Annotated in this window: 90 protein-coding genes, 1 other RNA gene, 1 pseudogene, 1 riboswitch and 3 other annotated features (1 of these 96 cut by a window edge); of the genes and pseudogenes, 7 read left to right on the forward strand and 85 right to left on the reverse strand. The window is 37.0% G+C overall.

Annotation, left to right across the window (positions count from 1 at the left end):
• From NXS11_RS01685 to NXS11_RS01740, 12 genes are all read right to left on the reverse strand, one after another.
• A protein-coding gene (locus tag NXS11_RS01685) for a peptidase U32 family protein (RefSeq protein ID WP_259198123.1) crosses the window boundary here: on the reverse strand, positions 1-131 show its 5' portion. 1,135 nt of this gene lie to the left of the window's left edge; 131 of the gene's 1,266 nt are visible here — the first part of the coding sequence; it begins with the start codon at positions 129-131; its stop codon lies off the left edge, out of view.
• Positions 132-149: 18 nt separating this feature from the next.
• Positions 150-1,079, reverse strand: coding sequence for a peptidase U32 family protein (locus NXS11_RS01690; protein ID WP_259198125.1), 930 nt, complete (start codon positions 1,077-1,079; stop codon positions 150-152).
• Positions 1,072-1,716, reverse strand: coding sequence for an O-methyltransferase (locus NXS11_RS01695; protein ID WP_259198126.1), 645 nt, complete (start codon positions 1,714-1,716; stop codon positions 1,072-1,074). The genes NXS11_RS01690 and NXS11_RS01695 overlap by 8 nt, the downstream gene beginning before the upstream one ends.
• Before the next feature lie 440 nt (positions 1,717-2,156).
• Positions 2,157-2,423, reverse strand: a complete 267-nt coding sequence (locus tag NXS11_RS01700) for a hypothetical protein (RefSeq protein ID WP_259198127.1) — start codon at positions 2,421-2,423, stop codon at positions 2,157-2,159.
• 518 nt (positions 2,424-2,941) lie between these two features.
• Positions 2,942-3,262 carry a DUF1292 domain-containing protein gene (locus tag NXS11_RS01705; RefSeq protein WP_259198129.1) on the reverse strand — a complete coding sequence of 107 codons (321 nt, stop codon included), beginning with the start codon at positions 3,260-3,262 and terminating at the stop codon, positions 2,942-2,944.
• A gap of 13 nt (positions 3,263-3,275) precedes the next feature.
• Positions 3,276-3,704, reverse strand: a complete 429-nt coding sequence (gene ruvX, locus NXS11_RS01710; RefSeq protein ID WP_259198132.1) for a Holliday junction resolvase RuvX — start codon at positions 3,702-3,704, stop codon at positions 3,276-3,278.
• Positions 3,697-3,972, reverse strand: coding sequence for an IreB family regulatory phosphoprotein (locus NXS11_RS01715; protein ID WP_259198133.1), 276 nt, complete (start codon positions 3,970-3,972; stop codon positions 3,697-3,699). Before NXS11_RS01715 ends, ruvX begins: the two co-directional genes overlap by 8 nt.
• Positions 3,973-4,037: 65 nt before the next feature.
• On the reverse strand, positions 4,038-6,668 hold the full coding sequence (gene alaS / locus NXS11_RS01720) for an alanine--tRNA ligase (RefSeq protein ID WP_259198135.1): 2,631 nt from the start codon (positions 6,666-6,668) through the stop codon (positions 4,038-4,040).
• A gap of 249 nt (positions 6,669-6,917) precedes the next feature.
• Complete coding sequence (gene recD2, locus NXS11_RS01725; protein ID WP_259198136.1) at positions 6,918-9,314, reverse strand: SF1B family DNA helicase RecD2; 2,397 nt, start codon at positions 9,312-9,314, stop codon at positions 6,918-6,920.
• Positions 9,315-9,316: 2 nt separating this feature from the next.
• Positions 9,317-9,991, reverse strand: a complete 675-nt coding sequence (locus NXS11_RS01730) for a tetratricopeptide repeat protein (RefSeq protein WP_259198137.1) — start codon at positions 9,989-9,991, stop codon at positions 9,317-9,319.
• Between the two features lie 148 nt (positions 9,992-10,139).
• The gene (gene mnmA / locus NXS11_RS01735; protein WP_259198138.1) at positions 10,140-11,252 is read right to left on the reverse strand and encodes a tRNA 2-thiouridine(34) synthase MnmA; all 1,113 of its coding nucleotides are present in this window, start codon (positions 11,250-11,252) and stop codon (positions 10,140-10,142) included.
• Positions 11,249-12,397, reverse strand: a complete 1,149-nt coding sequence (locus tag NXS11_RS01740) for a cysteine desulfurase family protein (protein WP_259198140.1) — start codon at positions 12,395-12,397, stop codon at positions 11,249-11,251. The genes mnmA and NXS11_RS01740 overlap by 4 nt, the downstream gene beginning before the upstream one ends.
• Positions 12,398-12,606: 209 nt before the next feature.
• On the opposite strand from NXS11_RS01740, the gene NXS11_RS01745 reads away from it, so the two are divergent.
• Positions 12,607-13,614, forward strand: a complete 1,008-nt coding sequence (locus tag NXS11_RS01745) for an LLM class flavin-dependent oxidoreductase (protein ID WP_259198141.1) — start codon at positions 12,607-12,609, stop codon at positions 13,612-13,614.
• A gap of 109 nt (positions 13,615-13,723) precedes the next feature.
• Here NXS11_RS01745 and NXS11_RS01750 read toward each other — a convergent pair whose 3' ends face one another.
• Together NXS11_RS01750 and cymR are read right to left on the reverse strand one after the other, a co-directional pair.
• A complete protein-coding gene (locus tag NXS11_RS01750) occupies positions 13,724-13,915 on the reverse strand; it encodes a CsbD family protein (RefSeq protein ID WP_259198142.1) in 192 nt (63 codons plus the stop codon).
• A 92-nt stretch (positions 13,916-14,007) separates the two neighbouring features.
• Positions 14,008-14,427 carry a cysteine metabolism transcriptional regulator CymR gene (gene cymR, locus NXS11_RS01755; protein ID WP_259198144.1) on the reverse strand — a complete coding sequence of 140 codons (420 nt, stop codon included), beginning with the start codon at positions 14,425-14,427 and terminating at the stop codon, positions 14,008-14,010.
• A 130-nt stretch (positions 14,428-14,557) separates the two neighbouring features.
• Here cymR and NXS11_RS01760 point away from each other — a divergent pair, with 130 nt between their 5' ends.
• Positions 14,558-15,823, forward strand: a complete 1,266-nt coding sequence (locus NXS11_RS01760; RefSeq protein ID WP_259198146.1) for a replication-associated recombination protein A — start codon at positions 14,558-14,560, stop codon at positions 15,821-15,823.
• Positions 15,824-15,950: 127 nt separating this feature from the next.
• Here the strand turns inward: NXS11_RS01760 and NXS11_RS01765 are convergent, their stop codons facing one another.
• From NXS11_RS01765 to NXS11_RS01900, 28 genes are all read right to left on the reverse strand, one after another.
• Complete coding sequence (locus NXS11_RS01765) at positions 15,951-16,721, reverse strand: tRNA threonylcarbamoyladenosine dehydratase (RefSeq protein WP_259198147.1); 771 nt, start codon at positions 16,719-16,721, stop codon at positions 15,951-15,953.
• A 124-nt stretch (positions 16,722-16,845) separates the two neighbouring features.
• Complete coding sequence (gene opp4C / locus NXS11_RS01770; RefSeq protein WP_259198148.1) at positions 16,846-17,739, reverse strand: oligopeptide ABC transporter permease; 894 nt, start codon at positions 17,737-17,739, stop codon at positions 16,846-16,848.
• A gap of 11 nt (positions 17,740-17,750) precedes the next feature.
• The gene (gene opp4B, locus NXS11_RS01775; RefSeq protein WP_259198150.1) at positions 17,751-18,713 is read right to left on the reverse strand and encodes an oligopeptide ABC transporter permease; all 963 of its coding nucleotides are present in this window, start codon (positions 18,711-18,713) and stop codon (positions 17,751-17,753) included.
• Positions 18,710-19,699 carry an ABC transporter ATP-binding protein gene (locus tag NXS11_RS01780; RefSeq protein WP_259198151.1) on the reverse strand — a complete coding sequence of 330 codons (990 nt, stop codon included), beginning with the start codon at positions 19,697-19,699 and terminating at the stop codon, positions 18,710-18,712. Before NXS11_RS01780 ends, opp4B begins: the two co-directional genes overlap by 4 nt.
• Positions 19,689-20,702, reverse strand: a complete 1,014-nt coding sequence (locus NXS11_RS01785) for an ABC transporter ATP-binding protein (RefSeq protein WP_259198152.1) — start codon at positions 20,700-20,702, stop codon at positions 19,689-19,691. The genes NXS11_RS01780 and NXS11_RS01785 overlap by 11 nt, the downstream gene beginning before the upstream one ends.
• A gap of 104 nt (positions 20,703-20,806) precedes the next feature.
• Entirely contained in the window at positions 20,807-22,525 is a 1,719-nt protein-coding gene (opp4A, locus tag NXS11_RS01790) for an oligopeptide ABC transporter substrate-binding protein (RefSeq protein ID WP_259198153.1), read from the reverse strand.
• A gap of 854 nt (positions 22,526-23,379) precedes the next feature.
• Positions 23,380-23,572: non-coding RNA, 6S RNA (gene ssrS / locus NXS11_RS01795), on the reverse strand.
• A 134-nt stretch (positions 23,573-23,706) separates the two neighbouring features.
• A complete protein-coding gene (gene aspS, locus NXS11_RS01800) occupies positions 23,707-25,473 on the reverse strand; it encodes an aspartate--tRNA ligase (RefSeq protein WP_259198154.1) in 1,767 nt (588 codons plus the stop codon).
• A gap of 4 nt (positions 25,474-25,477) precedes the next feature.
• Positions 25,478-26,746, reverse strand: coding sequence for a histidine--tRNA ligase (hisS, locus tag NXS11_RS01805; protein ID WP_259198155.1), 1,269 nt, complete (start codon positions 26,744-26,746; stop codon positions 25,478-25,480).
• Positions 26,747-27,157: 411 nt separating this feature from the next.
• Positions 27,158-28,036, reverse strand: coding sequence for an N-acetylmuramoyl-L-alanine amidase family protein (locus tag NXS11_RS01810; RefSeq protein WP_259198156.1), 879 nt, complete (start codon positions 28,034-28,036; stop codon positions 27,158-27,160).
• A complete protein-coding gene (dtd, locus tag NXS11_RS01815; protein ID WP_259198157.1) occupies positions 28,033-28,485 on the reverse strand; it encodes a D-aminoacyl-tRNA deacylase in 453 nt (150 codons plus the stop codon). Before dtd ends, NXS11_RS01810 begins: the two co-directional genes overlap by 4 nt.
• A gap of 12 nt (positions 28,486-28,497) precedes the next feature.
• Complete coding sequence (locus tag NXS11_RS01820; protein ID WP_259198160.1) at positions 28,498-30,687, reverse strand: RelA/SpoT family protein; 2,190 nt, start codon at positions 30,685-30,687, stop codon at positions 28,498-28,500.
• 220 nt (positions 30,688-30,907) lie between these two features.
• Positions 30,908-31,426: an adenine phosphoribosyltransferase gene (locus NXS11_RS01825; protein WP_259198161.1), complete on the reverse strand. Its 519-nt coding sequence runs from the start codon at positions 31,424-31,426 to the stop codon at positions 30,908-30,910.
• 10 nt (positions 31,427-31,436) lie between these two features.
• Positions 31,437-33,722, reverse strand: a complete 2,286-nt coding sequence (gene recJ, locus NXS11_RS01830; protein WP_259198162.1) for a single-stranded-DNA-specific exonuclease RecJ — start codon at positions 33,720-33,722, stop codon at positions 31,437-31,439.
• A 280-nt stretch (positions 33,723-34,002) separates the two neighbouring features.
• The gene (gene secDF / locus NXS11_RS01835) at positions 34,003-36,282 is read right to left on the reverse strand and encodes a protein translocase subunit SecDF (RefSeq protein ID WP_259198163.1); all 2,280 of its coding nucleotides are present in this window, start codon (positions 36,280-36,282) and stop codon (positions 34,003-34,005) included.
• Positions 36,283-36,500: 218 nt separating this feature from the next.
• Positions 36,501-36,764 carry a preprotein translocase subunit YajC gene (gene yajC / locus NXS11_RS01840; RefSeq protein WP_259198164.1) on the reverse strand — a complete coding sequence of 88 codons (264 nt, stop codon included), beginning with the start codon at positions 36,762-36,764 and terminating at the stop codon, positions 36,501-36,503.
• Positions 36,765-36,779: 15 nt separating this feature from the next.
• Entirely contained in the window at positions 36,780-37,919 is a 1,140-nt protein-coding gene (gene tgt, locus NXS11_RS01845) for a tRNA guanosine(34) transglycosylase Tgt (protein ID WP_259198165.1), read from the reverse strand.
• 17 nt (positions 37,920-37,936) lie between these two features.
• Entirely contained in the window at positions 37,937-38,962 is a 1,026-nt protein-coding gene (gene queA, locus NXS11_RS01850) for a tRNA preQ1(34) S-adenosylmethionine ribosyltransferase-isomerase QueA (protein WP_259198167.1), read from the reverse strand.
• Positions 38,963-38,974: 12 nt separating this feature from the next.
• The gene (gene ruvB / locus NXS11_RS01855) at positions 38,975-39,973 is read right to left on the reverse strand and encodes a Holliday junction branch migration DNA helicase RuvB (protein WP_373319367.1); all 999 of its coding nucleotides are present in this window, start codon (positions 39,971-39,973) and stop codon (positions 38,975-38,977) included.
• A gap of 10 nt (positions 39,974-39,983) precedes the next feature.
• Entirely contained in the window at positions 39,984-40,586 is a 603-nt protein-coding gene (gene ruvA, locus NXS11_RS01860) for a Holliday junction branch migration protein RuvA (RefSeq protein ID WP_259198168.1), read from the reverse strand.
• 14 nt (positions 40,587-40,600) lie between these two features.
• Complete coding sequence (locus NXS11_RS01865) at positions 40,601-41,044, reverse strand: ACT domain-containing protein (protein ID WP_259198171.1); 444 nt, start codon at positions 41,042-41,044, stop codon at positions 40,601-40,603.
• Positions 41,045-41,068: 24 nt separating this feature from the next.
• Complete coding sequence (obgE, locus tag NXS11_RS01870; protein ID WP_259198173.1) at positions 41,069-42,358, reverse strand: GTPase ObgE; 1,290 nt, start codon at positions 42,356-42,358, stop codon at positions 41,069-41,071.
• 272 nt (positions 42,359-42,630) lie between these two features.
• Entirely contained in the window at positions 42,631-42,915 is a 285-nt protein-coding gene (rpmA, locus tag NXS11_RS01875) for a 50S ribosomal protein L27 (protein ID WP_014613716.1), read from the reverse strand.
• Positions 42,916-42,925: 10 nt separating this feature from the next.
• The gene (locus NXS11_RS01880; RefSeq protein WP_259198189.1) at positions 42,926-43,246 is read right to left on the reverse strand and encodes a ribosomal-processing cysteine protease Prp; all 321 of its coding nucleotides are present in this window, start codon (positions 43,244-43,246) and stop codon (positions 42,926-42,928) included.
• A 3-nt stretch (positions 43,247-43,249) separates the two neighbouring features.
• Entirely contained in the window at positions 43,250-43,558 is a 309-nt protein-coding gene (gene rplU, locus NXS11_RS01885) for a 50S ribosomal protein L21 (RefSeq protein WP_044360228.1), read from the reverse strand.
• 11 nt (positions 43,559-43,569) lie between these two features.
• Positions 43,570-43,642 (reverse strand) — a sequence feature (ribosomal protein L21 leader region).
• Between the two features lie 35 nt (positions 43,643-43,677).
• On the reverse strand, positions 43,678-44,196 hold the full coding sequence (gene mreD, locus NXS11_RS01890; protein ID WP_259198192.1) for a rod shape-determining protein MreD: 519 nt from the start codon (positions 44,194-44,196) through the stop codon (positions 43,678-43,680).
• Positions 44,196-45,032 (reverse strand): rod shape-determining protein MreC, encoded by an 837-nt coding sequence (gene mreC, locus NXS11_RS01895; protein ID WP_259198194.1) that lies wholly within the window; start codon positions 45,030-45,032, stop codon positions 44,196-44,198. The genes mreD and mreC overlap by 1 nt, the downstream gene beginning before the upstream one ends.
• A 121-nt stretch (positions 45,033-45,153) precedes the next feature.
• A complete protein-coding gene (locus NXS11_RS01900) occupies positions 45,154-45,630 on the reverse strand; it encodes a DUF4930 family protein (protein WP_259198195.1) in 477 nt (158 codons plus the stop codon).
• Positions 45,631-45,919: 289 nt separating this feature from the next.
• Here NXS11_RS01900 and NXS11_RS01905 point away from each other — a divergent pair, with 289 nt between their 5' ends.
• Positions 45,920-46,081: a hypothetical protein gene (locus NXS11_RS01905; RefSeq protein WP_259198197.1), complete on the forward strand. Its 162-nt coding sequence runs from the start codon at positions 45,920-45,922 to the stop codon at positions 46,079-46,081.
• 82 nt (positions 46,082-46,163) lie between these two features.
• Here the strand turns inward: NXS11_RS01905 and radC are convergent, their stop codons facing one another.
• The 4 genes from radC to NXS11_RS01925 all read right to left on the reverse strand — a co-directional run bounded on the left by radC (position 46,164) and on the right by NXS11_RS01925 (position 51,608).
• Positions 46,164-46,847 (reverse strand): RadC family protein, encoded by a 684-nt coding sequence (gene radC, locus NXS11_RS01910; RefSeq protein ID WP_259198198.1) that lies wholly within the window; start codon positions 46,845-46,847, stop codon positions 46,164-46,166.
• Positions 46,844-47,563: a prepilin peptidase gene (locus tag NXS11_RS01915; protein ID WP_259198200.1), complete on the reverse strand. Its 720-nt coding sequence runs from the start codon at positions 47,561-47,563 to the stop codon at positions 46,844-46,846. Before NXS11_RS01915 ends, radC begins: the two co-directional genes overlap by 4 nt.
• A gap of 137 nt (positions 47,564-47,700) precedes the next feature.
• Positions 47,701-48,966, reverse strand: coding sequence for a bifunctional folylpolyglutamate synthase/dihydrofolate synthase (locus NXS11_RS01920; protein WP_259198201.1), 1,266 nt, complete (start codon positions 48,964-48,966; stop codon positions 47,701-47,703).
• 11 nt (positions 48,967-48,977) lie between these two features.
• A complete protein-coding gene (locus NXS11_RS01925; RefSeq protein WP_259198202.1) occupies positions 48,978-51,608 on the reverse strand; it encodes a valine--tRNA ligase in 2,631 nt (876 codons plus the stop codon).
• 40 nt (positions 51,609-51,648) lie between these two features.
• Positions 51,649-51,861, reverse strand: a binding site (T-box leader).
• Positions 51,862-51,916: 55 nt separating this feature from the next.
• Here NXS11_RS01925 and NXS11_RS01930 point away from each other — a divergent pair.
• Positions 51,917-52,470 (forward strand): annotated as a pseudogene (locus tag NXS11_RS01930) (DNA-3-methyladenine glycosylase I).
• 5 nt (positions 52,471-52,475) lie between these two features.
• On the opposite strand, the gene NXS11_RS01935 reads toward NXS11_RS01930, so the two are convergent.
• From NXS11_RS01935 to NXS11_RS02110, 36 genes are all read right to left on the reverse strand, one after another.
• Positions 52,476-53,555, reverse strand: coding sequence for an AbrB family transcriptional regulator (locus NXS11_RS01935; RefSeq protein WP_259198203.1), 1,080 nt, complete (start codon positions 53,553-53,555; stop codon positions 52,476-52,478).
• 582 nt (positions 53,556-54,137) lie between these two features.
• The gene (hemL, locus tag NXS11_RS01940) at positions 54,138-55,427 is read right to left on the reverse strand and encodes a glutamate-1-semialdehyde 2,1-aminomutase (protein ID WP_259198204.1); all 1,290 of its coding nucleotides are present in this window, start codon (positions 55,425-55,427) and stop codon (positions 54,138-54,140) included.
• A 21-nt stretch (positions 55,428-55,448) separates the two neighbouring features.
• Positions 55,449-56,423, reverse strand: coding sequence for a porphobilinogen synthase (hemB, locus tag NXS11_RS01945; RefSeq protein WP_259198205.1), 975 nt, complete (start codon positions 56,421-56,423; stop codon positions 55,449-55,451).
• Positions 56,424-56,426: 3 nt separating this feature from the next.
• Positions 56,427-57,101 (reverse strand): uroporphyrinogen-III synthase, encoded by a 675-nt coding sequence (locus tag NXS11_RS01950; protein WP_259198206.1) that lies wholly within the window; start codon positions 57,099-57,101, stop codon positions 56,427-56,429.
• Between the two features lie 15 nt (positions 57,102-57,116).
• Positions 57,117-58,043 carry a hydroxymethylbilane synthase gene (gene hemC, locus NXS11_RS01955; RefSeq protein ID WP_259198207.1) on the reverse strand — a complete coding sequence of 309 codons (927 nt, stop codon included), beginning with the start codon at positions 58,041-58,043 and terminating at the stop codon, positions 57,117-57,119.
• 331 nt (positions 58,044-58,374) lie between these two features.
• The gene (ccsA, locus tag NXS11_RS01960) at positions 58,375-59,211 is read right to left on the reverse strand and encodes a cytochrome c biogenesis protein CcsA (RefSeq protein WP_259198208.1); all 837 of its coding nucleotides are present in this window, start codon (positions 59,209-59,211) and stop codon (positions 58,375-58,377) included.
• 15 nt (positions 59,212-59,226) lie between these two features.
• Entirely contained in the window at positions 59,227-60,570 is a 1,344-nt protein-coding gene (hemA, locus tag NXS11_RS01965) for a glutamyl-tRNA reductase (RefSeq protein WP_259198209.1), read from the reverse strand.
• Between the two features lie 124 nt (positions 60,571-60,694).
• Positions 60,695-61,300 carry a ribosome biogenesis GTP-binding protein YihA/YsxC gene (gene yihA / locus NXS11_RS01970; protein WP_259198211.1) on the reverse strand — a complete coding sequence of 202 codons (606 nt, stop codon included), beginning with the start codon at positions 61,298-61,300 and terminating at the stop codon, positions 60,695-60,697.
• A gap of 173 nt (positions 61,301-61,473) precedes the next feature.
• A complete protein-coding gene (gene clpX, locus NXS11_RS01975) occupies positions 61,474-62,736 on the reverse strand; it encodes an ATP-dependent Clp protease ATP-binding subunit ClpX (protein ID WP_259198213.1) in 1,263 nt (420 codons plus the stop codon).
• Between the two features lie 221 nt (positions 62,737-62,957).
• A complete protein-coding gene (tig, locus tag NXS11_RS01980; protein WP_259198216.1) occupies positions 62,958-64,277 on the reverse strand; it encodes a trigger factor in 1,320 nt (439 codons plus the stop codon).
• 71 nt (positions 64,278-64,348) lie between these two features.
• Positions 64,349-65,281, reverse strand: coding sequence for a hypothetical protein (locus tag NXS11_RS01985; protein WP_259198217.1), 933 nt, complete (start codon positions 65,279-65,281; stop codon positions 64,349-64,351).
• Positions 65,282-65,290: 9 nt separating this feature from the next.
• The gene (locus NXS11_RS01990; protein ID WP_259198218.1) at positions 65,291-65,902 is read right to left on the reverse strand and encodes an NUDIX domain-containing protein; all 612 of its coding nucleotides are present in this window, start codon (positions 65,900-65,902) and stop codon (positions 65,291-65,293) included.
• Positions 65,903-66,093: 191 nt separating this feature from the next.
• The gene (gene rplT, locus NXS11_RS01995; protein ID WP_259198220.1) at positions 66,094-66,450 is read right to left on the reverse strand and encodes a 50S ribosomal protein L20; all 357 of its coding nucleotides are present in this window, start codon (positions 66,448-66,450) and stop codon (positions 66,094-66,096) included.
• Between the two features lie 82 nt (positions 66,451-66,532).
• Positions 66,533-66,733 carry a 50S ribosomal protein L35 gene (rpmI, locus tag NXS11_RS02000; RefSeq protein WP_044361466.1) on the reverse strand — a complete coding sequence of 67 codons (201 nt, stop codon included), beginning with the start codon at positions 66,731-66,733 and terminating at the stop codon, positions 66,533-66,535.
• A 25-nt stretch (positions 66,734-66,758) separates the two neighbouring features.
• Positions 66,759-67,286 (reverse strand): translation initiation factor IF-3, encoded by a 528-nt coding sequence (infC, locus tag NXS11_RS02005; protein ID WP_259198283.1) that lies wholly within the window; start codon positions 67,284-67,286, stop codon positions 66,759-66,761.
• A 25-nt stretch (positions 67,287-67,311) separates the two neighbouring features.
• Positions 67,312-67,446, reverse strand: a sequence feature (ribosomal protein L20 leader region).
• A 41-nt stretch (positions 67,447-67,487) separates the two neighbouring features.
• Positions 67,488-68,996, reverse strand: coding sequence for an amino acid permease (locus NXS11_RS02010; protein WP_259198225.1), 1,509 nt, complete (start codon positions 68,994-68,996; stop codon positions 67,488-67,490).
• Between the two features lie 106 nt (positions 68,997-69,102).
• Positions 69,103-69,276: riboswitch (Lysine riboswitch) on the reverse strand.
• Between the two features lie 56 nt (positions 69,277-69,332).
• A complete protein-coding gene (thrS, locus tag NXS11_RS02015) occupies positions 69,333-71,270 on the reverse strand; it encodes a threonine--tRNA ligase (protein ID WP_259198227.1) in 1,938 nt (645 codons plus the stop codon).
• Positions 71,271-71,630: 360 nt separating this feature from the next.
• A complete protein-coding gene (gene dnaI / locus NXS11_RS02020) occupies positions 71,631-72,554 on the reverse strand; it encodes a primosomal protein DnaI (RefSeq protein ID WP_259198228.1) in 924 nt (307 codons plus the stop codon).
• Positions 72,551-73,930: a replicative helicase loading/DNA remodeling protein DnaB gene (dnaB, locus tag NXS11_RS02025; protein ID WP_259198229.1), complete on the reverse strand. Its 1,380-nt coding sequence runs from the start codon at positions 73,928-73,930 to the stop codon at positions 72,551-72,553. The genes dnaI and dnaB overlap by 4 nt, the downstream gene beginning before the upstream one ends.
• Entirely contained in the window at positions 73,930-74,400 is a 471-nt protein-coding gene (gene nrdR, locus NXS11_RS02030) for a transcriptional regulator NrdR (RefSeq protein WP_259198230.1), read from the reverse strand. Before nrdR ends, dnaB begins: the two co-directional genes overlap by 1 nt.
• Positions 74,401-74,752: 352 nt before the next feature.
• Positions 74,753-75,754, reverse strand: coding sequence for a glyceraldehyde-3-phosphate dehydrogenase (locus tag NXS11_RS02035; protein ID WP_259198231.1), 1,002 nt, complete (start codon positions 75,752-75,754; stop codon positions 74,753-74,755).
• A gap of 321 nt (positions 75,755-76,075) precedes the next feature.
• The gene (gene coaE, locus NXS11_RS02040; RefSeq protein WP_259198232.1) at positions 76,076-76,693 is read right to left on the reverse strand and encodes a dephospho-CoA kinase; all 618 of its coding nucleotides are present in this window, start codon (positions 76,691-76,693) and stop codon (positions 76,076-76,078) included.
• Positions 76,694-76,706: 13 nt separating this feature from the next.
• Positions 76,707-77,579, reverse strand: coding sequence for a bifunctional DNA-formamidopyrimidine glycosylase/DNA-(apurinic or apyrimidinic site) lyase (mutM, locus tag NXS11_RS02045; RefSeq protein WP_259198233.1), 873 nt, complete (start codon positions 77,577-77,579; stop codon positions 76,707-76,709).
• Positions 77,580-77,596: 17 nt separating this feature from the next.
• The gene (gene polA, locus NXS11_RS02050; RefSeq protein ID WP_259198234.1) at positions 77,597-80,224 is read right to left on the reverse strand and encodes a DNA polymerase I; all 2,628 of its coding nucleotides are present in this window, start codon (positions 80,222-80,224) and stop codon (positions 77,597-77,599) included.
• A gap of 118 nt (positions 80,225-80,342) precedes the next feature.
• Positions 80,343-82,052 (reverse strand): two-component system histidine kinase PnpS, encoded by a 1,710-nt coding sequence (pnpS, locus tag NXS11_RS02055; RefSeq protein WP_259198236.1) that lies wholly within the window; start codon positions 82,050-82,052, stop codon positions 80,343-80,345.
• Entirely contained in the window at positions 82,053-82,754 is a 702-nt protein-coding gene (locus NXS11_RS02060; protein ID WP_259198237.1) for a response regulator transcription factor, read from the reverse strand. It abuts the gene before it with no gap.
• Between the two features lie 229 nt (positions 82,755-82,983).
• Positions 82,984-84,246 (reverse strand): NADP-dependent isocitrate dehydrogenase, encoded by a 1,263-nt coding sequence (gene icd / locus NXS11_RS02065; protein ID WP_259198238.1) that lies wholly within the window; start codon positions 84,244-84,246, stop codon positions 82,984-82,986.
• Positions 84,247-84,293: 47 nt separating this feature from the next.
• Positions 84,294-85,412 (reverse strand): citrate synthase, encoded by a 1,119-nt coding sequence (locus NXS11_RS02070; RefSeq protein ID WP_259198241.1) that lies wholly within the window; start codon positions 85,410-85,412, stop codon positions 84,294-84,296.
• A 427-nt stretch (positions 85,413-85,839) separates the two neighbouring features.
• On the reverse strand, positions 85,840-87,600 hold the full coding sequence (gene pyk, locus NXS11_RS02075) for a pyruvate kinase (RefSeq protein ID WP_259198243.1): 1,761 nt from the start codon (positions 87,598-87,600) through the stop codon (positions 85,840-85,842).
• A 17-nt stretch (positions 87,601-87,617) separates the two neighbouring features.
• A complete protein-coding gene (pfkA, locus tag NXS11_RS02080; protein WP_259198245.1) occupies positions 87,618-88,589 on the reverse strand; it encodes a 6-phosphofructokinase in 972 nt (323 codons plus the stop codon).
• 310 nt (positions 88,590-88,899) lie between these two features.
• Entirely contained in the window at positions 88,900-89,844 is a 945-nt protein-coding gene (locus NXS11_RS02085; protein WP_259198246.1) for an acetyl-CoA carboxylase carboxyltransferase subunit alpha, read from the reverse strand.
• Positions 89,831-90,703 (reverse strand): acetyl-CoA carboxylase, carboxyltransferase subunit beta, encoded by an 873-nt coding sequence (accD, locus tag NXS11_RS02090; RefSeq protein ID WP_259198248.1) that lies wholly within the window; start codon positions 90,701-90,703, stop codon positions 89,831-89,833. The genes NXS11_RS02085 and accD overlap by 14 nt, the downstream gene beginning before the upstream one ends.
• 173 nt (positions 90,704-90,876) lie before the next feature.
• The gene (ystJ, locus tag NXS11_RS02095) at positions 90,877-92,112 is read right to left on the reverse strand and encodes an NADP-dependent malic enzyme (protein ID WP_259198250.1); all 1,236 of its coding nucleotides are present in this window, start codon (positions 92,110-92,112) and stop codon (positions 90,877-90,879) included.
• Positions 92,113-92,309: 197 nt separating this feature from the next.
• The gene (locus NXS11_RS02100) at positions 92,310-95,501 is read right to left on the reverse strand and encodes a DNA polymerase III subunit alpha (protein ID WP_259198252.1); all 3,192 of its coding nucleotides are present in this window, start codon (positions 95,499-95,501) and stop codon (positions 92,310-92,312) included.
• 33 nt (positions 95,502-95,534) lie between these two features.
• Entirely contained in the window at positions 95,535-96,470 is a 936-nt protein-coding gene (locus NXS11_RS02105; RefSeq protein ID WP_263009878.1) for a DHH family phosphoesterase, read from the reverse strand.
• A gap of 11 nt (positions 96,471-96,481) precedes the next feature.
• On the reverse strand, positions 96,482-97,777 hold the full coding sequence (locus NXS11_RS02110; protein ID WP_259198253.1) for a DRTGG domain-containing protein: 1,296 nt from the start codon (positions 97,775-97,777) through the stop codon (positions 96,482-96,484).
• Positions 97,778-98,020: 243 nt separating this feature from the next.
• Between NXS11_RS02110 and NXS11_RS02115 the strand changes: the two genes are divergently transcribed.
• Positions 98,021-98,434, forward strand: a complete 414-nt coding sequence (locus NXS11_RS02115) for a universal stress protein (RefSeq protein WP_259198254.1) — start codon at positions 98,021-98,023, stop codon at positions 98,432-98,434.
• A gap of 56 nt (positions 98,435-98,490) precedes the next feature.
• On the opposite strand, the gene NXS11_RS02120 is transcribed toward NXS11_RS02115, so the two are convergent.
• Positions 98,491-99,180: a metal-dependent hydrolase gene (locus NXS11_RS02120; RefSeq protein ID WP_259198255.1), complete on the reverse strand. Its 690-nt coding sequence runs from the start codon at positions 99,178-99,180 to the stop codon at positions 98,491-98,493.
• 129 nt (positions 99,181-99,309) lie between these two features.
• Here NXS11_RS02120 and NXS11_RS02125 point away from each other — a divergent pair, with 129 nt between their 5' ends.
• Positions 99,310-100,365 carry a M24 family metallopeptidase gene (locus NXS11_RS02125; protein WP_259198256.1) on the forward strand — a complete coding sequence of 352 codons (1,056 nt, stop codon included), beginning with the start codon at positions 99,310-99,312 and terminating at the stop codon, positions 100,363-100,365.
• Positions 100,366-100,717: 352 nt separating this feature from the next.
• Here the strand turns inward: NXS11_RS02125 and ald are convergent, their stop codons facing one another.
• The gene (ald, locus tag NXS11_RS02130) at positions 100,718-101,833 is read right to left on the reverse strand and encodes an alanine dehydrogenase (protein WP_259198258.1); all 1,116 of its coding nucleotides are present in this window, start codon (positions 101,831-101,833) and stop codon (positions 100,718-100,720) included.
• A gap of 116 nt (positions 101,834-101,949) precedes the next feature.
• Here ald and NXS11_RS02135 point away from each other — a divergent pair, with 116 nt between their 5' ends.
• Positions 101,950-102,453 (forward strand): universal stress protein, encoded by a 504-nt coding sequence (locus tag NXS11_RS02135; protein WP_259198260.1) that lies wholly within the window; start codon positions 101,950-101,952, stop codon positions 102,451-102,453.
• Positions 102,454-102,760: 307 nt separating this feature from the next.
• Here the strand turns inward: NXS11_RS02135 and cas9 are convergent, their stop codons facing one another.
• Complete coding sequence (cas9, locus tag NXS11_RS02140; RefSeq protein WP_259198262.1) at positions 102,761-105,919, reverse strand: type II CRISPR RNA-guided endonuclease Cas9; 3,159 nt, start codon at positions 105,917-105,919, stop codon at positions 102,761-102,763.
• Positions 105,920-107,744 lie beyond the last annotated feature (1,825 nt).

Consider the following 107,744-nt stretch of genomic DNA (forward strand, 5'->3'; position numbering starts at 1 on the left):
CCAATAAATACAGCATCTGCCCCATAATGAATAGCGATTTTTAACTTTTCAAGATTACCTGCAGGCGCAAGTAGTTCTGGCTTTTTCACTTTTGGCTTTACATCGGATTTCACTGCTTCTAATACCGTCATATGCATTCTCTCCTTCCATTAATATACCGTTTGTTTGTAGTAAAATCCTTCATCAAATGGGCGATGTTCAGGTTGAATCGCTTCAATTGGGTCTACTAACATAAACTTTTCATCTTCGTAGATTTCGGGATCTTCATGATACAAATCAATCGCTTCACGATATTGTTCAGTAACTGTATTTATATATTCTTCAGTATGCAATAAGCCATCAATCTTAAAACTATCAATACCTGCTTCAAATAATGGCGCTAATTCCTCAATTAAACAAATATCGTTTGGCGACATAATGTGTGTACCATTGTAGTCTTCAAATACAGGATATTTGTTTTCACGTTCTTCGTCATATAATAACAGTTGCGTTGAATCATCTATATTCTGGCGTTGAATCTTCATTTGACGTTCTTGGAATGTATAGTAATTGCCTAACAACATACGTTTTGATTGAAACATACATGTCATACCATGTACTTGTACTTCAATCTCTACATCTGCATGTGCTTTAATATTTATAATTTCATCTAAACTCAACTCACGCGCGAGTACCGCTCGATTGGCACCACGTTGCCCCCAATAGTTACATTGGAAATAGTTCGTCACAAGCGTCTCAGCATTCCAATGAAGTGGAATTGGGTTTTCTTGTTGTTTTACAAGCATTACAACTGCTGGATCACCAAAAATAATACGATCTACATCAATTTCATGTAGAAAATTAATATAATCTTCAACTGCTGGAATATGATAATTATGAAAGATACCGTTTACTGCTGCATATGCTTTTTTTCCTGCAGCATGTATCATCTCAACTGCTTGCTTCATCTGTTCTCTATTAAACTCACCCGCGAGTCGTAGGCCAAACTTTTCTTCTCCAATAACAAAGGCATCTGCGCCTTTTTCTATCAAAGCTTCAATATGGCTGAGCGACTTTGGTGTCACTAATAATTCAGTCATGTTTGTACTCCTTTATCGAAATAGCTAAACCATCATCCATATTTATAAAATTTGTTTTATATTCAGATTGTTCACTTAGCCATTGATTAAATTTCTGCACTTTTTTTACCATTTGTTTTACATTTCGACTGCGCACAATATCAATGTTCGCAACAAAACCATGGTAGAGGACATTATCCGTAATAATCACGCCGCCCTCTCGCAATAGCGGGCTATAAAGTTCAAAAAACTTACGTGATTGTGCTTTCGCTGCATCGATAAAAATCATATCATATGTGCGATCATTTACCTTTGAAAATGCTTGTGCGGCATCCTCTTCAATCAATCTAATCTGCGTGTTATAACCAAACTGTTTGAAATGCTGCTTGGCATGTGCAATCATATCGTGGTTACGCTCAATTGTCGTAACATTGATGTCTGAAGAGACCGAAGCAAATTGCATACTGCTGTAGCCAATAGCTGTACCCAGTTCTAAAATTTCTGTTGGCTGATGAATACGAATGATTTGCTTGATTAAATCCAACGACAGCTGATCAACAATAGGCACCTCATTCTTCTCTGCAAAAACACGCAGTCGGTCTAATTCACTATCATATGATTGCAAACTTAAAAAATAAGATTGATTTAAATTTTCCATCACTCAAACTTCCTTTAATCAAAATTCACTAAAAACCATCGAAAATAAAGAGTGGGACAGAAATCTTAACTTAAAGATTACATTGTCCCATGTTCTCAAAATTTCACATTTTAACACGTCATGACTACAAAATAGCTTCACATTATTCTATCATAAATTTCTTCCAAAGATAAGTTAATGCTATTAAAATGTCTTATTTTACAACACATTTATTTGCTTTAATCCATTTGAAAAATTAATTGCGCAATGCGTATATTAACTGACTGTTTTATCCTAATAATAACTTGCCACTTAAATAGACGATAATTCTATGAAAAAGAAATTATCCCTCGAATTTTCTACATAATAAATGAACGACCACAAACATTTCATAGCTATTGTACTATGAATGTTGTGGTCGTTTTTCAGACTTCGACTATACTTTTGACCGAATTTTCAAGTTATCCTCTTGGCTTAGAAGAAAACTGAGCAACTACTTCACCCGTTTTTGCATCATAATATGTTGTGACATTTCCTTCTATAACCTTCACTACTCCTGGTTCATCTGCAACAGCTACAGCATTCGATGGAATACTTGGATGAAGATATGAGTATTCGGCTGCATGCGCATTATGTGCAGCACCAAAAAGCAATGCTGATGAAGCGATAGTTAAACCTATGCTAAATAATGCTGCGCCTAACTTTCCATTAAAACTTTTAAGATTCATTTCTTAGCACTTCCTTTTCAAATAATAGTATACAATTACTATTGAAACGTATATACGCAACAAAATGTATACTATTTTTATCAATAGAATCGTCCATTTTACAAAAGACACCATGAAAAGAATCAAAAAACGATAATTCTATAACATTTCCATTAAAATATTCAAAATGGATTAAACGTTTATATAAAAAACTAAAAATAATTACAGTCATTGTCTAAACGTTACTATTACACATATATTTTTTACTACTTAGGGGGCTGCAATTAAGCATGAGATAGCATTAACTTTTTTAAAAAATTCTGTTGTGTCAGCTTGCAAGGCTAAGATGTAATGATGAAAAACGGTTAGATTTTGAGCTGAGACACATAAGTTACTTTCATCACCAAATGATTACCCATACCGCACTGCAAAAGCGCACAATCACAATGGACTATATGCCAGAAGTACTTTCCACCACAAAAGTTGAACTGCCTAAAAAACTGGTGAGACACCATTATCTCACCAGTTAATCTTTATGATTATTCTTCTGTTTCATTGAAGTTAGTATTGACTACTTCTTCAATCATATCCCATTCTTCTTCTGTTTCAATTGCCACGAAGCGACCACCATCACCTGATTCGTCTGGTTGATTAATCATTGGTACCAACTCAATCAAATCATCTTCGTCCGCTTGTGCACCTTCTTCAGCAAGAATCACATACTCCTTGTCAAAACCTGGATGATAGAATTCTAACATTTTACGGTATAATACTTCGTTACCTTCTTCATCATAAAGTGTTAATAATGCCTCATCACTGTTAATTTCTAATTCGTTAATTTTATGGTTTTCATTTGTCATATTTGCTCTCTCCTTAATTTAGTGAATCCAAATAGCCTTGTAAAATAAATACTGCAGCCATTTTGTCTATAACTTTCTTTCGTTTGGATCTTGAAACATCTGCTTCAAGTAACGAGCGTTCTGCTGCCATTGTACTTAGACGTTCATCCCACATAACAATCTCTAATTGTGGCATGCGTTCAGCAAGCGCTTCTTTATAATGTAGTGATGCTTCGCCACGAAAGCCTATCGAATTGTTCATATTTTTCGGCAATCCGATAACGACGGTACCTACGCGTTCTCTATTAATAATGTCAATTAAGGTGTCTAAGCCGAGCTCATTTTGTTGTTCATTGATATGGAGTGTGTCTAACCCTTGTGCTGTCCAACCCATCATGTCACTAATCGCAACACCAACAGTCCTACTTCCGACATCTAAACCAATAATTTTATGTTTAAGCATTGTGTTCTGTATCGTCGTTGTGTTTTAAATAAAATGACACGAGCTCTTCCATAATATCGTCACGATCAATGTGTCTGATTTGGTTTCTTGCTTCATTGTGACGCGGAATATACGCTGGGTCACCAGATAGAAGATATCCTACGATTTGATTAACCGCATTGTAACCCCTCTCTTCCAAAGTATGGTAGACATTATTAAGAACTGTTTCAACATTTGCTTTAGGGATTTCGTCATAGTTAAATTTCATTGTTTTATCAAAATTTGCCATTGTCATAACACTCCTTAAACCATAAATTGATTACTTCTTCTATTTTACATGAAAAGCATCTATTTTTATAATGATTTAATGTAACCTTCAACAAATTGTAATGCTGCTGTTATCTGGCTTGGGTCTGTTCCACCACCCTGTGCCATGTCAGGACGACCGCCCCCTTTACCACCTACAATTGGCGCCATCTCTTTAATAATATCCCCAGCTTTAACACGTTCATTGTATTGTTTCGGCACAGCTGCAACAAGTGATACTTTCCCACCAACGTCACTTGCTAAAACAATAATAGTATCTTGCAACTTAGATTTGAAATCATCCATTGTCGTACGCATTGCTTTAGCATTATCTACTTCAACTTCAGTGATTAATACTGGTAAATCATTAATGCGTGTAACTTTATCTTCAATATTACCCATTTTCAGTGCATTAATTTCTTTATTTTTCACTTCAATTGTTTGCTGTAATTCTTTTTCTTGTGCTTGTATATTTTTAACTTTTTCAAGGACTTGGTCATCCGCTTTGGCTTTTACCTGTGTTTTAATGGCGTTAAAACGCTCTAAATAACGTTCTAAATATACAAATGCTGCTTGTCCAGTGACCGCTTCAATACGACGCACACCTGCACCTGTCCCCGATTCACTTGTAATCTTAAACAAACCAATTTCAGATGTGTTGTTGACATGTGTTCCACCACATAGCTCTATTGAAAATGGTTGCATATCCACGACGCGTACAACATCACCATATTTTTCACCAAATAATGCCATTGCGCCTTGTGCTTTTGCTTCATCGATTGGCATTTCATTAATCGATACATTGATACTTTCCCATATTTTTTCATTTACAAGTTGCTCAACTACTTGCAACTCTTCTTGCGTCATTGCTGCAATATGTGAGAAGTCAAAACGCAAACGTTCACTATCCACTAATGAACCAGCTTGGTTAACATGACTACCTAACACTTCTTTCAGCGCTGCATGCAACAAGTGTGTCGCGCTATGATTTTTCATAATTGCTTTACGTGACTTACTATCCACTGATGCAGTGACTTGTGCACCTTCTGACACTGTGCCAAACTTCACATAGCCTGTATGCAAGTTTTGACCATTAGGTGCTTTAATGACCTCACGCACTTCAATTTCAAAGTTATCGCTTGCTACAATGCCTCTATCCGCAACTTGCCCACCACTTACGGCATAAAATGGTGTCTTGTCTAAAATAAAATGGATCGTTTGATCTGCATCGGCGTTTGTAACACGTTTGCCTTCAAAGATAATGTCTGTAATTCTTGCTTCTGTTTCAAACTGTTCATAACCGACAAATTCACTTTGGGTGTCAATTTGTTTCAATACTTCACTTTGTACTTGCATAGACTGATTATTTTGACGTGCTTCACGTGCGCGCTTACGCTGAGCTTCCATATGGGCTTCAAAGCCAGCCATGTCAATCGAAAGTCCTTCATTTTCGGTAATTTCTTGCGTTAATTCAATAGGAAAACCATACGTATCATACAGTTTGAATGCATCTTCACCTGCAATTATGCCATCTTGTCCTTTTGAACGTTCAATTAAGTCATTTAGAATCGTCAAGCCTTCTTCTAATGTCTCATGGAAACGTGCTTCTTCTGATTTAATCACACGCGCAATAAAGTCTTGATTTTCTTTTACATTTGGATAATATGGTTCCATAATATCCGCAACAATTTCCACTAAACGATACATAAACGGTTCGTTAATATTCAACGTTTGGCTAAAACGTACCGCACGACGTAACAAACGACGCAATACATAACCGCGACCTTCATTGGCTGGTAAAGCTCCATCTGAAATCGCAAAAGCTATTGTACGGATATGGTCTGCAATCACTTTAAATGCGACATCATCTTGCGCATTTTTTAAATATGTTTTGCCTGAAATTTTTTCGATTTCATGCATAATTGGCATAAATAAATCCGTTTCATAGTTCGTGCGTACGTTTTGTGAAATTGAGGCCATACGCTCCAGCCCCATGCCGGTATCAATATTTTTACTTGGTAGCGGTGTATAGCTGTGATCTTTGTTATGATTAAATTCACTAAATACTAAGTTCCACACTTCAAGGTAGCGTTCATTTTCGCCACCTGGATACATTTCTTCAGCTGGATCATCCACGCCATATGCCTCACCACGATCGTAAAAAATCTCAGTATTGGGTCCAGATGGTCCTTCACCAATATCCCAGAAGTTACCTTCAATACGAATAATGCGATCTTCAGATAATCCGATATGATCATGCCAGAAATCGTATGCTTCCATATCTTCTGGATGAATTGTCACATAGAGTTTTTCAGGTTCCATAGCCATCCATTTATCACTCGTCAAAAATTCCCATGCAAACTCAATCGCTTCACGTTTGAAGTAATCACCAATTGAGAAGTTCCCAAGCATTTCAAAAAACGTATGGTGACGCGCTGTAAAACCTACATTCTCAATGTCATTTGTACGAATTGATTTTTGTGCATTGACAATACGTGGTTTTTTCGGAATTTCACGCCCATCAAAATATTTTTTGAGTGTTGCGACACCTGAGTTAATCCATAGTAATGTATCGTCGTCAATCGGGACTAACGGTGCAGAAGGTTCGACCATATGTCCTTTTTCAACAAAATAATCCAAATACATTTGTCGTATTTCACTAGCTTTCAAATTTTTCATTATGTCAACTCCCTTATTATCTTCGTCAAACAAAAAGACACTCGTCTCATCAAAGGGACGAATGTCTCGCGGTACCACCCTAGTTATAGCCATCTTGACTATCACTCTATCTTTACTATTCAACTATGCGCATAGTAGCATTCAATGCGATGACTCGTATCTCTCAGCACCGATACGTCTCTGTAAAAGCCATCAATCATTTACTCGGTTATCCGCTTTTCTTTAACAATGTGATTATATAAAAAGAACTTAGCTTTTGTCAATTTCTAGAAAGTCATACGGCGTTGTTTCACCCATATTAATCATCGGGTTAACTTGGTACATCGTTGCTTCTGTTAACACAAAATTATTATCAACTGTTATGTCAGAGTGGTCTGTTGGATCGATTCCCTTGAAGTAAGTTATCAAAAAAGTTAGCAACTGGGTCAAGCGTGTTTGTCCAAGTGTATGTAAGCCTATATTAAACGCTTCTGCGTCGCCTAAAAAGACTAAGGATTGTTTGGCACGTGTAAGCCCCGTATATAATATAGGTTTTTGTAACATACGATAATATTGTTTCACTATTGGCATGATGACTATTGGAAATTCTGAACCTTGTGATTTGTGAATGGACGTGCAGTAAGCATGAGTCAGCTCCATCAAATCTGAACGCATATAAGTTATCTCATTGCCTTCAAAGTCCACAATCACGATATCTTTATTTAAAGCGTTCTCTTTCGCCCAAAAGATTCCCACAATCTCGCCAATATCTCCATTAAAGACGTTATCATCCGGTCTGTTCACCAATTGCAAGACTTTATCACCGTTTCTAAAAATGACATCTCCAAAGAGCATTTCTCGGTGATCATCATCTTCTTTAGGATTCAATATCCCTTGTAGCACTTGATTAAGCTTTTGTATCCCTGCACTCCCGCGATACATCGGTGCCAATACTTGAATGTCTGCCATCGTATATCCTTTTTGAACGGCATTTGTTACAACTTTATCGACAATTTCGGGAATTTGATGTGTTTGGCATGGAATGAATGATCGGTCATGATAACGCTTCGTAATATCTACTTCTTCTCCTAATTTCATACGATGTGCTAAATCAATAATACTTGAACCATCTTGTTGACGATACACTTCTGTTAGATTAACACGTGGCAACACATCTGCATCAATCAAATCTTTAAATACTTGACCAGGCCCAACAGATGGCAACTGATCTTCATCACCCACAAGCACTACTTGTGCATCAACAGGCACGGCGTTCATAAATTGATGAAACAGCCATGTATCAACCATTGACATTTCATCCACGATAATTAAGCGTGCTTCTATCTCATGTTCCAACAGTTGATCGGGTTTCGTTTCTTGGTTCCACCCAATTAGTCGATGAACGGTCAAGGCTTCTAATCCTGTCGACTCACTCAGCCGCTTAGACGCACGACCTGTCGGAGCAGCCAGTGCCACCGGAAACGCATCATCTTCGCCATAATCATCATAATCCAATGACAAGCCATGCATTTCGGCATACAGTTGGACAATCCCTTTGATAACAGTCGTTTTACCAGTGCCTGGTCCTCCTGTCAATAGCATAACTTTATTTTGCAATGCACACTCTAATGCTTCTTTTTGTGAAGTTGCATAGCTCACATCATTCATTTCTTCAATTTCACCAATATGCAGTTGGATGTCCGATAAGTCAAATTTAGTTAACGACTTTTTATCGCTTGAGACTTTAAAAAGATTCTGTGTACTTTTTAATTCAGAATAATACAAGCTTGGAAGTGCAACAATATCGTCCATTACAATGAGTTTTTGTTCTTCTACCAATTGCATAATACACGCTTGCATTGCTGCTTCATCGATAGTTTCAGTCATATTTTTAGACAACAAGTCAATCGCGGCATTGATTAACGCTTCTACCGGTAAATAAGTATGACCATTTTTGATACATGTTTCTTCTACTACATAAAGAATTCCCGCTTTTAAGCGATCTTGATGCAGTGGGTGAATACCAAGTTGTTGGGCTAACTGATCCGCTTTTTGAAAACCTACACCTTTGATATCATGCACCAGCTGGTAAGGATTGTTGTCCAACACGTTCAAGGTGTCTGATTGATAAAACTTATAAATATCCATGGCAAGTTTTGAACCAAATCCCAGCTCGTTCAAGCGAATCATAATTTGTTCACTCTCTTGATTCTGATAGACCTGCTGTGCAATTTGTTCTTGTTTGTCTTTTGACAGCTTAGGCACTTGAGACAGACACGTTTCATCATTTAAGATTTGATGTATTGCATCTTCCCCCAAGGTATTTACAATTGCCTCAGCCGTTTTGATGCCTACCCCTTTAAATAGGTCACTAGACAAATATGCTATCACGGCATCTTTTGTTTGAGGAATCTCTTTTTGAAATGTCTCAGCCTTCAATTGTTTGCCATAACGTGCGTGTTCAACAACATAGCCCTTAAATGTGTACGTTTCATCTTCAACAATATCTGGAAAATACCCAACGATTGTTGCCTCATCTTCAAAATCTCCATTCGTATCATTTACGTCTACTTTTAATACGGTATAGAAGTTATCGTCATTTTGGAAAAGGATACGTGCAACGTCACCTTTAATATAGGTGCTATCTAATAGCGTTGGGTTTTCCATAGTTATCCCTCCTCTTCTCGTTGAATCATCGTAAATGTTTTAATGGCATGATGGCTCAACATATGTGAATCATCCATGTCAATGGCACATTCAAAGCCTTGAATCGCTGCATTGATATCTTCATTCAGCATGTATTGCGCAAGGGTTAAATTATATTGTGCATCAGCATGCTTTGAATCTTTTGTAAGAATGCGTTGCAGTAAAGGTATCGCTTGATCAAACATCTCATGTTCACACAATAATAATGCATATTGAAATTGTGCTTCTAGGTCTTCAAATGCTGTATCCATTTCTGATGCACGCATGAGAAACGGTAATGCTTTATCTTTTGCATCTAATTGTACAAACGACATCCCTAGCATAAAATAAACATCTTTTGTTTCTAACTGTTTTTTTATTGCCGTTTGATATAATTTAATCGCTTCTTGAAAACGTCCTTCATTAAAATAAACATTTGCTAAATTATAGAAAACGACACCATTATCTGGTTGTATCGCAATAGCACGTTGAAAAAAACGTTCTGCCTTTTCAATCTCGCCCGCTTCTGCCAACAAAATGCCTGAATTGATATAGTTTTCTACTTCTTCAGGCGCTGCTTCAATATTGTCAAAACAAGCTTGTAATGCTTTTTCAAACTGTCCTTGCTTAATCAATCTATGTATTTGTTCTTGTTCCATTATTGTCTCACCTTTAAGTTACTATTGTTATTAATCTGCTTAGTGTTCATTGTACATCAAAAACGATCATAACTAAAATAGGGGTCAGTAGAAATTTCTTTAAGTAATCAAGAAAGTTCATACCACCCCTATACATTACAATTTGCTTTTAAACAACATAGCTCAATTGCCCGCTGTTTTTATACACATCATCAATCGTTGCACCGCCTAAGCACACATCACCATCATAAAAAACAACTGCTTGACCTGGTGTAATAGCTCGTACCGGTTCATCAAATGTCACACGAATTGCGTCATCACTTTCTTTAGTCACAGTAACACCTATATCTTGTTGACGATATCTAAACTTCGCTGTACACTTCAATGGTTTTGTTAAGTCGATTGCATTTACGAATGACACATCAGATGCTACTAAGTAATCACTATAAAGCGCATCATGATGGAAGCCTTGTTCAACATAAAGCACATTATCTTTTAAGTTTTTACCAACGACAAACCACGGGTCTCCATCGCCACCGATACCAAGACCATGACGTTGTCCAATCGTGTAGTACATTAATCCACTGTGTTGTCCTTTTAATTCGCCATCCAACGTACGCATTTCGCCTGATTGTGCTGGTAGATATTGTGATAAAAATGTTTTAAAGTTCCGTTCACCAATAAAGCAAATACCTGTTGAATCTTTTTTCTTCGCCGTTGCTAAGCCTTGTTCAAGCGCAATGGCACGCACTTCTTTTTTATCAATATCGCCAATTGGGAACATCACTTTTTGTAGTTGTTCATTTGTTAACTGATTTAAGAAATACGTTTGATCTTTATTTTGATCGACACCACGCAGCATCTCCACACGCCCATCTTCATTGTGACGTACACGTGCATAATGACCTGTTGCGACATAGTCTGCACCTAATTTAAGCGCGTGTTCCAAAAATGCTTTGAATTTAATCTCTTTATTACACATCACATCTGGATTCGGTGTGCGTCCTTTTTTATATTCATCTAAAAAGTATGTGAATACCTTATCCCAATATGCTTGTTCAAAGTTAACCGCATAATATGGGATGCCGATTTGGTTACATACAGCAATGACATCATTATAATCTTCTGTTGCTGTACACACGCCATTCTCATCTGTATCATCCCAGTTTTTCATAAAAATACCGATGACATCATAGCCTTGTTGTTTTAATAAATATGCTGTAACAGAACTATCAACACCGCCTGACATTCCGACTACAACACGTGTATTTTGATTTGTCACACATGTTCCTCCTCTTTAAATTTCAAATAGATTTTTTGTATTTCGACAATGATTCGATTCATTTCTTCTGTCGTCATTAATTCATTTAAGCTAATACGTACTGAACGTGTCACACGTGGATAGTCGCCATACATTGCTGATAGAACATGTGATGGAATGGTAGAACCAGCCGTACAAGCTGAACCAGACGAGACAAAAATACCCGCTAAATCAAGAAGTGTTAATAGCGTTTCAACATCTATAAACGGGAAATATAAGTTGACAATATGATTGGTTGTTTCAATCATTGAACCGTTCAATTCAAATGGGATTGCTCTATCTTGTAGCCCCACTAATAATTGTTCTTTTAATTGTGTATTGTGAATATTATATGCATCTCGGTTTGCATCAGCAAGTGTGAGCGCTTCTGTCAAACCGACAATCTGTGGCACATTCTCAGTACCTGCTCGGCGTTTTGTCTCTTGTTCTCCACCTTGCTGTTGATATTGAAGCTCTGTCCCCTTCTTAACATAGAGAATCCCTACACCTTTAGGGCCTCCAAACTTATGCGCAGTAAGGCTGAGTGCGTCTACACCTAGCTCCTTCACATCGATTGGCAAGTGTCCAACCGCTTGTACGGCATCAGTATGGAAGTAAGCTTGTGACTGTGCAACCATCTCTTGAATCTCATCAATCGGTTGCATCGTCCCTACTTCATTGTTAACAAACATGATGGAAACAAGTGTTGTATCTTCACGCAAAGCTTGTTTCAATTGATTTAAATTAATACGTCCTGTCTCATCTACATCTATATATGTGACTTCAAAACCTTGTTTCTCCAGCCACTCAAAGACATGTAGCACGGAATGATGCTCAATTTTTGAGGTGATTAGGTGCATTCCCTTGTTGCGTCGCGCTTGAGCAATTCCTTTGATAACTGTATTATTTGATTCTGTCGCACCACTCGTGAATAGTATCTCGTGCGTTTCGGCATTTAATACTTGTGCAACCTTTCGTCGTGACTCATCTAAAAAATGACGTGCATCTCGCCCTTGTGTATGTATGGAAGATGGATTTCCATAATGATGTTGATAGATTGACATCATCGCGTCAATCACTTGTGGCTTAACCGGTGTTGTTGCAGCATAATCTGCATAAATACCCATTCTACGACAGTCCTTTCCTCTAATCAATGCTCCTATTTTAGCATTGCCTTTTTTATTTTACTAGTAGTCTGTTTACCGTACATCGCTAATTAATAATTCTATTGTATGACGAATAACATTTAACTGCAATGAAACCTACGTAAGCAACTTGAGCGCCTATCAATTCAACAAGTGCTATACTAACGTCAGAAAAGGAGTGTAGGTACATCATGAAACAAATTCGTTATTCTGCATTGAACCTCGTTCCCATTAGAGAAGGTTCCAACGAGCGTGGTGCCATTGATGAAATGGTCACATTGGCACAAACTTTAGAAAAGTTATCATATGAAAGATATTGGATTGCAGAACACCACAATGCACCTAATCTCGTTAGTTCTGCAACAGTCATACTGATTCAACATGCGTTATCACACACGAAAAATCTGCGCATTGGCTCAGGTGGTATTATGTTACCCAACCATGCCCCACTAGTCGTTGCCGAACAGTTCGGTACACTTCAAACGATTTACGGAGATAGACTAGATTTAGGTCTGGGGCGCGCACCTGGCACAGACATGGCAACAGCCAACGCATTACGCAGAAATCAGCATGACGGTGTCTATCAATTCTCAGATGAAGTATCACAACTGATTCAATACTTTGGTTCCGATACCAAGCAAGGATACGTTAAAGCAATTCCTGCTGTCGGTACAGAAGTGCCATTATATATACTAGGCTCTTCCACAGACTCAGCACATCTTGCTGCACGCAAAGGATTGCCTTATGTATTTGCAGGCCACTTTGCGCCACAACAAATGAAGGACGCCTTGCAAATCTATCGTGAGTTATTTGAGCCATCAGAATTTCTTTCTGAGCCATACATCATGGTTTGTTTAAACGTTGTCATGGCTGATACAAATGATGAAGCAATGCATTTAGTCACAACGCAGTCACAGATGTTTACAAGCATTATGAAAGGACGCATGCAAAAAATGCAACCGCCTGTGCACGATATTCATAGCGTTCTATCACCTCAAGAAGTGGCTATGACCGACGCACGTATTCAGCAGTCATTAGTCGGTGATAAAACAACCGTTAAGCAACAAATTCGTGACTTCATTCGCTATTATGGTGAAATAGATGAAATAATGAATGTGAGCTATATCTATGACACTGACAAACAAGCGCAGTCGTATCAATATTTTAAAGAAGTCATTGATGAATGGAATCACGCATAATTGTAAAAAGCTTCCTTGACTGATTACAATATCAGCAGGAAGCTTTTTACACAAAAAAACAGCAGACACTCAAATAGAGTACCCACCGTCCACATTAATATAGCGAAAATTATTTGTTGCCTTTTAATTTGTCAATTGCTTCAGTTGCTTTATCTTTAACGTTTTCAACAACTTCTTTTACTTTACCAGCTGCTTTATCTTGTTTACCTTCAGCTTCTAATTGTTTGTCGTCAGTTACGTTACCAACTGTTTCTTTTACATTACCTTTTACTTGATCGAATTTGCTTTCTGCGTTTGACATATTCATTACCTCCTAAATGTACTTACAAATTAATTATACCCATATACAATCATTTATAAACATATATGCTCAAATTTTTTGCCTCAATTAAGTTAAATATAGAACATATAGCCTTCTAAATTTGCAGAATCATTGTATGCTGCTAATGAATGTAAAGTGGTATGGTCTAATACATCTTTGACAGCATCACGCATGCGTAACCACAGCTGTTGTTGCGCAGGTGGTTCAGACTCAAGACGCTCTACAATTGTTAAAGGGCCCTCAAGTAAGCGAATAATATCACCAGCAGTTATTTCTTCTGATGGCATGTTCAATTCATAGCCACCTTTTGCACCACGAACGCTTCGAATAAGCCCTGAATTACGCAATGGGCCAACGAGTTGTTCAAGATATAAGTCACTGAGCCCATTCTCTTCAGCAATTGTTTTTAATGAGACACAACCTGTACCTTCCCTCTTTGCCAAAGCAATCATCAATGTTAAGCCATATCGGCCTTTAGTCGATATTTTCATTAAATCATCTCACCTATCCATCCTATTTGCTTACAATTTTTCACTATTTATATTATTATAATACCATTGCGAAAAGAGTACAAATAATACTCGACTAAAACACTCAAAACTACTGTTAGGAGGTTATTTCATGACAACTGAGCCACTCGCTTCTCGCATGCGTCCACGTACAATTGATGAAGTGATTGCACAACAACATCTAGTTGGTGAGACAGGTATTATTCGTCGGATGGTACAAGCACAACGCTTATCATCCATGATTTTTTATGGGCCACCAGGTATAGGTAAAACAAGTATTGCCCAAGCGATTGCTGGTAGTACAGCTTATAAATTTCGCCAGCTCAATGCTGTTACTAATACCAAAAAGGATATGCAATTGATTGTGGAAGAAGCTAAAATGTCAGGTCAAGTGATATTGTTGTTAGATGAAATCCATCGTTTAGATAAGGCAAAGCAAGATTTCTTATTGCCACATCTGGAAAATGGCAAAATTGTTCTTATCGGAGCAACCACCTCTAATCCTTACCATGCGATTAATCCCGCTATTCGTTCACGTGCGCAAATATTTGAATTGTATCCACTCGAAGCACAAGATATTAAACAAGCACTACAAAACGCGCTAGATGACGAAGAGAGAGGATTAAAACAATATGATGTCACTCTAGATGATGATGCATTTGAGTATTTCGCCACGCAAAGTCAAGGTGATGTCAGAAGTGCACTCAATGCAATGGAACTTGCAGTGTTAAGTGCAAATTCCAAACCTGTGCATATCACATTACAAGATGCAGAAGATTGTCTTCAACGTGGTGCATTTCTGAGCGATAAAGATGGAGACATGCATTACGATGTGATGAGTGCATTCCAAAAATCTATTCGTGGCAGTGATGTAGATGCTGCATTACATTACCTTGCACGTCTAATTCAAGCAGGTGATCTGCCCACCATTGCACGCCGCTTACTAGTGATTAGCTATGAAGATATTGGTTTGGCGTCACCTAGCGCAGGACAACGGACACTTGCAGCTATTGAAGCGGCTGAAAGATTAGGTTTTCCAGAAGCACGTATCCCACTAAGTCAAGCAGTGATTGAGCTTTGCCTATCACCCAAATCCAATTCAGCCATTACTTCCATCGATGGTGCCCTATCCGATATACGTCAAGGGCATATCGGTCAAATTCCTGATCACTTGAAAGATGGGCATTACAGCGGTGCAAAAGAGTTGGGGCGTGCAATGGGCTACAAATATCCACACAACTATGATTCCGGTTTTGTCGCACAACAGTATTTACCAAATAAACTTAAAAACAAGCAATACTATCAACCAAAAGAAACATCCAAAACGGAACAGCAATTCAAACAAATTTATGATAACATCACAAAACAACAGCGATAATTTTAAGCACATAGGAGTGTAAGTGGAATACTGCCTTTTACAAAAGCTGAACAGCCTAGAAACTTCGTATTGAACGTCGAATAACAAAAGCATGAAGCCCAATTCTACGGGACCTCATGCTTTTTGTTTATTGCTTATCTTTAATACGTGTGACTGGAATGTCTTCCACGATTTTATTACATACATAACTTGCTAGTATTAATCCAACGACACTAGGTACAAAAGCATTAGAAGAAGGTGGCATTTGCGCTTTACGGTTTTTACCTTGTGCATCGCCTACAACTGCTTTGACATCTTCACGAATGACAATTGGACTCTCATCAGAAAAAACAACTGGTATGCCACGATAGATTTTCTTTTGCTTTAACTTTTGACGAATAATGCGTGCAATTGGATCCGTATGTGTTTTTGAAATATCAGCTATTTGAAAGCGTGTCGGATCAATTTTATTAGCAGCACCCATGCTTGAAATCACTTGTATACCACGTTGCAAACATTGCACCATCAAATGCACTTTATAAATAATGGTATCACTTGCATCAATCACATAATCAATATCGTAATCGCTGAATAGTTGCTCATATGTTTCTTCTGTGTAGAACATATGTAGAGGTGTGACTTTACAATCTGGGTTAATCAATTTAATACGTTCTTCCATCAACGTCACTTTACTTTGCCCAATTGTGGTTGTTAAGGCATGAATTTGACGATTGACATTTGTAATATCCACGTCGTCTTTATCAATCAAAATAATGTGCCCAATATTTGTACGCGCTAATGCTTCAGCAGCAAAAGACCCTACACCACCGACACCTAGCACAGCTACTGTTGTATTTTTAAGACGATCAAGACCTTCTTTACCGATTGCAAGTTCATTTCTTGAAAATTGGTGTTTCATTCTAATCTCCCTTTTCAGTATACCTATCAGTTTTCATGTATGACTGACAAGGTATGACATCATTTATCTATATGCTTATCACAGTAAAATGATACCACATATGAAAACGAATTTGAAACACACATTAGTGTCGTGATTTTGGATTCAATGCATCTTTTAACCCCTCACCAATAAAGTTAATACATAAGATGGTAATCGTAATTGCGATAGCAGGTGGCATCCAAATCCAAGGTTTTCCACGCAAAATATCTCCTTCCTGTGCATCACTTAACATATTCCCCCATGTAGGAACCGATTTATCAATACCAAAGCCTAAAAAACTTAATCCTGCTTCAGCAACGATTTGAACAGCAAAAATTAATGTCCCTTGTACAATGACAACACTTAATATATTCGGTAATAAATGCTTGAATAAAATTTTATAAACAGGTGTACCGATTGACTGTGCTGCTAAAAAATATTCATTCTCTTTCTCTTGCATTACTTTACCACGAACTACTCGCGCAACGCCGACCCATGACAATACAATTAAGACTAAAGCCAAGACGATGGCCGATCCGTATTGATTTTCAATTTTGCCGCTAAATGTTGCGTTTAAAACGACTGCAAAAGGAATAAATGGGAATAGCATTACAAATTCAGTGAAACGCATGAGCAATGTGTCAACCCAGCCACCATAGTAACCGGAAATCATGCCGATAAAAATACCGATAATCATCAGCCCAATCGTTGTGGTTAAGCCAAATAGCAATGATACACGACCCGAATACAGTAAACGGCTAAATACATCACGACCACCAGAATCTGTGCCTAACCAGTGCTCTGATGACATTTGTCCTTTAATTAGAACTAAATTTTGGACATTCGGATCATGTGGCGCAAGAAATGGTGCCAATAAGGAAATTATAAATATTAAGCCTAAAATAATACTTGCTGCCATTGCTGGTTTATTTTTTAAAAATTTATGTTTCGCAATTTCAAGTGGTGAGCGATTTGTTTTTCTACCTTGTTTTGACATGTCTATCCCCCCTAATTACTCTTAATTCGTGGATCCACAATACTGTATGTGATATCCGAAATCAGATTTGCTAATAAACCTAAAAATGAGAAAAAGAGGAGTAAAGCCATCATTAATGGATAGTCTTTTCCACTGATTGCATCTATCAATAACTTACCAATACCTGGATATGAAAAGATTGTTTCAGTAATAACTGCACCACCAAATACAGATAAGACATCGGCACCAAAAAAGGTTACAATTGGAATGACAGAATTACGCAAAATATGTTTATTATAAATTTTTGATTCTGATAATCCTTTTGAACGGGCGGTTCTCACATAATCTTTCCGTGAGTTTTCGATAATATCATTGCGTAAAAACTGAACATAACTTGCGGTTGATAATAGCCCTAATACCGTACCAGGCAAAATCGTATGATACAGCTTGCTGACATAATATTCAAAAGTGCCACTTTCCAAACCAATTGCAACTGAACCTGAGAATGGAAACAAGCCTAATTGGAATGCAAAAATATATATTGCAAAAACACCTGCAACAAATGATGGAATCGCAAGCATTAAATAATTAACAAACTGAACACTGTAATCAATGGTACTGTAGGGTTTTCTCCCTGACAGCACTCCTAATGGAAAGGCAATGATGTAAGTAATAATTAAGCTTACAACACCAAGTAAGATGGTATTGGGCATGCGTTCTTTTATTAAATCAATCACTGGTCTTTTATATCGAATTGAATCCCCTAATTCACCATGAATCACATTGTTCCCCCATTTCATATACTGTACGGGTATAGAGTCGTTAAACCCTAACTTTTCACGCTGTTCTTCATAGTAACTGGCATCAACACTAGGATCCATTTCACCTGTAAATGCATCCCCCGGCTGTAATTTAGCCAATAAAAAAATAACGATTGACATAGCGAATAATAAAGGAATCATAAGTAAAAAACGTCGAATAATTAAGGTTGTCATTGTGGAAACACCTCTTCTTCTAATAGAATACAAGCTGCAAAGTGATCTGGTTCAACTTGACGATATGCTGGTTTTTCCAGACGACATTCATCTTGAGCTATTGGGCATCTCGTATGAAACGGACAACCATGCGGTGGATCACTCGGCGAAGGAAGGTCTCCTTGTAATAAAATACGTTCTTTTTTTTGACCTGGACGTATCTCAGGAATTGCTGAAATCAAGGACTGTGTGTACGGATGTTGAGGACGACTATAGATCGCTTCGGCTGGTCCTTGCTCCACAATATGACCTAGATACATAACACAAATATAGTCACTGACATGCTTAACGACACTCAAGTCATGTGCGATAAACAAGTAACTCAAACCAAAATCTTCTTGTAATTCAGCCATAATGTTAAGCACTTGAGATTGAACAGATACATCTAATGCACTGACAGGTTCATCTGCAATAATAAGTTTAGGTTTTAAAGCAAGTGCACGTGCAATGCCAACACGCTGACGTTGCCCACCAGAAAATTCATGCGCATATTTGTAATACGCCTGCTCGTTTAGACCAACACGTTTTAATAAATCTTTGACTTCTCCTTCAATCTCCTTTTGTGATTTGTGATAGTAATTACGAATTGGTTCTCCAACAATATCACCAATCATTTGCATAGGATTTAGCGATGCATAAGGATCTTGAAAGACCATTTGGAATCCTTTGCGCGCTTCACGTAAAGCTTTCCCTTTTATGTTTGTAATATCTTGGTCACAAAATTGAATCTTTCCTGATGTGACATCTTGTAGTCGTAAAATAGTGCGACCTGCTGAAGATTTACCACATCCCGATTCGCCCACAAGTCCAACAGTTTGTCCTTTTTTAACAGCAAATGAAATGCCATCAACAGCTTTTACTTCTCCAACCTTGCGCTGAAAAATGCCACCTTTTATTGGATAATATTGTTTTAAATCTTTAACTTCTAAAATATAATCATTCGACATGTTGCAGGCCCCCTTCAGTCATCACTTTTTCATCAAACAGATGACACGATACTTGATGTGTTTCGCTAATATGCACTGGATTTAGATTGCGTTGTGTACAAATAGGCATCGCATGTGGACAACGATTCGCAAATCTACAACCTATGTTTGGTAATTCATCAAGTCCTGGTACTGTGCCTTCAATTGTCTCCAATTTATCTTGCTTAATGTCTAATCGCGGTATCGCTTTAATTAATAAGCGTGTGTAAGGATGTTTTGGCGCATTGAAAATATCTATTACGCTCGCACGTTCGATAATTTCACCTGCATACATTACAGCGACTGTATCACAAACTTCTGAGATAACACCCAAGTCATGTGAAATGAAAATAATGCCCATATCTGTTTCTTGCTGAATGCTTTTCAATAAATCCAATATTTGTGCTTGGACTGTTACATCAAGAGCCGTTGTTGGCTCATCAGCAATGAGTAACTCCGGTGAACACGAAATCGCCATTGCAATCATCACCCGTTGTCGCATGCCACCCGATAATTGATGAGGATAAGAATCAATCACTTCATCTGCTCGTGGTATTCCAACTTGCTTTAACAATGAAATTGCATGTTTTCTAGCTTCTTTTTTATTAGTATTCATATGAGTAATCATCATTTCAATCAGCTGATTCCCAATCGTAAATACTGGATTCAATGATGTCATCGGTTCTTGGAAAATCATCGCTAATGATTTCCCTCGTATTTTGTTAAATTGTGCCGTAGACATATTATCAATACGTTGCTGTTTGAAATAAACTTCGCCTCCATGAATCTCACCAATTTTATCTGGTAACAGTCGTAAAATAGACATACTTAATACAGACTTGCCGGAACCAGATTCACCTACAATGCCCATAACTTCACCTTTTTGAAGTGTGAGACTGATGTTGGAAATGGCATTATACCTTTGACCATTTATTTCAAAGCCCGCACATAAATTTTTGACGCGTAATAATTCTCTATCTTGCATAACAAATCCCCCTATCCCCTAAATTTATGTATTTTTTGAAGGGTGAAAACGAAAGGATTGAGCTATATATTGCCCAATCCTTTATGTTTTCTTAACAATGCATATTACTCTTCAACAGTCCATTCATAAATTGGGTTCGTACCTTTTAATGACACTTCAAAGTTTTTCACTTTTTTATTTACAGCTGTAACGTCTGTCATTTCAACGATAGGAATCACCGGCACATCTTCTGCCATAATCTTTTGCCATTCTAAGTACTTCTCTTTACGTTTCTCTTTATCATCACCTACAACATTGCCATCAAGTGCCTCATCCAGTAACTTATCCGACTTTTCATTGTTGTAACGTGATTCATTCCATAACGCTGTTGATTTATAGAAGCCTGATGGATCAGGATCTGCACCTTGTGACCATGATCTCACATACACTTCCATGTCATCTTTAGCGTTTTCTAAGTCTTCACCAAACTTACCAAACTCAACCATTTCTGTTTTAGTTTTCAAACCAATCTTTTCCCAGTATCCCTTAAGCGCTGCTGTACGTGGTTCAAATGTTGGATTTGAGCCGGCATAATGTTTTAAATTGATAACAAAAGGTTTACCATCCTTGTCTTCTCTCCAGCCATCGCCATCTTTGTCCTTATAACCTGCTTCATCTAAAAGCTTTTTCGCTTTTTTAATGTCATAATCATAAGTTGGTACATCGCCTTCTTTAGCGCCACTCCAGTGTGATGAAGGGATTAATCCATTCATTGGTTTACCATAACCATAGAAGAAAGCATCAATCCATTCCTTGCGATTAATTGCATGCGCCATCGCTTGACGTAACTTTTTATCTTGATATTTTGGACGTTCTTTACCGATTGTTTGTGTCTTTTTATCGTAGTCATTTAATACAAAACCAACAATAGCGTAAGTCGTTGACGGTGATTCTAAAAGTGAAATGTTTTCAGAACCATTATCACTTAATTCTTTTGCTATAGGTGCAGTCAAGCTTGCCATGTCAATTTCGCCACTTTCTAATGCTTGCGCCATCGATGTTTGTTCAACAACGCGCAGGTTAATTTTGTCAAGTTGTGGTTCACCTTGCCAATAATCAGCGAATTTTTCAAGTGTAACAGATTCGCCATCCACAATATTTTTTACTTTAAAAGGTCCAATACCGATTGGGTGTTTTCTTACTTCAGGTGATTTTGCCATATCTTTAACTGGAATATCTTTAAAAATTTTCTCGCTGATTACTGAACTTGTCCAAAGATCTAACAAGTTATTCGCTCTATTCTCTTTGAACGTCAACTCTGCTGTATAATCATCAATCTTCTTGATACCCGAGATACTATCAGCTTGACCTTTATGCTTCTCTTCTGCACCTAATACACTTTCTACATAATTATATCGCGGTCCATCGTAGTCAGGATCTGCTAAAGTTTCTAGAGTAAAAATCCAGTCGTTAATTGTGAATGGATTCCCATCATGCCACTTAATGCCTTTTTTGATTTTAAATGTATATGTCAACTTGTCGTCTTTCTTTTGCTCCCAAGACAAGATTTTTGGTTTCATATTGAGCTCATCATCAAAATCAACTAAAGCATCATTAAAATATCCAATTACATCTGAATCGGATGATGATCCAGAAAAGATTCCTTGAAAGTTTCCTTGAGGCGGTGCAGCGAGACCAACATTTAATGTCCCACCTTTCGCATCACTCTTTTCAGTCTTACCCTTACTTGTCCCACCTGATCCGGAATCTCCTTTGCCACATGCACCTAAAACGACTACTACACAAAGAACTAAAATAGATAAATAACGCCACTTCTTACTCATATAAATCCCCCTTATTTTATATCTGATTAATTACAATTATTGTATTAGTCTGATAATTTTGTCAATAGTTTATTTTAAATTACACAATAAACTCTAAAAATGTAAGAATTTATTTCTATTGTCACTACTGTTCTATTGTATAAAAATTAAAACAGAGAACAAATATACAAAAAATATACACTTGTTAACTGCTTATTTTTAGAATTTATTGATGTGTTGAGATAGCGTCATGAACAAGATGTATTCTCTTGAATAAGCATTTCATAAAGGGCACGTCCCTATCTTGAGCACAACCTTGAAACTTTTCTATTAAGTAATCAACACTTTTTGTTTCAGTATCAATCAAAATCATATTAAATTTATGATTCTCTAAAATTTCTTTTGCCTCTCTTTACACACCTCTGTAAAATTAATATTTTATACTTTTAATTGTTCTAATAATAGTATCCTCAACTATCATCCTCCATAATATGAACACTTTCATCATGAAATATCACTTATTACAAGATAATATATTATAATAATAAATATCAAATCGCTATGTATTTCAAATGTTTAATATATTGGACAAATATTAACTTTTTATTGTTGCATTAGATTTCCATGAAGAGTGGACAGGAAGCCCATTTTTCTAAAAAGTTTCCATTACATCACAAAATAAAAGAACTGTTAGTATTTGAAACAAACACTATATTAATTTTGTCAAAATACGAAATTCTATCAGCAAGACTACTCCTTGAGAACTAACAACAAGTGCAAAAAAGGTTAAAAATCGTGCTTTCAATCCAGTTATCTACTACTTTTCCTTCAAAAAACATAAAAAAAATACGCAAGACATAATGCCTTGCGTACCGATAGAATCCATGATGCCGTAGTTTATTAATGCTTGATCATTTTGGCCTGCTAAGTACAGGTGGGTGTCCTGTTTCTTGTTTAGCACGTCCTCCTATAGAGGCGTGTGCGCTGCAAGAAAACCAATTGGACTCCCTGATCAACGAGTGTTAGGTCAAAATATAAAAAGCGAACTTACGAACACCTCAGACGACTATCTTATAGCTTTATATTAACACATTATTGTAAATACGCAAGCAAAATGAGTGCGTTTGAATGGATGTGAGGATTGGACGATTAACTCGTTTGATAAAAATGACACATACTCCCCACATCATTCAAGTATTTAACTAATGTTTGATACGTAGCGATAACTCATCTAATTGACGTTCTGATACAGTCCCCGGTGCATCTGTTAATAAATCAGTTGCTGATGCAGTTTTAGGAAATGCAATTGTATCACGTAAGTTTGTACGACCAGTTAGCAACATTACTAAGCGGTCTAAACCTAACGCAATACCACCATGTGGAGGTGCGCCGTATTTAAAGGCATCTAATAAGAAACCAAATTGTTCTTGCGCAGCTTCTTCTGTAAATCCAAGTGCTTTAAACATTTTTGCTTGTAGTTCTCCATCATGAATACGAATTGAGCCCCCGCCTAATTCATAACCATTCAATACGATATCATACGCCTGTGCTTGCGCTGTTTCAGGTGCTGTTTCTAACTTCTCAACGTCTTCAGGTTTTGGTGACGTAAATGGGTGATGTGCTGCCACATAACGATGTGCCTCATCGTCATATTCTAATAATGGCCAATCAGTTACCCATAAGAAGTTGAGCGCTTCCGGATCGATTAAACCACGTTCCTTACCAAGTTTGTTACGCAATGCACCTAAACTTTGTGCAACAACATCTTTGCTATCTGCAACGAATAAGACAAGGTCACCCGCTTTTGCATTTGTTAATGATTGCAATTGTGCGACATGTGCTTCTTCAAAGAAACGTGCAATAGGTCCAGTAAGCCCTTCTTCAACAACTTTTACCCAGGCTAAACCTTTTGCTCCATAGATATTTACAAACTCTGTTAAACCGTCAATATCTTTGCGTGTGTAATCATCAGCAGCGCCTTCAACAACAAGCGCTTTTACTTGTCCACCATTTTCCACTGCACCTTTGAATACTTTGAAATCCATTGTGTTGCCAAGTTCTGACACATCAAGTAATTCCATACCAAAACGTGTATCTGGTTTATCGCTACCATAGCGTTCCATCGCTTCTGCATATGTCATGCGTGGGAAAGCATCTGTTAACGTCACACCCTTGACTTCTGATACAACTTCTTTCAACATTGCTTCACCTAATGCCATAACATCTTCTTGCTCCACAAAACTCATCTCGATGTCGACTTGTGTGAATTCTGGTTGACGATCCGCACGTAAATCTTCATCTCGGAAACATTTGGCAATTTGGTAATATTTATCAAAACCACTAATCATTAATAATTGTTTAAATAATTGAGGTGATTGTGGCAATGCATAAAACTCGCCATCGTGTACACGTGATGGGACAAGGTAATCACGTGCGCCTTCTGGTGTTGATTTTGTTAAAACAGGTGTTTCCACATCATAGAAACCAGCTTGATCTAAATAACGACGAATTGCGCGTGTCGTTTGATGACGCATTTTGAATGTTTCAGCAAACTTTTCACGTCGTAAGTCTAAATAACGGTATTTCAAGCGAATGTTTTCATCAACAGTTAAATTTTCTTCGTTTAAAGCAAATGGTGGTGTCTCTGATTTGTTGATGATTGTTAAAGTTTTTGCTTGTACCTCGACTTGTCCTGTCTTAATTTTAGGATTTACTGTTTCTGCATCACGCTTTGTTACAGTACCTGTTACTTCTACGACATACTCAGAACGTACGCGCTCAGCAACTGCAAGTGCTTCAGCTGAAAAATCCGGGTTGAATACCACTTGTACATAGCCTTCACGGTCACGTACGTCAATGAAAATTAATCCACCAAGATCACGTCGATTATGTACCCATCCTTTTAATGTAATTTCTTCTCCTAATAATGCTTCTGTTACTAATCCACAATATGTTGTACGTTGTACCATTTTATTATGCTCCTTTTTTAATATAACTTGCTATTTCGTCAAATTTGATTGTTTCAGACTCTCCCGTTTCCATATTTTTAATGGCAACTTGTTGTTGTTCTAATTCTTGATCACCGATAACAATCGTATATTTTGCTTTTAGTCGATCCGCCTGCTTCATTTGCCCTTTGAGTTTACGAGACAGATAGTCTTTATCGACTTTAATACCTGCATGGCGTAAATCATTCAACAATTGAACTGCATAGTTGTCTGCTGCATTCCCCATTGTTGCGACAAATAAATCAAGATGATTATCGACCGGCAACGTAATACCTTCTGCTTCAAGTGCTAATAACAGTCTTTCAATACTTAAAGCAAAGCCAATACCTGTTTGTTTTGGTCCATCTAACAGTTCAAGTAATCCGTTATATCGACCTCCACCGCATAGTGTCGTAATTGCACCATCGTAGTTGTCATTATCCATCATCAATTCAAACGCTGTATGTGTGTAATAATCTAAGCCACGCACAAGGTTTGGATCAACGACATAAGGGATACCAAGACGATCTAAATGTGTTTTAACGTCTTCAAAATAAGCTTTTGATGTGTCATTTAAATAATCTGTGATTGATGGGGCTGTTTGCATTTCTGGTTGATTACGATCCACTTTACAGTCCAAAATACGCATTGGATTTGTTTTGATACGACTTTGACAATCCTTACAGTAATTGTGAATCACTGGCTGAAAGTGTTCACGCAATGCTTGCTGATATTCAACACGTGATTCTGCGTCACCGATACTATTAATGACCAATTTCAAATTTTTTAAGCCGAATGATTGGTATATATGCATAACCATCGCAAGTACTTCTGCATCAATACTTGGATCCTCTGCACCAATCGCTTCAACGCCAAATTGATTGAATTGGCGATAACGACCTTTTTGTTTGCGCTCATAACGAAACATTGGTCCATTATAATACAGCTTTACTGGCTGATTCGGTAAACCTTGCATTTTGTTTTCGATATAACTACGTACGACCGCTGCTGTGCCTTCTGGTCTTAATGTCAGACTGCGATCCCCTTTATCTTTGAACGTATACATTTCTTTTTGGACAACATCTGTTGAATCACCAACACCACGTGCAAACAACTCTGTGCTTTCAAAAATAGGTGTTCTAATTTCCTCGTAATTGTAAAGTGCCATCAAACCATCTAATCGAGATTCGATATAGCGCCATTGTGCTGATGTTTCAGGTAAAATATCTTGTGTACCACGCGGAATATTAATCATCTTTGCACATCTCCTAACTTACTTAATAATGTCAATTTATGCCTGAGATTTATTGTGATAGAAATTTTGATACAAACTCTGTCTTTCGTGCTTGCAACAAAAATTAAAACGTCCCTTATATGCTGCTTTCACATATAAGGGACGTTCGTTGCCGTGTTGCCACCCTAATTAAGATATACACCTCTGTGTATTATCTTCACTCTTTTGCTGATAACGTTCGCAACACGACTTTATTTTCATAAAGTACCTCTTCTTGTGTTCAAAGCGTATAACTCCATGATCTGTCTCGCAGCCTAGGACAAACTCTCTTTGGAACATAATCCACATTTCATTATACGTATTCAAGAATACTAACGGTGATTCATATAAAATTCATTTACCATCATAACTGTTTTTGATTTTTTTTTCAAGCTATTGGTAAAGAAAATAATTCTTTAAACCGTCTACTATGGCAGATTCTACAATATAACGATGATTTTTGTCATTAATTAATGTTTCATCTGTTGGGTTACTAATATAACCTAGCTCTAATAAAACAGCTGGCTTTTTAGTCTGCCGTAACACTTGATAATTCTCTTGTCGTGAACCTCGATCAGTAAGTAACGCTTTTTTCTGAATGCTCGCATTAAGTGTATTGGCTAATGCTTCTTGATTTTTATGATACCAATATACTGTTGCACCATTGGCATCCGCTGATTCCAAAGCATCGTTATGAATACTGATAAATATATCACCTGTTGCTTTACGATCTTTCAACTTCACATACGTATCATCCTTGCGCGTCAACTTCACTATGGCCCCTTCTTTTTCAAGTCTTTTTTTCAATTCAAGACTCGTTTTTAAAGTGACATCTTTTTCAAGTGTTTTTTTTCCAGTTCGACTTGATGCACCTTGGTCACCACCCCCGTGTCCAGGATCCAACACAATGACTTTATTTTTCAGAGGGCGTGCGTTAGGGTCAACATCTTCTTTAATGTCTAAATTAGTATGCCAACCTGCTATCCATCCTTTTTGTTTATGATCTGTAGAAGCCACTTCGATCCACTTGCCAGAGCGAGACAAAATCTTAAAAGTATCGCCTTCCTCTACTTTGTATAACACTGGATATGCAGCATTTGGTCCCGTCCGCAGTTCCGCATCTTCAGTTAAACGCACTTTATCATTATTTGGAGTCAAGAGGGCAATGGAAGCAGCGACGATAATACAAACGAATAAAAGCGCCAAGACTGCCATATAAACACGTTTCGGATTTAACTTTTTCTGTCTAAGCCATCGCTCCAGTTTTTTCATAGGATTTTGCCATTTTCACTTTCATAGATGATTGTCACTGGACCATCATTCTGGATATCAATTAACATATCTGTTCCAAAAACACCTGTTTCTACTGGTAACTCATAAGTACGCAAAATATCATTAAACTTTTCATATAAAGCATTTGCTTCATCGGGCGCCATAGCATTGGAAAAACCTGGACGATTACCTTTTTTGACATCCGCATACAAGGTGAATTGAGAAATAGACAAAATAGCCCCTTTAATCTGTTGTATATTTAAATTGAGCTTACCTGCGTCATCTTCAAAAATGCGTGCATTCACAATTTTTTTCGCTAATACCTCTGCGTCTGTGATAGTATCTCCGTTGCCAATTCCTACCAACAAACAGAATCCCTTAGCAATTTCACGATGCACTGTCGCATTCGTTACTGCCGCAGATTTAACACGTTGAACGACAATTTTCATAATCAGACACTCCTAATTCCAAACTCGAGTTACAGTATAAATATCACCAAGTTGCTTAATTTTGTCAGCAACTTTGAATACCTCATGTACATTTTTTACCATAATACTTAAATTAATCACTGCATTTTTATCAATATCAGACTTGCCTGATACTTTAACCAAATGACTAGACGTACTATTCACCGCTTGCAAAACTTCATTCAATAAGCCATTACGATCATATGCAGTTACTTCAAGGTCTACTTGATATTTCTGTGACGCATCTTTTGATTTGACCCATTCAACATCTATCAAGCGCTCATTTTCATTTTGGATATTTGGACAATCTGTACGATGGACCTTGATACCATGCCCTTTCGTGATATAGCCTAATATCTTATCGCCAGGGATTGGGTTACAGCATTTTGATAGTTTGATAAGGACATTGTCTAACCCTTCAACATATACACCTGAATCAGTAGTAATATAGTCTTTGATTGGCACAGATTTTGTGACCTCTTGTGCTTGATTTAGCGCACGTTGCTTTTGTTCAATACGAATGCGTTCTGTAAGCTTATTGACGATTTGTTGAGAGGTTACGCCTCCAAATCCAACAGACGCATATAAATCAGATTCATTCGCAAAGTTATATTTTTCATTGACGATTTTAAGATTAGCTTCCGTTAAAACTTCATCCACTTTGAAGCCTTGTTCTTTTAATTCTGCTTCAACCATGAATTTGCCTTTTTCTATATTTGATGAACGATCTTGCTTTTTAAAGAAACTTTTAATCTTACTTTTCGCACTTGATGAACGTACAATTTTCAACCAATCACGGCTCGGCCCATAGGAATGCTTACTCGTCCGAATTTCAACTATATCCCCCGTTTGAAGAACATAATCAATCGGTACTATTTTTCCATTCACCTTGGCACCAATCATTTTATTACCAACTTCGCTATGGATGGCATATGCAAAATCAATCGGTACTGCGCCATATGGCAACTCGATAACATCGCTTGCTGGCGTGAATGCATAAACTTTATCACTTTGTAAATCAAACTTTAAAGACTCAATGAACTCTTGCGCATCTGTAGAAGTATGATCCGTTTCAGCAATATCTTTGAGCCAATTAAGCTTTTTATGATATGTTTCACTGTCTTGTGTCACTTGTTTGCCTTCTTTATATGCCCAGTGCGCTGCAACACCATGTTCAGCAATTTCATGCATCTCGAATGTACGAATCTGAATCTCAAGTGGATCTCCATTCGGGCCAACTACTGTTGTATGCAACGATTGGTACATATTTTGCTTCGGCATAGCAATATAATCTTTAAAGCGTCCTGGCATGGGCTTCCACAGTGTATGGACAAGTCCGAGCACAGCATAGCAATCTTTTATTGAATGAACAATGACACGAACTGCTAACAAATCAAAAATCTGATCAAATTGCTTTTTCTGTTTCATCATTTTACGATAAATACTATAAATATGTTTTGGACGACCGCTAATTTCCCCATCAATATTCATAATATCCATCTCTTTACGTATATTATGAATCGCATTATCAATATAAGCTTCTCGTTCACTACGCTTTTTCTTCATTAGATTGACAATTCTAAAATATTGAACATTATCAATATAGCGCAACGCAATGTCTTCAAGTTCCCATTTGATCGTATTAATCCCCAGACGATGGGCAAGTGGTGCATATATCTCTAATGTCTCTTTGGAAATGCGGATTTGCTTTTCGCGTGGCATAGCACGGAGCGTTCTCATATTATGTAATCTATCTGCAAGTTTAACTAAAATGACACGTACATCTTTCGCAATCGCAATAAATAGTTTGCGATGATTTTCCGCTTGTTGCTCTTCTTTTGAACGATACTTCACTTTTTTCAGTTTCGTCACACCATCTACAATTGTCGCAATCTCAACATTAAAAATTTCTGCCACATCATTAAACGTATAGGATGTATCTTCTATAACATCATGTAAAAATCCTGCCACAATTGTCGGACCATCCAAGCGCATTTCTGTTAATATACCCGCTACTTGAATGGGGTGCATAATATATGGTAATCCATTTTTACGGAATTGCCCTTCGTGTGCTTTGTACGCAATATGATAACTTTTAAGTACATATGCGTACTGCTCTTCATTGAGGTATGTTTTAGCTTTATGTAGTACCTCATCAGCACTATATGGATATTCGTTATTCAAGTAGACACCCCCAACAAAATCAATATTTACTCTATCATACTACAAGCTTTCCAATAATTGAACTATATGATGTATCTTTTTATCTTATCATTTTTCTAAAAAATACCACAGTTTTTTACATACAGATTTTACATGATTCATAGTGTAGCATTTTTACCAAAAAAGAGCAGAACAGCTATTGCTATTCCGCTTTTGTATATATTTCGACTCAATATATTTTTTATTCATCGTATGAAATTAAGCACATCACGTCATAATCTTTAATTTTTTCCATACCGTTTAAGTATGCCAACTCTATAATAAATGCAATCCCAGCAACAATACCACCTTGTTGTTCTACTAGACGAATTGTTGCTTCAATCGTACCACCTGTTGCTAACAAATCATCTGTAATCAGTACGCGTTGACCTGGCTTGATAGCATCTGCATGCATCGTTAAAACATTACTTCCATATTCTAAGTCGTACTCATAGCGTATTACTTCTCTTGGTAATTTGCCTTCTTTACGAACCGGTGCAAAACCAATCCCCATCGCATAGGCAACCGGACAACCTATAATAAAGCCTCTCGCTTCAGGACCTACAACGATGTCAACATGCTTTTCTTTCGCATATTTAACTATTTGATCAGTTGCATAGCCATAAGCTTCTCCATTATCCATAATTGTCGTAATATCTTTGAAGCTTACACCTTTTTGAGGCCAATCTTGAACCTCTGAAACGTATTGTTTTAAATCCATCAATATCCTCCTAATTCGTGCGCGTCAATAATGACTCAATCCATGTCTTAACCGCACTAAATTCATCATAAAGTAAGTACTTTTCAACTTCCATACGTTGCACACGTGCTTGATAGACTCGACTCGTTTCAATCGGTCGTTTATCTGTCGGCTGCACAGTTTCAATTATACCATCTTTTTGTGAAATAAGATTTAAGTCCAGAAAAACTTTCAAAATAAATTTTAAAATATTCGGCTTAATATTTAAAAATTGACATAAAGCCATACCATCTTGTGCAAGATTAGTTTGTCCTTTTTGTAATAATGATTTATAGCACTGTTTAAAAACAGCTTGTTGTGGCATTCCTTCAAAGTAAATTGAACGTTCATGTGCAAAGACAAGATAAATTTGAGAAACTTCTAGCTGCTGCAATGTCGATTCAATATCTTCTAAAGTTAACGGCAAGTCACGCAATATACACTTATCGTAATGCTGAGGAATTGTTTCACCATAATAAAATTCGTTATCACGTGTTTTATCTTGACTTGGGTGAATCAAATATATAACGTCGTTGCTGGATTCCAAAGACGGTAATTTTTTATTTTTACTGCGATAATCCAAAATTTGGCGTTCATTACTCGCAATGTCAGATAATATAATTTGTGCATTACGATTACCATTCCACTCATTGATTTGTAATTCACCTATCATATCTACCTTCTGACCAGTCATCAACTCAGCAGCTAAAGCACCTTGATTCCAAAAAAGACCTTGCATCTGTGTGGATTCAAAAGAAACCTTCAAGTGACTCTGTTGCTGACCAATTGCTTTAACTTGCTGGACACACATATCTGAGAGTTGGATAAGCGGTTTACCAAAACCCATACCAAAAGGTCGCAGTCGATTCATTGCTTGTATGTTATCAACTGTCACATCTTCTAACTGGATGACTGCATCAACTGTTTTCTTTGGCTGTAACGATATATCAGCATATTGTTGACGCATCCATTGATTCAAGCTAGCTTGTAACGCATCGACATTTGCTAATTGCAATGTTAAGCCTGCTGCCATATGATGTCCACCAAACTTTTGAATAAGGTCTGCTTGCTCAGATAAAGCATCAAACATTGACACTTGATCAATGCTGCGTGCAGATCCTTTCGCATATTCTTTATCTGTATCAAGGTTGAGCACCATTGTTGGTAAATGATAAGTCTCAACAATTCGAGAGGCAACTATACCTAATACCCCTTCATGCCAACCTTCTTGAGCCAATACAAGAAATTGATCGCCGCGCGCTACAAATGCCTCTGCCATGGCCAATGCTTCTTCAGCGATCGTATGAACGATATCTTTCCGTTCAATATTGAAATGTTCGACTTGCTCAGCTAAAAACGCTGCTTCCTCATATTCGTCAGCCATTAACAACTCTGCTGCTAAACTAGCGTCTTCTAATCGACCAACAGCATTCAACCTTGGTGCAATGATAAAGCCGATTGTTTCTTCTGTTATTACCTCATCATAACCTGCTTGTTCTAGAATAGCCGTTACAGAAGCTGACTGCTCATCGTTCAATTGCTTCAACCCTTGTTTCACAATCGTACGGTTTTCATCTGTCAATGGCACTAAATCTGCCACAGTACCGATTGCTGCAAGACCCCAATAATAACTTGGCACTTCACCGTCCAGTAATGCACTGGCAACTTTTAATGCCACACCCGCGCCGCATAAATAACGGCATGGATAATCATAATCCGGGTGCATCGGATGTACAATCGCATATGCGTTCGGCAATGTCGTGCCTATCTCATGATGATCTGTTACAATAACGTCCACGCCTTGTTCCTGAACCAATGCAATTTCCTCGTGACCTTGAATCCCGTTATCTACCGTAATAATAAGTGAGACCCCTTCATCTATCGCATTCTGAAAAGCGACTTTACTTGGTCCATATCCTTCAGTAAAACGATTCGGAATATACCATCCGACAATGGCACCCAAATGTCTTAGTGTATTTATCATTATAGTTGTTGAAGTGACACCATCTGCATCATAATCACCATATACGAGAATCGGCTCTTGTTTTGTAATAGCTTGACGAATTCGCTCAACAGCTTTCGACATATCGCTCATTAACATTGGATCATGGTTGATATATTGATCTGTTAATATTTCTGATAATGCCGCTTCTGAGATGATTCCTTTACCTTCTAAGATTCGTTGCATAATTGGCGTAATATTAAATTGCTGGAGAAGCGCATCATCTATTCGATCATGCTGCTCATTACTTACCCATTGATATTTCGGTTTTATCATCGTTATATACCTCTTTCTACACAACGTATTATATCGAAAAAATTTCCAAATAAAAAGTATACATAATCGTGTAGGCGCATAACCATCAGTTAACTATTCGCCCTCTCACATCGCCTAAGTATACAAATCGCGACTCGATATCTTACGTAAGCCAACGCTGCTATCTTTCTCTCACAGTTCCTACTACCAAGCCTGTAACGGACTTTCATCATTAAGTTACGAGCGTACTTAAAAAGACATGCGTTATCTCTTACAATAACACATGTCTTTATAGAGCTTATTATACTAAGACTTTTTCGTCGTTTGTACGCTTGCGTTTGTAGACGACTAATTTGTGGTTCTCTGACTTGCGCAGTTCACGTTTCTTCAACATTCCCCATAGTGGTACTGCAATAAAGATAGATGAGTACACACCAGTGACTAAACCAATTAATAATGCTAGTGAGAAGTTGAAAATACTTGAAGCACCGAAGATTAACAACGCAACAACGACAACAACAACTGTTAGTACCGTGTTAATGGAGCGTGTTAATGTTTGACGGATTGAGCTATTAACAATGTAATCAATCTGTGATGCTTTCGTGATGACTTTAACATTGGCTAACATTTCACGTACACGGTCAAACGTTACGATTGTATCATTGATAGAGTAACCGATAATCGTAAGTACAGCTGCAATGAATGTAATATCTACTTCTAAACGCAATAAGCTGAATACAGCAATGATCATGAACGCATCATGCAATAATGAAATAATAGATGAAATACCCATGCGCCATTCAAATCTTAACGTAATATAGATAATCATACCTATTGATGCAAGTAAGACCGCTAACATGGCATTCTTAGCTAACTCTTGTCCAATAGTTGGTGACACTGTGTTGACCGATGGATCCGCATTGTATGCATCATGCAACGTTGACTTGAGTTTGGAAATTTCTTCTTTTGTTAAGTCATGCTTATACTGCATTGAAGCATTTTGTTCCTTGTCGCCACCTATAGACATTTGATTCGGTTTCAAATCAATAGCTTCCATTTTCTTTTCGATTTCAACTTGTTTTAAACGTTGGTCTGCTTGGAAATCAACACGTGTTCCTGATGTGAAATCAATACCTAAGTTTAACTTGAAGATTGAAATAATCACCACACCTGCGATAATAACAATACCACTTAAGACGAATAACGGCTTCGCAATCTTCATGAAGTCAATCTTGTCATAAGGTGTTGAAAGATCCGGCACATTGTAGCCTTCATTAATACTATGAATATCTTTACGACGCACACCAAACAACCACATTTTTTTCTTGAAGAAGTTTGAATGAACAAGTAACGATAATAAAATACGTGTTAAGAATACCGCTGTAACAAAACTCATAAGAATAGCTAGTAAGAGCATTGTTGCAAACCCTTTAACCGAACTTTCACCGAAGAAGAACAATACTGTAGCTGCGAGTACGGTTGTCAAGTTGGCATCTAAGATTGTAATAAAGGAACTTTTGCTCGCCTTTTTATAAGCCTGCTTGAGTGTACGACCAATACGTATTTCATCTTTAATACGTTCATACATAATGATGTTCGCATCGACGGCCATACCAACACCTAATACTAAGGCTGCTAAACCTGGAAGTGTTAACACACCACCAATAAAGTTAAAGGCTACCATTGTTAAATAAATATATGTCGTCAATGTGATAACTGCAATCGCACCTGGAATGTGGTAGAACAACAACATAAAGGCAAAAATAATACCGACACCCAGCACAGATGCAAAGATTGTCTTATCTAATGCATCTTGACCAAATTGTGCACCGACAGATGTTGAATAGATTTCTTTCAAACTAACTGGTAGTGAACCAGAGTTTAGCAGATCCGCAATTTGCTTTGCTTCTGCAATCCCATCTTCTCCTTGGAAACCACCAGAAATTTCAACACTTTCAGAGTCAATTGCTTGTTCTACAGACGCTGCAGAGATATATTTTGGATCTTCTTTTGTTTTCTCATCTTGATAGCTATCGCCTTTTTTAAAGTCTAGCCATACAACCATGACATTTTCGTCTTTTTTCGAAATTTCTTCAGTCACTCGTGCGAATTTCTTACTATCTTTTAATTTGAAAGTAACTGCTGGTGCATTTGTATTCTGCTTAAATTCTTGTTTGGCAGAACCTTGCACAAGGTCTTTACCTGTCAGCAATACTTTGTCATCTGCATCTCGAATCGTTAAATTAGCTTGTGATGATAGGATTTTACGCGCTTGAGTCTGGTCTTTAACACCAGCTAATTGAACACGAATACGGTTCTTATCTTCTACTTGAATTTTCGGTTCAGAAACCCCTAATACATTGACACGTCGTTCAAGTGTCTTGGCAGTAGATTCAACCGCAGTGCTGTCAATCTTATCTCCTTTTTGTAAGGGATCAACTTGATACAAGACTTCAAAGCCACCTTGTAAATCGAGCCCTAGACTAACATCTTTGATTACATTTTTATAGGTCGATGCCATCAAGCCAAACAGCAATGCGACAATGACCAAAAAACCAATCAATCTACTTGCTTTTTTCACAAAAACACCTCATTTATTTAAACTTCTTAAAATATTATTTATTTGAACTATAGAGTCGGATGTTTAAGCCCCAACAATCAACATTACCTATCATATCAAATTCATGCTAATTCGTAAAAATATTGTAGCACGCTTTATTTAGAAACCCTATAAAAATAATATAAGCTGGAACAAAGTCTTATTGTCCCAGCTACGAGTTGCACTTTTATTTATGCTGTTTATGATGGGTCAACTTGTTTAATTGCTTGTTTTTCAAATGAAAGTTCAGTGCCTTTACCATTAACAGTAATAACTGCTGTTGTTTCATCCACAGCACGCACAGTTCCTTTGATGCCACCGATTGTTGTAACACGTTGACCTGCTTGTAATTGATCCACCATTTCACGATGTTCTTTCGCACGTTTTTGTTGTGGACGAATCATAAAGAACCACATTACTACAAATAAAAGTATAAGTGGCAATAAACTAATAACTGAAGACATAAATCAAACTCCTATCTAGAAATTTTTTGGATTTTCAACATTTAGACCATATTGTTCAAAAAATTCCTCTTTAAAATCTAAAAGACGATCTTCTCGAATAGCCTGTCTAATGTTCTCCATTAATTTTAACAGAAAATGTAAGTTGTGATAAGTAGTAAGGCGAATACCGAAAGTTTCATCAGCTTTTATTAAGTGACGAAGGTATGCGCGCGTATAATTTTTACATGTATAACAATCACAATTTTCATCTAACGGACGGAAATCATCTTTAAATTGGGCGTTTTTAACGACTAAACGACCATGCGAAGTCATACATGTGCCATTACGTGCAATACGTGTTGGTAATACACAATCAAACATATCCATCCCACGAATACTGCATTCAATCAAAGCATCTGGGGAACCTACACCCATTAGATAACGTGGTTTATCTTCCGGCATGTATTGAACAGTGTGTGACACCATATCGTACATTACTGGTTTAGGCTCACCCACAGACAAACCACCGATTGCATAGCCTGGGAAGTCTAACGCAACGAGTGCCTCAGCTGATTGCTGGCGAAGGTCTTTGTATTCGCCACCTTGAATAATACCGAATAACGCTTGATCTTCTGGGCGTTGATGTGCTTGCTTACAGCGTTCTGCCCATCTTGTCGTACGCTCTAATGAATCTTTGACATATTGATATTCTGCTGGCATTGGTGGGCATTCATCAAAAGCCATAATAATATCAGAACCTAGATCATTCTGTATTTTAATCGAATCTTCAGGTGATAAAAATAACTTCGATCCATTCGCATGATGTCTAAATTCAACACCTTCTTCAGTAATCTTACGCAGATTGCTTAAGCTGAACACTTGGAATCCACCCGAGTCTGTCAAAATAGGGCCATCCCAATTCATAAACTTATGTAAACCACCTGCTTGTTTAACGATATCATTGCCTGGTTGTAACCATAGATGATATGTATTACCAAGCAATATTTTTGTATTCATTTGCTTCAATTCTTCTGGACTCATTGTTTTAACAGTTGCTTTTGTTCCAACTGGCATAAACATAGGTGTTTCAAATGAGCCATGGGGCGTGTGAACAATACCAAGGCGTGCACCAGATTGTTTACACGTCTTGATATGTTCATATGTCACTGCTGGCATTTTGTTCTCTCCTAACATTAAATAATTATCATCGCATCGCCAAAACTAAAGAAACGATATGAAGCGTTAACCGCATGTTTATACGCATTTAATACATATTGTCTTGTACTAAATGCCGATACAAGCATCACAAGTGTTGATTTTGGCAGATGAAAATTAGTGATTAATCCATCGACTGCTTTAAATTCAAAGCCGGGATAAATAAAAATATCTGTCCATCCACTTACTGCAACAAACTTATCGTGATCGCGACGAATTGTCTCTAGTGTTCGTGTCGATGTCGTACCCACTGATATGATGCGGTGACCCTCTGCTTGTGTGCGATTCAATAAATCTGCTGTTTCTTGAGACATCATATAAAATTCACTATGCATCTCATGATCATCTATATTGTCTACACTTACGGGACGGAATGTGCCTAGTCCAACATGTAGCGTTACATAAGCCAGATTCACACCCATTTTTGCAACTTCTTCTAACAAATCATTAGTAAAATGTAGACCTGCTGTAGGTGCAGCGGCAGAACCAATTTCTTTAGCATAGACGGTTTGATAGCGATCTTTGTCATCTAGACGCTCTTTGATATAAGGGGGTAAGGGCATCTCTCCCAATTCATCTAAGCGCTCTTGCAAAATTCCATCATATTGTAACCGCATGATACGCCCCCCTTGATCGCGTGTTTCAATGCATGTTGCAATAATTTTACCATCACCAAAACTTAATGACTGTCCCACCTTAATGCGTTTCGCGGGCTTTAACAACACTTCCCAATCATCGCCCTCTATTTGATTCAGCATCAACATTTCAACTTGTGCATTCGTTTCCGTCTTCAAACCGATGAGTCGGGCTGGCATGACTTTCGTATCATTCAACACTAATGTATCTCCCGACTGAAAGAAACGTAAAATATCTTTAAAGCGCAAATCTTCAACTTCACCCGTATTTCTGTCCATATGTAACAGACGACTTGTATCCCTATCTTTCAAGGGCGTTTGCGCAATTAAAGATTCTGGCAAATCATAATCAAATTTTTCTATATTCAACGTAGAAACTCCTTACTTTTGTGGATAATTGAAGTGCTCATAAGCAAAAGGGGTGGCTTTTCTACCACGTGGTGTTCGCTCCAGAAACCCTTTTTGAATAAGAAATGGCTCATATACATCTTCTATAGTGACACGCTCTTCTCCAATAGAAACCGCTATTGTATCTAGCCCAACCGGACCGCCACGGTACTGTTCAATAATGCAAGCCATCATCTTATGATCAATATAATCAAGACCTTGATCATCCACTTGTAACAATTTTAAAGCATGTTTGGTTGTATCAATGTAGATCATATCATCTTGATTCACTTGTTGGAAATCACGAACACGCTTCAGCAAGCGATTGGCAATACGTGGTGTGCCTCGACTACGCTTGGCAATCTCTCTAGCACTTTCTTTGTCAATCGAAGTACCCAACACTTCTGCCGTTCGCATAATGATATGTTGCAAGTCAATATCACTATAATATTCTAAGCGCAAATGCACACCAAATCGATCGCGTAATGGACCTGTTAAGCTTCCGGCTCTTGTCGTCGCACCTACCAAGGTGAAAGGCGGCAAATCGATGCGAATGCTTCGCGCTTCTTCTCCCTTACCGACAACAATATCCAAGAAAAAATCTTCCATTGCAGGATACAATACTTCTTCTACAACACTACTCAATCGATGTATTTCATCTATAAATAACACATCACCAGGGTGTAGATTCGTAAGTATTGCTGCTAAATCACCCGGGCGTTCAATCGACGGACCAGATACGGTGCGCATGTTGACACCCATCTCATTCGCTATAATATGTGAAAGCGTTGTTTTACCCAATCCAGGAGGCCCAAATAATAAGACGTGATCTAGTGGCTCTTCTCGTAACTTAGCAGCTTGAATAAATACTTCTAGATTTGATTTAATAGCAGATTGCCCAATGTATTGTCGTAAATATTCAGGGCGTAATGATAAGTCAAAGTCATTATCAAAAACATTTTCATGTCCATCTATCATACGATCTTGTTCCATAAGGCACCTCCTATCCGATTAATTGTTTCAATCCAAACTTCACTGCTTCGTCGACCGACTCGAACGTTTCCTTTTTCATTGCTTTTTCCACTTTTTGTAATTCGCGCTTAGAATAACCTAAAGCATCCAAAGCGAGCAGGGCTTCTTTGTTAATTTGCTGATCATCGGCATTCATCTCAATAGTCATCTGAGCACCATCATCAGAAGATGCAATCATCACTTTCCCTTTAAGATCTAAGATAATCTGACGTGCTGTTTTCTTACCGATGCCAGGAAATTGTGTTAAATAAGCATCATCTTCTTGCTCAATTGCACGTTGCACTTGTCCAGGGGTACTTGCCGCTAATATAGCAAGCGCTGATTTTGGACCAATACCCGTTACTTTAATAAGGCTTAAAAACATCGTCTTCTCTTCTTGATTAATAAAGCCGTACAATAACTGTGCATCTTCCCTCACAATCAAGGAAGTATAAACAATCACCGACTTATTCAAATAACTTTGAAAACGATATGAATTAGGTGTTTGTATTTCATAGCCGATACCAGAAGTCGTTTCCACGATAATATAGGAAGGTTGAAGTTCCGTTATTGTACCTCGTATATATGCATACATTCTTACTCGACTCCTTACATTTTCATACCAATAATATCTACATTATAAACATAATCTATTTGACGCAACTCATTAATAATTTCATAGGCATTTAACGTCGCTTTGCTTGCATTCAGGGAGAGCGTAATGGAAGCTTTATCATCAATAGGGACACTTTGATGAATCGTCAACACTGAAAAATTCAACGCAGAAAGTTTCTCAAGAATATGTGCTAAAATACCAACTTTATCATTAACAAATAAAATAATCGTAAAAGCTTCTAAATCTTGCTTCATATCTTCTAACGGAAAAATAGTATCTCGATATTTATAAAAAGCACTACGTGAACAATCATGCAATACCACGGCTTCTTGAACTGTCATTGTTGGATTAGCCTTCAATGATGCCTTTACCTTCAATACTTTTTCAACGACATATGGCAACACATCTTCACGGATTAAATAAAATTTTGGTTTCATCTTGTCGACCCCTTTATTCGACTATTATTCTACAAATTCAAATTCCCCGCCAAGAATTCGAACAATATCTCCATTTTCTGCACCTCTATCACGCAACGCATCGTCAATACCCATTGAGCGCATTTGGCGTGCGAATCTACGGACAGCTGGATCACTATTAAAGTCAGTCATTTTAAACATACGTTCAATTGCATTACCACTCACTACATATGCACCATCATCATCACGTGTAATTTCGAACTTATCTTGAGACGGGATATGCTTATATAGCACACGATTCGTTTCAGTGGAAGTTTCTTCTTCATTAAAGTCAATATCCTTCACTTCTTCCAACGTATTCGCAATCGTATATAACAACTGATCAATATTTTCTCGTGTATATGAAGAAATCGGAATAACTGGGATATCAGCGTTGAGCTGTTCTTTAAATAGGGCTAATTGTTCAGCCGCCTCTGGGATATCCATCTTATTTGCCACAACAATTTGTGGACGTTCTTCTAAGCGGTTTTGATATGCACGTAACTCGTTATTGATTGTTTGATAATCTTCAAAAGGATCTCTTCCTTCCATACCACTCATATCAATCACATGTACAATAACTTTTGTTCTTTCAACATGACGTAAAAACTGATGTCCTAAACCTACACCTTCAGACGCACCTTCAATAAGACCCGGTAAATCTGCAAGTACAAAGCTGCGTTGATCAGGTGTTACCACAACACCTAAGTTAGGTTGAATCGTTGTAAAATGATAAGCACCAATTTTGGGTTTTGCTTTTGACACGATGGATAATAATGTTGATTTACCAACGCTTGGGAAGCCAACAAGACCAACATCTGCTAAAAGTTTCAACTCCAAAACAACTTCTAATTCTTCACCAGGTTCGCCGTTCTCACTGAAGTCTGGTGCTGGGTTTTTCGGTGTTGCAAAGCGTGAATTTCCGCGGCCACCACGACCTCCTTTTGCGATAACTGCACGTTGACCATGTTCTACTAAATCAGCAAGTGTCTGGTCTGTTTCTACATTTTTTACAATTGTACCAGGTGGCACTTTGAGGATGAGATCTTCTGCATTTTTACCATGCATATTACTGCTTTGACCATTCTCACCTTTTTTTGCCTTGAATTGACGTTGGTATCGGAAATCCATTAATGTGCGCAGCCCTTCATCTACTTCAAATACGACAGAAGCACCACGTCCCCCATCGCCACCTGCTGGACCACCAAATGGTACGTATTTTTCACGACGGTATGCTGTAATACCATTACCACCGTCACCGGCCTTTAAAAATATTTTGACTTGATCGACAAACATTCCGTTCACCTCTTTTACTTATATTTCTATGGAAGTACGACAAACCCTCATTTTACTTCAAAGATTCTGTTGTCCTACTCTTGCAAGGGCTGAGTAGAAGTAAAAAATACATGCCACTCCAATCAGCGCCTCCCTATCTAGTATTAAAATCTTATCTAAGCTCATGTATTATCATATGATAAATGACACGCTTCCCACAATTAAAATCATCAAAAATGAGTGTCTAAAAAATAAACACCAGAAGTTACCTTCTGGTGTTAAATGATGACAAATTATTCAGCAACTGCATATACAGATACTTGTTTTTTGTCGCGACCTTTACGTTCAAATTTAACAACGCCATCGATTTTAGCGAACAATGTATCATCGCCACCACGACCTACGTTTTCACCTGGATAAATCTTAGTTCCACGTTGGCGGAATAAGATTGAACCACCTGTAACGAATTGTCCATCAGCACGTTTAGCACCAAGGCGTTTTGATTCAGAGTCACGTCCGTTTTTTGTAGAACTTACCCCTTTTTTAGATGCGAAAAATTGTAAGTTTAATTTTAGCATGAGTTACACCTCACTTTAGATTTAATGTAATAAAATCACTATATTCGTCTTCTATTGTTTGTAGAGATATGAGCATCGCTTGCAATATGAGCTGCGCTTGTTCATTGTTTGTATCAACACTTCTTATATGAAAATATCCACCATCGTCACTGTAATCAATATCCGGTCTTTCAGATGTCAATCCTATTATCGCATTCACACTACCAAAGAGTACCGCTGATGCACCAGCACAAACGATATCCTCACCATGTTCTGCAAAGTCGGCATGTCCAGCCATCACAACATCTGTAACACGACCTTCTTCATTCAATGTGATATCAACATTAATCATATATTAAGCGTTAATCTTTTCAATCGTAAGCTTTGTATAAGGCTGACGATGACCTTTTTTGCGTTTAGAGTCTTTACGACGACGGTATGTGAATACTGTAATCTTTTTACCGCGACCTTGCTTGTTAACAGTCGCTGTAACTGTAGCACCTTCAACTGTTGGCGCACCAACTTTAACAGCATCTCCACCTACAAAAAGGACTTTATCAAAAGTGAATGTGTCACCTTCGTTCACGTCTAACTTCTCAACGTAAATCTCTTGACCTTCTTCAACTTTGATTTGTTTTCCACCTGTTTCGATAATAGCAAACATACTTTGCACCTCCTATATTTAAGTCACGCCATATATAGGTGACATACTGTACTTAAACCTATATTTGAGCGGTTGTATGTAGCTATGAACTACTCAACTATTGAATCATAACACTCTGATTATTTGATGTCAAGACTTGGCTTAACTTTTGTTTTCCTTCCAAAAATAGCATACATAAAAATCAGTAATAGTGCGTTTAAAAAGAGTGTTGGTAAAAGTCTAAACATTAAAAACGACATGAACTGAAATTCTATCAAGCCTAATATACTGTATACGCCAACGACAAACAGCTCCAAGAATACAATGCCGCATAGAATCATCCAATACACCATGACATGGTCTCTAAAAAATACTTTTATAAACTTATCTGCAATCAAAATAGTCAATAGATATCCAAATAGATATAGACCGTATAATTGACCGAAATAGACATCTTGAATGATGCCTATTAAAATTCCTAAAACCAAAGCAGTACTCGTATTGCGATAAACCGTAATCAATATTAAAAATAAGAATACCAAGTGTGGGACAAAGATCAACCTTATATGACCGATTGAAATAGGTGACAAAAATGTCAGCAATGTATCCAAATAAAAACAGAGCAGTGCGCTAATGACATAGTAAATTGCTTTCTTCATTACTTGTCTTCCCCTTCATCAATTGCAAGTGTTTTAGGGTCGCGTTTCGCTACATAAACATGCATGATTTGGTTCAAGTTTGCTCCGGTTTTAATCGTCACTTGTTTTGAAAGACCATATTGATCATTTTGTACCTTTTCAACTTCACCAACATAAAGTCCTTTTGGTAATTGGTCTCCCAAACCACTTGTCACAACTTTATCCCCTTTTTTCACATTCTCATTGTTATCTATATCACTCACAATGAGATGGTTAGTTTTCTCATCAAAATGATCAATCAATCCGAACACCTCATTAGAACCGTGTAATACATTGACTGATAGACGGTTTAAACGCCCTTTTGTAGTGACAAGATTAACTTGTGAAGAAAACTGGTTCACTTTGCTTACTTGACCAACTAATCCATCTGTCGTCATAACTGCCATATTAGGCTTAATTCCATCCTTGGCACCTTTATCAATCACAAATGTATTAATCCATTGATCAGGTTGTCTCGCAATAACAGATGCAGATACCGGCTCATACTTTGAAATATCTGTAACATCCAGTTCTTTTTTTAACTTCTCATTTTCAGATTTCAGACGTGCATTATCTGCTTCAAGCTGTTTCGTTTGATTTGTGGCAGGTTGTCTGTCATTGAAAAAGTTCGAAATTGACCCTGTTACTAAATGCATCGGATATGAAAATACCCGCTGTCCGAATGAAGTTGTATCACTGACGTACTGCTCAGGTACAGATTGGATATTAGATCTAATAGACAATCCAATCAACCCAATAAATAAAATTAGTGCACAAAACAACACCACTAATTTGTTGTTTTTAAAAAAATTGGACAACCTCAACACCTCAAGTTACATGTATTTGTTTATATCTATTTATTTTATATCACTCCAATTAGTAAATAAAGTAGCAAACATCGATTTATAAAATTAGTCTTGTTTTGATATCACTACTTAGTTATTTACCTTCTGCAGACTGAAACGATTCGGCTGGCAATAGATTCATTGGATGACCTAATTGATATAAATCATATTGCATATCGTGCTCTGTCGTATAAACGCGCACTGTATCATCACCAAAGCGATATAAAATGAATTGCGTATTCTGTTCAGCAGCCAAATATGTATCATCAAATGCCATACGTTGCAATTCATTCACTTGTGTAAACTCATACTTATCAATCCAATCAAATATTTTCCGACTTTTACTTTTAGGAATGTTACGAAACAGATCATTTTCCTGTAACACATAATTTTGTCCGACCAAAGGTACTGCATATCCGGATTCATCAATTTCTTGAACGACGCCCTGATTGTTTAATGGATTCCAAGCTTGGTCTTTAATACCCGGTAAATATTTTAATGAAGTCACGATAAGCATTGCTACCAACACTAAGACAATCACAACTTTAATTATACGTCTAAACAGTCGCAATACAATCCCTCCATAATTGATTTTCCAACAATATTAATACCTTTTCACACACTTTCGTTACATGTATGCCAGTAATGAAAACAATACTCACAACAAGACGCTTATCTTCCAATTGCTTTTCTTACAATTACATACCATTCTAGTCAATTTAATATCAAAATTCATACTCTACCATTATACAAAAGATATGCGCATTAATCATCATACTAAGGTACGATAACATATTGTGCTCTAGTAGGATGAAAAAGAAATTTATTTTTTGTAAAATATATACAAAGGAGGCATTACAATGAGCTTGATTACTTTATTTTTAATTATCTTACTTATTATTCTAATGTTGAGATTTAGTTTTACTTTGTTGAAATGGGTTATAAAAATTGGACTGTTTTTATTTGTATTATATCTTGGCTATGAATTGTTTCTATGGCTCGTTCAATGGCTTCAGCTATAAATATTTCATGAATTCATACGCATCATCAAATAAATATTGTGTACATGCTGGGACTTTGATTTTGTCGATGTCCCTTTTTATTTTATGACACTTCAAAATCACTCATAATTGAAACATACTTATGATCTCCCACTATAATATGATCTAATACACCGATTCCCATCGCTTCCCCACACGCTACTAAACGTTCAGTTGTTTGAATATCAGCTTCTGAAGGCGTTGGGTCTCCAGAAGGATGATTATGCACAACAATAATTGCATGTGCCGACCACTTGACTGCTTCTTTAAAAACCTCTCTAGGATGAATAATCGCACTGTTTAATGTCCCAATGAAGATCGTCTTCTGATGTATGACTTGATTTTTAGTATTTAGCAACAAAACAACAAAGTGTTCTTGCGTGTAGCCACACATCAAACCATACATTTTCTCTGCAATTTGTTGTGGCTCTTGAATGGGCTCTGTCAGATAAGTCTGCCTTTCAGCATGCATTCTACTAGATAATTCAAAAGCTGCCATTAAGGTGACCGCCTTATTTGTTCCGATTCCTTTTATAGCCGTTAATTCAACAATTGAGAGTGTTCTTAACCTTTCAAGTGTTTGATAATTACTTAACAACTGTGAGGCAAGTTGTAAACTCGAACAGCCAAAATGCCCAGTATTCAATAAAATAGCTAACAACTCTGTATTGGATAGCACATGTGCCCCTTTTTCTAACAAACGTTCTTTAGGTTTTTCTTGGTCACATAAATCATTAATTCGAGTCATAACAATCCCCCCATCAAATTAATTAGAGTTGGATACCATAATGATACGCAATAAAAACTAGCGGCAATAGCTGGAACAAGTGGTATGAATGGTAGTTTTAGAACACCACAAGTATATAGAACCGGTAAAAATAATAAGCACAGAGGAAAAGTTAACCAAAACATAAAAATGATAAAACGTGTCGGTAAGATTAGAGAGAGTACCATTAATAATTTAAAGTCTCCCACCCCAATAACACGATGTAAACAGCAACTTAAAATGAAAAGCATGATGAAGAAGTATAGCTGTGAAGCAGAAAACATAGAGGGTGTGTACAAAAAGAAACTCACCACTAGTAATATAAAAAGAAATCGATGGAGAATAATTAAACGTTGAATATCAATAAACGCAAGACATAAGAGGATAAATGCAATCAAATAAAATGTTGTAGTCTGAAGATAAAGTGTCATATATACTGGCGTAATCGCGATAAAGCCTCCAAAAACTTCTGCAATCAATAAGTTACGCGGAATAGGTGCCTTACAATAGCGACAACACCCTTTTAACTTGACGTAACTCACAATAGGGATTAAATCTTTGAATGCTAGAGTATGCAAACACGCCTGACATCTGGAGCGACGATACAATAAGTCACATGACAAGCGTTGCGCACTAGCAACATGCATTAAGAAACTCATAAGCGCACTTCCAATAAGAAAAATGATTAATACTATCATAGTCCCTCCTCATTTGTACATATAGTATGACTTGGATTATAGTTGGTTACCCAATATGCGTCAAACCGACAATGCTCAAAAAGAAACAGTAACACACAGATGTTTTTCAACAATCTGTATATTACTGTTTAATGAACTTAGTGATAGCCTAATTTTGTCTTAACTTCACTAATAAAATATAAACTGCCTGTAACAAGCAATGCATCACCTTGATAGCTTTTTATGAATGAAACATAATCATCTACCATTGATTTATGTTCACTTTCTATCTCAGCATATAATTTTTCCATTGGTAAGGCTTTTGGAAAATTAAAATGTGTCACATGAATATGTTGTGCAATTTCGTCAAAGGCTTGCAACATGAAATGGATTGGTTTACCTTCTATTGCCGAAAATAAAATATCTACTCTTTCAAGATTGTAATATTTTTTAATCGTATCTACTAAAGCAGTAACACTTTCACGGTTATGCGCACCGTCCAAAATAATAAGTGGATCTGTCGACACACGTTCGATTCTACCTCTCCAATTCACCTGTTCAATACCATCAATCATTTTATTGAAGTCGATGTTAATCCTCCCCTGCTCATTCAATTCTATAAGAGCAGTAATGGCAAGCGCTGCATTTTCTTTTTGATGTTCACCCAACATATTCAAAGCAATGTTCTCCAGCTCGTAATCTTTATAACGGTATGTGAACTCATCCGCTTCCGACATAATCAAAATATCTCGGTCAAATTCCAATGCTTTTGCATCTAATTTTTCAGCTGTATCACGAATCAACTTTAATGCTTCTTCATTTTTGACAGCATAGACAACAGGAATCCCTTCTTTGATAATTGCACTTTTGTCTTTAGCAATATCTATATACGTATTACCTAAAATGTCTGTATGATCTAAGCCAATACTTGTTAAAACACTTAAAATAGGAGTAATGACGTTGGTTGAATCATTTTTAATCCCTAATCCAGCTTCCACAATTACAAAATCTACTGGTCGTATTTCCCCAAAATACAAATACATCATTGTTGTAATAATTTCAAACTCTGTTGCAACACCTAACTCCGTTTCTTCGTCCATTGCCTCACTCACAGGCTTCACCCGTTGCACTAAGTCGACAATATCATCATTAGAAATCGATACGCCATTCAAACTAATGCGCTCGTTAAACGATTCTATATATGGAGAGGTAAATGTCCCCACTTGATAATCGTTATTCAATAACGCATCTCTCAAATAGGCAACTGTTGACCCTTTACCATTTGTACCACCAACATGAATTGCTTGAATGTGCTGTTCAGGGTTCCCAAGGCGCTGTAACATCCATTGCATCCGTTTGACACCTGGCTTAATACCAAATTTCGTACGTTCATGAATCCAATATAAGCTATCTAGATAATTCATAATTCTAACTCCTAAGCTTTTAATTGTTCAATTCGTGCTTTAACACCATCATATTTTTCTTGATATTTTGATTGTTTATCGCGCTCTTCTTGAATGACTTTCTCAGGCGCTTTTTGCACAAAGTTTTCGTTCGCAAGCTTCTTGTTCACACGATCTAACTCTTTTTGCCATTTTTCAAGGTCTTTTTCTAAACGAGCAATTTCTTTGTCCATATCGATCAAACCTTCAAGTGGCAAAACAACTTTTCCAGCAGCAATCACTGATGTCATTGCTTTTTCAGGAATTGTCACTTCTGTTTCAATCGTTAAAGTACTTGGATTACAGAAGCGTTCTAAGTAATCTTTGTTATCGACAAGCAATTGTTGAATCGCTGTATCTTTCGCTTGGATAATAATTGGAATCTCTTTTGATAACGGTGTGTTAACTTCTAAACGTGATTGACGTACTGATTTGATAATTTCAACTAATTGTTCCATCACATCTTTGCTTTCTGGGAACATTAATTCATCATTTACTGTTGGCCATGCACTTGTCACAATTGACTCACCTTGATGTGGTAAGTTTTGCCAAATATGCTCCGTTACAAATGGCATAAATGGATGTAACAAACGCATAATGCGATCTAATGTATAGCTCAATACAGAACGCGTCACATTTTTCTGTGCTTCATCATCACTATTCATAGGAATCTTGCTCATTTCGATATACCAATCGCAGAACTCATCCCAAATAAAGTTATAAAGCGCACGACCTACTTCACCAAATTCGTATTTATCACTTAGCTCAGTCACTGTTTCAATCGTTTCATTCAAGCGTGTCAAAATCCATTGATCAGCAACAGAAAGATTTTGTGATAAATCAATATCTTCAAATTTAAAATCATCACCGATATTCATTAAGCTAAAACGTGCGGCATTCCAAATTTTGTTAATGAAATTCCATACAGATTCAACTTTTTCAGTAGAATATCTTAAATCATGACCTGGTGAAGAACCCGTTGCTAAGAAGTAACGTAAGCTGTCAGCACCATATTGATCAATAACATCCATTGGGTCAACGCCATTACCAAGAGATTTACTCATCTTACGGCCATCTTCTGCACGAACAAGTCCATGAAGTAATACATCACTAAATGGTTTTTGACCTGTAAACTCTAAACCTTGGAAAATCATACGTGCAACCCAGAAGAAAATAATATCATAGCCAGTCACTAAAACATTTGTTGGATAATAGCGTTGATAATCGGCTGCTTCTTCATCTGGCCAATTCAATGTTGAGAATGGCCACAACGCACTAGAGAACCATGTATCAAGCACATCTTCATCTTGCGTCCAGTTTTCGCTATCTTCTGGTGCTTCCATACCTACATATAGTTCACCCGTTTCATTATGATACCAAGCAGGAATTTGATGTCCCCACCAAAGTTGACGTGAAATAGTCCAGTCACGAATTTCTTCCATCCAACGATTGAATGTTTTCTCAAAACGTGGTGGTACAAATTCAATGCGTCCATCAGTTTTTTGATTGTCGAGTGCTTGTTGTGCTAGAGGTGCCATTTTTACGAACCATTGTGTTGATAAGTACGGTTCAACAACTGCGCCACTACGCTCAGAATGTCCAACAGAATGTACGTGATCTTCAATTTTAATCACTAAATCTTCCGCTTCTAAGTCTTTTACAAGTTGTTTACGACATTCAAAGCGATCCATACCTTCATATTTACCCGCTTTGTCGTTCATACGCCCTGCTTCGTCCATCACCACAATGCGTTCTAAACCATGACGATTACCAATTTCAAAGTCATTCGGGTCGTGTGCTGGCGTTACTTTCATCGCACCACTACCAAATTCTTTATCTACATAGTCGTCGGCTAACACTGGCAACGTACGACCAACAATCGGTAAAATTACTTCTTTACCAATAATATCTTTGTAGCGTTCATCATCTGGATTTACAACAATCGCTGTATCCCCAAGCATTGTTTCTGGACGTGTTGTCGCGATCTCTATGTAACCGCTACCATCTGTATACGGATATTTAAAATGATAAAACTTACCGTTTACATCTTCATGAATCACTTCGATGTCTGATAATGCTGTACGTGCTTCAGGATCCCAATTAATAATGCGTTCGCCACGATAAATTAAGCCTTTGTTGTACATATCAACGAATACTTTACGCACGGCTTTGCTCAAACCATCATCCAATGTAAAACGTTCACGAGAGTAGTCTAAACCAAGTCCTAACTTCGCCCATTGTTTACGGATAAATGAGGCATATTCTTCTTTCCATTCCCATGCTTTTTCAAGGAACTTCTCACGACCAATATCATGACGAGAAATGCCTTCTTCACGCATTTTGGCTTCTACTTTTGCTTGCGTTGCGATACCAGCGTGGTCCATACCGGGTAAGTACAATGTGTCGTAGCCTTGCATACGCTTCATACGCGTTAAAATATCTTGCAAAGTTGTATCCCACGCATGTCCTAAATGTAACTTACCTGTCACATTTGGTGGCGGAATTACAATTGTATATGTTGGTTTATCAAGATCGCCACTTGGCTTGAAACGCTCTTTATCTAACCATTCTTGGTAACGTCCTGCTTCTACTTCTTGCGGGTTATATTTTGTTTGCATGTCCATTTAAATCCCTCCATAAAAATAAAAAGAACACCTGTCCTAAAAATAGGACGGATGTTCCGTGGTACCACCTATATTCAATAGATAATTGTTAACTATTGCACTCATATGATTAACGCTCATGACACGCTCTAACCTACTGAATTCAGCTAGAGAACAAGTGGGCTACCTTCAGTTAAAACTTATATGCATTCACACCATCCATGCACTCTCTTGAATAATTTTTCAACCTACTCTTCCCAAAAATTAATATTCTGTTTAACAATATAGTATAATGAATTATCTTTGAAGTCAATATAGGAGTTGATGAAATGAATCCATGTGCATTCGGGACAACCGATCCACTTTATATCCAATATCATGATAAATTTTGGGGTAAACCTCTCTATGATTCGCAAGCACTTTTTGAATTACTCGCCCTTGAATCTCAACATGCCGGCTTATCTTGGCTAACCATTTTAAAGAAAAAGGAGGCTTTTATCGTGAAGCTTTTTACCATTTCGATCCATATAAAATTGCAAAAATGACTGAGGAAGATATCAATCGTTTATTAGACTTTCCGAACATTATTCACCACCGTCAAAAATTAGCAGCTATCGTTGCACAAGCACGTGGCTACATCAAAATTGAACGCGAACATGGGAGTTTTAGTGACTTTTTATGGGCATTTGTTGGTGGCTCACCTATTGATTTTCAATATCGAACACCAGAGGAACGCATAACAGTCAATGATACAGCAAAAGAAATGTCTAAATCTTTAAAGCGCTATGGTTTTAAATTTATTGGTCCTGTAACGATTTTTTCATTTATGGAAGCAGCCGGGCTCTACAATGCACACTTGATTGACTGTCCAAATAGACATTAAATACTTTAAGAATGTATATCAATCTTTCTCGATCGGTATTTAAAATATACATCAATCAATGGTGCAATCAGCATTAAAATAAAGAAAATCCGGAATATATGGAACGACGATACAATCGCTACGTCAGCGCCCGTATCTAATGCGACAAGTACAATTTGAGCCATTCCGCCCGGTGCAGCACCTAAAAACATTGTATTGAGCGGAATGTGATTCAAATATTGTAGACACCACACCATGAGTAATGTTCCCGCGATTAACAAAATATTTTGAAACGCAATTGCCAATGCTATGCGCCCTTTCAATTGATTTGTTAAATGTGCAATTTGAACACCTACACGCACCATATAGATAACCTGTGCAGTTGCTATTATCGGAGCATCTAACGTAAAGACACGTTCAGTTGATAAATTCCAAATAATCAGCACAACAATTGGTGCAAGCAACATTTTAGTAGGGAAATTGATTTTTTTCATTATGCTATACACTACTGCAATTCCTACGACGAGCACTGCAATATGCTCAATATGCAAGGTCTCAGTCAATAATGGAGATTTCACAATATCTGTTTGCTTTTCTGGCTCTCCTTGAAACAAAAATGCAAGAATTGGCACTAAAATAACGACAAAAATAATGCGTGACGTTTGCGTAAGACTTACGATGAGTAAATTTGCGCGTTTATTTTCTTCTGCCATCACCAACATTTGACTCAAGGCACCAGGTATGACGCTAAGTACTGCCGTTTCTTCATTAACACCTGCAATTTTACGAAAACCATAAGACACGATAAGTGCTAACAACAAAGTCAGAACGTTAACAATGACAATCGATAACCAGTGACTTTGAATATCAATAATGACTTGCCGTGTAAAGCTACTACCGATTTGGACACCGAGCATCATTAATCCCAGATCACTGAGCCATGACGGCCATTTCACATCTCTTTTTAACAGTTTTACGACAATAAAGCTGCCTATGATTGGGCCGAACATCCACGGCAAAATGATGTGACACTGCCATAATATCCACCCACATATTATCGTAATACTTAACACAAGCAAATTATTGATCGCATTCTGATTTCGCATCAAACCCCACCCCTCGTAACCATCATTGCCTATGTAATTATTTTCATCTTATCAAACATTCATAGCTAAAATAAAAGAAATGAATTACGTATACTCAAATAAATAAAACGGTACTACAACAAAAATGTTTGTAATATCGTTTAGCTATAATTGATTCAGATGTCATAACTAAGCAAATATTTATTAATATATCATCTGTATTTAGTAAAAATGATGCTTGTTACTACGACTTCCTTCAGATTCCACTTCGCAATGGATACCTTTGTCTTGCGCTAACAGTTCCTACTACCAAGCCTGTAACGGACTTTCACAAGTTATTCCCCTTTTGTGGTGAGAAGGCATGAATTAGCCATTCTGTCTTTTTCTTTTTAGCATGCAAAAGCGCACAATCATCATGGACTGTACGCTAAATGAAGACCATTATTTCAACTTAGCTGGAACTATATGATAAATAAAACAAGGTACTTATCATTATCATCTTTCCACCACAAAAGCTGAACAGCCATAAAAATACCATGTAAATGTCGTGATAATAGTGCTTTTTCAGCTTAACACGGCGATTTACATGGTCATACAATATCTTTATTTAGATGTAACTCTACCTAAAGCAACATCAAAAGCTGCAATGGTCTTCTCAATATCTTCTTTCGTATGCTCCGTTGATAAGAACATGCCTTCAAATTGTGAAGGTGGTAAAAAGATACCTTGTTCTGTTAATTCGCGATACATTTCACCAAATAATTTCAAATCAGAACGATTGGCTTCTTCAAAATTTGTAACAGGACCTTCATTGATAAAGAATCCAATCATAGAGCCCGCACGATTCACTGTCAATGGCACGTTATGTTTCGCAAACACTTCTTTCAAGCCCATTTCTAACATATCGCCCAACTCATTAAAGTACTCATAACTTTCAGGTGTTAATTGGCTTAATGTCCAATAACCACTTGTCATAGCAAGCGGGTTCCCTGATAACGTGCCGGCTTGGTAGATATCGCCACTTGGTGCAATGCGATCCATAATTTCTTTTCTGCCACCAAATGCTCCTACAGGTAGACCACCACCGATTACTTTACCAAGACATGTTAAGTCTGGCGTCACATCAAAGTAGCCTTGTGCACAGTTGTAACCAACACGGAAGCCAGTCATCACTTCATCAAAAATAAGCAATGCATCATTTTCTTTAGTGATATCTCTTAAGCCTTGTAAGAAATTATTAATTGGTGGCACAACACCCATGTTTCCTGCAACTGGTTCAACAATAACTGCCGCAATGTCATCACCAAATCGTTCAAATGCATAACGCACAGCTTCTAAATTATTATAAGGCACTGTAATCGTATTTTTGGCAATTCCTTCTGGCACACCTGGCGAATCTGGTAAGCCTAATGTTGCGACACCAGAACCTGCTTTAATCAAAAGCGAATCACTATGTCCGTGATAATTCCCTTCAAACTTAATAATTTTATTTTTCCCAGTGTAGCCACGCGCTAATCTTAAAGTATCTAACGTTGCTTCAGTCCCTGAGGAAACCATGCGTACTTTTTCAATAGAAGGCACGCGCTCAATAACAAGTTCTGCCAAGCGATTTTCTTCAAGTGTTGATGCACCGAAACTTGTGCCACGCCCCAACACGTCATGCAATTCGTTAATCACACGTTCATTGCGGTGTCCTAAAATCAGTGGGCCCCAACTCAATACATAGTCAATATATTCATTTCCATCAATATCATAGATACGACTGCCATTCCCACTCTCCATAAAAATAGCGGGTGTATCGACAGCTTTAAAAGCACGGACAGGACTGTTTACCCCACCTGGCATTAATTGTTCTGCTTTTTCAAATGCTTTAATTGATTTATTATAACGCAACGCAATCGCCTCCTATTATTATTACTGATCTAAATAACGACAAATATCTTTAGCGAAATATGTGATAATCATATCTGCACCCGCACGCTTCATAGAAATCATTTGTTCCATAACAATGCGTTCTTCATCAATCCAACCATTTTGTGCAGCTGCTTTTGTCATGCTATATTCACCACTGACATTATACGCAACGATTGGAATATTAGTGTTATTGCGCACATCACGAATAATATCGAGATAGCTTAATGCAGGTTTTACAATCATCATATCTGCACCTTCTGCCAAGTCACTTTCTAATTCACGCAATGCTTCTAAACGGTTCGCTGGATCCATTTGGTATGTTTTACGATCACCAAATGATGGTGCTGATTCCGCTGCATCACGAAATGGCCCATAAAAGCTCGATGCATATTTAATACCATAGCTCATAATTGGAATGTTTTGGAAGCCTGCCTCATCTAATCCTTGACGAATCGCTGCAACAAAGCCATCCATCATGTTGCTCGGTGCAATAATATCTGCACCAGCTCTGGCTTGAGAAACAGCAGTTTTCACTAGTAAAGGTAACGATTCATCATTATCTACATCATGCGTATGCTCATCAATCACACCACAGTGACCATGATCTGTATACTCACATAGACATGTGTCTGCTAAAATCAACAAATCATCATACATTGATTTAGCAATTTTTGTCGCACGTTGAATGACGCCCTCATCGACAAATGCCCCTGTGCCACACGCATCTTTGTCATTTGGAATACCGAAAAACATCATCGCACGAATACCTAGGTCATATGCTGCTCGAATTTCTTCATGTAGCAAATTCAAGCTGATTTGGTAAATACCCGGTAGTGATTTAATTTCTTCTTTTACATCATCTCGTTCTACTACAAAGATAGGATAGATTAAATCTTCTTTTCTCACGTGTGTTTCCCGTACCATGCTTCTCATCGTTTTTGAAGAACGTAATCGTCTATGTCTATCAAATGTCATAAATTAGAACCTCTTTTCTAAAATTTTGTCAATCATCGCATCAAGGGTTTGTTTGTCAGCTACAATACCTTGATACCCGTAATCAGATAACGTCTTTTGTGTGGGTACACCGATGACATATAATGCATCAAAATCAATATCTGGATGCCTATCAAACAGAGCACATACTGCAGAAGAACTTGCAAAAGTAATGGCATCGGCTTGTTGTGTAACGAGCATTTCATACACTCGATTCACAGCGACTTTATTCGCCTCAACATCGTACAAATTCACTTTCGTTACGCTATAGCCACGCTGTGAAAGTTCATTTGCAAGTTTAGGTCTTGCTTGTGCACTTGATGGTAACAAGATAGTCGCATTTGTCTCTGCTTCAAACTGAGCAAGGAACCCTTCTTGTGAAAAGTCATCTGGAACAAAGTCTACTCGGATACCTTGTTGCTCACAAAATTGTGCTGTCTTCTTACCAATTGCTGCAATATGTTTTACACGAACATTCGGTAAATATTGCTGAAAATACGCAACCGCATTTTGTGATGAGAATATAAGCCAGTCATATGCATTATCCAGTACCTTTTGATCAAATGGACATGCAACTGTTGATAAAAGTGGTATGTGACATACATTGATTTGATCATAATGATATGCAAGCGTCTGCGTCATAATGACAGTTGGCTTCATAATAAACACTCCTTGTTAATGCGTATCACTCAATGCTTCAATAATCTTGTATGCACCTTGTTGTTTAAGTGTTTCACTAACAATTTGTCCTACAGCAACCGGATCAGTTCCCGACGCCGTATGCTGAAAGCGTTGCTTACCATCTGGTGACATAATTAAACCCGTAAAGTGAATTTGTGCGTCTTCCCCAATGACTGCATGACCACCAATTGGCACTTGGCAACTACCATCCATTTCTTTCAAAAATGTACGTTCTGCTGTGACACAATCCGCTACTTCTGAATTATGCACCTTTGCTAAAAGATCTAGCAACTCCTTGTCATCTGCACGACATTCAATCCCTAAAGCACCTTGACCAATAGCCGGTATTAATAGGCTGTCGTCTAAATATTGTGTGACGATATCTTCTGACCAACCCATACGCTTGAGACCTGCCGCTGCCAAAATAATTGCATCATAGTCTTCATCATGTAATTTCTTTAAACGTGTATCAATATTACCACGTATCCATTTAATTTCTAAATTTGGGTATTGTGCTAAAATTTGCGCACCACGTCTTAAAGAACTCGTACCAATGATGCTACCATCTGGTAAGTCATTCAGTGCGACATGATTTTTAGCAATATATGCATCGTATGGATTTTCACGGTCAGGAATACAACCGAGTGTTAAGCCGTCTGGTAATACGCTTGGTACATCTTTAAGCGAATGAATGGCCATATCAATTTCTTTACTGAAAAGTTCGTTTTGTATCTCTTTCACGAATAGTCCTTTACCACCAACTTTAGATAACTGACGATCCACGATTTGGTCGCCTTTCGTGACGATTTCTTTAATTTCAATTTCCAAATCCGGTTGAACTGCTTTGAGGCGTTCAATAAATTGGCGACTCTGTGTCAAAGCGAGTTGACTTCTTCTTGAGCCCACTACAAGTTTACGCATACAACGAACATGCTCCTAAAACCATACTAAAATGTGTACTTATTCAGCGTGGAGATTGCCATGCAGCAACAAGTTCTTGTCTACTCCAAAAGCATTTATTTCGATATAGCTACCGTTTTTTAATGCTTGCCATTTTAGTAAGTTGCTTTTATTTTAGTAACACTACTCCCTTTCCTTACGTAAGCAATACGTATTCTTTTGATATTGCTGTGTTTAAACTTGCATTTAAATCTCTGTCTGTTTCATTCACATTTGAATATTTTTTCGGTTTAAAGCGGGGGTTGTCTATGATTATATACGTGAACAGTTAAATAACACCATGAATAATACATTATACGCCTGTCCACTGATGGAATGACGAAAGTTGCGTAATGACAATCAGATTAATCATACAACATAAAAACAACATCATATTAACATAAATTAAAAACTGCTGCTTAAACCTCTGTGTAATTCTCATCGTCAAATAAGCAATATAGCTTAAAATAATAAAAAATGATGAAACGACTTTAGCATCATAAAAAATATGTATGCCCACGGTATAAAGCCCCCATTGCAAGCCTAAAACAACACTGACAAATAAAGTAATCACGCCTACTAATGTACAGTAAAAAACTGTTTTTTCCAGGTTCCCCACACTGCTAATTCTAAAGTAATTTTGATTAAAACGCTTCAAGCGCAAATTGCGATATTGGATGAGATACAATATCGCATTCACAAATGCAACAGCAAAAATGACATAGCTTAACAGTGCTAAAGAAATGTGTGCAATCAGTAACTCATTGATGACAGATAAATGTGCCCCTTGGAAGTTAAATTGATTGGGGTGAAAGGTATGAATGAGCATAAAAATAAAGCCAAGCATACTTAACAAAACAATCATCATATCTGACATTCGGAAAACAGCACACACAAAAGTAAAAGTTAATATCAGCCACGTTAAGACATAAAAACTTTCAATAATAGATGTTAATGGCAACTGTCCACGCCATATAACATACATAGTTAAAGAGACTGTTTGAAGTACCCAAACAATCCCTAAAACGTAAAAACCGATATTTTGAAGGCGATAATTTTTTTGAACTAAATCGATGGTCAAACATATGACACATATAAAATATAATAACGCAATCGCTTCATGAAATCGAACCAGAAAATCTTCTATCATTGGCATCACCTAGCTTTAAGATTCAATCCCCAACAATCGTTGCTTTAAAATACGTTTTTTATGCTCTACAGCTTCTTGTCGATAATTCACATCTACATCTAAGTCAAAAATTTCTTGGAATAGCTGTAATTTTGCAGCAGCATGATGATCATCACTAATTTCTTTCGCTTGTTTAATAGGCTGTTTGAGCATTTGATTAATGATACTTTTGGTATGCTTAGAAATAACCTTGCGTTCACGTTCCGACAGATGTGGCAATTTACGATTAATGCTCGTCATGGTCTCTTGTTGAATCGTCATTGCTTGCTCACGGAGCGCTCGAATAACTGGCACGACACCTAACATACGTACCCATTCATTATGTTTATCTATCTCAGCAGGAATACGTTCTGCAATAGCTTCTGCCGCCAAACGACGTTCTCTTATATTGGCATCCACCAAACCTTTAAGATCATCCACATCATAGATAAAGACTTCCATATCATTTGATTCAAATGGCTCAATATCGCGCGGAACTGCAATATCGACGAGCATAATTTGTGATGTCTTTTTAGTAACCGCTTGACGCATCTCCAGCATTTCTTTGGTAATGATAAAGCTATCAGAGCTCGTTGAACTGATGACAATGTCGACTTGTGTTAACAGCTCTGGTAAGGCTGACATTGGCGCTGCATGAGTCTGATGCTTCATTGCCAATGCCTCTGCACGCGACGTAGTACGATTTAACACCGTAATATCCGTGACACCTGCACCTTTCAAGTTCAACACAGAAAGTTCTCCCATTTCTCCAGCACCAATCACAAGCGCACGTTTTTTATGCAGCTTACCAAACATCTTTTTCGCAAGTTCTACAGCAGCATATGACACACTAATCGCGTTATCTGCAATATCCGTTTCATGATGCGCTTTCTTGCTAAATGTAATTGCTTGTTTGAACAATTTATTAAAAATTGTTCCAGTCGTTTGTGCCGCTTGTGCCGTTAAAAAAGCATCACGCATTTGCCCTAAAATTTGTGTTTCACCTAATACAATAGAATCCAAGCCAGTGATTACTCTGAATAAATGTTCTATCGCCTCATCACCCATTTTTACATCAGTGATGGCTTTAATCTCATCTACCTCAAAATTAAATTGTCTCGCCAAAAAACGTTGAATATAATAACGACCCGTGTGAATTTGATCAACAATCGCATAGACTTCCGTTCTATTACATGTTGATAAAATGACATTTTCTAAGATTGATTTTGTTTCAAATAATGTCTCATGTACACGCATCATATCTGTATCTTGAAATGTGAGTTTTTCACGCAATGTCACATCAGCTGTTCGATGATTCACACTCACTGCAATAAAATACATGATCATGTCCCCCCATAAACTACAATAAAATCATTATAACATAGAAAGAATCCACACAAATTCCTTTAAAACACGATTCCATTGATAATCGTTATTACTGTCTATAATTTAGTCAAATATTCCTTTATTCACTATCTTCAGCTGTAATAAAAGCATCAATTGTCGCCCAAATTTCAGGTTGTTTATTTTTAGAAAGTGAAGAATAACTGATAATCTGATCATTGCGATCCATATCTAAATCTTGTTTAATACGTTTAATATGTTTTTGAACTTTTCCTTTTGGTACCTTGTCTTCTTTAGTTGCTACAATAAGCGTTGGAATTTCAAAATGCTTTAAGTAATCGTACATTAAAATATCATCTTCTGTCGGCGGATGTCTTAAATCGACCAATTGAATAACAAGTTTCAACGCTTCTCTCGTTGTTAAATACATCTCAATCATTTTGCCAAATGCTTCACGTTGTTTTTTACTTACTTTCGCATAACCATAGCCCGGCACATCGACAAAAATCAATTGTTCGTCAATGTTATAAAAGTTAAGCGTTTGTGTTTTACCTGGTTGTTGAGACGTTCTCGCCATATTCTTACGTCCAATCATACTATTAATAAATGTCGACTTACCAACGTTTGATCGACCACTAAGTGCTACTTCTGGCAATCCCATCTCAGGATACTGCTCCTTTTTAACCGCACTAATGATGAGCTCAACATGATTTGGGTTAATCTTCATGCGTTTTCTCCCTTTCTTAAATAGATGTTACATAATTTCATTTTATCGCTTGCTGAGATAAAATGCACTACCAATCACTGACTGCTTGTTTGGGCGCTTTTAGCAAGTACCTCAAAATGCTCAACAAAAAAGCCTAAGACGTGCAAAATACAGCATCTTAAGCTTTTCATCTATTATGCAGATGTTTTCGTGTTATTCAGCAATTGACCTTCTTGATCATAAAGTTCTGGTGCTGTCTCATTGATAATTGTCTCTTTTGTGATAACAACCTTCGATACATTTTCAGTTGAAGGAATATCAAACATAATGTCAATAAGCGCTTCTTCAATAATAGAGCGCAAGCCACGTGCACCTGTTTTACGCTCAATTGCTTTTTCACTAATTGCTGATAATGCCTCATCCGTAAATTCTAATGCTACATCATCCAACTCTAACATTTTTGTATATTGCTTCACTAAAGCATTTTTGGGTTGCGTTAAAATATTTTTTAGCGCTGCAATATCTAACGTTTCAAGATTTGCGACAATCGGTACACGTCCAATAAATTCAGGAATTAAACCGTACGATTGTAAATCTTCTGGACGAATATGTTCTAACAAACTTGCATCATCATATTTTGAAGCTTCACTGCTCGCAAAACCGATGACTTTTTCACCTAAACGACGTTTGATAACTTCTTCAATACCGTCAAATGCCCCACCTAAGATAAATAAGATGTTTGTTGTATCAATTTGGATAAACTCTTGGTTCGGATGTTTACGTCCACCTTGTGGCGGTACACTTGCTGTCGTACCCTCAAGGATTTTTAATAACGCTTGCTGTACACCTTCACCTGATACATCACGTGTAATCGATGTATTTTCTGATTTACGTGCGATTTTATCAATCTCATCGACATAGATAATGCCTTTTTCAGCTTTATCAATATCAAAGTCTGCCGCTTGAATTAAACGCAATAAAATATTCTCAACATCTTCACCCACATAGCCTGCTTCTGTTAAACTTGTCGCATCTGCAATCGCAAATGGTACATTCAACGTACGTGCAAGTGTTTGTGCTAATAATGTCTTACCACTTCCCGTAGGACCAATCAGTGCGACATTACTTTTTTGAAGTTCAACATCATCATCTTTAGGACCGAGTTGGTTAATACGTTTATAGTGATTGTACACAGCCACAGCTAAAGATTTTTTTGCTTTCTCTTGACCGATAACATAATTATTCAATTCGTCCATAATTTCTTTTGGTGTTGGTAACTCAGTGAATTCTTCTGTTTCTGCTTGACTGAGTTCTTCTTCTACAATTTCCGAACACAATTCAATACATTCATTACAAATATAAACACCACTACCAGCTACTAATTTTTTAACTTGATCTTGGTCTTTACCACAGAAAGAACACTTTAAGTTTTCTTCGTCTTCATTGAATTTAAACATACTGTATTACACCCCTATCCTTTAAGACTATACTAGAAAGCATTTTATTATGCAAACATACCTACTTTCAAGTTTTTTGCATAAAACAATGAAAGCGGGATAGAAACCTATGACATCATTAGATTTCTTTATCCCGCCCTGGCAAGATTGAACACTTTACATACTCAAACCTGTTGCCAGCATTGTCTTATCATCTAAAAGCATTCGTTATGAACTAAAACTTATGCTTCTTTATCTGATTCGCTATCTTTTGGCGCATCAACTAACTTAGCTTCTGATACTAATAAGTCGATTACTTTTCTAACGCGCACATCATTTTTAATAAGATCAGAGTTTCCTAATGTCTTTTTAATATCTTCAACTGAGATATTGAATTGCTCACTCATTTTTTGTAATTCATTATCTACATCTTCATCTGTTGCTTCGATGTTTTCAGCATTTGCAATTGCTTCTAATGTTAAGTTCGTTTTAACACGTTGTTCTGCATCGCCTTTCATTTGTTCACGAACTTGTGCTTCGTCTTGACCTGAAATTTCAAAGTATGTTTTCAAGTCTAAACCTTGTTGTTGCATATTTTGTGCAAATTCTTGAAGCATGCGATCTTGTTCAGATTGAATCATCGCTTCAGGAATATCAATTGTTGCATTGTCTGTTGCTTTAATAACTGCTTCTTCTTTTTGTAGGTTTTCAGCATCATTCTTTTTCGCTTCTTCTAACTGTTTGCGAACGTTTGCTTTATATGCATCTACATTTTCAGCATCTGAATCTAATTCACTTGCTAATTCATCATCTAAAGTTGGTACTTCTTTAGCTTTGATTTCGTTAATTTTTACTTTGAATGTCGCTGGTTTACCTGCTAATTCAGCTGCGTGATACGCTTCTGGGAAAGTCACTTCAACGTCTTTTTCTTCGCCTACTTTTAGACCTACTAATTGTTCTTCAAATCCTGGAATAAATGAACCAGATCCTACTTCCAAGTCGTATCCGTCAGCTTGTCCGCCTTCGAATTGTTCTCCGTCAACGTAACCGTCAAAATCAAGGTTTACAGTGTCACCTTCTACAACTTCTCCGTCTTCTTTAACAACCATGTCAGCCATTGCTTCAAGACGTTGGTTAATTGCATCTTCAAGCATATCATCTGTTACAGTTGTATCTTGTTTTTCAATTTCAAGACCTTTGTAGTCACCAAGTTCTACTTCTGGTTGTACTGTTACTGTTGCTTCAAAGATTAAGTCTTTACCTTTTTCTAATTGTTTAATGTCAATTTCAGGTTGTGCAACTGGGTTAATCCCTGTTTCATCAATTGCATTGCTATATGCTGGTTGTAATAAAATATCTAAAGCTTCTTGATATAAACTTTCGACACCAAAACGTTGTTCGAAAATTGGGCGTGGTACTTTACCTTTACGGAATCCAGGTACATTAATATTTTTAACTACTTTTTTGAATGCTTTGTCTAGTGCATTGTTAACTTCTTTGGCAGGTACAGTCACTTGAAGTAACCCTTCATTACCTTCTTTTTTTTCCCATGTTGCTGTCATGTATAAAAACCTCCATGAAATCCTTTTTAAAATTTTTCAACTTCTTTATTATAACATAGCTAAGTCCCGTTTCAAGTAGACTTAGATCTATTTATCAAATTAATCATATCCCCTACAGCTTCATCTATACCGTAAGTTGATGGAATACCTAGCATATCTTCAAAATACGACATATAGGTATCTATCCATGCTTGATCACTTGCAATATCCGTGATGTCAATTGGGTACAAATCAATGTTATGCGCATTCAAATGCGTAAGTGCTTCATGAACAAGTGACGGATGCTGCACTTCAAGCATATCAATAATCTTTGGTGTAATTACTGTGATAAAATGTGTCGCTTCCATACCAATTAATTGTGATGGTATAACTTCAATGTTTCTTCCGTACTTCTGTATCGGAATGCTTTGATTGTAACGAGCATAGCGTAAATATTCAAGCATTAAACTTTGTAACGTAGCGCCTACATTGTTTTGAACGAGTAAATATGCAATTGTACTAGCGAAATGATCCGCCCCATCATCTATTAAAGATAGTATCAGTTCCATTTGTCTTGGTTTAGACAACTGTTCAAACTTCTGCAATTGTGACTGCATCTCTGTCCGTCGTTCTTTCAATTGACGCTGAGCTTGATCTTTGATAGGTAATAATGCCATGCGCATCTCTTGTCTTGCATTGTTCTCAAACACTTTATCAATGATATTTACTACAGTCTGATATTGTTCCAACGCATACAGACTTTGTAAGTGATAAATCATCAAGTCATCTTGTGGTTGAAATTCTTGTTTAATCAATATGTGAGTTTCTTCTCTCAACTCCAAAAACGCCGCTAACTCCCATAACACATGACACTTTAACAAAGCCAATTCATTCGTTAACTCAAAATACTTTTCATAAGTCATAAAAGCATCATAGGCTTGTTCATAATGTGATTGGGCTACCGCTTGCTTAATATCATTGACGAGCTTTTCTTTTGTTTTAGGAAAGGGAATCAGCTCTGACATTTGTATCACCTAATTCCATTGTTCGAGTATAAGTGCACTCCATGATTCAAACTGTGATAAATCACTTATCGTTTCGACAGATTGCCAGTGAATCGATAGCGTATCTGTTTCACGCACTTCAACTTGTTCTTTGTGTACTTTTATCTTGAAAACAACGCCGATATGCACGCGACCAACTTCATTGTTGTCATCATTTATAAAACCAATATGTTCCAAACCGGCTGTATCTTCTACTGGTAGCCCTACTTCTTCCAATAACTCGCGGCTAGCATTCTCTTCAATAATCGCCATGATATCATCTTCACCTGGCACATCATTCATATGACCACCGACACCAATAGAAGCAAGTCCGTGAAGACGTGATTCTCCACCACCTGTTAAACGCTGATAGACGAGAATTTCTCCATCTTCATTTTCTAAAATACAATATGAAATCAATTGTTTAAATGATGGATCTTCCTCCATATCACCACGTCGTTTCACCTCATATTGTGCTAGCGTCTTAAGAATCGCCTTACTTCTTGCATCATTATATGCTATAAAACCATTAAATGCATTTTGTTCATTATCAAATAATACCGCTCGTGGAACCACTGTAATTTGTTCATCAAATTTAGACATAGCAAACTCCTTTATATCTCGATTATCCATATCGTACCAAATCTAACGTAGACAAGCCAAGTGAAATAAGAAAGTATTCTTTTGACTTAAGCTAGTGGGATTTAGACATATCGTAACCGGCATTCGAAACTTTCACAAACAAAAAGAGCTGGTTGTCTATCAAATAAACAAACCAACTCTCTATAAAGTTATTATTTTAAAGCTTCTTTAGCTTTGCTTACTAATTCAGCAAATGCTTTTTCGTCAGCGATTGCAATTTCAGAAAGCATTTTACGGTTAATGTCAATACCAGCTAATTTTAAACCGTTCATTAAACGTGAGTAGCTGATGTCATGTTGACGTGCAGCCGCATTGATACGTGTAATCCATAATTTACGGAAGTCACGTTTTCTTTGACGACGGTCACGGAATGAATATTGACCTGACTTCATAACTTGTTGTTTTGCTACTTTATATAAAGTGCTTTTCGCACCGAAGTAACCTTTAGCTAATTTAATTGTCTTTTTACGACGCGCTCTTGTTACTGTTCCACCTTTAACACGTGGCATAATAAATTCCTCCTCGTTATCTCTTTAACATGCTCTTTTGGCATATTCAGACGTTTATCTATTCGTTCGTTTAATTTTATGATTATTTAACGTATGTTAATAATTGTCTTACGCGTTTTGCATCACTCTTAGAAACAAGTGCTGCTTTGCGAAGCTTACGTTTTTGTTTTGTAGATTTATTAGCGAATAAGTGTGAAGTATAAGCTCTAGAACGTTTTAATTTCCCACTTCCAGTTCTTTTAACACGTTTCGCTGCTCCGCGGTGAGTTTTCATTTTAGGCATGATTATTTCCTCCTACTGTTATTGTTTATTTTTCGTTAATTGGGGCCAACATAAGAAACATTTGGCGACCTTCCATTTTAGGTTTTTGCTCAATTGTTGCAATGTCCTTGCATTCATCAGCAAAATTCTCTAAAACGCGTTGACCGATTTCTTTGTGTGTAATTGCACGGCCTCTGAAACGAATAGAAACTTTAACTTTGTCACCTTTTGTTAAGAACTTTCTACCATTCTTAAGCTTCGTATTGAAGTCGTGTTCTTCAATTGTTGGGCTCAAGCGAATTTCCTTAACATTAATAACTTTTTGTTTCTTCTTCATTTCTTTTTCTTTTTTCTGTTGCTCAAACTTGTATTTTCCGTAATCCATAATACGAGCAACAGGTGGTTTCGCATTAGGAGCAACGACAACGACATCTAAGTTAAGTCGTTCTGCCATTTCTAATGCTTCTTGCTTGGACTTAATACCAAGTTGGTCTCCATTTTGACCGATAACACGTAGCTCTCTAGCGCGAATCTTTTCGTTTACTTGTGTTTGATCCTTAGCTATGGTTGACACCTCCAAAAATTTTACGAATGGTCCAAGCACGAAAAAAAAGCGAGGATATATTCCCCGCTTCTAACGCTAACATGAACAAACTTACATGTTTATATCGTTAACCTGCCAACTGCTTAATGCGTCGCTACAGGTGAGAAGCGGGATGCTTCTACTTGGTCCGTTTCGTATTCAACAGATATAATCATATCAAGTCGTCATTGATTAGTCAACATATTTATGAAAGTTTTTTTCATCCATTGAAACGTCTTGACTTAAATTTACTTTGTTCAATGGAATCATTTTCGTTCTGTATCTTATTTTGTGATACAAGAAGAAGAATAAAAATACTGGAATACCCATATAAGTAATAAAGAAACGTTTCGGATCAAAGCCGCCGCCTTGGACGAGTTCAACATCTTGACCGATAATAACAATGATACATAGTACTAACGCAAGAATCGGTCCAAACGGGAACCACTTGGCTTGATATTTCAACTTAGACACATCGTAATTCTGAGCGGCAAATGCTTTGCGGAAACGATAATGGCTAATCGCAATCCCTACCCAAGCAATGAAGCCTGTTAAACCACTTGCAGCAACAATATATTCATAAGCATTACCACTCACTTGTTGAATGATGAAAATGAAGACAACAACAAGTGCCGTTGATAGCATCGAAATCCATGGTGTACCATTTCTATTCGTTCTGCTGAATGGTTTCGCTGCAAGACCGTCCTGACTCATTGAATATAGCATACGCGTACTTGCATACATGCCTGAGTTACCAGCAGATAATACTGACGTTAAGATAACTGCATTCATGAACGATGCTGCAAACGCTAATCCAGCATTCTTGAAAACCAATGTGAATGGAGATGTCGCAATGTCTTCCCCTCCACCCATAAGTGCTGGATGATCATAAGGAATTAACATACCGATAATAAAAATAGCAAAGATGTAAAACAATAAAATACGCCAGAAAACTTGTTTGATTGCTTTTGGTACGGCACGCTCAGGATTTTCCGACTCCCCTGCTGTAATACCAACAAGTTCTGTTCCTTGGAAAGAGAAACCAGCGATTAAGAACACACCAAATATAACTAGTAAACTTCCACCTGCACCGTCTCCTAATATCGGTGCATCTCCTTTTGTAAAGACATCAAAACCAACTGCTGGGCCGCCCATAATGCCAACAATTGTCAGTAAACCTACAATGATGAATACAATCACTGTTGCCACTTTGATAAAGGCGAACCAATATTCACTTTCACCATACACTTGAACAGAGAGTGCATTTAAACTAAAAATAATTGCCATAAAGATGCAACTCCACAACCAAGCGGGTAAAAATTGGAGTGGCTCCCAGTATTCAATGACATGTGCAGCAATCGTTACATCTGCCGCCACTGTTATTACCCAGTTAAACCAATAGTTCCAACCTAATGCAAAACCTAAAGATGGATCAACAAAGCGTGTCGCATAGGTACTAAATGACCCAGTTACGGGTAAATACGTTGCCATCTCTCCTAGCGATGTCATTAAGAAAAACACCATGATACCAATAATGGCATAACCTAATAATGCACCGAGCGGACCTGCATCGTGAATTGCTCCTCCTGATGTCATAAATAAACCTGTCCCAATCGCTCCACCAATGGCAATCATTGAAATGTGGCGATCCTTCAAATGGCGTTGAACACCATTGTCTGTTTTTAAATTCTCGTTACTCATTTTTCCTCACTTTCTATTACTTAGAGGTGATTCTAAAAAACTGTACGTCTAAATAAACGAAATAAAGGTTACATCGACGTTGATGTAACCTTTACTTTATCTAGAACAAATAAGTAGCACATCACGTTTGTGACAGTCTAGTCTCTTTCGATAACTAGCCCAACAAGTTATTGGGATGACAATAACTCACTTCGGCATTTTTACCTTTTGCTTGTGCAACATACGCATCATCTCTGCTTCTGACAAGCGACTCATTAAAAATGCAACCTCTAACTAAATTGAATAATTTATTTGAATTACATAACAGTATACAGCATCAAACTGTTCTCTGCAATGCTATCTTTGCTTTTTTAGACGAATTTCATCGACTATGCGCCATACGAAATCTTCAGCTTCCATTGTCTCCTGATCTTTAGAACCATATTGACGTACGTTTACTTCATGGTTTTCAACTTCTTTATCCCCAACAACGAGTTGATATGGGATTTTTTTCATTTGGGCTTCACGAATTTTATAACCCATTTTTTCATTTCGATCATCAATGTTGACACGTACACCTTGTGATTTCAATGTATCATGAATCTCACGTGCATAGTCATAATGCAGGTCAACGTTTACTGGGATAATCTCAACTTGTTGCGGCGCTAGCCATGTTGGGAAAGCACCTTTTGTTTCTTCAGTTAAGAATGCAACAAAACGTTCCATTGTTGATACGACACCACGGTGGATAACGACTGGTTGGTGATGTTCACCGTCTTGACCAGTATATGAAAGCTCAAATTTTTTCGGTAATAAGAAGTCAAGTTGTGCTGTTGAAAGCGTTTCTTCTTTACCCATTGCAGTTTTAACCTGAACATCTAACTTTGGCCCATAGAATGCCGCTTCGCCAATCGCTTCTTCATATTCTAAACCAAATTCATCAACCGCTTCTTTTAACATAGATTCCGCTTTATTCCACATATCATCATCATCGAAGTATTTTTCTTTATCTTCTGGGTCACGATAGCTCAAGCGGAATTTATAATCTTTGAAGCCAAAATCTTCATACACATTCAAAATCATTTCTACAACACGTTTGAATTCTTCTTTGATTTGATCTGGACGAACGAAAATGTGTGCATCATTTAAAGTCATACCACGAACACGCTGTAAACCTGATACTGCACCACTCGCCTCATAACGGTGCATCGTACCAAGTTCAGCAATACGAATTGGCAATTCACGATATGAGTGTGGTTTGTTCGCATAAACCATCATATGGTGTGGACAGTTCATTGGACGTAATACCATCGCTTCATCTGCATCTAATTGCATTGCTGGGAACATATCATCTTGGTAATGATCCCAGTGGCCAGATGTTTTGTATAGTTCAACATTTGCTAACACTGGTGTATATACATGGTCATAACCAAGTGCCACTTCTTTATCAACAATATAACGCTCAATTTCACGACGAATCGTTGCACCATTTGGTAACCATAACGGTAAACCCGCACCTACGAGTTGGTTATTTGTAAAGAGTTCCATATCTTTGCCGATACGACGGTGATCACGTTCTTTGCGCTCTTCTAACATTTTCAAGTGCGCTTTTAAGTCTTTCTTATCAAAAAATGCTGTACCATATATGCGTTGTAGCATCTTGTTATTGCTGTCACCACGCCAGTATGCACCCGCTGTTGATAACAATTTAAATTCTTTAATTTTAGCTGTTGATGGGACATGTACACCACGACACAAGTCAGTAAATTCACCTTGTGTGTATAGTGTCACATTTTCATCTTCTGGAATGGCATCGATTAATTCGAGTTTATATTCATCATCTTTGAAAAATGCTTTCGCTTCTTCACGTGATACAACTTTACGTTCGATTTTATGATTTTCATCAACGATTTGCTTCATCGTTTTTTCAATTTTTTCAAAGTCATCGCTTGAAACTTTTTCTGGCATATCAAAGTCATAGTAGAAGCCACCTTCAATGACTGGTCCTACACCAAACTTCACATCCCCGTACAGACGCTTTAATGCTTGTGCCATCAAATGCGCTGTCGAATGACGTAACACTTCTAACGCTTCTTCACTACCCGGCGTTACAATTTCAATATCACCATCGACTTCAAGCGGACATGTCAAGTCGACCATTTCACCATTATATTTACCTGCTACTGCTTTTTTACGTAAACCTGGGCTGATAGATTGTGCAATTTCTTCAGTTGTAATCCCTTTGTCAAACGCCTTGCTATTGCCATCTGGAAAGCGTACATTAATTTGTGCCATAGTTTATCCTCCTATTTTCTTATACCATGTTAAGCGCCTGCTATGACCTTTATCCATCACTATTAGGCATATCGCAATGATATTCTCACAAAATATAAAAAACCCCATCCCAACAAAGGGACGAGGTTTCGCGATACCACCCTAAATTCATCACATATCATATGTGACATCTCTACATAAGATAACGGTCTTGAGCCGAGTATTCATTACAAATACTATTTATCAGAGGGAGTAATGTCATGCTGCATTAACTGCACTCTCATCACCGGCAGCTTTCTGTATAATTAACACATCACATCTTGTCCTCGAATTGTTTAACATGATTAATTTATCTCTATTATAACGCTAACTTTTATTTTTTCAATAGTTTCTATAATTTTCGCCTTCTAATTTATAAGGCTTCGTCAATGTCTTCACACGTTCCATAATACGTTTGGCTTTCGTCCATTCTACACCATTTTTCGTACGTGCCAGATGCTCTTCTAGCTCATTATAATCCTTATTAGAGCTGAAAAAGGTTGGCTTTTCTTGAATCATGCGATAATGAAGAATCGGTCCGAGCACTTCATCACGTACCCATGATGTCATATCTTCCGCACCAATGTCATCCAGTATAAGAACTTTCGCATTGCGCACTTGTTCAATACGTTTTGTTGTCGATCCATCTTTAAAGCCATTTTTCAACAAACGAATAAATTCCGGCACATAAATAATCGTTGACGGTACATGACGTTCTTTTAATTCGTTCGCAATAGCACCGAGAATAAAAGATTTCCCCGTTCCAAACTCACCGTATAAGTATAAACCTTTCACTGATTTTTGTGCCACTATATCATCAATCAAAGGTTTAATTTGCTTGGCGAGTTCCAAACGATTTCGTCTATCAAATTTCACATCTATCAACTTAGCGTTCAATGTGTCTGGATGCATATGGAATGACGTAATCATACTTTGAGACAGTTGCTCCTCATCATGACGAATCTTACATGGACAGGGTTTGTAGCGAATTTTGATACGCTTCTGATCGATATATAATTCCGGAATATGCCCTTTGACAAAGTTCGGGCAGTCTTCATACGCATGATGATCTACATAATGTTTTTGCTGATCTTTATATTCTTGCAACACGTTCAAATCATTATCAATCATGTCGTTCGTCACTTCTGATTGATGCGTCTCTAAAAACGCTTTGACATCTGGATCATTGACAACTTGTTTTTTTATTTTCTCGATACGTTTTTGAATCGCATCATTTGATTTCATAATTTGATTAAATGATTTCATGATTCGTCACCCGCCTCTCGACTCTTTTTCAATTCATTCAAGAATGCATTTACATCCCGCTCTAACGCTTCAGGATCTTCTTCTTTTGATTCAAACTCTTCTGGATGCGTCACCCAACGCGGTTTCTCTTCATACACAGAACTATTTTGATAACGCTGTGGTTGTTTAGGTTGCCACTTATTGTCTTGGGCACGAGATTCATTGTATTGTACTTCCATCGCTTTCTGGTGTGCACTTTTTGCATCTACTACACCGCTTTTCTTCCACGTCGAAGCAACCGCATAGACATATTTTTCAGGCAAGTTATTATCAATTTTTTGCATGACATACTGCAATAATACATTAATAACGCCAAAACTAAATCCTTCACGTTCCATCAATTCTTCTATCATTTGTTTTTGATACAATGGCGGTTCTGAGCCACCATAAGACGTCAACATCACAACAGGACTTATATTATCCATTAAATTATACCAATCATCCCAACTGTCTAACGCCACCTCTTCTATCTCAGAAGACTTTGTTGACGATATTGTTTCAGCAGGTTTTGCTTGTTTCAAAGCAGGTAATGAATGTTGATGTGTATTCAAAAAGTGAGACTGCGCTTGTTTACGCAAGTCTAGCATGGACAAGCTTTGGTCACTGTTAAGCGATTTTAAAATCAGCGTCTTCATTTCGTCCGGCGGTATTCGATATAGTGTTGCCAACTGAATAATGAGTGTTCGCGCTGGTTCAGACAATACTTCCTTACTAATATAATGCGTTTGTAACATATCTGCTAATAAATCAAAGTCGAATGATACATCTGTTAAATCGACACCTTGATACGTCACTTCCGCAAGTCCCTCTTCGGCTGAATGAAAAGATTGCTTTGGCACCTTAAAAACATCCGTGAACTTTTTAGTAACATCCATATATCCCGATAAATCATATTGCTGAATAATGAAATGTGATTTGAGTTGATGATAACGTTGCTGTCCGACCACTTGATAAAAATAGATAGATAACATAGGGTCGTTGAAGAAATCATGAGCACTTGGAGGTGGTAAAAGTTGATAAACAAATTGAGTCGTTTGCTCCCCATGACGAACATAGGTTCTTATCAAACCGATCCCCTCTAATAAATCCATATGCTCTCGAAACTTGATCAAATTCATCTTCAGCTCAGACATTAGTGTATAATGTGTCAATCCCTCCTCTGACGAACAAGAACTAAACTGATCTAGGAATTGATATATACCGACCGATTCAGCACCAATTAACGGTGTAAATAGACGACTCAATATCTCATCATAAATGGCTTGCTTATGAAATTGTCGCACCACATGAAAACCATCATATGGGCTTAATTGATTACGATGCATCGATAGTGCCATCAAGCTTCACTCCGCTTATTTTCTCTCAAAATATCTTGCATGGACTCAAGTAACTGATCAACATCTTTAAACTCTCTATACACAGAAGCAAAACGTACGTATGATACTTGATCAACATGCATTAATAAATCCATCACGTGTTCTCCTACATCACGTGACGAAACTTCAGCAATCCCAGATTCTCGCAACTGCCATTCAACTTGATTCGTAATCTCCTCCAATTGCTGGAAGCGGACAGGTCTTTTTTCACACGAGCGAACCAAACCATTAATAATTTTTTCACGATTGAACTGTTCGCGCGTACCATCTTTTTTTACAACAATGAGAGGGCTCATCTCAATATGCTCAAAAGTAGTGAAACGTGTGCCACACTGGTCGCATTCACGTCTTCTTCTGATGGCATTCATATCTTCTGCATGTCTTGAATCGACAACACGAGATTGGGTATGGTTACATTTTGGACATTTCACGACTTTGTCACCTTCTCAATTCGAATTTTGTTTTATTATACTATAAACATTGTGTTTACAAAAGCAACTGCACAAGGTTGCGATAAAAGCGATTAAGATTTGAGTAGCATGGAATCTCATTTGCTAAAAGATTCCATTGATCCATGATGAGTAAGTGTGGAAAAGCGTATTTTCACGCCACCTAGTTACTGACTTTTACAACACTTTCCTCACTTTGAATAGTCTTTCTATTAATATCTCAACCGTTCTCTACATACCATTACTTTAGCGCGTAAATCCTTCTTAAATAAAAATAAAAAGACTGAACGTCTGAATACAAGATTCAAAGTTCAGCCCTATGTTATATCGTTAATTATGCAATCCCTTTAGCAATCAATTGTAGCACATCTACTACACGATTAGAGTAACCCCATTCGTTATCGTACCATGCTAATACTTTGACTTTCTTTTCACCCATAACAATGGTAGATGGTGCATCAACAATTGCTGAGTGTGGGTTTGTCATAAAGTCATCTGATACAAGTGGTACATCAACCGTTTCAACAACACCATCCAGGTTGTTTTGTCGGAACAATTCATTCACTTGTTCTTTTGTCACTGATTGTTTTAAGTCTACAACCAAGTCTACAAGTGACACATTTTTAGTTGGAACACGCAATGCCATGCCATGTAACTTACCTTCTAATTCAGGTAAAACCAATGCAAGTGCTTTTGCAGCACCAGTTGATGTTGGAATAATACTTTCGAATGCTGCACGTGCGCGACGTAAATCTTTATGTGGATTATCTAGGTTGTTTTGATCATTTGTCACTGCATGTACTGTTGTCATCAAGCCATTCTCAATACCAAATTCATCATTCAATAATTTAGCGATCGGTGCTAAGCAGTTAGTTGTGCATGATGCATTGCTGAAAACGTCGTACTTTTCAACATCTAACGCATCGTCGTTGACACCTTTCACGATTGTTTGAACGTCTCCACCTTTTGATGGACCTGTTAATATAACTTTTTTAGCGCCCGCTTTAATATGCGCAATTGCTTTGTCACCATGGTTGAACTTGCCAGTTGCTTCTACAACAATATCGATTCCTAAATCTTTCCATGGTAAATTTTCTGGATTTCGGTCTGAAGTAAGCTGAATGTCTTTACCATCTACTTTAATGCCATTCTCTGTTGCTTCAACTGTCTTATTGAATAATCCATGGGTTGTGTCATACTTAATAAGATGAGCTATTGTTTCAGGTGGGTAACTCGCATTAATTGCTACCACCTCGATATCCTCATTATTTAAAGCAATACGTAATACCATACGGCCAATACGACCTAATCCATTAATCGCAATCTTTGTCGTCATGTTAAAAAGCACTCCTTAAAAATGTGTTATACTTATATCAAAGAGTATAACATAATATGGAATAATTGAAACCGTTTTCCTCATTATTTTTATTTATAACACATAATTTGATTGATGAATGCCTAAAAATTAATAGGTTCCTTGTAGCATGAAAATCATAGAATAAAACAGAGCCATTAATAATTTTGAGAAAATACGATGCCTGTTCTCCATAATATTTACCGTCTGTAGTACCTCCTCTAAGTTCTATACATTTTTCTATAATGACAAAAAGCGCACAATCAAAAGTTGACTGTACGCTTTAAGGAGAGATTATAAATATTATTCTTCAGTTGAATATGGTTCAAGAAACCCTTTTTGAATGAGCAATCGTTCAACATTTTGCTTTAATTCTAATGTTGTACCTAGATTATCGATAACTACATCCGCCATTCTACTTTTTTTATCAATTGATATTTGACTATATACACGCGCTTTAGCATCTTCAAGCGATAAGTCGTTGCGTGCCATTAGACGATCCACTTGAATTGACTCTGAAGCATATACAAGCCATACTTCATCTACTGTATCTTCAAGGTTATTTTCATATAACAATGGGATATCCATGATGACATGATGTCCCTCTTTTAACCAAGCGTTTTTCTCTGCTTCCATTAATTCTCGAACTTTTGGATGCACAATTGCATTCAATTTTTCACGCAACGCACTATCATAAAACACTTGCTCACCAACATATGCACGATCCATTTCTCCATTTTCAGTGATCGCTGCATCTCCAAAAAGTGCATGTACTTGTTGCAATCCTTCTGAGCCTTTCTCGACTGCTTTACGTGCAGCAATATCCGCATCTACAATTTTAAAACCATGTGCTGATAACAATTGTGCAACTGTCGATTTACCTGTCGCAATTCCTCCAGTTAATCCTATTACTTTTGGCATAATTTCCCTCTTTCTAATGCTGACAATGCTCACAATAGTGTGTATTTCTGCCACCAATCATAGCTGTTGTAATAGCACTACCACAACTTGAGCATGTCTTTTGCTTATATACTTTTAAGTTGTTTTGCATTGTACCACGCTGACCATCTGCATGAACATAATCCGATATACTTGTCCCACCACTTTGTATACCCATATCCAAAACTTTTACAACACTGCGAAAAACAGCTTGTCGTTGTACTACTGTCAGTGCATTTGCAGGCGTATGTGGGTTTATTTTGGCATCAAATAAAGCTTCACATGCATAGATATTACCACAACCAGCGATAACACGATGCTCTAATATCATTTGCTTAATGGGCATTTTTTGATACTTTTTATGAGCAAATTGGCTGAGATAATGCGCTTCTGCTTCATCAGAGAAAGGCTCAGGTGCAATTTCATTAATTGAAGGATAGTCAGTTAACATCGCCACATTACGTATTTCGCCAAACCTACGAATATCTGAATAAATCAATTTAAGACCATTGTTCAGATGAAATACAACATGCCAATGTTTGCGATAATTAGCTATGACAATATCTTCAATTTTACTTGCAACAAAAAAGCCTCCAGCCATACCAAGATGAGCAATCAATGTACGCTCATGATTCTCATTTTTGAGCTTATATAATAAATATTTGCTACGACGTGTTACATCTTCAATCGTATAACCAATTGTATTCATTTTAAATGCTTCTAGTGATATTCCTTTAATAATCGTCTCTTTTCCTGTTGCCTTTCCCTCTATCACTTTATTTGAGAAGGTCACGTCAATGATGCGTTGTCCAATCACATGCGGAACGATTCCCCGCTTGACATGTTCGACTTCTGGTAATTCTGGCATCATTCATCTCTCCTCTATTATTTGGCATCATACCATGTTGGACCATATTCAGACTCAACACTTAATGGAACATCTAATTCTAAAGCTTCTACCATAATCTTTTCAACAAATTGACTAAATGCCTCTACTTCATCTTTTGGCACTTCAAAAATCAATTCATCGTGTACTTGCAATAATAATTTGGCTTTAAAGTCTGTCGTTTGTACCGCATGCTTAAAATCAACCATTGCTTTCTTAATGATATCAGCAGCACTTCCTTGGATGGGTGAATTCATAGCCGTACGTTCCGCAAAGCCACGCTTATTAAAGTTACGACTTGTAATATCAGGTATGTAACGACGACGATTCAATAAAGTCTCAACATACCCTTGCTGTTTTGCGTCTTGAACAATTGTTTCCATGTAGGTCTTCACACCCGGAAAGTGTGATAAATAATCATCAATGAACTGCTGTGCTTCTTTACGAGTAATACCTAAACTTTGGCTCAAACCGTAATCACTAATACCATAGACAATACCAAAGTTAACTGCTTTGGCTTGGCGACGCATCAATGACGTGACTTCATCCTCAGCTACATTAAATACCTTCATCGCTGTTGTTGTATGAACATCTTCATTGTCAATAAAGGCTTTCTGTAACGTTGGATCTCCAGTTATATGGGCAAGAACACGCAATTCTATTTGGGAATAGTCCGCTGCTAATATCACATAATCTTCGTGTGATGACTTGAAAGCTTTGCGAATTTGACGCCCTTCTTCCAAGCGAATCGGAATGTTTTGTAAGTTGGGATCTACAGACGATAAACGCCCTGTCTGTGCTAATGTCTGATTAAAGCGTGTGTGAATACGTTTATCTTTCCAGATCACTTTTTGTAATCCTTCCACATAAGTTGATTGTAACTTCGCTAATGTTCGGTACGTCAGGATATTTTCAATAATTGGATGTTGCCCTGATAACTTTTCTAATACATCGACTGCCGTTGAATAGCCTGTTTTGGTCTTCTTAATAATCGGCAAGCCAAGTTTCTCAAACAAAATAACACCCAATTGTTTTGGCGAATTGATGTTAAACGGTTCTCCTGCTTGTTCATGGATACTTTCAATCAGTTCATCTATGCGTTGTTGAAGATTTACTTCCATAGCTTTTAATGTTTCTTTATCCGTATAGATACCTGTATATTCCATCTCACTCAATATTTCTGCCAATGGAAGTTCTAAATCTGTTAATAAATCAAGTTGTTGATGTGCCTCTAGTGTTTCAAGCATTTGAGATTTTGATGTTTTAAGTGCATCGAGTATTGAAGCGATATGTGTATTTAAAACATCATCTTCTGGTATTTTATAAGACTTGCCTTTTCCATAGATAACCACATCTTCTTGAACATACGTATCAGCAAAGCGTGACATCACTGAACTTACATCATCAATTGTTTGTGACGGATCAATTAAGTAACTTGCCAGCATTGCGTCAAACGTCACATGCTTTAGTGCAATCCCTAAACGTTTCATAGCAATATATAATTTTTTCGCATCATATGTTACTTTAGCAGCGTGTGGATTTTCTAACCATTGTATCAGCGGTTGATACGCACTCATCGTATCCGTTGATGTTACAACATAGTGGTTCCCATCAAAAATACCGAATCGTAATAATGGGTCTTTTAAATAATTGGCACCCGAAACTTCGATGTACACCATTGCTTCATTAAGATTCTCAAAATCAATCAATGACAAGTCTGTTGCCACTTCAAAAGTTTTAGCCGAAACCTCTTCACTAGGACTACGGTCCACTTCATCAAGCAATTGACGAAATTCCAATTCTTTAAAAAGTGCAATTTTCTCAGATTCATCATAAGTTTCAGGCAAACGTGTGTCTTTCAAGGAAACGCTAATAGGACTTTGACGATTAATTGTTGCCAATGTTTTACTCATTAAGGCATCGTCTTTGCTAGCAATTAACTTTTCCTTCAGTTTTTTTCCTGAAACACTATCAATTGCGTCATACACACCTTCTACAGTACCAAATTGATTCAGAAGCTTGATAGCTGTCTTTTCACCAACACCAGCAACACCTGGGATATTGTCTGATGCATCGCCCATTAATCCCTTCATATCAATAATTTGCTTTGGCGCTAACCCTTGATATTTTTCAGCAATAAATGCAGGTGTATAATGATCGACATCTGTAACACCTTTTTTTGTATAATAGATTGTGACATGATCAGAAGCGAGTTGCGTCAAGTCACGATCGCCAGTAATAATAATTGTTTGCATTCCTGCTTCGTCCGCTTCACGACTTAACGTACCAATAATATCATCGGCTTCGTAGTTATCTAACTCATATGTTTGTATCGCGTATGCCGCCAATAACTGACGAATATATGGAAACTGCTCACTCAACTCTGGCGGTGTTTTTTGGCGTCCTCCTTTATACTCAGCATACTGTTCATGTCGAAAAGTTGTTTTCCCCGCATCAAATGCCACTAAAAAATGCGTGGGTTGTTCTTCTTTTAAAATTTTCTCGAGCAAACGCGCAAATCCGTATATCGCATTGGTATGAATACCTGCTTTGTTTTGTAACAATGGCAATGCATAAAAAGCACGAAAACTCAGGCTATTACCATCTATTAATATCAGTTTATCCACAGTTTTACCTCCAACAATATTAATAGCTATATTTTATCACAGAATGCACTGAAACCCTATTTGTCAGTCTACAGACAAAAATGGAACAGCTTTAAGCCATCCCATTTTGTGTCTTTCATTATTTATCTTGTTCCGGTAATATCACTCTAAATATCGAGCCTTTTCCTTCTTCTGATACAACATCAATTTTACCCTGATACGCCTCAACAATATGCTTCGTGATGGATAAACCTAAACCTGTACCACCCGAATCTCTACTTCTTGCTTTATCGACACGATAGAACCTCTCAAAAATGCGATACTTTTCATTTGGATGAATGCCTATCCCTTGGTCTATCACTTCAATGACTTGCTGGTGCGGTTCACTATAGACGCGCAAAGTTACCCTTTTATACTCTGGGGAATAGTTCACAGCATTAGTCAGCAGATTCACCATTACTTGTGTCATTTTATCTTCATCTGCCATTGTATAAATATTATCACTAATGCAATCTTCAAGAACGATAGACTTCAAGTCAGCAATCGGTTTGATGCTTGACAATGCATTACGTGCAACATTAGTTAAGTCAATACGATGTTTTTCTAAAGTGGCATTTTGTTCGATTTTTGATAAATCTAATAAATCTTCTACTAACGATTGGATTCTATTCGACTCTTTAAGAATAATTTCTAAAAACATATCTAAAGAAGCTGGATCATCTTTTGCACCATCTATTAATGTTTCAGCAAAGCCTTTAATAGATGTAATCGGTGTGCGCAACTCATGCGATACATTCGCAACAAAATCACGACGTAAATTTTCTAATTTTTTGAGGGCAGTAATATCATGTAATACAATAACCATCCCTTGTAGTCGTTTCTTTTTACTCGTCAAAATTGGCACACATGCAGCATCAAAAAACTTCTGATGAATATCATTAACATGAATTTCAATTTGTTGATAAATACCTTTTTCAACTTTGTAGCCTTCCACAATCAATTGTTTAAGTGTTGGATGCAAGACAGATTCGTATTGTTGATGTTCTACATTATCACCATTATGAAATATATCACTGTATGTTTTATTCGCAACTACGATTTCTCCTTGCTTATCAACCATCAATATCGCACTGGGAATATTTTCTAATGTGGTTAACAAACGATTGCGTTGCATTTTTTGAGCATGGTTTAACTTTTCTAAACGTCTAGCCAATACATTGATTGACACATACAACTCTTTCGTCTCTTTCACACTGCTCTCGGGCACACGGATATTATAATGCCCATCGGATAACAACGCAGTGGCATAGGACACTTCATTAATCGGCTGGATATACGTTCGGTTAATGTAACGAACAGTAAAGAAAATCAATCCAAGCGTAATCATAGCAATCAAAATTAAATATTTCCAAAATTGTAGTTGTAATTCATTGACCATTGCAAATTGGCCACTCATTAAGATACATGTCTTGCCCTGCTTAAACCCATACATATAAATGTTCGTTTTGTTATCAAGCTGATAGGTACTTTGTTGTTGTGATAGTGCGTTTAACAACTGCGTTTTGTGTTTCAACAATAAAGGTTGCTGATCAGGATTCACAAGCGATTCATTACCATTCTCATAGATCAATACGGACGTTTGAAATTGTTTGGAGAGCGCTTCAAGTTTTGCATTATCTCCTGCATGATAAGCAGATAACAATGCTTCGGCTTCTTGGTTCGATTCTACTTGCTGGTGCGTCACAGCCGTTATATAAATACTATGGTGCACAAAAAAGCCAAGAACTAGAAAACTTACAACAATAATCGTTGTAAGTATTAATAATAGCTTATGATAAAATTTGATCATCTATTTTGGACGCTCCAATTTGTAACCAAGACCACGTACTGTTTTTATCAATTGTGGCTTCTTAGGGTTTTCTTCAAGCTTTTCTCTCAAATGACTGATATGGACATCAACAATTCTTGAGTCACCAGCAAATTCATAGTTCCAAACAGAATTCAACATGTGTTCACGAGTGATAACACGCCCTTGACGCTCAATCAAATATAATAAAAGTTCAAACTCTTTTGGCGTCAATTCGACTAATTGGTCACCACGATACACTTCAAAGAATTCTGGTCGTATGCGCAATGCACCAATGTGAATATCTTCATCCTCATTATCTTGTTGCCATTCAGCAGCGTTTACACGTCGTAAGATAGCTTTTACACGTGCAACTACTTCTCTTGGTGAAAAAGGCTTTGTCATATAATCATCAGCACCAAGCTCTAGACCAAGAACACGATCAAATGCATCATCCTTCGCAGTCAGCATCAAAATAGGCACTGAGTTCTTGTTCGCTCGAATCATTTTACAAACTTCAATGCCGTCTTTTTTAGGTAGCATTAAATCAAGAACGATAATATCAGGTTTGACTTCATCAACTTTCTCTAGGGCTTCTTCCCCATCTTGTGCAATTTCAATGAGATATCCTGCCTGTTCAAGATTATATTTCAGTAATGTAACGATTGAATGTTCATCATCAACAACAAGTACTTTCTGAACCATCACGCCTACCTCCCAATTTATTTAAAGTTATTATACCTTAAAATAATGATGCAATAAGAAACTTTACAATATTTTAATATGAACTTAACATTATGAAAGCATGATTGTTATAGAACTACAAATGGTCAGACATACGAATACGCCCGACCATTTGTTTTCATATTTAAATAGTTGAATGAAATATTAACATTGTAAATAATTTCATTACCCTAAGTTATACTTCATACGATTATAAGTTTTTAATTAATTCATCAGCAAATTCTGATGTTGATACTTCAGTTGCACCATCCATTAAACGTGCAAAGTCATAAGTTACGACTTTAGATGCAATTGTTTTTTCAACTGAAGCTGTAATTAAGTCAGCTGCTTCTTGCCAACCAAGATGTTCTAACATTAATACACCAGATAACAATACTGATGATGGATTTACTTTGTTTAAGCCAGCATATTTTGGCGCCGTTCCATGCGTTGCTTCAAAAATAGCATGACCTGTTTCATAGTTGATGTTTGCACCTGGCGCAATACCAATACCACCAACCTGTGCAGCTAATGCATCTGAAATGTAGTCACCGTTTAAGTTCATTGTTGCAACGACATCATGTTCAGCTGGACGTGTTAAAATTTGTTGTAAGAAGATGTCTGCAATAGAATCTTTAACAATAATCTTACCGTCTTTTTCTGCTTGTTCTTGTGCAGCATTAGCAGCATCTTTGCCTTCAGCTTCAACAAGACGATCGTATTGTTGCCATGTAAATACTTTGTCGCCAAACTCTGCTTCTGCTAAATCGTAACCCCATTGTTTGAAGCCACCTTCTGTAAACTTCATAATATTTCCTTTGTGTACAAGTGTTACAGATTTACGATTATTATCTAAAGCATATTGAATTGCAGCGCGTACTAATCTTTCTGTCCCTTCTTTAGAGACTGGCTTAATACCGATACCTGATGTTTCAGGGAAGCGGATATTTTTGGCGCCCATCTCATTTTGTAAGAAATCGATTACTTTCTTAACTTCTGCAGTACCTTCTTTGAATTCAATTCCCGCATAAATATCTTCAGTGTTTTCGCGGAAGATAACCATATCTGTATCTTCTGGACGCTTAACAGGAGATGGTACCCCTTGGAACCAACGTACTGGACGTAAACATGTGAACAAGTCTAACTCTTGTCTTAATGCTACATTCAATGAACGAATACCTCCACCGATTGGCGTTGTTAATGGACCTTTAATAGCAATTAAATATGATTTGATTGTATCTAATGTCTCTGCAGGCAACCATTCACCTGTTTCATCAAATGCTTTCTGACCCGCTAGTACTTCTTTCCAAGCAATCTCTTTTTTGCCATCATAGGCTTTTTTGACAGCTTCATCAATTACTCGACTAGCTGCTGACCAAATATCTGGTCCGATACCATCACCAATAATAAATGGAATAATCGGTTGATCTGGAACTTGTAACCCATTGTCCGTTTTAACGATTTTTTCACTCATTGTCTAATAACCTCCAAAAATTGTTTAGTGCTTAATCAGAAAATATTTTAACGTGTTTCGATTGGTTCATATTTGCGATTTGTTTCACCAATGTAATTCGCACGTGGACGGATAATACGGTTGTTAGCCAATTGTTCTAAGATATGTGCTGTCCAACCTGCTGTACGACTCACTGCAAAAATTGGTGTAAATAAGTCATGTTCAATACCCATACTGTGATATACAGTCGCACTGTAGAAATCTACGTTAGGTAACAGACCTTTTTTCTCTTTGATAATATCTGCAATCTTTACTGACATTTCAAACAGTTCACTTTGACCTGTTTCTTCAGTAATCTTACGGCTCATTTCTTTTAAATATTTAGCACGTGGGTCTCCGTTTTTGTATACGCGATGACCAAAGCCCATAACCTTTTGTTTATTTGCGAATGCATTATCTAAATATGCGTCAACCTTATCAATTGAGCCAATTTCAAAAAGCATACGCATTACTTGTTCATTCGCACCGCCATGTAAAGGCCCTTTTAATGAACCAACAGCTGCTGTAATACCTGAATACATATCTGATAAAGATGATACGGTACAACGCGCAGTAAATGTTGACGCATTCAATTCGTGGTCTGCATGTAAAATCAATGCTTTGTTGAACCCTTCAACCTCAACATCTGTAGGTTTTTCACCACGAAGCATATACAAGAAATTCGCCGCATAGCTTAATGATGGATCTGGCTTAACTGGTTGTTTACCTTGGCGAACACGTGCAAATGACGCCACTAATGATGCAATCTTCGCTTGAATACGAATAGCTCTTTCTCTAATTGCTTCTTCATCGTTTTCATCAGCATTTTCATCAAAGTGTGCTAAGTAAGATACAGATGTACGCAAGGCAGTCATCGGGTGAACTTTGTCTGTCGTATATTCTTCAAAATGACTGTACATTCGTGGGTTCAATGTCATATAATCATATAATTTTTTCTTAAGTGCTTTAAGCTCTTCTTCATTTGGCAAACGATAGTTCCATAATAAGAACACAACTTCTTCAAATTGCGCATTCTCAGTTAAATCATCAATATCATAACCCGCATAAGTTAATTGGCTATCAATGATAGAACTAATCTTTGTTTCGGCTGCAATTACCCCTTCTAAACCTCTCATTAATTCTGCCATAGTAATTTCCCCTTTACTTTAAATTCGCACTATTGTAACGGCTTTCATAATAATATTATATCTAATTTCATCGAATTTGTGAACATTTTAAGAACACACTAATATCAGAATTATCAAACAATATTCAGTGGCATCTCCTTCTATATAGAAATGCAAATGCCATCATAACAAGTTTTCTTACTATTTTCATGTTCCTTTTCAGCGTATTCTTTTTACCTTTTCATTTATTTATCATGCATAATAAATATTTTTGATAACACTTTGTGAATGTAGAAAGATTTTTTATAAAGACCATAAAGAAAAAGAAATTCATCATTTAGAAAGTTATATAAAAAGAGTAGCTGTATCCAATCTCTATCTCTAAAGATTTTACAACTACTCCTAACAACTATTTTATGTTAAACACCTAACTAACATTAGTCTTTACTTATAGAACATTCGCATATCCTTCAAAAACTTTGCCTTGTGCTGCATCAACAGTAACAAGGATACCGTCTGGAATAACCGATGTTACATCTTGAACACCTACAACCGTTGGAATACCCTTTTCAAGACCAATAATTGCACTTGAAGATGTTAAACCGCCTTCTTCAGTTACTAAGGCAACTACTTTATCAAGATATGGTACCATTTCCTCGTCTACAGATGGCGTAACGATTACCGCACCTTCAAGGTTTTGGTTAGCTAATTCTTTCGCATTTTGAACCACAACTGTTCGACCAACTGCTGAGTTACGACCGATACCTTGTCCACTTGCAACATCTTCACCAATTAAGTGAAGTTTCATTAAGTTCGTCGTACCAGTTTCACCTGTCGGCACACCTGCTGTAATGATAATTAAGTCACCGTTGACAACACGACCTGTATCTACCGCTGTTGCAACTGCGTTATTTAATAACTCATCTGTTGAGTAAATACCTTCACGGATCACTGGGTATACACCCCAAATTAATGAACATTGTCTAGCTGTTGTCGCTTTTGGTGTTACAGCAATAATGTCTGATTTTGGACGATATTTAGAAATCGTACGCGCTGTATTACCACTCTCTGTTGCTGCTACAATCGCCTTAACATTTAAATTAAGTGCTGTATGTGCTGTTGATACACCAATCGCATTGACTAATGATGTTTCAACAAGTTTTGTGCGATCAGATAATAATTTTTTGTAGTCTTGTGCTTGTTCTGCTGCAAGTGCGATATTGTTCATTGCGATAACCGCTTCTTCTGGATATGCACCTGCTGCTGTTTCACCAGATAACATAACAGCATCTGTACCATCATAAATCGCATTGGCAACGTCTGATGCTTCGGCACGTGTTGCACGTGGATTGCGTTGCATAGAGTCTAACATTTGTGTCGCAGTAATAACTGGTTTACCAAGCTTGTTACATTTACGAATTAAATCTTTTTGCACAACTGGCACAGCTTCTGGTGGAATTTCAACACCCATGTCACCACGTGCAATCATTAAACCATCTGATACTTCTAAAATCTCATCAATATTATCAATACCTTCTTGGTTTTCAATCTTAGGAATAATTGTGATGTTTTCATTCTTCGCATCTTCTAATATTCTGCGGATTTCTAATACATCACTTGCACGGCGCACGAAACTTGCTGCAATAAAGTCTACATCTTGTTCAATACCGAAACGAATATCTGCAGCATCTTTTTCAGTGATACCTGGTAAGTTAACGCTCACACCTGGTAGGTTAACACCTTTTTTATTTTTAAGTTCACCTGTGTTAAGTACTGTACAGTATACTTCGCCTACAGATTTATCAATAGCTTTAACTTCAAGCTCTATTAGACCATCATCTAATAAAATATATGAACCAATTTCAATATCATCAATAAGTTGTGGGTAAGTCACAGAAAACTTATCTTCTGTTCCTTCAACCTCAGTCATGCTTACTGTCACGTCTGAACCTTTTTGTAACATAATCATGCCATTTTTCATATTATGCGTACGAATTTCAGGTCCTTTTGTATCTAGCAAAATACCGATATTTTTGTTCAATTTAGATGCAACTTTACGAATTGTTGCAATACGTGCTGCATGTTCTTCATGTGAACCGTGTGAAAAGTTCAAACGTGCAACATTCATACCTGCTGTCATTAACTTTTCTAACATTTCTTCTGATTCAGATGCTGGTCCAATCGTACAAACAATTTTTGTCTTTTTCATTAAGAAAGCCTCCTAGATTATATCGATAATTCTTTAGTTAGTTCTAACATACGTTGATTAATTGGTTTACTGTTCGCCGTATTAAAAATTTCATCAAAGTCTGTTGCGCGCAGACGATTGTCTTTAATACCAACACCTTTCGCAGTTTCACCTTGCATGAGTAATTCAACTGCATATCCACCTAGGCGAGACGCTAATACGCGATCTTCCCCTGTTGGACTACCACCACGTTGAATATGTCCGAGTACAGACACACGTGCATCAACATTAATATACTTCGTCAATTCAGCTGCACATGCTTCACCAGACATACATCCCTCTGCAACAATAATAATCGAATGTTTCTTACCGCGATCAATACCGTGCTGGATCTTTTCAGCAATATCTTTTATATCTACTTCTACTTCAGGAATAATAATCGTTTCTGCACCGACTGCTAATCCTGACCATAATGCCAAGTCACCACAGTCACGTCCCATTACTTCAATAATAAAGGTACGTGCATGGCTTGATGCAGTATCACGAATGCGGTCAACCGAATCAATTATTGTGTTTAATGCTGTGTCGAAACCAATAGTGAAATCTGTACCATTGATATCATTGTCAATCGTACCCGGGATACCAATTGTTTGGATATCTGTACATTCTTCACTGATGCGTTGTGCACCGCGATAACTGCCGTCTCCACCAATGACAACAAGACCTTCAATACCTCGCTTCAATAGGTTTTTAATTCCTTTTTCGCGAACAGCTTGATCTTTAAACTCTGGGCATCGTGCAGAATACAAAAATGTCCCACCACGTTGAATCGTATCACCTACTGATCCAAGTTCTAGTTTATGGATATCGTCTGTGATTAAGCCAAGATAACCTTGGTATACACCATAAACCTCAATATTATGATAAATAGCTTTACGTACAACAGCACGAACAGCTGCGTTCATACCAGGAGAATCTCCACCACTTGTTAAAACTGCAATCTTTTTCATATAGCCATACCTTCCTTGCTCAATTCTTAAGTTAAAAATAACACAAATCATTTGTGCATTCCATTAATATTCTAGCTTCAAAAAAATGTAAACGGTTTAAATTGATTATTTCATAAATTTGACACGAAACCACGTGAATCACTCAAAAATAGAGGCGTGAAGGACATAATTTGTCCCTTTATAATGATACCCATCTATGACATTTTAATAACGAAAGTTCAATTATAAATTATATTCACATACTAAATAGCCTACTAAACAACTGCATAATGCCTAATTATGCAATCATTTAGTAGGTTTTAGTTTTGCATTATTCAATATAACTTCCAATATTTCTATACTTTTGATAACGATCTTCTTGTATATCTTCTGGCGCCATATTCGTAAAGTCACGCAAATGTGTAATAAATGCTTTTTTAATGCGACTCGCTTGCATCTCTACATCATGATGTGCCCCACCTAGTGGCTCTTTGATAACTTCATCCGCAACATTAAATTCCAACAAGTCATATGCTGTAATCTTCATCGTTTCCGCAGCTATCTTTGCCAATGAACTATCTTTCCATAAAATACCTGCCGCACCTTCTGGAGAGATAACAGAATACGTACTATTTTCAAGCATTAATAATCTGTTCGCAACGCCGAGACCAAGTGCGCCACCACTTCCACCTTCACCTATCACAATGGCTATAACAGGTACAGTTAATGATGCCATTTCAACTAAGTTTCTAGCGATTGATTCGCTTTGACCACGCTCTTCCGCTGCTTTACCCGGATAAGCACCTTTCGTATCAATAAATGTAAAAATTGGACGCTGAAACTTCTCAGCCTGTTTCATCAAACGCAATGCTTTGCGGTATCCCTCTGGATGTGCCATACCAAAATTTCTATAAATATTATCTTTTGTATCTTTACCACGCTGTTGACCAATCACTGTAACAGGTAATCCATTCAAATAGGCCAATCCACCAATCATAGATGGATCATCTCGGAAAGTTCTATCTCCATGTAATTCGATAAACTGATCAAATATGTATGGAATATAGTCTAAAACAGTAGGTCGTTCCGGTAAACGTGCAAGTTGTACACGGTCCCATGATTTTAGAGACGTATAGACTTTCTGCTTTTCATTCTCAAGAGCAGCTTCCAACATCTCTATTTCATCTGTGAGATCTACATCATTCTTTACTTGTGTCTCTTCTAATGATTGAATTTTCTTTTTAATCGTCTCTATTGATTTTTCAAATTCTAACATCATTTTTCACCTCACGATGCATATCGAATAATGTGGCAAGTGTTTGCTTCATATCACTGCGGTGTACAACTTTGTCCAGCTGACCATGCGCTAATAAAAACTCTGCTGTTTGAAAATCATCCGGTAACTTCTCGTTAATTGTTTGTTCGATGACGCGTCGACCCGCAAAACCAATCAATGCTTTCGGTTCAGCTAAGTTGATGTCGCCAACTGAAGCAAAACTAGCTGAAACCCCTCCCGTTGTCGGATGTGTCATATATGAAATAAAGAGCAATCCTGCCTCCGAGTGACGTTCCAAAGATACGGATGTTTTTGCCATCTGCATCAAGGAAATAATCCCTTCTTGCATACGTGCCCCCCCTGATGCAGTAAATAACACAAATGGTAATCTATTCTCTGTGCAATAATCAACAATACGGCAAATCTTTTCACCTACGACCGAACCCATACTTCCCATACGAAATCTTGGATCCATAACACCAATCCCAAAAGGAATACCGTTCAACTTAGCAATACCTGTCACAATCGCTTCATTCATGCCAGTTTTGGTCTGATCTTTCTCCACTTTCTCTTCATAACCCGGAAAGTTTAATGGGTTTGCAGAGGTCATTCCTCGGTCAAACTCTTCAAAACTATCTTTATCAGCTAAAACCTCGATACGTCCATACGCTGAAAGTTGAATATGATGGTCACAATTAAAACATACATTTAAGTTCTCAGTAAGCTCTTTGGTGTACATAATTTTTTTACAGTTTGGACATTTAGTCATAATGCCATCAGGAACTTCATTTTGCTTTGAATCTTGAACCGTTACGTATTTTTTCTTTTTTGAATTACGATTAAAAAAATCTTTAAACATAATATTACCTCCACAATGGGCAGTCATAACATATAAAACGTCACATTGTAATCACTCATTAATAAAACAAATGACGTTTCTATCTTAGACCTAACTCCAACAGTGATAACATATCTTACTTGTCACTATCACTTATTTTTAAAATTTGATTTGCCGAATACATTAGATACACACTATTTTTGATTTAAAGATGATTGTTCAATGGTATGCTGATATACTTCATCAGGATCGACTTCAATTCTTGCAACACCTGATTCCATTGCCGCACGTGCAACTTCTCTAGCTACTGAAGGTGCAACACGATAATCAAATGGTTCTGGAATGACATAATCAGGATTGCGCTCTTCATCCGTGATTAAGTTAGCAATCGCTTCTACTGCTGCACGCTTCATATTTTCATTAATATGTGTTGCACGAACATCCAATGCGCCTCGGAAAATTCCTGGGAACGCCAAAACATTATTAATCTGGTTAGGATAGTCAGAACGACCGGTACCTATCACCTTGGCACCTGCTGCTTTCGCTTTATCAGGCGTAATCTCAGGGTTAGGGTTTGCCATCGCAAAGATAATTGGATCAGTTGCCATAGATTGTACCATCTCTTCACTTAATGCATTCGCTACAGATACACCGATGAAGACATCTGCACCTTTCACAACATCTACTAACTTACCTTTTAGCTTATCTTTGTTTGTCCATTTTGCAACTGTTGCTTTTGTCTCATTCATACCATGTGGGCGTCCTTCATAAATGGCACCTTGCGAATCACACATAATCATATTACGCACACCGTATGAATACAGTAACTTAACAATTGCAATACCTGCAGCACCTGCGCCATTTAAGACCACTTTAATATCTGCGAGGTCTTTCTCTACAATTCGTAATGCATTGACTAGACCTGCTACTGTAACAATAGCCGTTCCATGTTGATCATCATGAAAAACTGGTATTTTCGTTTCTTTCTTCAAACGCTCTTCAATCTCAAAACAGCGTGGTGCTGAGATATCTTCAAGGTTGACGCCACCAAAGTTCGGCTCTAGCAACTTAACTGTACGAATAATTTCTTCAGTATCAGTTGTTGCCAAAGACAATGGAATACCGTCCACGCCAGAAAAACTTTTAAAGAGGACTGCTTTACCTTCCATCACAGGAATACTTGCTTCAGCTCCGATATTACCAAGACCTAAGACCGCTGTCCCATCAGAAATAACCGCCACTGTATTGCTCTTCATTGTATAATCATACACTTTGCTCGGGCGTTCGTGTATATCTTTACAAGGCTCCGCAACACCTGGCGAATAAGCTAAACTTAATTCTTGTTTATTCGTCACTTTCACTTTTGGACTCACAGCTAGCTTTCCATGATTTTCTAAATGCATATGTAATGCGTCGTCTCTTAATGACATCTTCTTTACCATCTCCATTATTTTCTCGTTGTAATAGCACTTCTATTGCCTATATAGATTATGATTATCATCTTACTATAGCATAACCCTGATGATTAAGGTATATGCAATTAATGTCTGTCTATGTGCGATTGTTTTGATAAATGAGCCAATCATCGTGTATTGCCTTTTGTGACTAGGTCTTAATCGCCTTCTTATTATAATAAACGAATATGGTTCGGTTCAAATAATTGTATAAATGATATGAGCAATTGTTGCTTATTAACTATCTGCCCTACTTGTGTCATCTGATTAGTCCGTTCATCAAATAGTAAAACCGGAATACCTTTTGTGGTTTCTTGATTCACATACTGATGCACAATCTCCTCAGTCAAACCATGTCGAATCACAATCTTTTTAACATTGTTTATTTTGTAGTGCTCGTAGTCGACAAGTGGCATGATTTGATTGACAATAATTTGACGTTGCTGTTGACGCCATTCAAACTTACCAAAGATGATATAAGATTGATTGGTCGTTAACTTAAAGGGGAGTTGTTGAAACACACTTGGAAATAACACACCTTCTATAGACTGCTGCCCATCATTAAATGTCGCAAAAGCCATCTGTTGTCCTTTTGACTTCGTGCGAATGACACGCATACGCTCTATCGTTACTAGTATCGGTTGATTCGTTGCTTTAGCATGTATGCGATGAACACCCAAATATTGTTTCTGCAAAAATAATTTTTCAATCGGATGCATTGAAACATAAAAGCCTAAATATTCTTTTTCATAAGCACTCAACTGTTCATCGGGCATTTCATCCGTTTCATTATAATCTTTCTTAACCGTCGCAAAATCTTGAATAATAGACTGATCCAAGTCTGAATTCGTATCCGCAATATGATCGATAGACTGTAACAGCGTCGCACGATTCTTACCAAAACAATCAAGCGCACCAGCAAATATCAACGCCTCCAATAAGCGACGTGTTCTCACACGATTCGGTAGTCTATCACAAAAATCAAAGAAGTCTTTAAATGGGCCGTTCTCATAACGCTCAGTCAAAATAGCTTGTACACTGTGATAGCCAACACCTTTAATCGCACCGAGCGATATATACATCCCTTCATTGGTTGCAACATAACGCCACTGACTCTTATTAATGTGTGGCGCATGAATTTTTAACTGATGTTGCTTCGCCTCTTGAATAAATTGTGCTGTCTTATCTTCATTATTAATAACATTTGTTAAAATATTCGCGTAAAAATAAGGGGCATAGTGAACTTTAAGGTAAGACATAATGTACGCAATCTTGGAATAACTAACCGCATGTGCACGTGGAAATCCATAATCTGCAAACTTTAAAATCAAATCAAATATCTGACCACTCAATGCCTGTTCATAGCCTTTTTCGGCAGCACCTTGAATAAAATGTTCTCGTTCATTTTCTAATACCGAACGATTCTTCTTACTCATCGCTCTTCTTAAAATATCCGCTTCACCATAGCTAAAGCCTGCAAATTGACTTGCTATCTGCATAATTTGCTCTTGGTAAACAATCACGCCATAAGTTCTTGATAAGATAGGTGCCAAATCCGGATGTAAATATGTCACTTTTTGAGGATCATGTCGTCTCGTAATATATGTTGGTATCTCATCCATAGGCCCAGGACGATATAGCGATGTTACAGCAACAATGTCTTCAAAATGTTCCGGTTGCAATCGTTTCAAAACATCTCTGACACCTTGTGATTCCAACTGAAAAATACCCGTTGTTTCACCTTTTGACAACATAGCAAAAACATCTTGATCATCTAACGGAATCTGTTCAATATCAATTGTAATCTTCAAATCTCGAGCGACTTGCTTAATGATTTGATGAATAATCGTTAAGTTCTTCAACCCTAAAAAGTCTATCTTCAGCAAACCAATCCGTTCAGATTCTGTCATCGTCCACTGCGTTAATAACCCCGTATCCCCTTCTGTTAACGGGATAGACTCATAAAGCGGGCGATCATTCACAATAACACCAGCTGCATGCGTCGACGTATTACGAGGAAGTCCTTCCAATTGACGACACAGTTCATACCACTTTTCATGCAAATGATTGCGGTGAACAAACGTCTGAAACGGCTCAAATGCATACGCTCCTTCTAAGGTTGTTGCACCGCTCATTGAAATCAATTTTGAAGCTTCATTCATCGTAGTATCATCAAAGCCAATCACTCTACCAACATCTCGAGCCACTGCTTTGGCAAGAAGATGTCCAAACGTAATAATACCTGAAACACGATAATCGCCATATTTTTCTTGGACATATTGAATAACTTTTTCACGTTGTGTATCTTCAAAGTCAATATCAATATCTGGCATTGTTACACGTTCAGGATTTAAAAAACGCTCAAATAGTAAATCATAACGCAATGGGTCTATCGTTGTAATATTTAATAAGTAACTAACCAGTGAACCTGCTGACGAACCACGGCCGGGTCCTACAAGAATGTCATTATTTTTCGCATAACCAATCAAATCACTAACAATTAAAAAATAATCCGCATACCCCATGCGTGTTATCACATCGAACTCATATTGTAATCTTTGTTGATACGTTTCTATTTCCAAGCCACGTTCTGCCATTGCAGTCGTAAGCTTTTGCCATAAATATGCATCCGCAGATTCACCATTGGGCGTTTTAAACTCCGGTAACAATGCTTGGTGATACTGTAACTGTGCATCACATAGTGCTGCCACCTCATCTGTTCGTGCAATCATAGATTTTGGAATATCTGCACGCTCTAACTCATTAACGTCTAATATATGTTGTGATTGCGTATCTTGTTGCACCATTAAATTCACTTTCGTATTATCTCTTATCGCAGCCAACGTTTTGATAGCATCTTGATCTTCTGGCTGTGCATAATACGCTGCACGCGCCCACACTTGTGGTATATCATCATAAGCTGATGATGTTTCATCAACATAAAAAGACACTGAATCGGGTAAATTTTGTAACCAATCAATCGTATCATCGTGCATATTTTTAAAAATAACTACCGTATTCGACACGTAAGAAGACAGCTCCGACAATTCTAACGCCTCTTGATGATTGACTTTTAGATGTGTAGACAGTTTAAAAAGTTCTTGGAGACCGTCATTGTTTTTAGCAATCAAAACGGCTTCTCGTTGCTGCAAATGGTCTGTCACATATATCGTCATACCAAGCAAACCCTTGATACCTGCTTTTTTACATGCATCATAAAATTGAGGGATGCCATACATTACATTCAAATCAGTCAATGCGATTGCAGTATAGCCAGCTTCTTGTGCACGCTGAATCATACGATCAATTGTCAAAGTTGAATTTAACAAGTCATATGCTGAATGAATATTTAGATGTGCTACCATTGATACACTCACCTCTTTTGTTAAGTGTCCTGTTTATTGAACCTTAGCTCTTAATTGTGACGCTAAGTCCTCAAATATTTCCCAATTGCTAACAGATACGCCAGAAGCATTCGGATGGCCACCGCCACCAAAGTCAGCAGCTACATCATTAATGACAATCCCTTTTGAACGAAGACGACAGCGAATCTCTTGCCCTTCATCAACCGCAAAAACCCAGACCTTTAATCCTTTCAAATCCGCTATTGTATTAACGAATAAAGATGCTTCAGATGAACTAATGCCAAACTTTTGTAGTACTTCTTGCGTAATCTTCACCTGACAAAAGCCATTTTCTTCCAACTCGAAATGCTGTAAAACATAACCTTGAAATGGCATGAGACGCGGTTCTTTCTCGCCCAATTGATTCAAAAGTCGTGTATGTTCAATATCATGCATCAATAATGCACTCGCAATCGCCATCGTTCTAGGTGTTGTGTTATTAAATAAAAAGCGTCCTGTGTCACCTACAATACCTAGATATAACGCTGATGCAATATCACGATTGATAAACTGCGTAGCGTCTATTGCTTCAATAAAATTGTAAATAATTTCACTCGTAGACGATGCATCTGTATCCACATAGTTCACATCGCCATACTGGTCAACAGGTGGATGATGGTCAATCTTAATTAATGTTTCTCCTTTGCTATAACGTGTATCGTCAATGCGTGGTGCATTAGCAGTATCACATACAATCACTAATGCATTTTCATAAGTTGCGTCCTCAATATCATCTAATGTTCCCATGAAAGAGAGAGAAGGCTCCATTTCACCCACCGCAAATACCTTCTTATGTGGGTACTTAGCTTGAATAAAACGTTTCAAACCATATTGTGAGCCAAACGCATCTGGATCCGGTCGAACATGTCGATGTATAATAATTGTGTCATATCGTTCAATTGTCAACAGTATTTGTTCAAAATTATTCATTATTTACACTCCTAATGATCTAATAATTGGCACATGATAAGCGCTTTTGCGACAGGCGCTTGATTACTTTCCATAGTCACTTCAATTTTAGCAAAGTTACGCCCCATATCTAAAATTTGATAATGTACTTCAATTTCATTTTCAATCTGTACTGTTTTGATATAAAAAATATTTAAGCTTTCAATCATGACTTCCAATTTTTTATGTTTGCGCATTACACTTTTAATCGTTTCTTCAATAATAGCGACAGAAACAGATTTACTCAATGTTCCAAACTGATTCGTTAATTGAGGTGTCACTTCCACAAAAATTTGATGATTTTTTATTTCAATATGCTTTGCGACTTGATCATTAATTGTCTCACCTACTTGTGGCTGTCTACCTACTACTTGCATCGCCTTCAAAACATCCTCACGCGTTATCACGCCAATTAATTGCTTGTTCACACCTGTGACAGGCAACAATTCAATCCCTTCCCAAATCATGAGGTGTGCACAACTTGCAACAGTTGTATGCATCTGCACACTGATGGGCGGTTTACTCATTACTTTATAAACCAAATCATTCGCATTTCGATTGATAATATCTTTACTCGTTATAAGGCCGGTTAATCGGATATTGTCATCTACCACAGGAAAGCGTGAATGCCCTGTATCGCGAGAGAGGTCTCGCACTTCTTGAACAGACATCGTTTGCTGAATATATGATGTTTCCTCAATGGGTATCACGATATCGTCTACAACCAAAATCTCTTTTTTTATCATTTGATTGTACATGGCGCGATTAATAATATTTGCCACCATAAAGGTATCATAGTTAGAAGAAATGATTGGCAACGCCTTCTCGTCTGCTATACGTTTTATTTCTTCTGTCGTATCAAACCCTCCAGTTATAAGAACGGCACTTCCCTTTTTTAGTGCCGCTTTCTGAACATCTAGCCTATTCCCTACAATCAGCAATGTATTTTTAGACACAAAGTTTACAACGTTATCCACTTCCATGGCACCAATTGCAAACTTAGTCAGTGTTTTAAATCGTCCCGCTCTTCCACCAATGAAATGCCCATCAATAATTTTGGCAATTTCACCAAAAGTCAGGTTGTCTAAATGTTGCCTCGCCTTTTTTTCAATCCTAACTGTCCCAACTCTATCTATCGTTGCAACAAGACCTCGCTGACCCGCATCTTTAATTGCGCGATATGCCGTTCCTTCTGAGACGTTAAGATATTTTGCAATTTTGCGCACCGAAATCTTCTGTCCGACTGTCAGATTCTCGATATGCTTGATAATCTGTTCATGTTTTGTCATTGATTATGTCACACCTTTTCCTTACTCAACGCACGTTTTATTCCACAAAATTATTTCATATAAACTCTATAATAATTTATCTATTACAACACGTACTATATACCTAGTCTATTATAACTGTATTTACTGGTTTTTTACACATGAATACAAATCGTTATCTAACAATAAATATTGAAAAATGGCTGATATGCATAGCATTTTACTATGATATTGTTTACACTAGTATTAGGGAGGTTGATTGAGATGCACAAAAATATACTACTCGCAGTCGACACAGATTTGAAAAATGCCAAAGCACTACAAGAAGTTGCAAAACTTGCTGGTGAAGGAACAACCGTGACGACATTAAACGTCATTGGTGAACAAGATGTACAAGCGTCCGTAAAAATGGGCACACATATCGATGAATTAAAACAAATTCGTCATGATAAAATGGCGCCTACACGCGAAACGCTTGAATCATATGGCATCCCTTATGAAGAAGTTATTGAGCGCGGCAACCCAAAAGAAAAAATCGTCGCATATGCGAATAGTGGTCAATATGACATTGTAGTCTTAAGTAACCGCAAAGCTGAAGCAGCTAAGAAGTTTGTTTTAGGCAGTGTCAGTCACAAAGTTGCAAAACGCGCTAAAATTCCAGTATTAATCGTTAAATAATTAACAAAGTGAGCCTGACGTCTGTTGTCGGCTCACTTTTTCTATGGGATGATACCCTATAACTTAACTTCATCGCCTGATTTTAAGATTTGAACTTCTCCATGTGTAACTGCTGCCTTGAAGTCTTCTGGATTTTGTTCAATAAGTGGGAATGTATCATAATGAATTGGCACCGTAATCTTAGGTTGGATAAATTGATTAATCGCATAGCTTGCATCATCAATACCCATTGTAAAATTATCTCCAATTGGAATAAAACATACATCAACTGGGTGACGTTCAGCAATTAACTTCATATCACTAAATAAAGCTGTATCTCCTGTATGATAAACGGTTGTACCTTCAAGTTCTAAAATAACCCCCATCGGCATCCCCAAATAGATAGGAATCCCCTCATCATTCAGTAAACTAGAACTGTGAAAAGCTTGCACAAACTTTAATTTCCCAAAATCAAAGTTCCATTGACCGCCAATATTCATAGGATGTACATTTTCAATACCTTTCGCCGTTGAAAGATAATTTGCAATTTCAGCTGTAGAAATCACTGTCGCACTCGTACGTTTTGCTAGTGCTAACGTGTCCCCAAAATGATCTTCGTGCCCATGCGTTAAAACAATATAATCCAAATCCAATGTTTCTACATCTAAGTCACTCAATCCATTACCTGTTATAAAGGGATCAATAATCCCTTTTTTCCCATTTGCTTCAAAATAAACAGTTGATTGACCATGAAATGATAGTTTCATTTGATATCCTCCTTCTCACTACTCCTAACACTACTATACCACGTGCAAGCATTGGCAACACATTTCATTGTTTGAATTTTATAAACAACTGGCATACAATAAAGTAGACATATGAAGAGGAGGAGTTTTATGACAAAGATAGAACAACTGATTCAAACACTTCAACAAGAAAATGCTGATGCGGTTTGGATCTCACATCCTACAAACATCTTTTATTTAACCGGCTTTAAAAGCGAACCGCATGAACGTCTATTTGCGTTGTTAGTGACAAAAGACGGCAAACAAACATTATTTGTGCCTCAACTCGATGTTGAAGAAGTCAAAGCTTCCCCATACCAAGGTGAAATTATTGGCTATCTCGATACTGAAAACCCTTATGCAAAACATGCCGCGCAATTCTCTAAAATGTTAATTGAAGAAACACATCTGACTGTAAAGCGTGCGCATGAATTAGAATCAGCATTCGGCGTAGAATCATTTGGCGCAATTGACCTGACATTAAAAAAATTGCGCAATATCAAAAAAGAAGCTGAAATCAACGAGATGCGTCGCGCTGCTGAACTTGCCGACAAATGTGTAGAAATCGGTGTAGCATATCTCAAATCAGATGTGACAGAGCGTGAAGTTGTAAACCATATTGAGAACGAGATTAAAAAGCATGGTGTAAGCGAGATGAGCTTTGATACAATGGTCTTATTTGGTGATCATGCTGCAGCACCACACGGTACACCAGGTGATCGTACGTTAAAAGAAAATGAGTATGTATTATTTGATCTAGGTGTCATCTACAACCATTATTGCAGTGACATTACACGGACAGTGGCATTTGGTCAACCGAGTCATGAGGCTCAACAAATTTATGACATTGTAAAACAAGCCGAGCAAGCTGCCATTGATGCCATTAAACCAGGCATTACAATTAGTACGTTAGATAATATTGCGCGAGGGATTATTGAAGATGCCGGTTATGGCGACTATTTCCCTCATCGCTTAGGACACGGACTAGGTCTTGAAGCACATGAATATCAAGACATCTCCAATGTAAATGAAAATCTACTTGAAGAAGGTATGGTTATTACGATTGAACCTGGTATTTATGTGCCAGGTGTTGCGGGCGTCCGCATTGAAGATGATATTTTAGTAACAACTGATGGACATGAAAGCTTATCTCACTATCCAAAATAACACAGCTGTTCTGCTTCTATGATGAAAGAATCATGGTCAAGCCGAGGTGGGAAATAACTGGTTTCATCTCCCACCTCGGCAAGGCTGAGTAGGCGTGAAAAAAGCTTAAAAAGTACATTTTCATGCCAGTCAGCTACTGCCTTTTACAACCTTTTCTCACTTTGGTTAGTCTTTTCTATTAATCTACCAGCCACTTTCGGCACGCTAAAAAGAAAAGGCAGAACGGCTAATCCATGCCATTCCACCATAAAAGTTGTAAACTAAACGCGACAGACTATATCAGTAGTCCGCCGCGTTTTTTTATATAAAGCGAACTCATACTACATTGATTGTTTATGAGCTCGTTGATTGATTATGCCAATACTTCCGTCACCGGTGTATACGTGCAATTAAAAGCTTCCGCAACAGCTTTGTTCGTTACTAAGCCATCAAACGTATTTAAGCCATGTGACAATGGAACATTATCTATCAATGCTTGTTTGTAACCTTTATTTGCAAGTTGTAATGCATAAGGTAAAGTCGCATTATTCAAACCAATCGTTGATGTACGTGGTACTGCGCCCGGCATATTCGCAACCGCATAATGAACAACACCATGCTTGATATATGTTGGGTTATCATGCGTTGTAATCTTATCTGTCGTTTCAAAAATACCACCTTGGTCAATAGCAATATCAACAATCACTGAACCAGGTTTCATCTGTTTGATCATGTCTTCAGTGACTAATGTAGGTGCTTTTGCCCCTGGAATCAATACCGCACCAATTACTAAGTCACTTTCTTTAACATTCTCTTCAATATTAAGTGGATTTGACATAATCGTATGTACACGACCATCAAATAAGTCTTCTAATTCTTGTAAACGTTTGGCGTTAACATCAAGAATTGTAACATCTGCACCTAATCCTAGCGCAATCTTAGCAGCGTTCGTACCTGCTTGACCGCCACCGATGATTGTTACTTTTCCTTTTTGAACACCTGGAATACCGCCTAATAAGATACCCATGCCGCCATTAAAGCGTTGTAAGAATTGTGCACCGATTTGAGCAGACATGCGTCCAGCCACTTCGCTCATAGGTGTTAACAATGGTAATGAACGATCAGCTAACTGTACGGTTTCATACGCTATTGAGACAACCTTTTTCTCAACTAATGCTTCAGTCAATGCTGGTTCATTTGCCAAATGTAAATATGTGAATAAAACAAGACCTTCTCTAAAGAAACCATATTCTTCTTCTAAAGGTTCTTTTACTTTTACAACCATGTCTACATCCCAAGCTTCTGCAGCTGTGTCGACAATTTGCGCACCTACTTCAACATAATGCTTGTCTTCAAAGTAAGAACCCTCACCTGCGCTTTTTTCGACAAAAACTGTGTGTCCTGATTCTACTAAGGCATGCACGCCACTTGGTGATAAACTTACACGGTTTTCGTTGTTTTTAATCTCTTTAGGAATTCCAATTTTCATACTCCTACACCTCCAACTCAATGATAACGCATGATAAATGTAAGCGCAATCATTATGATTTTTGTTTTCATAAATTTATGATATAATAAAAGTGAAATAAGAAAGGGGTTTTTGCTATGTTAATGTACAAAAACATATTAATTGCGGTCGATGGCTCTCATGAAGCAGAATGGGCATTCAACAAGGCTGTTGCAGTTGCCAAACGTAACAATGCGAAGTTAACAATCATCAATGTCATCGATTCACGCACTTACACATCATTTGAGGTCTATGATTCTCATTTCACAGAAAAATCTAAGACATTTGCTGAGAAGTTGTTAGACGGTTACAAAAAAGTAGCAATTGACGAAGGTGTCACAGATATTGAGACACGTTTGGAATTTGGTTCACCTAAGTCTTTAATCCCTAGAATGGCAAGCGAAGAAAAGCTTGATGTAGATCTTATTATGTGCGGTACTTCTGGTCTTAATGCGGTAGAACGCTTTATCGTTGGTTCTGTTTCTGAAGCTATCGTGCGCCATGCAACATGCGATGTATTAGTTGTACGAACTGAACAAATCCCAGAAACATTCAAGCCGAAAGTAGCAACTGAAGATTTTTTAAAGGACTTCAACATTTAGTAAGACAAGACCAACTCGCTCATTTTTGAGGAGTTGGTCTTAGTGTATCGTATCATAACCTATATACGTATCTTGTATATAGGTTACTAATGCATTTGGTAATTTTTGATAATCTAAATCTAATTTAAATGAATGTCCGCAGTGAGACATGAAACGAATACCTATATAGATATCACAATCATCAAAAAGCATAATATCATTCAAAGGGACTTTGTATTCATCGTCCCCTTTTTGATTTTAAGACTATCTAAATACAAGGATAGTTTATCAATATCAGAAATATAAACAACTCGCCATCCCATTGTAATCACCCTTTTTTGAATACCATTTGTGGCGCTTTTGGTCGCTTACCTTTGTACATATTACCTAAAATATCGGTGTGATATTTCTCAATGTCTGTAGTATTACGTCCGATAATTAATTTTATTCTATCGTTCTTTTCATCTTCATGTAGTTTGATGTAATCCTTCTGACTCATATCTATGCGATTAACTTCAATTTTATTTGACTTATCTGAGTTTACGCCGATTACTCTATATTTGTTACCATTAATTTGAATAATGTCATTCGTATAAAAACTGCCGATAAAAATAGCATCTTTTGCAATTTTTTTACTTTCTTTCAGCTGTTCATATGTTTCAGCGGGAATGACATATTGATTATTACTTTTTTTCAATGTTAAATATGCAATGCTAACAAATTTATAGCCTTTTGTAGTTTTATAAACATCAAAACGAAAAGACTTTTGAGAAAGTTGTATAACTTTATTACGGGCATTAGGATAATTTTTTGTAATATCTAAGCAGTCACTCTGCCTATTACCGTAATATTTAATTTTAAAAATTGCTGGACCATTATCTCGTTTCGCATATTTTGTTAAATATTGTCCTGTTTCTTCATAATATTTAGCAAGTGGATTTTTTTCATTTTCATATTGAGCCATGACTGTTTTTAATTTTTCAAATGTTTGTGGATCATGATGATACATCAAAAGATTTTCTGGATTTTTATTAAAAACTTTCTTCACATTATTATTTGACTTATCATAAAGGTTAACCAATGTATTAACTACATAAATATCATCGTTCTTTATTCTTGTTGAATAGATCGTATCATTGATTAATTGTCGATTGGGCTTTTTATCTACACGATGTGAAAACTTTGTAATTTTATATTTTTTGATATTCTCAATTTGATGATACCCACCAAAAACTTCTTCATATTGGTCTTCATCTTTAACATCCGATGAATTTTCTACCGCAGATATTTCTGATACATCTTTAATTTCTTTCAACAACTTATGCTCTTTAAAAAGATAATCTGCATTTGCGATAATTAATGCATCTTCTGCATGGTGCTTATAACCTTCATTACGATCTTTTTTAAAACGCCATCTTTTACGTAAAAAGTCCGTAAAACTACCATTGATTGTCTTCACTTTAACATCAAGATTGTTAATACTGAAATATGATTTCAACAATGTTGTAAGTTCTCTTGTTGTATATCGTGTGTCCACTAAATTACGGTTAATAAATTCTTTTTGCACATCATATTTATTAATGTTCCGTTCTTCTAGTAAATATTCACGTTTTTTCTTAGACATTCTATCTTTATTTTTAGCAAGGTTTAAGATGTGTTGTTTGAATTCAGGATAACTGATGTCTGCATCCACAGATGTTAAATATTGATAAGGTGTTCGATTAGCTTTCTTAGCATTTTGTTCACTTCTAACGAGCACTTTATTATGCATAGAATCATCAAATGAAACAGACCTTGGAATAATATGATCAACTTCATAGTTTTCAGGATTACACAATAAGTCTTCGAGCGGAATTGCTTTTAATGAATAAAGACATTTACCTTCTTGAGCATCATGAAGCTTAATTTTTTGAACAAGTCGCTTCGCATTTTCATTACCATATTTTTTAATGATTTCTTCGACACGTTTTCGTGTTTTTTCGTTTTTCTTTTGAAGATCATTTAAATAACGGCGTTGTTCTGCTGAATTAGATTCGCGTGCTAACTCAATGATGATATCTTTTGGCAATCCATATTTCTTAATGACTGCATTCACAACACCAATTGCTTGTTTAAATGAACGCTTTACGACTGGAGACAATATCGCGTCTTCTATCATATCGGTTGGAATCTTTTTGTGACCTTGTAATTCGTATTTTTTCGGTTTCATATTTAAATATGTGAAAATCTCCATTTGATTCATTGAAGAATGCCATAACTCTTCAATGATTATCTTCATGCACTTAAGAGATAAGCTATGTGTTCCCGTATAACCTGTTAACTCTGAAATCACATTTTTATCGTATTCAGTTAATAGGTATTCTAAACGTCCTAATTCTTCAATGATTGAATTTTTGTCTTGATAAATAGTCAAAATTTCAGCAATTTGATCAAGTAATTCAACATCATCTAATATCGATTGATCTTTCACCACTTTTTTCAAATCATGGTATAGTTTAAAACTTGTAAATTGAGGTTGTCCCGACTTTGTAATTCGATATCCAGAAATATCTATATCATTTACGCCTATTTCTTTTGCAATTTGCTTTAATGTTGGGTTTTTCTTTTGTTTGAATATGTTTTCAATAATATGATATTTCTCATAATATTCAAGTTTATTATTCTCATCTCTTGCAATAGTCAAATTATTCAAATCATTTAAAGCATTGTATAAATCAGCTGTATAAGCATATTTCACACTTCTATATTCTTCTGGAAAATATGTACAATGTCCCATCATCAGCTGATACCACTTTTTTACATCAGCGTCCCAACCATATGGACTACCTTTCCCTGGACCTTCATAATATTCGCGTCTTGTTTCAACCAATGCAATATATTTTTCTTTAAATACTTCGTCAATCTCTGGATAATAATGCGCCTGTGTTTCAATAATTTTCTTTGCTTCACGCACAATATCTTTGGTTAGAAAACGATTTTCAACGCCTCTCACATGACCATCTTTTTCTAAGCGTTCCTTTTGTAATTCACATACATAACGTGTTTCCAGGTACACTGCATTTTTATTTAATTGATCTTTGGTAGATAAACTATCACTGGATACCTCTTCTTTATCCGTCACAACATCAATATTATGTATCCCTCTTCTTTTCGCAATATGTAATAAAGCAACTGCAATTTCATCTTTGTTTAAGCGTTCTGTTAATCCTTTAACTCTAATATCGTAAGGTTGATTATTAACGGGTACACAATCTGAAATAATTTTATATTCTGACAATAGAGCTTTAACCCTATCTAAACGATGAATTCTTCTCCTTTTTAAACGTCTAGCGCCACGCTTAGCACGTCTCCCCAAATTATTATCTGCATTAGCTTCTGGAAAAAGTCTGACTCCTGCATCAATTATACTTCTTGTATCATAGTCAATAAGACCATAGCCTACTGAAGCAATGCCAATATCTAACCCTAAAATATATTTGTGCGCCATATGATATGCCACCCCTAATTTAGATTATTAACTTAATTATAAGCTCAGTATCACTTTATTTAAACAAACAATAAAATGAAATTAATTACAGAGTACTAAAACTAGCCATGTTATTAAAAGTTCTACGCACAGTATCACTTATACCTAAAATTACAGAGTACTAAAACCACCTTTAGGTTTGATAAATTTACCGTTCAGTATCACTTATACCTAAAATTACAGAGTACTAAAACCTCTAGCAACATTATATAACAAGATTTTTGATTTTGCACCAAACAATAAACAATTACTTAATTACAATTTCAATCAGTTATTATTTTTCTTGAAAACCGATAAAACGGTAGGAAGTAATTGGATAAATAGTGCTATACATACCATTAGTGCATAAGATATATCTAAATCATAGACTGTAACTATTTCATCTAAAACATCTTCTAATGAAAAATATTCTGAATGTAACATATCCCATAGAAACTTTAAATGCTACTGTATTCCATCAATTCTTTATCATTTATTGATTCTGTTTACAAACTAGCCTCTAAAAAATCAAATAATTGCTGTCAATGATTAAAAAAGATGTAAAACCAAAAATAACTAACGTACACGTTGACATCGATGTAGTGTCTGCTATCAATCCTATAATGTTCACCTTAAGTTATTACAAATACCCACTGTATCAAAAGATAAAAAATCCCACCTATTAAATAGATGGGATAAACACGACATAATGTCTTGTTTTAGTAGATTCTGTAATTTTAGGTATAAATACAGGTAGCTAACCTGTGCTTAAAACTTATCATTAATTTTTAAATCTGTCAACTCATTCACTGACAATTCTGATTCGCTTTTAAATGTGTTTGTCTCATAAATTAACTAGCTATAAAAACACTGTTATATAAGATTTTACGTTTACCATTCTCATCATAATAAGAACTTGGCTCCTGTACCTTTTGTGATGAGACAGCATGATGGGCTATCTACCCTTTTCTTTTTAGTATGCAAAAAGCGTACAATCACAACGGACTGCACGCTAAAAATAAAGACAGCTATTTCAACTTAACTGGAACTACAATATAAACGAAACAAGTACTTATCATTGTCTTTCCATCATAGAAGCTGAGTAGCTCTATTAAAATAAAAAACTGAAAAATTTATGCAAGCAATAATGGTAAGCTAAAATGTATTAAAAAGAATGCATTCAGTAAAAGTAATAAAACATTCAACCATTTAGTACTGTAAAAAATACCGATAACTGTAAGAATAATGCTAATTGCAAATAATGTAGCACCAGGAAAATACCAAGGGCTAAATGTCGTACTGTAAAACACACTAGTGTAAAACGTTAAATAATATGCGAGAAATGAAAGAATAGTTATAAAAATGTTTAAAACATTGATTTTAGATTTCATTGAGACTCTCCTTTGAGTTAAGTTTCTAAAACAGAACTTGCATTGTTCCAAGTATACCAGAAATTACAGAATACTAAAACAATATATTTAGGATCTATATCAAAAATACAGATACAGTGTAAAAAAGAATTCTACCATGCTTGTCTATCTATTCATGTACTTTCGATTTTAAAAAGCTGGTATCACGGAGTCTTTAGTCATACGTGATGACATCGACCAATCAATCAGCCTTCGCGAAAATTAATCTATCACTGTCGCCAAATATAACCACTTCCCTTGTATACACATACGTACGGTGAATGAAAACAGCTCATTTTAAGCATTATAGAGTTGTTAAAAACTTGATTTTAAAAGGTTTCACCATATTTTATTATATTACAATTTAATTTTTTGCACCCAAATCTGCACCCATTTTG

This window comes from Staphylococcus americanisciuri (genome assembly GCF_024814435.1).
In the GTDB taxonomy this organism is placed as follows: domain Bacteria; phylum Bacillota; class Bacilli; order Staphylococcales; family Staphylococcaceae; genus Staphylococcus; species Staphylococcus americanisciuri.

Excerpts from the sequence above, each read along its gene's own strand:
- ruvB (WP_373319367.1), bottom strand. The coding sequence starts at position 39,973 with ATGGAACAAGATCGTATGATAGATGGACATGAAAATGTTTTTGATAAT.
- ccsA (WP_259198208.1), bottom strand. The coding sequence starts at position 59,211 with ATGATAGAAGATTTTCTGGTTCGATTTCATGAAGCGATTGCGTTATTA.
- NXS11_RS01825 (WP_259198161.1), bottom strand. The coding sequence starts at position 31,426 with ATGGATTTAAAACAATACGTTTCAGAGGTTCAAGATTGGCCTCAAAAA.
- NXS11_RS01700 (WP_259198127.1), bottom strand. The coding sequence starts at position 2,423 with ATGAATCTTAAAAGTTTTAATGGAAAGTTAGGCGCAGCATTATTTAGC.
- NXS11_RS02120 (WP_259198255.1), bottom strand. The coding sequence starts at position 99,180 with ATGAAACTATCATTTCATGGTCAATCAACTGTTTATTTTGAAGCAAAT.
- NXS11_RS01935 (WP_259198203.1), bottom strand. The coding sequence starts at position 53,555 with ATGCGAAATCAGAATGCGATCAATAATTTGCTTGTGTTAAGTATTACG.
- NXS11_RS01785 (WP_259198152.1), bottom strand. The coding sequence starts at position 20,702 with ATGCAAGATAGAGAATTATTACGCGTCAAAAATTTATGTGCGGGCTTT.
- pnpS (WP_259198236.1), bottom strand. The coding sequence starts at position 82,052 with ATGATCAAATTTTATCATAAGCTATTATTAATACTTACAACGATTATT.
- hemA (WP_259198209.1), bottom strand. The coding sequence starts at position 60,570 with ATGTATTTTATTGCAGTGAGTGTGAATCATCGAACAGCTGATGTGACA.
- clpX (WP_259198213.1), bottom strand. The coding sequence starts at position 62,736 with ATGTTTAAATTCAATGAAGACGAAGAAAACTTAAAGTGTTCTTTCTGT.
- NXS11_RS01950 (WP_259198206.1), bottom strand. The coding sequence starts at position 57,101 with ATGAAGCCAACTGTCATTATGACGCAGACGCTTGCATATCATTATGAT.
- opp4B (WP_259198150.1), bottom strand. The coding sequence starts at position 18,713 with ATGACAACCTTAATTATTCGACGTTTTTTACTTATGATTCCTTTATTA.
- NXS11_RS01715 (WP_259198133.1), bottom strand. The coding sequence starts at position 3,972 with ATGGCAAATTTTGATAAAACAATGAAATTTAACTATGACGAAATCCCT.
- NXS11_RS01925 (WP_259198202.1), bottom strand. The coding sequence starts at position 51,608 with ATGGACATGCAAACAAAATATAACCCGCAAGAAGTAGAAGCAGGACGT.
- NXS11_RS01810 (WP_259198156.1), bottom strand. The coding sequence starts at position 28,036 with ATGAAAAAACTGGAGCGATGGCTTAGACAGAAAAAGTTAAATCCGAAA.
- NXS11_RS01865 (WP_259198171.1), bottom strand. The coding sequence starts at position 41,044 with ATGAAACCAAAATTTTATTTAATCCGTGAAGATGTGTTGCCATATGTC.
- NXS11_RS01765 (WP_259198147.1), bottom strand. The coding sequence starts at position 16,721 with ATGAAACACCAATTTTCAAGAAATGAACTTGCAATCGGTAAAGAAGGT.
- pfkA (WP_259198245.1), bottom strand. The coding sequence starts at position 88,589 with ATGAAAAAGATTGCAGTTTTAACAAGTGGTGGAGATTCTCCTGGTATG.
- aspS (WP_259198154.1), bottom strand. The coding sequence starts at position 25,473 with ATGGTACAACGTACAACATATTGTGGATTAGTAACAGAAGCATTATTA.
- NXS11_RS02070 (WP_259198241.1), bottom strand. The coding sequence starts at position 85,412 with ATGGCAGAATTAATGAGAGGTTTAGAAGGGGTAATTGCAGCCGAAACA.
- ystJ (WP_259198250.1), bottom strand. The coding sequence starts at position 92,112 with ATGTCATTAAGAGACGACGCATTACATATGCATTTAGAAAATCATGGA.
- ruvX (WP_259198132.1), bottom strand. The coding sequence starts at position 3,704 with ATGCTTAAACATAAAATTATTGGTTTAGATGTCGGAAGTAGGACTGTT.
- mutM (WP_259198233.1), bottom strand. The coding sequence starts at position 77,579 with ATGCCAGAATTACCAGAAGTCGAACATGTCAAGCGGGGAATCGTTCCG.
- NXS11_RS02110 (WP_259198253.1), bottom strand. The coding sequence starts at position 97,777 with ATGACAAAACATGAACAGATTATCAAGCATATCGAGAATCTGACAGTC.
- recJ (WP_259198162.1), bottom strand. The coding sequence starts at position 33,722 with ATGATAAAACCGAAATATCAATGGGTAAGTAATGAGCAGCATGATCGA.
- radC (WP_259198198.1), bottom strand. The coding sequence starts at position 46,847 with ATGACTCGAATTAATGATTTATGTGACCAAGAAAAACCTAAAGAACGT.
- NXS11_RS01780 (WP_259198151.1), bottom strand. The coding sequence starts at position 19,699 with ATGTCGAATGATTATATTTTAGAAGTTAAAGATTTAAAACAATATTAT.
- NXS11_RS01705 (WP_259198129.1), bottom strand. The coding sequence starts at position 3,262 with ATGACAAATGAAAACCATAAAATTAACGAATTAGAAATTAACAGTGAT.
- ruvA (WP_259198168.1), bottom strand. The coding sequence starts at position 40,586 with ATGTATGCATATATACGAGGTACAATAACGGAACTTCAACCTTCCTAT.
- NXS11_RS01880 (WP_259198189.1), bottom strand. The coding sequence starts at position 43,246 with ATGATTAATGTTGATATCACATTGAATGAAGAAGGTCGTGTTACAGAT.
- NXS11_RS01730 (WP_259198137.1), bottom strand. The coding sequence starts at position 9,991 with ATGGAACAAGAACAAATACATAGATTGATTAAGCAAGGACAGTTTGAA.
- icd (WP_259198238.1), bottom strand. The coding sequence starts at position 84,246 with ATGAGTGAAAAAATCGTTAAAACGGACAATGGGTTACAAGTTCCAGAT.
- NXS11_RS02085 (WP_259198246.1), bottom strand. The coding sequence starts at position 89,844 with ATGTTAGAATTTGAAAAATCAATAGAGACGATTAAAAAGAAAATTCAA.
- dnaI (WP_259198228.1), bottom strand. The coding sequence starts at position 72,554 with ATGAAATCATTTAATCAAATTATGAAATCAAATGATGCGATTCAAAAA.
- opp4C (WP_259198148.1), bottom strand. The coding sequence starts at position 17,739 with ATGTCAAAACAAGGTAGAAAAACAAATCGCTCACCACTTGAAATTGCG.
- dnaB (WP_259198229.1), bottom strand. The coding sequence starts at position 73,930 with ATGGCACTATCGATGCATCGTAATCAATTAAGCCCATATGATGGTTTT.
- cymR (WP_259198144.1), bottom strand. The coding sequence starts at position 14,427 with ATGAAAATATCGACTAAAGGCCGATATGGCTTAACATTGATGATTGCT.
- hemB (WP_259198205.1), bottom strand. The coding sequence starts at position 56,423 with ATGACATTTGATAGACATAGACGATTACGTTCTTCAAAAACGATGAGA.
- NXS11_RS02115 (WP_259198254.1), top strand. The coding sequence starts at position 98,021 with ATGCACAAAAATATACTACTCGCAGTCGACACAGATTTGAAAAATGCC.
- NXS11_RS02010 (WP_259198225.1), bottom strand. The coding sequence starts at position 68,996 with ATGAGTAACGAGAATTTAAAAACAGACAATGGTGTTCAACGCCATTTG.
- dtd (WP_259198157.1), bottom strand. The coding sequence starts at position 28,485 with ATGAAAATTGTCGTTCAACGTGTTAAATCTGCGGCAGTAACGAATGCG.
- rpmI (WP_044361466.1), bottom strand. The coding sequence starts at position 66,733 with ATGCCTAAAATGAAAACTCACCGCGGAGCAGCGAAACGTGTTAAAAGA.
- NXS11_RS01745 (WP_259198141.1), top strand. The coding sequence starts at position 12,607 with ATGAAACAAATTCGTTATTCTGCATTGAACCTCGTTCCCATTAGAGAA.
- cas9 (WP_259198262.1), bottom strand. The coding sequence starts at position 105,919 with ATGGCGCACAAATATATTTTAGGGTTAGATATTGGCATTGCTTCAGTA.
- NXS11_RS02125 (WP_259198256.1), top strand. The coding sequence starts at position 99,310 with ATGACAAAGATAGAACAACTGATTCAAACACTTCAACAAGAAAATGCT.
- NXS11_RS02035 (WP_259198231.1), bottom strand. The coding sequence starts at position 75,754 with ATGACGACAAAGATTGCGATTAATGGATTAGGTCGTATTGGCCGTATG.
- NXS11_RS02135 (WP_259198260.1), top strand. The coding sequence starts at position 101,950 with ATGTTAATGTACAAAAACATATTAATTGCGGTCGATGGCTCTCATGAA.
- thrS (WP_259198227.1), bottom strand. The coding sequence starts at position 71,270 with ATGGCACAAATTAATGTACGCTTTCCAGATGGCAATAGCAAGGCGTTT.
- NXS11_RS01740 (WP_259198140.1), bottom strand. The coding sequence starts at position 12,397 with ATGGGTATTTATGCAGATTATGCTGCAACAACACCGGTTAAGCCACAA.
- pyk (WP_259198243.1), bottom strand. The coding sequence starts at position 87,600 with ATGAAAAAGACAAAAATTGTTTGTACGATTGGACCAGCATCTGAATCA.
- tgt (WP_259198165.1), bottom strand. The coding sequence starts at position 37,919 with ATGCCAGCAGTGACATATGAACATATCAAGACGTGTAAACAATCTGGT.
- tig (WP_259198216.1), bottom strand. The coding sequence starts at position 64,277 with ATGACAGCAACATGGGAAAAAAAAGAAGGTAATGAAGGGTTACTTCAA.
- NXS11_RS01695 (WP_259198126.1), bottom strand. The coding sequence starts at position 1,716 with ATGGAAAATTTAAATCAATCTTATTTTTTAAGTTTGCAATCATATGAT.
- hemC (WP_259198207.1), bottom strand. The coding sequence starts at position 58,043 with ATGCGTAAACTTGTAGTGGGCTCAAGAAGAAGTCAACTCGCTTTGACA.
- NXS11_RS01690 (WP_259198125.1), bottom strand. The coding sequence starts at position 1,079 with ATGACTGAATTATTAGTGACACCAAAGTCGCTCAGCCATATTGAAGCT.
- opp4A (WP_259198153.1), bottom strand. The coding sequence starts at position 22,525 with ATGAGTAAGAAGTGGCGTTATTTATCTATTTTAGTTCTTTGTGTAGTA.
- rplT (WP_259198220.1), bottom strand. The coding sequence starts at position 66,450 with ATGCCACGTGTTAAAGGTGGAACAGTAACAAGAGCGCGTCGTAAAAAG.
- NXS11_RS01920 (WP_259198201.1), bottom strand. The coding sequence starts at position 48,966 with ATGAATTATCTAGATAGCTTATATTGGATTCATGAACGTACGAAATTT.
- recD2 (WP_259198136.1), bottom strand. The coding sequence starts at position 9,314 with ATGGAAAACCCAACGCTATTAGATAGCACCTATATTAAAGGTGACGTT.
- NXS11_RS01750 (WP_259198142.1), bottom strand. The coding sequence starts at position 13,915 with ATGTCAAACGCAGAAAGCAAATTCGATCAAGTAAAAGGTAATGTAAAA.
- NXS11_RS01905 (WP_259198197.1), top strand. The coding sequence starts at position 45,920 with ATGAGCTTGATTACTTTATTTTTAATTATCTTACTTATTATTCTAATG.
- obgE (WP_259198173.1), bottom strand. The coding sequence starts at position 42,358 with ATGTTTGTCGATCAAGTCAAAATATTTTTAAAGGCCGGTGACGGTGGT.
- NXS11_RS01985 (WP_259198217.1), bottom strand. The coding sequence starts at position 65,281 with ATGTCAGAGCTGATTCCCTTTCCTAAAACAAAAGAAAAGCTCGTCAAT.
- NXS11_RS02105 (WP_263009878.1), bottom strand. The coding sequence starts at position 96,470 with ATGAATAATTTTGAACAAATACTGTTGACAATTGAACGATATGACACA.
- NXS11_RS01760 (WP_259198146.1), top strand. The coding sequence starts at position 14,558 with ATGACAACTGAGCCACTCGCTTCTCGCATGCGTCCACGTACAATTGAT.
- yajC (WP_259198164.1), bottom strand. The coding sequence starts at position 36,764 with ATGTCTTCAGTTATTAGTTTATTGCCACTTATACTTTTATTTGTAGTA.
- ald (WP_259198258.1), bottom strand. The coding sequence starts at position 101,833 with ATGAAAATTGGAATTCCTAAAGAGATTAAAAACAACGAAAACCGTGTA.
- mreD (WP_259198192.1), bottom strand. The coding sequence starts at position 44,196 with ATGAAGAAAGCAATTTACTATGTCATTAGCGCACTGCTCTGTTTTTAT.
- NXS11_RS01990 (WP_259198218.1), bottom strand. The coding sequence starts at position 65,902 with ATGTCTAAATTTGATGAACAAATTACAGTGGTTCCACGAGCGGTATTA.
- alaS (WP_259198135.1), bottom strand. The coding sequence starts at position 6,668 with ATGAAAAATTTGAAAGCTAGTGAAATACGACAAATGTATTTGGATTAT.
- coaE (WP_259198232.1), bottom strand. The coding sequence starts at position 76,693 with ATGCCAAAAGTAATAGGATTAACTGGAGGAATTGCGACAGGTAAATCG.
- hisS (WP_259198155.1), bottom strand. The coding sequence starts at position 26,746 with ATGATTAATATTCCGCGTGGTACACAAGATATTTTACCTGAAACATCA.
- yihA (WP_259198211.1), bottom strand. The coding sequence starts at position 61,300 with ATGAAGATTAACCCAAATCATGTTGAGCTCATCATTAGTGCGGTTAAA.
- NXS11_RS02060 (WP_259198237.1), bottom strand. The coding sequence starts at position 82,754 with ATGGTTCAGAAAGTACTTGTTGTTGATGATGAACATTCAATCGTTACA.
- rpmA (WP_014613716.1), bottom strand. The coding sequence starts at position 42,915 with ATGCTAAAATTAAACTTACAATTTTTCGCATCTAAAAAAGGGGTAAGT.
- NXS11_RS02100 (WP_259198252.1), bottom strand. The coding sequence starts at position 95,501 with ATGGTAGCACATCTAAATATTCATTCAGCATATGACTTGTTAAATTCA.
- accD (WP_259198248.1), bottom strand. The coding sequence starts at position 90,703 with ATGTTTAAAGATTTTTTTAATCGTAATTCAAAAAAGAAAAAATACGTA.
- rplU (WP_044360228.1), bottom strand. The coding sequence starts at position 43,558 with ATGTTTGCTATTATCGAAACAGGTGGAAAACAAATCAAAGTTGAAGAA.
- NXS11_RS01915 (WP_259198200.1), bottom strand. The coding sequence starts at position 47,563 with ATGATAGTATTAATCATTTTTCTTATTGGAAGTGCGCTTATGAGTTTC.